The 83884-nt window shown below is 45.3% G+C and carries 70 protein-coding genes and 2 tRNA genes (1 of these 72 only partly in view); 36 read left to right on the forward strand and 36 right to left on the reverse strand.

Annotated elements, in window-relative coordinates; genetic code table 11:
* The 5 genes in view from ACXAGP_RS11315 to tldD are tightly spaced (at most 30 nt apart) and all read left to right on the forward strand, a layout consistent with a single transcriptional unit that may run on beyond the window.
* Window positions 1-126: the final stretch of a Maf family protein gene (locus ACXAGP_RS11315; protein ID WP_475261458.1), read on the forward strand. It extends 453 nt beyond the left edge of the window; only the last 126 of its 579 coding nucleotides appear in the window; the start codon falls outside the window, past its left edge; the stop codon is at window positions 124-126.
* Complete coding sequence (gene rng / locus ACXAGP_RS11320; RefSeq protein WP_475261459.1) at window positions 127-1605, forward strand: ribonuclease G; 1479 nt, start codon at window positions 127-129, stop codon at window positions 1603-1605. It begins immediately after the preceding gene.
* Window positions 1602-5549: a YhdP family protein gene (locus tag ACXAGP_RS11325; RefSeq protein WP_475261460.1), complete on the forward strand. Its 3948-nt coding sequence runs from the start codon at window positions 1602-1604 to the stop codon at window positions 5547-5549. Before rng ends, ACXAGP_RS11325 begins: the two co-directional genes overlap by 4 nt.
* 30 nt (window positions 5550-5579) lie before the next feature.
* Window positions 5580-6401, forward strand: a complete 822-nt coding sequence (locus ACXAGP_RS11330) for a carbon-nitrogen hydrolase family protein (protein ID WP_475261462.1) — start codon at window positions 5580-5582, stop codon at window positions 6399-6401.
* On the forward strand, window positions 6394-7836 hold the full coding sequence (tldD, locus tag ACXAGP_RS11335) for a metalloprotease TldD (protein WP_475261464.1): 1443 nt from the start codon (window positions 6394-6396) through the stop codon (window positions 7834-7836). The genes ACXAGP_RS11330 and tldD overlap by 8 nt, the downstream gene beginning before the upstream one ends.
* A 68-nt stretch (window positions 7837-7904) precedes the next feature.
* Here tldD and ACXAGP_RS11340 read toward each other — a convergent pair whose 3' ends face one another.
* A complete protein-coding gene (locus tag ACXAGP_RS11340; RefSeq protein WP_475261465.1) occupies window positions 7905-11126 on the reverse strand; it encodes an Ig-like protein, group 1 in 3222 nt (1073 codons plus the stop codon).
* A 4-nt stretch (window positions 11127-11130) separates the two neighbouring features.
* Window positions 11131-11661 carry a ribosome biogenesis factor YjgA gene (gene yjgA / locus ACXAGP_RS11345; protein ID WP_475261467.1) on the reverse strand — a complete coding sequence of 177 codons (531 nt, stop codon included), beginning with the start codon at window positions 11659-11661 and terminating at the stop codon, window positions 11131-11133.
* A gap of 102 nt (window positions 11662-11763) precedes the next feature.
* Between yjgA and pmbA the strand changes: the two genes are divergently transcribed.
* Complete coding sequence (gene pmbA / locus ACXAGP_RS11350) at window positions 11764-13095, forward strand: metalloprotease PmbA (protein ID WP_475261553.1); 1332 nt, start codon at window positions 11764-11766, stop codon at window positions 13093-13095.
* 92 nt (window positions 13096-13187) lie between these two features.
* Here pmbA and ACXAGP_RS11355 read toward each other — a convergent pair whose 3' ends face one another.
* The 4 genes from ACXAGP_RS11355 to ACXAGP_RS11370 all read right to left on the reverse strand — a co-directional run bounded on the left by ACXAGP_RS11355 (window position 13188) and on the right by ACXAGP_RS11370 (window position 16779).
* Window positions 13188-13502, reverse strand: coding sequence for a hypothetical protein (locus ACXAGP_RS11355; protein ID WP_475261468.1), 315 nt, complete (start codon window positions 13500-13502; stop codon window positions 13188-13190).
* A gap of 333 nt (window positions 13503-13835) precedes the next feature.
* A complete protein-coding gene (arcA, locus tag ACXAGP_RS11360) occupies window positions 13836-14543 on the reverse strand; it encodes a two-component system response regulator ArcA (RefSeq protein ID WP_338294190.1) in 708 nt (235 codons plus the stop codon).
* Between the two features lie 53 nt (window positions 14544-14596).
* Window positions 14597-15136, reverse strand: a complete 540-nt coding sequence (locus tag ACXAGP_RS11365; RefSeq protein WP_475261469.1) for a YfiR family protein — start codon at window positions 15134-15136, stop codon at window positions 14597-14599.
* Window positions 15136-16779, reverse strand: coding sequence for a sensor histidine kinase (locus ACXAGP_RS11370; protein WP_475261470.1), 1644 nt, complete (start codon window positions 16777-16779; stop codon window positions 15136-15138). Before ACXAGP_RS11370 ends, ACXAGP_RS11365 begins: the two co-directional genes overlap by 1 nt.
* A 92-nt stretch (window positions 16780-16871) precedes the next feature.
* Between ACXAGP_RS11370 and ACXAGP_RS11375 the strand changes: the two genes are divergently transcribed.
* Window positions 16872-17300 (forward strand): DUF3293 domain-containing protein, encoded by a 429-nt coding sequence (locus tag ACXAGP_RS11375; protein ID WP_475261472.1) that lies wholly within the window; start codon window positions 16872-16874, stop codon window positions 17298-17300.
* Here the strand turns inward: ACXAGP_RS11375 and ACXAGP_RS11380 are convergent.
* From ACXAGP_RS11380 to trmB, 5 genes are all read right to left on the reverse strand, one after another.
* On the reverse strand, window positions 17297-17638 hold the full coding sequence (locus ACXAGP_RS11380) for a hypothetical protein (protein ID WP_475261473.1): 342 nt from the start codon (window positions 17636-17638) through the stop codon (window positions 17297-17299). The two genes, ACXAGP_RS11375 and ACXAGP_RS11380, sit on opposite strands and share 4 nt — an antisense overlap.
* A 37-nt stretch (window positions 17639-17675) precedes the next feature.
* Window positions 17676-19109 (reverse strand): glycogen synthase GlgA, encoded by a 1434-nt coding sequence (gene glgA, locus ACXAGP_RS11385; RefSeq protein WP_475261474.1) that lies wholly within the window; start codon window positions 19107-19109, stop codon window positions 17676-17678.
* Complete coding sequence (gene glgC / locus ACXAGP_RS11390; protein WP_475261476.1) at window positions 19109-20347, reverse strand: glucose-1-phosphate adenylyltransferase; 1239 nt, start codon at window positions 20345-20347, stop codon at window positions 19109-19111. The genes glgA and glgC overlap by 1 nt, the downstream gene beginning before the upstream one ends.
* 554 nt (window positions 20348-20901) lie before the next feature.
* Entirely contained in the window at window positions 20902-21927 is a 1026-nt protein-coding gene (locus tag ACXAGP_RS11395) for a methyltransferase (RefSeq protein WP_475261478.1), read from the reverse strand.
* Window positions 21927-22646, reverse strand: a complete 720-nt coding sequence (trmB, locus tag ACXAGP_RS11400) for a tRNA (guanosine(46)-N7)-methyltransferase TrmB (RefSeq protein ID WP_475261479.1) — start codon at window positions 22644-22646, stop codon at window positions 21927-21929. The genes ACXAGP_RS11395 and trmB overlap by 1 nt, the downstream gene beginning before the upstream one ends.
* A gap of 81 nt (window positions 22647-22727) precedes the next feature.
* Between trmB and mutY the strand changes: the two genes are divergently transcribed.
* From mutY to ACXAGP_RS11420, 4 genes are all read left to right on the forward strand, one after another.
* Window positions 22728-23792 (forward strand): A/G-specific adenine glycosylase, encoded by a 1065-nt coding sequence (mutY, locus tag ACXAGP_RS11405; RefSeq protein ID WP_475261480.1) that lies wholly within the window; start codon window positions 22728-22730, stop codon window positions 23790-23792.
* A gap of 11 nt (window positions 23793-23803) precedes the next feature.
* Window positions 23804-24076, forward strand: coding sequence for an oxidative damage protection protein (locus ACXAGP_RS11410; protein ID WP_338294163.1), 273 nt, complete (start codon window positions 23804-23806; stop codon window positions 24074-24076).
* A gap of 179 nt (window positions 24077-24255) precedes the next feature.
* A tRNA-Phe gene (locus ACXAGP_RS11415) sits at window positions 24256-24331 on the forward strand.
* 831 nt (window positions 24332-25162) lie between these two features.
* Window positions 25163-25783, forward strand: coding sequence for an aspartyl/asparaginyl beta-hydroxylase domain-containing protein (locus tag ACXAGP_RS11420; protein WP_475261481.1), 621 nt, complete (start codon window positions 25163-25165; stop codon window positions 25781-25783).
* A gap of 48 nt (window positions 25784-25831) precedes the next feature.
* Here ACXAGP_RS11420 and ACXAGP_RS11425 read toward each other — a convergent pair whose 3' ends face one another.
* The 4 genes from ACXAGP_RS11425 to ACXAGP_RS11440 form a co-directional block, all read right to left on the reverse strand.
* On the reverse strand, window positions 25832-26293 hold the full coding sequence (locus ACXAGP_RS11425) for a nuclear transport factor 2-like protein (RefSeq protein WP_475261483.1): 462 nt from the start codon (window positions 26291-26293) through the stop codon (window positions 25832-25834).
* A gap of 205 nt (window positions 26294-26498) precedes the next feature.
* A complete protein-coding gene (locus tag ACXAGP_RS11430) occupies window positions 26499-26993 on the reverse strand; it encodes a (2Fe-2S)-binding protein (protein ID WP_475261485.1) in 495 nt (164 codons plus the stop codon).
* Between the two features lie 26 nt (window positions 26994-27019).
* The gene (locus tag ACXAGP_RS11435; protein ID WP_475261554.1) at window positions 27020-29293 is read right to left on the reverse strand and encodes a xanthine dehydrogenase family protein molybdopterin-binding subunit; all 2274 of its coding nucleotides are present in this window, start codon (window positions 29291-29293) and stop codon (window positions 27020-27022) included.
* 147 nt (window positions 29294-29440) lie between these two features.
* The gene (locus ACXAGP_RS11440) at window positions 29441-30166 is read right to left on the reverse strand and encodes a hypothetical protein (RefSeq protein WP_475261487.1); all 726 of its coding nucleotides are present in this window, start codon (window positions 30164-30166) and stop codon (window positions 29441-29443) included.
* A 936-nt stretch (window positions 30167-31102) separates the two neighbouring features.
* On the opposite strand from ACXAGP_RS11440, the gene ACXAGP_RS11445 reads away from it, so the two are divergent.
* The 4 genes from ACXAGP_RS11445 to ACXAGP_RS11460 all read left to right on the forward strand — a co-directional run bounded on the left by ACXAGP_RS11445 (window position 31103) and on the right by ACXAGP_RS11460 (window position 34378).
* Window positions 31103-31750 carry a DUF4760 domain-containing protein gene (locus tag ACXAGP_RS11445; protein ID WP_475261488.1) on the forward strand — a complete coding sequence of 216 codons (648 nt, stop codon included), beginning with the start codon at window positions 31103-31105 and terminating at the stop codon, window positions 31748-31750.
* 199 nt (window positions 31751-31949) lie between these two features.
* Window positions 31950-32282, forward strand: a complete 333-nt coding sequence (locus ACXAGP_RS11450) for a DUF3392 family protein (protein ID WP_338294158.1) — start codon at window positions 31950-31952, stop codon at window positions 32280-32282.
* Between the two features lie 94 nt (window positions 32283-32376).
* Entirely contained in the window at window positions 32377-32859 is a 483-nt protein-coding gene (locus ACXAGP_RS11455) for a YehS family protein (protein WP_475261489.1), read from the forward strand.
* Window positions 32860-33616: 757 nt separating this feature from the next.
* A complete protein-coding gene (locus ACXAGP_RS11460) occupies window positions 33617-34378 on the forward strand; it encodes a hypothetical protein (RefSeq protein WP_475261491.1) in 762 nt (253 codons plus the stop codon).
* 360 nt (window positions 34379-34738) lie between these two features.
* On the opposite strand, the gene ACXAGP_RS11465 is transcribed toward ACXAGP_RS11460, so the two are convergent.
* The 4 genes from ACXAGP_RS11465 to ACXAGP_RS11480 all read right to left on the reverse strand — a co-directional run bounded on the left by ACXAGP_RS11465 (window position 34739) and on the right by ACXAGP_RS11480 (window position 39944).
* Window positions 34739-36220 (reverse strand): SO2930 family diheme c-type cytochrome, encoded by a 1482-nt coding sequence (locus ACXAGP_RS11465; RefSeq protein WP_475261492.1) that lies wholly within the window; start codon window positions 36218-36220, stop codon window positions 34739-34741.
* 15 nt (window positions 36221-36235) lie between these two features.
* The gene (locus ACXAGP_RS11470; protein ID WP_475261494.1) at window positions 36236-38020 is read right to left on the reverse strand and encodes a parallel beta-helix domain-containing protein; all 1785 of its coding nucleotides are present in this window, start codon (window positions 38018-38020) and stop codon (window positions 36236-36238) included.
* 396 nt (window positions 38021-38416) lie between these two features.
* Entirely contained in the window at window positions 38417-39421 is a 1005-nt protein-coding gene (locus ACXAGP_RS11475; RefSeq protein WP_475261496.1) for a helix-turn-helix domain-containing protein, read from the reverse strand.
* A gap of 112 nt (window positions 39422-39533) precedes the next feature.
* Window positions 39534-39944 carry a hypothetical protein gene (locus ACXAGP_RS11480; protein ID WP_475261497.1) on the reverse strand — a complete coding sequence of 137 codons (411 nt, stop codon included), beginning with the start codon at window positions 39942-39944 and terminating at the stop codon, window positions 39534-39536.
* Between ACXAGP_RS11480 and ACXAGP_RS11485 the strand changes: the two genes are divergently transcribed.
* On the forward strand, window positions 39943-40119 hold the full coding sequence (locus ACXAGP_RS11485) for a hypothetical protein (protein WP_475261498.1): 177 nt from the start codon (window positions 39943-39945) through the stop codon (window positions 40117-40119). The genes ACXAGP_RS11480 and ACXAGP_RS11485 overlap by 2 nt on opposite strands.
* Before the next feature lie 29 nt (window positions 40120-40148).
* Here ACXAGP_RS11485 and ACXAGP_RS11490 read toward each other — a convergent pair whose 3' ends face one another.
* A complete protein-coding gene (locus tag ACXAGP_RS11490) occupies window positions 40149-41462 on the reverse strand; it encodes a hypothetical protein (protein ID WP_475261499.1) in 1314 nt (437 codons plus the stop codon).
* A 246-nt stretch (window positions 41463-41708) separates the two neighbouring features.
* Entirely contained in the window at window positions 41709-42611 is a 903-nt protein-coding gene (locus ACXAGP_RS11495) for a LysR substrate-binding domain-containing protein (RefSeq protein ID WP_475261500.1), read from the reverse strand.
* Window positions 42612-42751: 140 nt separating this feature from the next.
* Between ACXAGP_RS11495 and ACXAGP_RS11500 the strand changes: the two genes are divergently transcribed.
* Window positions 42752-43636: a pirin family protein gene (locus tag ACXAGP_RS11500; RefSeq protein WP_475261501.1), complete on the forward strand. Its 885-nt coding sequence runs from the start codon at window positions 42752-42754 to the stop codon at window positions 43634-43636.
* 195 nt (window positions 43637-43831) lie between these two features.
* Window positions 43832-44407, forward strand: coding sequence for a flavodoxin family protein (locus ACXAGP_RS11505; protein ID WP_475261502.1), 576 nt, complete (start codon window positions 43832-43834; stop codon window positions 44405-44407).
* A 4-nt stretch (window positions 44408-44411) separates the two neighbouring features.
* Here the strand turns inward: ACXAGP_RS11505 and ACXAGP_RS11510 are convergent, their stop codons facing one another.
* The 7 genes from ACXAGP_RS11510 to ACXAGP_RS11540 all read right to left on the reverse strand — a co-directional run bounded on the left by ACXAGP_RS11510 (window position 44412) and on the right by ACXAGP_RS11540 (window position 51132).
* Window positions 44412-44573, reverse strand: a complete 162-nt coding sequence (locus ACXAGP_RS11510; protein WP_475261503.1) for a hypothetical protein — start codon at window positions 44571-44573, stop codon at window positions 44412-44414.
* Window positions 44574-44717: a hypothetical protein gene (locus ACXAGP_RS11515; protein WP_475261504.1), complete on the reverse strand. Its 144-nt coding sequence runs from the start codon at window positions 44715-44717 to the stop codon at window positions 44574-44576.
* Window positions 44718-44890: 173 nt separating this feature from the next.
* Window positions 44891-47824, reverse strand: coding sequence for a CHAT domain-containing protein (locus ACXAGP_RS11520; RefSeq protein WP_475261506.1), 2934 nt, complete (start codon window positions 47822-47824; stop codon window positions 44891-44893).
* 49 nt (window positions 47825-47873) lie between these two features.
* Window positions 47874-48314 (reverse strand): hypothetical protein, encoded by a 441-nt coding sequence (locus ACXAGP_RS11525; protein WP_475261507.1) that lies wholly within the window; start codon window positions 48312-48314, stop codon window positions 47874-47876.
* A gap of 31 nt (window positions 48315-48345) precedes the next feature.
* On the reverse strand, window positions 48346-49734 hold the full coding sequence (locus ACXAGP_RS11530) for a peroxidase family protein (protein ID WP_475261508.1): 1389 nt from the start codon (window positions 49732-49734) through the stop codon (window positions 48346-48348).
* A 17-nt stretch (window positions 49735-49751) separates the two neighbouring features.
* A complete protein-coding gene (locus ACXAGP_RS11535; protein WP_475261509.1) occupies window positions 49752-50384 on the reverse strand; it encodes an anti-sigma factor in 633 nt (210 codons plus the stop codon).
* A complete protein-coding gene (locus tag ACXAGP_RS11540; protein WP_475261511.1) occupies window positions 50374-51132 on the reverse strand; it encodes an RNA polymerase sigma factor in 759 nt (252 codons plus the stop codon). Before ACXAGP_RS11540 ends, ACXAGP_RS11535 begins: the two co-directional genes overlap by 11 nt.
* Before the next feature lie 231 nt (window positions 51133-51363).
* Here ACXAGP_RS11540 and ACXAGP_RS11545 point away from each other — a divergent pair, with 231 nt between their 5' ends.
* From ACXAGP_RS11545 to ACXAGP_RS11555, 3 genes are all read left to right on the forward strand, one after another.
* The gene (locus tag ACXAGP_RS11545; RefSeq protein WP_475261513.1) at window positions 51364-52506 is read left to right on the forward strand and encodes a hypothetical protein; all 1143 of its coding nucleotides are present in this window, start codon (window positions 51364-51366) and stop codon (window positions 52504-52506) included.
* Between the two features lie 8 nt (window positions 52507-52514).
* Window positions 52515-53204: a hypothetical protein gene (locus tag ACXAGP_RS11550; protein ID WP_475261514.1), complete on the forward strand. Its 690-nt coding sequence runs from the start codon at window positions 52515-52517 to the stop codon at window positions 53202-53204.
* Between the two features lie 133 nt (window positions 53205-53337).
* Entirely contained in the window at window positions 53338-53898 is a 561-nt protein-coding gene (locus ACXAGP_RS11555; protein WP_475261515.1) for a hypothetical protein, read from the forward strand.
* Between the two features lie 273 nt (window positions 53899-54171).
* On the opposite strand, the gene ACXAGP_RS11560 is transcribed toward ACXAGP_RS11555, so the two are convergent.
* Entirely contained in the window at window positions 54172-54438 is a 267-nt protein-coding gene (locus ACXAGP_RS11560; RefSeq protein WP_475261517.1) for a hypothetical protein, read from the reverse strand.
* A gap of 21 nt (window positions 54439-54459) precedes the next feature.
* On the opposite strand from ACXAGP_RS11560, the gene ACXAGP_RS11565 reads away from it, so the two are divergent.
* Window positions 54460-56571 carry an ATP-binding protein gene (locus ACXAGP_RS11565; protein ID WP_475261518.1) on the forward strand — a complete coding sequence of 704 codons (2112 nt, stop codon included), beginning with the start codon at window positions 54460-54462 and terminating at the stop codon, window positions 56569-56571.
* A 23-nt stretch (window positions 56572-56594) separates the two neighbouring features.
* On the opposite strand, the gene ACXAGP_RS11570 is transcribed toward ACXAGP_RS11565, so the two are convergent.
* Window positions 56595-57185 (reverse strand): hypothetical protein, encoded by a 591-nt coding sequence (locus ACXAGP_RS11570; RefSeq protein ID WP_475261519.1) that lies wholly within the window; start codon window positions 57183-57185, stop codon window positions 56595-56597.
* Between the two features lie 838 nt (window positions 57186-58023).
* Between ACXAGP_RS11570 and ACXAGP_RS11575 the strand changes: the two genes are divergently transcribed.
* On the forward strand, window positions 58024-59358 hold the full coding sequence (locus tag ACXAGP_RS11575) for a hypothetical protein (RefSeq protein ID WP_475261520.1): 1335 nt from the start codon (window positions 58024-58026) through the stop codon (window positions 59356-59358).
* A 71-nt stretch (window positions 59359-59429) separates the two neighbouring features.
* On the opposite strand, the gene ACXAGP_RS11580 is transcribed toward ACXAGP_RS11575, so the two are convergent.
* The 4 genes from ACXAGP_RS11580 to ACXAGP_RS11595 form a co-directional block, all read right to left on the reverse strand.
* Window positions 59430-60311: an SIR2 family protein gene (locus tag ACXAGP_RS11580; RefSeq protein ID WP_475261522.1), complete on the reverse strand. Its 882-nt coding sequence runs from the start codon at window positions 60309-60311 to the stop codon at window positions 59430-59432.
* Window positions 60312-60426: 115 nt separating this feature from the next.
* Entirely contained in the window at window positions 60427-60762 is a 336-nt protein-coding gene (locus ACXAGP_RS11585) for a zinc ribbon domain-containing protein YjdM (RefSeq protein WP_475261524.1), read from the reverse strand.
* A 101-nt stretch (window positions 60763-60863) separates the two neighbouring features.
* Window positions 60864-63995, reverse strand: coding sequence for an efflux RND transporter permease subunit (locus ACXAGP_RS11590; RefSeq protein WP_475261525.1), 3132 nt, complete (start codon window positions 63993-63995; stop codon window positions 60864-60866).
* Window positions 63992-65056 carry an efflux RND transporter periplasmic adaptor subunit gene (locus tag ACXAGP_RS11595; RefSeq protein ID WP_475261526.1) on the reverse strand — a complete coding sequence of 355 codons (1065 nt, stop codon included), beginning with the start codon at window positions 65054-65056 and terminating at the stop codon, window positions 63992-63994. Before ACXAGP_RS11595 ends, ACXAGP_RS11590 begins: the two co-directional genes overlap by 4 nt.
* Before the next feature lie 170 nt (window positions 65057-65226).
* Here ACXAGP_RS11595 and ACXAGP_RS11600 point away from each other — a divergent pair, with 170 nt between their 5' ends.
* Window positions 65227-66261 carry a helix-turn-helix domain-containing protein gene (locus ACXAGP_RS11600; protein WP_475261528.1) on the forward strand — a complete coding sequence of 345 codons (1035 nt, stop codon included), beginning with the start codon at window positions 65227-65229 and terminating at the stop codon, window positions 66259-66261.
* A gap of 80 nt (window positions 66262-66341) precedes the next feature.
* Window positions 66342-67703 (forward strand): amidohydrolase family protein, encoded by a 1362-nt coding sequence (locus tag ACXAGP_RS11605; protein WP_475261529.1) that lies wholly within the window; start codon window positions 66342-66344, stop codon window positions 67701-67703.
* A 13-nt stretch (window positions 67704-67716) separates the two neighbouring features.
* On the opposite strand, the gene ACXAGP_RS11610 is transcribed toward ACXAGP_RS11605, so the two are convergent.
* Window positions 67717-69645 carry a RecQ family ATP-dependent DNA helicase gene (locus ACXAGP_RS11610; protein WP_475261531.1) on the reverse strand — a complete coding sequence of 643 codons (1929 nt, stop codon included), beginning with the start codon at window positions 69643-69645 and terminating at the stop codon, window positions 67717-67719.
* Window positions 69646-69990: 345 nt separating this feature from the next.
* Here ACXAGP_RS11610 and ACXAGP_RS11615 point away from each other — a divergent pair, with 345 nt between their 5' ends.
* The 8 genes from ACXAGP_RS11615 to ACXAGP_RS11650 all read left to right on the forward strand — a co-directional run bounded on the left by ACXAGP_RS11615 (window position 69991) and on the right by ACXAGP_RS11650 (window position 80941).
* Window positions 69991-70173: a hypothetical protein gene (locus tag ACXAGP_RS11615; RefSeq protein ID WP_475261532.1), complete on the forward strand. Its 183-nt coding sequence runs from the start codon at window positions 69991-69993 to the stop codon at window positions 70171-70173.
* A 165-nt stretch (window positions 70174-70338) separates the two neighbouring features.
* Complete coding sequence (locus ACXAGP_RS11620; RefSeq protein WP_475261533.1) at window positions 70339-70725, forward strand: BlaI/MecI/CopY family transcriptional regulator; 387 nt, start codon at window positions 70339-70341, stop codon at window positions 70723-70725.
* 11 nt (window positions 70726-70736) lie between these two features.
* Window positions 70737-72791, forward strand: coding sequence for a TonB family protein (locus tag ACXAGP_RS11625; RefSeq protein WP_475261534.1), 2055 nt, complete (start codon window positions 70737-70739; stop codon window positions 72789-72791).
* 93 nt (window positions 72792-72884) lie between these two features.
* Complete coding sequence (locus tag ACXAGP_RS11630) at window positions 72885-74201, forward strand: MFS transporter (RefSeq protein WP_475261535.1); 1317 nt, start codon at window positions 72885-72887, stop codon at window positions 74199-74201.
* Between the two features lie 162 nt (window positions 74202-74363).
* The gene (locus tag ACXAGP_RS11635; protein WP_475261536.1) at window positions 74364-77657 is read left to right on the forward strand and encodes an FG-GAP-like repeat-containing protein; all 3294 of its coding nucleotides are present in this window, start codon (window positions 74364-74366) and stop codon (window positions 77655-77657) included.
* A 143-nt stretch (window positions 77658-77800) separates the two neighbouring features.
* The gene (locus ACXAGP_RS11640) at window positions 77801-79570 is read left to right on the forward strand and encodes a vWA domain-containing protein (RefSeq protein ID WP_475261538.1); all 1770 of its coding nucleotides are present in this window, start codon (window positions 77801-77803) and stop codon (window positions 79568-79570) included.
* A gap of 86 nt (window positions 79571-79656) precedes the next feature.
* Window positions 79657-80241 (forward strand): sigma-70 family RNA polymerase sigma factor, encoded by a 585-nt coding sequence (locus tag ACXAGP_RS11645; protein ID WP_475261540.1) that lies wholly within the window; start codon window positions 79657-79659, stop codon window positions 80239-80241.
* Window positions 80231-80941, forward strand: coding sequence for a hypothetical protein (locus tag ACXAGP_RS11650; protein WP_475261541.1), 711 nt, complete (start codon window positions 80231-80233; stop codon window positions 80939-80941). The genes ACXAGP_RS11645 and ACXAGP_RS11650 overlap by 11 nt, the downstream gene beginning before the upstream one ends.
* Window positions 80942-81007: 66 nt before the next feature.
* Here ACXAGP_RS11650 and ACXAGP_RS11655 read toward each other — a convergent pair whose 3' ends face one another.
* Window positions 81008-82312 carry an inosine/guanosine kinase gene (locus tag ACXAGP_RS11655; protein ID WP_475261542.1) on the reverse strand — a complete coding sequence of 435 codons (1305 nt, stop codon included), beginning with the start codon at window positions 82310-82312 and terminating at the stop codon, window positions 81008-81010.
* A 262-nt stretch (window positions 82313-82574) separates the two neighbouring features.
* Here ACXAGP_RS11655 and ACXAGP_RS11660 point away from each other — a divergent pair.
* The 3 genes from ACXAGP_RS11660 (at window position 82575) to nusG (ending at window position 83623) form a co-directional block, all read left to right on the forward strand.
* Window positions 82575-82651: transfer RNA gene (locus ACXAGP_RS11660), tRNA-Trp, on the forward strand.
* A 49-nt stretch (window positions 82652-82700) separates the two neighbouring features.
* Window positions 82701-83078: a preprotein translocase subunit SecE gene (gene secE / locus ACXAGP_RS11665; RefSeq protein ID WP_475261544.1), complete on the forward strand. Its 378-nt coding sequence runs from the start codon at window positions 82701-82703 to the stop codon at window positions 83076-83078.
* A 2-nt stretch (window positions 83079-83080) separates the two neighbouring features.
* Window positions 83081-83623: a transcription termination/antitermination protein NusG gene (gene nusG, locus ACXAGP_RS11670; protein WP_475261545.1), complete on the forward strand. Its 543-nt coding sequence runs from the start codon at window positions 83081-83083 to the stop codon at window positions 83621-83623.
* The last annotated feature ends 261 nt before the right edge of the window (window positions 83624-83884 follow it).

Consider the following 83884-nt stretch of genomic DNA (forward strand, 5'->3'; position numbering starts at 1 on the left):
GGGGGCTATGCCATCCAGGGCTATGGTGGACAATTTGTCACCCATATATCCGGCAGTTATAGTGCCATTGTGGGCTTACCTCTTTACGAGACCAGGCGATTGCTACAGAAAATGAAGGATGTTTGAATGAGCGGTGAATTATTAATTAATGTAACACCATCAGAGTCCAGAGTGGCGTTGATTGAAAATGGTTTGTTGCAGGAAATTCATGTTGAGCGACACACTAAAAAGGGGCTGGTGGGCAACATTTATCGCGGTAAAGTCAGCCGTGTTTTGCCCGGCATGCAAGCTGCCTTTGTGGACATTGGCTTGGAAAAAGCGGCCTTCTTACACGCTTCCGATATAGTCGTACACAACGAAATATTGGAAGAAGTTAACGAATCAGAGATTAAAAAGACCCACAATCAAACCCAGGATATTCGCGAGCTGGTGCGCGATGGTCAGGATATTGTGGTGCAGGTGGTAAAAGATCCCATCGGTACCAAAGGTGCTCGCTTAACTACCGATATTACTATTCCTTCTCGCTATCTGGTATTTATGCCGGGCGTAACCCACCTCGGCGTATCGCAGCGCATTGAAGATGAGCAAGAGCGGGAGCGCCTGAAATCCATGATGGAAAGCGTTGGGGGCAAAGGCGGATTTATTCTACGCACCGCAGCTGAAGGCGTTGGTGAAAAAGAACTTATCGCGGATGCGGAATTTTTACAAAGATTGTGGTCTAAAATACAAACAAGACAAAAAAAGCGTAAATCTAACGTTTTGTACGAAGATTTACCCTTGGCGCGTCGTGTTCTACGAGACTTTGTGGGTACAGAGTTAGATCGCATCAGGATAGACGCCAAACTGGCTTTTAATGAATTACAGCATTTTACCAAAGAGTACGCGCCGGAATTTCACCGCCTGTTGGAATATTACCCGGGTGAACGGCCGATATTTGATTTATACGATGTAGAAAACGAAGCACAGCGTGCGCTTGAAAGACGTGTTGACTTAAAGTCTGGCGGTTATTTGATCATTGATCAAACTGAGGCCATGACCACGATTGATATTAACACCGGCGCATTTGTGGGCCATCGCAATCTGGAAGAGACGATTTTCAACACTAACACTGAGGCCACGCAAGCCATTGCAAGGCAATTAAGGTTGCGTAACTTAGGTGGCATTATCATTATCGATTTTATCGATATGACCGATGTCAGCCATCAAAGGCGCGTCTTACACAGTCTTGAAGTGGCGGTGAGCAAAGATCGGGCAAAGAGCAAAATTCACGGTTTTACCGCTCTTGGCCTGGTGGAAATGACCCGCAAGCGAACGCGTGAGAGTCTGGAGCACATACTGTGCGGTGAATGTCCGGTGTGTAAAGGACGAGGTTCCATTAAAACTGTGGAAACCATCTGTTTTGAGATTATGCGGGAAATTGTGCGGGTAAATCGCGCTTATGATGCCGACAAGTTTGTGGTTTATGCATCACCCGCTGTGGCAGAAGCGTTGATGGATCAAGAGTCCCACGTATTAGCGGAATTGGAAGTTTTTATCAGCAAACAAATTAAAGTACAAACGGAGATGTTGTATAACCAGGACAAATATGACGTGGTTATGATGTGACCGAACAACGACAACTAAACAAGTCTGCTCCATTGTGCAACAAAGAGCAGCAGACAATTAGAGATTGGCGTTTCTACGCTGCCTGGGTCACCAGAAAAATCTGGATGTCGGCAGCTATTCTATTGGTAACACTGGCGGTGCTTTTATCGCTGGTACGTTACTCCTTACCTTACATGGACTCGCAAAAGCATCATCTCGAGCAATTGCTCAAAGAGCAATATAACGTTGATGTAAGCATCGGCTATATCAGTGCCATCTGGAAGGGCAAAGGCCCGGCAATCGTGCTTAAAGATGTCAGTATGGGGCGAGAAGCGGATTCTCCCTTGTCTTTTGCGATTGATGAAACTCAGGTGGAACTGGATTTTTGGGCCTCTGTACAACAAGGGCAAATCCAATCGCAACGCTTTAATCTGATTGGTTTGCAGTTGCAGGTGGATCTACCGCGCATTGAACGAGGTGAAGAGCAATTTCCTCTGTTAGATGCTCTGCAGACTCTATTTCTTGAGCAGCTGGAGCGTTTTTCCGTCAGTAACAGCGAAGTCCTGCTGCGCACTCGTTTAGATGAGCAGAAAATCCAGATCCAACAACTCAGCTGGCTTAACAAAGAGCAGCGCCACCAAGGCGTTGGACAACTTCGGGTCGCCGAGTTAGCGCGTAATTCGGCGCGTTTCGTATTGGACTTAAATGGCTCCCGCGATAGCTTCACCGGCACCTTTTATGCCGAAGCGGAAGATCTCGATCTAACTCCCTGGATAAAAGCACTATTACCTACAGAATACGAAATTAAGCGCAGTCGAGGTAATTTTAAGCTGTGGGCGGGTTTGGAAAATACGCGTGTTTCCTTCGTGCAAGCCAATTTGCAGGAAAGTCAGTTCCTCTGGCAAGGTACCAACTCAGACGAGCAGGTATCTGCTGAGTTGGTTAAAGGCCGTTTTTACGCAACACCTACTAACAACGGTTGGGATTTTAATCTGGATGATTTGTCACTTATCGTTAATGACAGGGTATTTACCAGTAACTGGCAAGGAGCGGCATTTACCAACGGTGTCATGACATTGAGCACTCAGGATAAGCTCAATCTCACTCCGCTTTTACCTTTAACAGGGGTATTGCTGGGTGAGTCCCTGCAACAACAGATGCGGGCTTTTGACCCACAAATTGCTGTCGATAAAGCCAGGTTTTACGTTTCTGAGGAACATATTGCTGCCCATCTGGCATTTAGTCAGTTTTCCATCAAGGAGCAACAGTCAATACCAGGTATTAATGCTTTGGATGGCGAAATTTATTGGATGGACAATATTGGTCGAGTCAATATTCGCTCTAACCACAATTATCTCGCCAGTAATAACCTTTTAGGTTATGTGGTGCCTTATGATGAATTGCATCTTCAAGCCTGGTTGGACCTTGAAAAACAACAATTATTGATACCCAGTTTACTCTTAAAAAATCAAGATCTGCAACTTAACAAAGCGTTCAGGTTTAACCTTGAAAGCGAAGAGTTAACGGCGCTGGCAACATTGAGCGCTCTGGATACAGCTACTTTAAAACCTTATTTTCCAGAATTAATGGGCAATGACACTCGCAATTGGCTAAACCGGGCGTTAGAGGCTGGTATGGTGTCTGATGGCAAGGTGTTGTGGCATGGCCGGGTGCAGGACTTTCCATTTTCCGATAAGCAAGGCGTGTTTCAGGCTGCCGTTGATATTGACCAACTTACCTTGAAATTTCAACGAGACTGGCCAGCGCTGGAAAATGCTGACGTGAGTTTATTGTTCGAAAATGAAAGTTTAAGTATTGCGGGACAAACCGGACAGATATCAGGAGTTGATGTGCGCAATGCGAAAGCGCTTATCCCACAACTCAGCGAGCACTCCCATATAGAGATAAGTGCAAATGGCGCAGGGACCGGAGCCCAGTTAACTCAGTTATTTCAGGATAGCAGTTTACAAAACTCGGTGGGTAAAGCGCTGGACTTCCTACAGGTAAATGGTGAGCTTGCGGCTGATTTGAAGTTGCATATTCCACTAACCGGAAATGACATCAAAGCGGATGCTACAGTGCAATTTGCCAATAATCGAATTGATATTCCCGCCCTGGATATGAGCTTGCAAGACGTCGCTGGAACCTTGCTCATAGCCAATGAAAACCTACAAACGGAAAATTTAACGGCCAGTCTTTTGGGGCAAGCGCTGTCACTACAAGCAACGGCGAGTCAACAAGCTGACGGTTATGCTACGGATGTGGTATTTGATGGTTCTTGGGATTTACCGCAACTTATCACTCAGGCACATCCTCAGTTAGCGAGTTATGTTCAAGGGGCTACGGATTGGCAAGGTAAATTACATGTTTTGCTCCCTGAGCAGGGTTACCAATACAACTTGCAAATACAGTCGGATTTGCAAGGCATTGAATTGTCAGGGCCTGAACCTTTAGCCAAGTCGGCAGATTCAAACCTATTGGTGTATCTGGATAGCGAAGGTGACCAACAGGCCTCCACAGTGCGCATGTTGCTAGGGCGAGATATCAAGTTCAATGGCATATTGCCTCACGATACAGTGCAATTTTCTCGTGCCCACTTATCTGCCGGTGGTGATAACTTTGTCGGCATGGGATTAGGCTTTAGTGTATCAGCAGACCTGCCCTACCTGGACTATAGTCAGTGGCATACCTTTATCGGCGATCTGGTGGAGGGGTTACCTTCTGGAGGTCATGCTTTTATTGCCGCACCGCAGCGAGTATTTGTGGAAGCACAGCAGTTGCAACTGGCAGGACAATTATTTAGCAATGCCGAAGTGCTGGCTAAAAACCGCGATACCTTTTGGGAGCTAGAGATGGCTTCAGAGCAAGCCAGGGCAGACGTTAAGCTGCACAAAGATTGGTTACAAGACGGAGTCGAGGTCAAAGCCGATTACATCAATCTGGCCAAATGGCAAGAAGGCTCTTCAGAGCAAAAGCGCCTTGATCACAACTACATTCCACCAGTGACGCTTTCATGCCGCCAGTGCAGTTTTAACGGCTACGAATTGGGGCAAATCGACGCCGCAATGAGTCGTTCCGCGAATGGCATGAAAATCGACAAATTGCATGTCACCAGTCGAGACGGTAAGTTTCAGGCCACTGGTGACTGGTTCTTTGGAGAGCAAAGCGATAGTACGCGGTTAATCGGCAATTTTAATAGTGATGACTTTGGTAGTTTCCTGAAGAACCTGGACTTTGACTCTGGTATTCGTGACTCAGACGCGGAGATTAATTATGACTTCAGTTGGCAGAGCAGTCCTTATGCTTTCTCTCTTGGGGAGTTGAACGGAAAAATGGATTTCCGCCTCGGTGATGGCTACGTAACGGAGATATCTGATAAGGGCGCGCGTCTGTTGAGTATTTTTAGTCTCGAGTCTCTGATGCGTAAACTTACGCTGGACTTTAGAGATGTGTTTGCCAAAGGCTTTTTCTACGACAAAATGCTCGGCACCTTTACGGTGGAAAACGGCATGGTTAAAACTGACGACACCCATATCGACGGAGCAGCAGCAGGCGTGGATATTAAAGGCTACGCTAACCTTGAAGATAATCAGATTAATTATCTGGTAGATGTTAAACCTAACATTACATCTAGCTTACCGGTTCTAGTGGCCTGGATGGTTAACCCGGCAACAGCGGTGGCGGCACTGGCTTTTGACGAGGTGTTTACTCAAGCGAATGTCGTTTCAGGTATTCAGTATTCCCTTACTGGTTCCATTAAAGAACCGCAAATTACGCTACTGGAACAAACCAGCAAAGTTGTGGAACTCCCCGCCAAGAACAATACAACACCTACTCAGCCGGATGCTGATGTGCCGGGCACTCAAGATAACCCAGATAAACTGGAGCAACCGCGGGCGCAAGACTTAATCGACTCACGCCCGGTGGGGGAAAGCGACAGCAATAGCGAAACTGAAAGTAGCTAACCTGATTTAGCATTAGAAGAGCACAACAATATGGCCATAATCGCAGCAATCCAAATGACATCAGAACCGGATGTAGAAGCCAATTTTCGGCAAATTCGTGAAGCTTTGCAGGGCATGGTCTTCGAGCAACCTTGCCTTGTTGTTCTGCCGGAGTGTTTTGCCTGGTTTGGTGCGTCGGATAAATCTACCCTTGAGCAGGCAGAATCCTTTGGTGAAGGGCTTATTCAGCAACGACTGGTGGAGTTGGCTCGGGAGTTCAACATCTGGTTGGTGAGTGGCACCATTCCCCTGCAAGGCGAAGAACCAGACAAGTTTACCGCCTCCAGTCTTGTGATTGATAACCACGGCCAGGTTATTGCTCACTACCAAAAAATCCACATGTTTGACGTGGAGGTGGCGGACAATACCCGAAGTTATAAAGAATCACGGTACACCCAGGCGGGCAATGAAATCTGCGTCATTCCCGATACGCCTTTCGGTACTTTGGGGGTGGCAGTTTGTTACGATCTGCGTTTTCCGGGGTTATTTGATGCAATGGGCGAAGTTGACGTATTGGCGTTACCGGCTGCCTTTACCCAAAAAACCGGGCAGGCCCACTGGCAGCCGTTGCTGCAGGCCAGAAGTATCGAAAACCAGTGTTATCTGGTGGCTGCGAATCAATCGGGTGTACATGTCAATGGCAGAGAGACCTGGGGCCATAGTTGTATTTATTCACCTTGGGGTGAGCTACTCATGGAAACCCTTGAGTCCCCCGGATTTATCTATTCCGACGTTAATTTTTCGTACCTTGAGCAGATCCGCGCTACAATGCCGGTAAAGCAGCAAAACAGATTCAGGAGCAAGCTTGTCTAATTCAGTTGAACAGCACCTTATTGAAGGGTCGGGATTGACCCGTGCTGATGTTGAAGAATCCATTAATCTGATATTACAGCACCAAAATAACTTTTCTGATGTGTATTTCCAGGCCAGTCAACACGAAAGCTGGGTATTGGAAGACGGGATTATTAAAGACGGTAGCTACAATATCGAGCGCGGCGTAGGGGTAAGGGCAGTCTCCGGTGAAAAAACCGGGTTTGCCTATTCAGATGAAATAACCCGTGAAGCATTGTTAAACGCCGCTGGAGCAGCGCGCAGTATTTCCGCCCATGGTGGCACCCAAAGCCTCAATAAGTTTGTCACGTTGGAGCAGGGGGCGTTGTATACCTCCAGTAATCCATTAGCGCAAATGACTGAATCTGAAAAAATCGACTTGCTGCGCATCACCGACAATTACATCCGCCAGCAAGCGCCAGAGGTATCGCAGGTGGTGGTGAGTTTATCTGGAGTATACGAAGAAATCCTGGTGGCAGCGTCGGACGGCACTTGGGCCACCGATTTACGCCCGCTGATTCGCTTGAATTGCTCAGTGATTCTGGAAAAAGACGGTCGCAGAGAGCGAGGTAGTTCTGGCGCAGGTGGCCGTATGGGTTATCTGTATTTCAGAGAAGACTACAATGGAGCTCCGCGCTATCAGTCTATCGCCGATGAAGCCCTACACATGGCCAGAATTAATCTGGAGGCTGTGGCAGCGCCAGCTGGTGTGATGCCGGTGGTGTTAGGTGCAGGTTGGCCCGGAGTATTGTTACACGAAGCGGTGGGGCACGGTTTAGAAGGTGACTTTAATCGCAAAGGCGCATCTACCTTTTCTGGTCGTATCGGGGAGCAGGTAGCTGCCAGTGGCGTTACTGTTGTGGATGACGGCACCATGCCAGACAGACGCGGCTCTTTAAGCTACGACGATGAGGGAACGCCGGGACAATACAATGTACTTATCGAAGACGGTATTCTCAAAAAATACATGCAGGATAAGGTCAATGCCGAACTAATGTGCGTAGAGCCTACCGGCAATGGGCGTCGCGAATCTTATGCGCATCTACCTATGCCTCGAATGACCAATACCTACATGTTGGCGGGCAATAGCACGCCGGAAGAAATTATCTCAACAGTAGACAAAGGCATCTGGGCACCAAACTTTGGCGGAGGTCAGGTGGATATCACCTCCGGTAAGTTTGTATTTTCTACTTCCGAAGCCTACTTGATTGAAAATGGTAAGGTGACGTCTCCAGTTAAAGGCGCGACTTTGATTGGCAATGGTCCGGAAGTGATGCAAAAAATCTCCATGATAGGCAACGATCTGGAACTGGACCGCGGAGTTGGTGTTTGCGGTAAAGACGGTCAAAGCGTGCCTGTTGGCGTGGGTCAGCCCACCTTAAAAGTGGACGCCCTTACTGTGGGTGGTACAGCTTAAAACAGTATTTTCAAACACTCATTAAAAAAGCCCCGATTTCGGGGCTTTTTAGTTGGATTACTAGCAAATTAGGGGGCAGCTCTTGCTAGAGAAAATTCTACGTTAGTGCGTGCACCAGAAGGACTATCGATAACATAAGAGAAAGTTTCTAACGCCGAAGTATCTCCGTTTCCACTTTCATTCTGATATGTAAAAAGCCGGTTAACATTTCCAGGTACTATCGGGTTTTCACGTTGATTGGTATTGCCAACGGTGTCGTTTGTAACTGATATCTCCCCATCGGAGTTAATGGTACCCAATTCAGTACCTGAGGCCAAAACCTGCTCGTTAGTATCATAATAAACGATGTAATAATTATAGATGGTGTCGTCAGGCTGCTCAAAAATGCCATCGACCACAGATTCATTTGTTATTGTCACATTTGGGTCAAATTTCGCGATGATGTTTTCGTTTACGTAGATTTCCTCATCTTCGGCGCTCTGCGACGCGTAAATACGCCAATAAGCCTCAGAGGATGATAAGATAAGAGTAAATGCTCTTCGAATATGTATTGAACGCGCAGTTTCTTCACATCGGGTTTCTGAATTACACTGTGGTCCATTAAACAATTCATCTGCAGCGTTGAAAGCTTCATCGCCATTGAAATCAATAAACGGTTCTGAGTCCTGACGGCTGCCGTCTTCGTTGTAGTCCACCCAAGCTTCAGAGTAGTCTACAAATCCAACAGAGCCATATTCATTCACGCCAAAGCCGGAGTCAGTATCATCTGAAATAGGACCGCCATCACCATCGTAAAGATCGCCTATGTCAGCATCGTCATTGAAATCATAGGCATTATTGCCGTTTCCATCAAAGAGGGTTTCATGCCCTATTGCCGTGGCAAGAATTGTGTTTCTATGGTCGTCATCATCCCGAGGGTTTTGACTGGTCCAGGTAACTGAGCAGGTGCCTGTGGCTGCCAGTGTCGGATCGATATCGCCATTTGCATCTTCACCTGTCTCACAACTGCCTTCGATACTACCGTATTCAGTGGTGAAATTTACGGTAGTACCGTTGGGCACAGGGTTGTTAAATATATCTGCCAATCTGGCAGTAATCGTTACGGTTTCACCACTGACGTTAAATGCTTCAGGATTAAGAATGTTGGCACTTAAGGTAAAGCTATTTTGATCTGGTAAACCAGTATTGACTGTCAGTAAGTCAGATTGGGTACGAATAACCGTAGACTCTGTAGATACTACAGCAGCCGTTACTCTGACAGGAGTAGGGACCGTGCCAGCAGTGACTCGAGTACTTACCTGGCCTGAACTGTTGGTTAGACCTACCTCTGGGTCGAGTGATAAACCGCCTGCTTTTGTATTCAAGGAAAAAGTCACTTCCTGCTGCGCCAGTGGGTTGCCCAAATCGCCATTAACCTGAAATACCAAAGTTGATACTGAGCTGGAGTTTTGTCCGCCAGTGCCGGATAACACCATGGCATCAGGTGTTGCCGATACAAATGAAATTGAGCCAATGCCTTCAGCTTCGATTGCCAGGTCTCGGGTAATGGTAAGGGTTTCGTTATTGATAACCACAGAGGCAACAATTTGGTCCGAGTTACCAGTGGCACCGGCACAGCTTAAATCTTCAAAGGTGGCCGAAGCAACACCGTTGATGGTGGTAACGGTTTCATCAATGGTGGCCTGACTATTGGCTACACAAGTGGAGGTAAAGGTAATCGGAGTCGGCGTAGTTATGCGAGCATCATTTTCGTCCACCAGGGCGACGTCAAAACCCGTTGTAGCACCTGCACTGATGGTGACATCACCGTTTTCATCGGCAATGGATGAGCCGATAATACCTTCAACAAAGTTGCCATCTCCATCAATATGACCAAAGCGGATTTCGCCTTCTACAGTTGCCCCGGCAGAACGCACCGCAAAATTACTGGCAGCACTGATTTGTATGTCGTTTACCGTGGTTTCTACTTGTAATGAGTAGGCACCTAAATCGTTTTCTGTGGCGCTAATGTCCACCTCGGCGACGCCTCCCATGCCGGTAAGTTCTGAAGTTGGTGTTAGTACCGGACCTGTGCCCTGAATCGAGAAAGTGACAATGCCGCCAACCACAGCGTTGCCGTCGGAATCTCTCACCGTCGCTTGGGCGTTAACGGTATCGCCAGCTTGAAAAGCACTGACCGGAGAACCATCACGCAGCAGAGCTACGGTGACGGTAGGCGACGCAGTCACTGTGGTATCCACTGTGACATATTCATAGTTGAGTGAGCTACTGAGTGACTCGTAGCTGGCAGTAACTGCCGCAGCACCAATAGTTGCATCAGTATTGGTGATAGTAACCTCGGCGTTGCCTTGGGCATCGGTAAGCGCGGTGCTTCTATCTAAGCTGCCTAAATCTGATGATAGTGAAAAGCTGACGATTTCATTGCTGACACCTTCTTCACCTCGGGTCAGTGATGCGCGCACACAGATCTCTTCGTTGGTGCCAAAGCTTTGGGCTTCGGTATTACAGTCTTGCTCTAATACCGCTATAGAAATCTGAATGGGGCCTTGTGCATCCGCCACATATTCGTAGTTGGCTGAACTACTAATGGTATCGAATGTTGCTACAACGGTTGTTGCTCCAGTGGTTTGGTCTGCATTACTAATTGTGGTTTCAGCAATGCCGCTGGCATTGGTTAAAGCCGTTGTACTGTTCAAAGTACCGATGGCAGCGCCTTGGGTGAAACTGATAATTTCCCCCGATACCGGGTTATCGTCGCTGGTGAGTAATGCCCGAACACATATAGAATCCGAGGTGCTAAAAGTAGGAATGTCCACGCTCTGACAATTGCCGTCCAATACTGATACTTGCAGAGCAATCACGGCATTGGTAGAGCCTGCGGTAAATTCGAAACTCTCTGAAGCGGTGTTACCATCATATGTCGCTGTGACGGTGGCAGCACCGGTATCTACGCCATTGCTGGATATAATAATCTGCGCAATACCATCAGCACTGGTTAAGGTGCTCGTGGTGCTCAGGCTGGCAATAGTGGAATCTAGCGAGAAAGCCACTGCCTGGCCTGAATAGGCACTTCCGTCACTGGTGAGAGTCGCTTGCACACAAATGTCTTCATCTGCAGTGAAGGTGTTGTCGCTGACCGCTTCACAGTTGCTGTCTAAAATAGCGATGGATAAATCAATAACAGGGTCTGTTGTTGGGTTGAATGGATCGGGTCCATTGGCACCCGATGAACCCCCACCACAACCACTGATAAGGAAAATCAGGAAGACAGCAAAAATGTTAGCGCGCATTTTATCACTCTTGTATTTCTTGTTTTAAGTATTGGAATATTTCTCTATAGGCTTTAGGGGGCTTGTTTTGTTCCCGCTCTTTTTTGGCCTGTCGTATCCATTGTCTCAGACGTTGTCGGTCCAATTGTGGATATTCCTGCAACAAACTTTGCAGTGCATCGTCGCCCTGGTCAACAAGTTTATCGCGCAATGTTTCAAGTTTGTGGAAATGGGCTTTTAGCTGATATTGCTGCCCTTGTAAATTTTCCAATGCTTGGGTAATCGCAGCAACGTCTTCCTCGTCCCGATTGCGTAGCAATTTGCCAATAAATTGCAGCTGTCGTCGATAGGATGGTTTTTTGCGGTTCATGTTGCGGGCGATATCTATTGCCTCTGCCACTTCCGTATCCAAGGGGATCTTTTTCAGCGCAGCTACGCCCAGTTCCACTACCTGTTCACCCAATTTAACCAGCGCCAACATTTCTTTTTTGAGCTGGGTTTTACTTTTATAATCGTCAAATTCCGAGTCGGAATCTGAAAACAGATCTTCGCCCATAACCTTCACTTTGGTGTTACACTTGGCATGATTGTAACCATTGCCCGTGCTAATACCAATGAATACTTGTGGATTAGCACAATTGAAAGGATCGAAACAGTAATGCACGCTGAGCAACAACTCGCCGAAATACAAGAAGTCGTGGCGGATGTTTTAAAAATGGCCAAAGTTGGGGGCGCAGATAACGCCGAAGCTAGCATCAGTAAAGTACAAGGTATTGCCGTTGCTACCCGCTTAAAAGAGGTGGAGACCGTCGAATTTACCAATGACGGTGGTTTGGGAATATCCGTCTATGTGGACGGCTGTAAGGGGAGTGCGTCAACTGCTGACTTGAGCAAAAAGGCGCTGGCACTAACGGTTGAAAAAGCCATTTCGATAGCGCGTTACACAGGTGAAGATCCCTGCTCTGGCCTGGCTGAAAAAGAGTTAATGGTGGATAAAAACATCGACCTTGAGCTTTATCATCCGGTAGATCTCGATACTGACGCGGGATTACAACTGGCGCTTGAGGCTGAATCAGCGGGGTTGGATTGCGATGATAAGATCAGTAATTCAGACGGTGCCAGCTACAACGCCAATATTGGTCTGAAGGTTTATGGCAATACCCATGGGGTGAATGTTGGCTATCCAAGTTCTCGTTACAGTCTGAGTTGTGTATTGATTGCCGGGGACGGGGATGACATGCAACGGGACTACGCCTACACCGTTTCTCGTGAAGCCAATAAATTGCAATCCGCGCAAGATGTGGGCCGTGAAGCAGCAAAAAACACGGTTAGCCGCTTAGGTGCGAGAAAAGTTAATACCTGCAAAGTGCCAGTGATCATCGACAAAGAGCTGGCGCCAAGCTTCATCGGACATTTTGTCAGTGCCATCAGCGGTGGTAGCTTGTATCGTAAATCCAGCTTCTTATTGGACAGTAAAGGACAGCAGGTGTTTCCTGAGTGGTTTGAAATTCTGGAAAGGCCACACCTTAAACGAGCACTGGCCAGCAGCGTATTTGATAACGAAGGTGTTGCCACTTATGACATGGACATTGTTACTAATGGCGTACTCAATCATTACCTGTTAACCAGTTATTCAGCCCGCAAACTGAGTACTAAAACCAATGGTCACGCCGGTGGAATTCACAACTGGTTAGTTAAAGATACGGGTCACACTCAGGCTGATTTGCTTAAAGAAATGGGCACCGGATTACTCATAACTGAGTTGATGGGGCAGGGCGTTAATATAGTTACCGGAGATTACTCCCGCGGAGCCGCAGGTTATTGGGTGGAAAATGGGGTTATCCAATATCCAGTGCACGAACTGACCATTGCAGGCAACTTAAAAGATATATATCAGAATATCGTGGCTGTGGGTAACGACGTAGAAAAACGCGGCAGTATCTTCACCGGGAGTTTATTGCTGGAATCCATGTCCGTTGCCGGAGAGTAGGTTTTCTGCTGTCAATTGAGTCTCTGTTAGAAATTTTATCGCTACAAAATCAAGTTGATCTGTATTTGCCGTTTTGAAATGGGACAGGTCAACTAAGCTCCCTTATATTTGGGGCGCAGCAGCTCCCCTTGAGGCGCAGTCGGCGCCCCGACAAAATATGTTCCATTAGAGATAAGGTGCTGATTTACATATTGTTGTCGAGATAAATCCTTGAGAATCCCCATATCTTTTTTGACTTCAATTGTGTCTGACAGACGCCATCCATGGCTTTTCTGAACCAAATCCCTTTGGTCCACATACCATTTCTTTTTGCCAAAAAGAAACCGTATGCGAAAGAAAAAGGCTCCCCGCATTACGCTTAATCCATTGAAAAACTGCAAGTTTCCGTCGTCACGATGCGCGTCCATGCTTAGGCGTGACTTGATTTTCTTCCCTGAAAATCACCGGCAACTTGCTTATCGTTTTTCAATGGCGCTTCATGAGGGGAAATGGGGTGGTTTATTCATTTCCACGAGAAACGACAATATTACACTTCGTTAGCACACTCATCCTAATGCTCTCAACTTTTTGGTTAAACACTTTGACTTGATAACCCTATGAATTTATTAACATAAAGATATTTTCAACGGAAAAAGGAACTGGAAAAACTTCAAATAATTGAGCGGATTCTCAAGGATAAATCTCGACCTACAGATACAAAAAAGGCCGCTGAAGCGGCCGTTTTTATATTAGTTTGACGCTTAAGCGTCTACAGATCCGCAGAAGCGATACCCTTCACCGTGAATGGTGACAATCAAATCCTCGGCGTCTTGCTCGCTTTCAAAGTGCTTGCGTATACGACGGATGGTGACGTCGACAGTTCTGTCGTTAGTGCGCAATTCACGGCCAGTCATTTCCAGGATAAGCTGCTCACGAGTGAGGATTTTACCTGGATTACTCAAGAACAGGTGCAGGGCGCGGAATTCACTGCGCGGCAATCTGAATTCATTGCCGGATGGAGAAATTAAGCTGCGGCTATCGCCGTCCAATACCCAACCGTTAAAGTTAACTTTACTAGGCAGATCTTCATCTTCATTGGCGTTACTGGTTCGGGCCAACAAGTTTCTGGCTCTGATAGTCAGCTCGCGTGGATTAAATGGTTTGGTGAGATAATCATCTGCTCCAATTTCTAAACCCAGGATGCGATCCACATCGTTGTCTCTACCGGTTAAAAATATCAAGCCGACGTTTTTCTTATCTCGCACTTCGCGAGCCAGAATCAGCCCGTTTTTGCCCGGTAAATTAATATCCATGATCACCAGGTCGATGGTGTTATTTTCGAAGTGATCATGCATTTCTTCGCCATTTTCCGCTTCGAATACACCGTAGCCCTCAGCTTCGAATAAACTTTTCAGCGTAGTTCTTGTTACGACTTCGTCTTCTACTATCAATATATTTGGAGTTTGCATGATCTCACCTGAGATTGTTGTCATTTATTTTTATTTTGTAACCTGGTTACAGTTTATCGGAAATTAGCACGTTTCAACAATAGGGAGCTGAATTTAAGTGAAGTGTTCTCATATTGCTCCTGACTGAAGAAAATGCGCATTTTCGACTGTAAAGGTACTATGGTGATCATTCCGCCATTTTCAATAAAGTCTCGCGTTTCTCCAACAGAAACAATCGTTCTGTTTAATTCTTCCAGTTTGGCGAATAGCTCCTGGCTTTCTGCTTGTTTGCCGATGAAGACAACCTGGCATTGATCGCCAGTTAATTGTTCTGGTGTTTGCAGGCTAACCAGCCTGATATCTTTGTCTTTTAAGCGTTTTTTAGGAAGTTTATTGAAGACTTTGGTATGAGACTGATTAGCGTCTTCCATAAAACAAAAGTTAAAGGTATCGTCACTAAAGCTTTCATCTGGATAGCTGGTGTAATGGGCAATGTGGTAAAGAAATGAGGCTCTGAGTTCTTCTGGTTTAAAGGATTGCGCATAGCCTGTCTGCCACGTCGCCAAGGACATGACCAGAATACTGGTTAAATGCTTGATTACCTTTAAATTCATCAGGAACTCTGCAGCAGTTTTTCCGGTTCTACCCGTTTAACCGGAAATACGATGTTAAATTCAACACCATGGCCCGTTTCACTTGAAAGTGAAATTGAGCCATTCAATGCTTGCGTTACCAGATTGAATACAAGGTGCATGCCTAAACCACTGCCACCCTGGCCGCGCTTAGTGGTTACAAAAGGGTCAAAAATGCGTTTGCGCATGTGTTCCGGTATGCCGCGCCCATTATCGGTATAGGTGATGTTGAGTTTATCGCTATCGATAAGCTCCGCATGGATCACTATCGCTCCGTTTTGTTGATCTTCAAAGCCGTGAATGATGGAGTTCATTATCAGGTTGATCATAATTTGATTAATTGGGCCTGCTTTAGTTTCAATGCAAAGCTCTGGATCACAGTCGATACTAATTTGATGAGACAGGTTCTTAAGTCTGGGGCGCATGGATAACAGTATTTCATCCATCAGCTGTTTAAAGCTAAAGGCGCGGTCTTGCTCACTAGATTGGTCTACGGCCACCTGTTTGAAGCTGGAAATAAGCTCAGCAGCTCGGTTCAGGTTGCGATAAATAATATTGAGGTTTTCTTCGCCCTCATTCATAAACTTCGATAGCATACTGGCTTTGAGGGTTTTTTCTTCAAAGGCTTTTTTCAGTTCATCCAGTCTATCCAGCATCATAGTAGATGCTGTTACGCCCAGTCCGATTGGCGTATTAACTTCATGAGCTACACCCGCCACCATGTCGCCCAATGAGGCCATCTTCTCGTTTTGTACCATTTGACGCTGGAATTGATGCAGTTTTTCCAGAGTCTGGATTAATTCCTGGTTTGCTTCTTTCAGAGCCTGGGTTCGCTGATTAACTTTCTCTTCCAGATTTTGCGCCAATCTCAGGTGCTCAGTTTCGGCTTCTTTTTGTGCCTGCATGTGGTCCTGAACTCGGTCTAACATCTGGTTAAAAGACGACGACAACAGATTGAGCTCTTTGACGTTGGCCAGCTCTGCACGTTTCGAATAATCTTTTTTGTGAGCGATATCGGTTACCAGGTTCACCAAGCCATCGATAGGATCGGTGATTGTGCGTTGTAATCTCAAGGTAATGATAAAACACACGGTTAGCGTTACTAACAGCACTAACAGATTGATCATAATGCTGTTCACAGTTAAATCTTGCAGAGACTTGGCGGAAGCCCTGAGATAAACATAACCAATGATGGTATCGTCGATGGAAACAGGCTTGATAAATTCTACCTGGCTCTCATTAATGATGGGGACTTTCAGTTCCTCTACTCTGTCATACATGGCCTGGATAGGAGCCTGACCCTTCTTGTTGTAACTGGCAAAAAACGACAACTCGCCATCTGGGGTGACCTTGTATATGTGCACGTTGGTTATGAATTCAGCAGCGGAGAGCACCAGCAAGTTTTCTTCTTCAGTAATGTTATCATCGAAGGCAATACCACTTTGGGCGTTACGGGCGATTAACTCACCAAATATTTCAACCTGATCAATGAGTTCAGTTTTATAGGTGGTTACCTGGGTATAAAAGGAGATACTGCTGGCTAAAAATAGTGCGAGGGTGGCCACGCCCATCACTACCCAGACAAACAATCGTTTAATTGACAAAAATTTTGATTCAGAGCCCATTCAGCGCATTCTTGTATTCGGCGAACTGACGTTCAGACAATCACCATATTGATATAAAGTGGCCATAATTGAAACTACAACTCTAAAAACTTATGAAAAAAAATGCAGAAGCGCAAGTTTTCAGGCTATGGAAGGCCTATCAGGACATAAAAATTCACACTTCGTCTGCGCAAAGCTTTATATCTGCAACAGGATTCATAATTTCTGCCTGCAATCCCCAAAGTCAGCTTTGTGAACAATCGTTTAATCGGCGCAAAACACAAAAGCTACAGCGTTATTTGAAAAGTAAAAACATTGACTTTAAGTCACTTTTAGTGGGCGATACCACATTTAGCTGGAGTGAGCCGAGTTTTTTGATATTTGCCAGCGAATCGCAGGCTCATAATCTGGCGCGAATTTATCAACAGAATGCAGTTTATCAGCTTATACAAGGTGAACTTTGGTTAGTGCCGGTATTGCTGGGGCAAGTCGCACCCACCTCAATGGGGCCGGTAAGTGATTTTTTTATTGGGACTTCTTAGTACTTCACTAATTCCTTTAACTGCTCCTCAGTTATCCCTAGCTGTGCAGTCCAGGAATTAATCCGCATCTGCTTGATTTGCTTTGCTACGGTATCTTCTTCTTCTACAAGAAGATCTTCGAAATCTGTCAGGCAGATACAAACCAACTGGTTTTTGTCTTCACCTGTTTTTGGGTCCGGTAAAGTAGCACTTTTGTAGATGATACGCGGGCATTGGTCGCGGCGCTGTGGATCTTGAATACAGGTTTCAGGTAGTGAGTATGAACTAAAGCTTATCACCGACAGCAATACCGCCATCGGTAATAAGGTGAGTTTCCTGAGAGTACCAAAGCGCAACAAGCTTATTCCTTGAAATATTACTGATCTGCTCAGGATTTTATGACCTGAGGGCATCCTCGTAAAGCCCTGTGTAATTGCGCGCTGCGTCTTCCCAGGTAAATTTGGTGTGCATGGCTCTGTGTTGCATTGCTTTGAATTGCTGCGGGTATTCGTAATAAAACAATGCTGCGCGGCGCAAACAGTTTAGCAAGTCAGAGCTATCAGCGCTGTGAAATACAAAGCCCGTAGCCTGATCCGGGTTTTCTTCCAGATCAATCACCGTATCTCTTAATCCGCCTACAGCGCGAACAATGGGTATGGTGCCATAAGCCAGGCTGTACATCTGATTTAACCCGCAGGGCTCAAACAGTGAAGGCATCAGGAAGTAATCACTGCCCGCTTCCAGTAAGTGCGCCATGTGATTACTGAACTCTTCACGGAACACAAATTTCTCTGGCTCCTGATGGGCAAAATGATGCAGCTCTTCACAAATTGATGGATCGCCAGTACCAATAATAAGCAGCTGAACGTTGTGTTGCATCAAATGACCCAGAATTGGCAGAAGATAACCGAAGCCCTTTTGTTCCGTTAAGCGGCACACCATGCCAAACAGCGGAATGTCGGGGTTTTCTGGTAAGCCCACGGCACTTTGCAGTGCCTGCTTACAACTCACCTTGCCAGACATATCATCAGCGTGATAATTAACGGGTAACTCCGGATCGGTAGCCGGATCCCATTGACTGTAATCGCAACCGTTGAGTATGCCCGTCAGGTCGTGCTGGCGCGTCATATACTCATGGTACATGTGATGAGAACCCAGTGGTGTTTTGAGCTCATAGCCGTAGTGAGGACTTACTGCATTTATTTTATCGGCGTTCATAACGCCGATTTTCATAAAGTTAATGGCGCCCATATTGTCTTTTTGGGCGGCAATTTCTTCATAGGGATGCAGAAAAGGAATGTCATGCAAGGGGTGCTGACACTGATATGCACCATTGTGTACTGTTAGCACCGAACGGCTTTGGGCGTAAAAGCCGGTGGGGTCGCGACGCATGAAAAAAGGCACCAGTGCCGTATGCCAGTCGTGACAATGCACAATTTGCGGTTTGAATCCGATACAGGTACCAGCGTGCAGTGCCGCCATGGAAAAGAACGCATAGCGCTCAGCATTGTCCGGGAAGGCGTGATAACTGTCGGTATATATCCCGTCTCTGTCAAAAAACGGAGGGAAATCAATCAGGTAAACACAAAGACCATCCAGATCCATTTGCCGAATGTTGTAATGATATTGCCTGTCGTTGGCATACAACACTTGTGTATCTGAGATTTGATGGGATTCAAACTTTTCAGCGATGGCTTTGTAATAGGGCAAGATAACCCGAACATCATGGCCAAAATTCTTAAGGGCTACTGGCAAAGCCCGACCAACATCGGCCAGGCCCCCGGTTTTTACTAAACCTTCAACTTCTGATACGACGAACAGAACTTCCACTAGAAACCGATCTCCATGTTTTTCGGAATAACTACGATACCTTCTTCAGACACGGTTAAGCCGCGGGAGCGATCCAGTTCTAAATCAACACCAATTTGGGTGTTAGGCGCTATTTTAACGCTTTTATCGGCAATAACGCGGTTAAGTACACAATTTTCGCCTACTTCACATTTGCCCAGCATGATGCTTTCCACCATTCTGGTGCCTTTGTGGATTTTGGCGTTAAAGCCTAAAACACTGCGTTCGATGTGGGCGCCAGTGACCTCGCTGCCAGAGCTGATCATGGAATTTAATACCGTGCAGTGATTGCCTTCATCATCGGCCATAATATTCGCTGGTGGTACTGGTGGGTGATAACTGCGCAGAGGCCAGCGGTTGTTGTACAAATCAAATTCTGGCTCTGCTACCAACAAGTCCATGTGGGCTTCCCAGAAAGAATACACTGTACCTACATCACGCCAGTAACTGTGGTTAGCGGTTTCAGCTTCACCTGGAATTTCATTGCGATTGAAATCGTAAACGAATACTGGCTCACCATCAGCCACCATTTTTGGCAGTATATCGTGGCCAAAATCATGAGAAGACATTTTATCTTCGGCGTCTGCGCTGAGGTATTCGAATAATTTATCTTTCTTAAATACGTAGTTGCCCATAGAAACCAGTGCCAAATCAGGGCGACCCGGAATGGTTTTGGGGTTTTCCGGCTTTTCTTCAAAGCCAATCATTCGATAATCTTCGTCTACTTCGATAACACCGAATCGCCCGGCAGCTTCAGAGGCCAGAACAGGGATGGCGCACACTGTTAGTGAAGCGTCCATTTTTTCGTGATAACGCTGTACCTGACGAATATCGATTTTGTAGATGTGATCACTACCGAAGATAAATACGTTGTCTGGCTCGTGGATCTCAATCAGGCGTAAGTTTTGATAGATGGCATCTGCCGTGCCCTCGTACCAGCGCTTGCCCATGCGCATTTGCGCCGGAATGGCATCGATAAAGTTACCGGTTAAGCCTGTGATGTGCCAAGCCTGTCGTAAGTGAATATTGAGCGATTGCGACTTAAACTGGGTCAGTACGTACAGCTTCAGAATGTCTGAGTTAACGAAATTATTGAGTACAAAATCAATAAGTCGTAAACCGCCGGCAAAGGGCACTGCTGGTTTAGTTCGGGTCTGAGTCAATGGGAAAAGTCTGGTACCGGCACCGCCAGCCAGGATCATCGCTATATTTCGTGACATTTCGGCATATTCCTTTGGATTGCATTTACAAAATCATAGCACCAAGATTGTTACTGAGTTAGCAGGGAAAAGAAAATTCACAAAAAAGTAAACAAACGTTTAAAAATTAACCGTTTGTTATTAGTGAAGAAAACCATGATATGCAGAAATTCTCTGCGCCAGGTTAAGTCGCTCTCAGTTTATCGTTGCTTTGTTGTTTTTAGATGGGATGCAACGTCTTGGTTTTCTCTCCGCTACTGCAGAAAGAGTAATAAATAAATCCTACGCCTTTTCTTACCAGATTTGGACCGACCACTGAAAAAAAGTTGTGACTTTAACGATTTAGTAAAAAAAAGAGGCTCAAAAAGCCGCTAAGCTAACGAGCCTCATACACCAATTAATACTAATTGGTATTTCTCTGGTAACACAAAAACAAGCTTTTAGAATTCAAAATGTAAGCGGTTACATTTTGAATTGCAAGTAAATTTCAAACATTTTAAGTACACAACGAGAGCAGGGGAGTTACTGCCCCCCATTTTGGGGAGCCGTGAGAATGTATTTGATGCTGCGAAAGTCTATTTGATACAGCGGTAAAGTGTAAACTTGCTGGTTTGGGCCATTACTTTGCAGTTGGAAAAGCTGCCTTTTAACTGTTCGGCGTAGGGCAAAAAGCGATTTGCCACTAACCAAAGTTCGCCGCCTGACTGCAGTTTTTGTTTAGCATCTCGAATGAATTTATCGGTAATGCTGTAATCGGTTTCAAGACCAGTATGAAATGGTGGGTTGGTGTATATCGCCTTAAAGGTCCCTTGAAGTTCGTTAAGGCCATTGCTGGCAACAACGTTAAATTGAGCCCCGGTTTTACTCATGGTGAGTTCGCTGCAATGCAGCGCCAGAGCATTGATATCGCTAAGTTGGATATTAATGCCGGTATTAAGTTTTGCCAGGTAAGCACCCACTACGCCGCAACCACAAGCAAAATCAAGAATGTTGCCTTCAGGCACAGATGTGATGTTTTCCAATAATAACAGTGTGCCAGCATCCAGTTCACCATGACTAAATACACCAGGTAAAGAGGCCAGTTGTAACTCTACATTACCGTTTTTATTCGGCACCTGAACAGTGTGTTCGCTAATAAACTTCTCCAGCTCAAATGTTTTGCTTTCCGATATTACTGTTGCAAATATTGAGCAGTGGCGGGCAGAGTCCAGCTTATTGGCACGCTCACCAACCGCTTCTAATAATTTTCCGCTGCTCTTAATGCCGCCTTTGTTTTCGCCCACCAAACACAACAAACCCTCTTGCTTAAGCTGTGTGGCCAGATAAGCAATTAACCATACTGTGTGCTTTTTGGCTTTGGGCAGATACAGCACAATACCGTCGTATTTTTCATTGTCGTCCGGCAGGGTAATACCAAAATGATGACGACCTGGTTGTCGTTTGGCGATGGCCTGGTATTGATCAAAGTACTGATGAAACCCGGATACGGTATCAGGCAGCTCGGCGAAAATGGCGCTGTCGGTTGGATTCACCAACAACCAGCGCCCTTCTGCGAGCATATCGGTTTGACGCATTAAACATTGACTGGCAGGCGATAGCATTAGTTAACTTTCCTGAAGATCAGATCCCAAACACCATGGCCTAAACGATGGCCGCGCTGCTCGAATTTTGTCAGTGGACGGAAATCCGGGCGAGGTACGTAATCTTTTGTTTCAGAGGTATTCTCAAAACCTTCCTGCACTGACATCACTTCCAGCATGTGCTCGGCGTAGTTTTCCCAATCGGTGGCCATGTGAAAGACACCGTCTTTGGCCAGCTTGCTGCGAATAAGTTGAGCAAATTCCGGCTGAACTATGCGGCGCTTGTGGTGGCGTTTTTTATGCCAGGGGTCTGGAAAATACAACTGCACTCGGGCCAGGCTCTCATCAGCTATGGATTGTTTTAGTATTTCTACGGCGTCGTATTCGAATAAACGTACATTAGTTAAACCCTGCTCAACGATATCTGCCAGACAGGCGCCAACACCAGGGGTATGCACTTCGATGCCGATAAAGTTCTTGTCTGGCTCGGCTGCAGCCATTTCCACAAGGCTTTTGCCCATGCCAAAACCAATCTCCAGTACGACAGGGGCATTGCGGCCAAACACCTCTTCAAGGTTGTAAGGTTCTGGCTGAAAATCCAGACCGAAATTGTCCCAGTTGGTTTCTATAGCTAATGCTTGTCCTTTGGTCAGACGGCCTTCGCGTTTTACAAAGCTTTGTACCTTGCGCACATAGACGCCAGCGGCTTCTGCTTCTTCCTGAGATTTATACTTACTCAATGTCGTACTCTTAATTTTTGATCTTGCAATTACGGGTGGCGTATTATCCCGTCTCCCGTACGAAATACAAGCATAGGATAAATGACGCAAATCCCCAGTTCCCCTGTCATTACGCAGCGCATATTAGATTGGTTCGCAGTGCATGGCCGAAAGCACTTGCCCTGGCAACAAAACAAAACCCCTTATCGGGTGTGGATCTCTGAGATCATGTTGCAGCAAACTCAGGTAAGCACGGTGATCCCTTATTATCAGCGTTTTATGGCACGCTTCCCGGATATCACAGATTTAGCGCAAGCAGAGCAGGATGAAGTACTACATTTATGGACCGGGCTTGGCTATTACGCCCGCGCCCGAAACCTGCACAATGCCGCCAAACAAGTGGTGGTAGAGCACGGCGGTGAATTCCCTGAGAACTTTGAGCAGGTTTTGGCTTTGCCTGGCATTGGGCGTTCCACGGCAGGCGCGATATTGTCTTTATCACGGCAACTACCGCTGGCGATTTTAGATGGCAATGTTAAGCGGGTGCTGGCCCGCTATTACGGCGTTGCAGGTTGGCCTGGTGAGAAAAAAACAGAATCTCAGCTCTGGCAGTTGGCAGAACAAAACACCCCTAACGAACAGGTAGCGGATTACAATCAGGCTATGATGGATATGGGAGCAACTTTGTGCACCCGCAGCAAACCCGATTGCAATAACTGCCCCATTGCAACTCATTGCATTGCTCATAAAGAATTGAACTACACTGCCTATCCGGGCAAAAAATCGAAAAAAGCCATACCAGTAAAAACCACCACATTTATGCTATTGCGTCAGGGCAATAAAATATTAATGGAGCAGCGACCTCCTGCTGGTATCTGGGGCGGCTTGTGGTGCTTCCCTGAAGCAAGCAACGAATCTATCGCGCAAAGTGCTGAACAGCTAGGTTTCAAGGTAACAGCGCAATCAGAGCTCAATGCCTTTCGCCATACCTTTAGTCACTTTCATCTGGATATCAGCGCAGTGGTGGTTGATGTAGAAAATAGAACCTCCAGTGAAGTTAATGAAAGTCAGCAAATCTGGTTTGATCTTGCCAATCCACAAAAGATAGGGTTGGCTGCTGCTACCAAAAAGCTAATCGATCAATTAAGCTTGGCGCTATCTGAATAAAGGAAGTCGTTATGAGTCGTACCGTATTTTGTCAGCGTCTGCAAAAAGAAGCCCCCGGTTTGGATTTTCAGCTTTACCCAGGGGAATTGGGCAAGAAGATCTTCGACAACATTAGTAAAGAAGCCTTTAGCGAATGGCAAAAGAAACAAACCATGCTAATTAATGAGCACAAGCTCAATATGATGGATGCCAACGCGCGTTCTTTTCTGGAACAGCAAATGACGGCTTATTTATTTGAAGGTAAAGAGCCAACAATTGAAGGTTATACTCCGCCCAAGAGCTAAATTTGCCGTAAAAGTAAACGTTTCGCTGCTTTTATCGGCACTCGGCACACAAACTCTGTTTTTTTACAAAAAAGAGTTGACTTGGGGGGCCGAAATCCGTTTAATACGCACCCGCAGCAAGTGACAGACATGTTACAAACTGCGGATTCAGAGAACGATTCAAGTTCTCGATGGTGTACGCCCAGATAGCTCAGTCGGTAGAGCAGGGGATTGAAAATCCCCGTGTCGGTGGTTCGATTCCGCCTCTGGGCACCATTTCCCTTATCTCTTATATCAAGCTTGTAAATTTCCCATTTTTCAAATTTAAATATTACGCCTTAGATCCGTGTTGTTTTTACACGAGATAAGGGAAATGGTGACCAGTAGCTCTCACGGCTGCGCTGTTCGATTACAAAATACATCCCTATATTTTGCCCTTCGGGCCATGCTGCGCATGTTGAACAATGCTCCCGGCATTGTTGCTCCGCCTCTGGTGGTTGTTTAAATATCGAGCGAAGATGGAAGATGGTGACCAGTGTGTCTCACGGCTGCGCCGTTCGATTGTAAATTTCGTCCTTGAAATTTATCGCTTCGCGACCATCCTTCGGATGTCCAAGATTTGCTCCTGCAATCTTGTCCGCCTCTTTCGGCACCCTGTTGTTTTTGCATGAGATAAGGGAAATGGTGACCAGTGCGTCTCACGGCTGCGCTGTTCGATTGTAAATTTTGTCCTTGAAATTTATCGCTTCGCGACCATCCTTCGGATGTCCAAGATTTGCTCCTGCAATCTTGTCCGCCTCTTCAGGCACTCTGTTGTTTTTGCATGAGATCTGGGAAATGGTGACCAGTGCATCTCTCGGCTGCGCCGTTCGATTGTCAATTTCGTCCCTGAAATTTATTGCTTCGCGACCATCCTTCGGATGTCCAAGATTTGCACCTCAAATCCTTTATAAATACATCCAATGCTCGAGAGATAACAAAGTTCCAGACGTTTTAAGGGGGGACTACCTTAGCCCTTTATTTGAAAAATAATTACCAAATACATTTTGGTATGTACTCTATGGTGTGCTTTACTCTAGTAAATAACTATATCCAAGACAAAGTAGCATGTCTGAACAAATGAATAGTCTCCCCGAACAATCCACAGAATTTGAGTTTGACCGTTGCAAGTTGGCAATGAGTTATGACGTAGCAAAACTGCAGCAAGACGCGGTCAATATTGTGAGCCGCTATCAACCCTTCTATGTTCATTATAATGTTGTGCCCTTGACTATGCCGGGAGTGCGGAAGGCAGATGATAATATTGAACAGGAAAGTAAAAACGATTTTTCGGATCCGAAATGGACTATCTGGGAAGAAACAGAATTCTTGCAAAGCAGTCCTTATTTTAAAGAAGTTTTGAGTTCACTGGAATGTGAAAAGACCAATATCAGATTAATGAGATTGGCACCCGGTGCCTTCCTCAATGAACACTGTGACCCTCAACTAGACCTTAAGTTTCGTAAGCAGATACGTTTGCACGTGCCTATTTTTACGAACGAATCCGTGGAATTTTTGTTAAATAAAAAAGTGGTGCCGTTGCAACCGGGTGACTTATGGTATTTGAAACTCAGCGATCCTCATTCGGTTGTTAATTACGGTCAAACCGAGAGAATTCAATTGAGTATTGACGTTGTGGTAAACGAATGGATTGAAAACATGATACTAGGTGGCGAATGGCTAAAATAAATGGGGCACACAGAGTTAAATTAATTAACCTCAAGGCCCCTTATATTCTTACCAATACTCTCTTATAAGAGAAATTTTGTCTCCGGTGTAACCGAACAGGGCAAACATCTTCATATCGGGCTGCCATGTTCCGTCTTCCTTGCGCAATCCATGGGAATACTCCACCGCTGCATGGGTTTTGCCGTAGATCACGTTTAAAATTCGGATTTCGTTCTCGGGGCCGTTCTGGTAGGCCCCTTTTTTAAGCTGTCGGGCAAAGGCTTCTGCCCAGGTTTTTTTATCGAAATCAGCACCGTATTCGATGTGTTCATATTTAACGCTGTCATGCATCAGGCTGATTAAGTTATCAATATCTTGCTGTGTAGAACCTCGTTTTGCAACGCGATCCAGCGCCTGAAAGTACTTTTCTGCTTGCTGCAACATGCAGGCATTGTCGCAATCCGTGGCATTTGCAGATAATGCGAACATCAATAGCAGGATGCCAGAGAGTGATTTGATTTTCGATATCATATTGTTGTTTGTTGTACGCTTTAAAATTGGTGAGCAAGCATTGTCTGGCTTAGAAAAGATTACAACAGCAGCTGAGATGAGTGGTTAACAATATCAGGTGAACAACAGCTCAGTGGTGCAAGCAAGGAGCAGTGCTCCTGATACACTGCTCCTTCAATAATAGCGCTACACATTCCTTTTGTTTCGGAACCTTGATTATCCAGATTTAACTGACTTCTTTGGCAAGCTCAAAGTTTTGCTTTGCCAGTTTATCAGCCGCCAGATGAATGGCTTTTCTTATCCGGGTGTAAGTACCGCAGCGACAGATATTGGTCATCTGTGTATCTATATCGGATTCGCTGGGGTTGGGGTTCTTCTGCAACAAAGACGCCGCCGCCATGATTTGCCCTGCCTGACAATAACCACATTGTGGCACATCTACCTGCATCCAGGCTTCCTGTACCGGGTGTAATTCATCGGCATGTGCCAAACCTTCTATGGTGGTAATTTGCGCACCATTCAGGTGTTCAATCTTCAGCAAACAGGATCGGGTTGCCTCACCATTAAAATGCACGGTACAGGCACCACATTGCCCAATACCACAGCCAAATTTAGTGCCTTTTAGTCCTGCGTTTTCTCTTATGAACCATAAAAGCGGCATGTCTGCCAGTTCTTCCGAGACGGAAATCGGTTTGTTGTTAAGGGTAAATTGAATAGTCATCTTGTTCTCTTTTCCAACTGGTTGCGCTAAACAGACATTTGCTCTGCAATGGGAAGTTTGCGAATGCGTTTGCCACTGGCGGCGAAGATGGCATTACACAATGCTGCCGCAGCGGGAGCGGTGGGCGGCTCACCTACGCCTGTAGGTGGATAGTCATTGCTGATAATGCTCACCGGAATATCTCTCGGCGCGTGCAGCATGCGCATAAAGGGCAGGGTGTCGAAATTGTTATTCTGCACTGTGCCATTTACCACATTCACCTTGTTAAACAGGGTGGCGTTTAACCCGTCAATAAATCCCCCTTCCATTTGATTGCGTATATGGTTGGGGTTAATGGCAAAACCACAATCAATGGCTCCCCAGGCGTTAACGATATTCAAATGGTTATCCTCTACCTTCACTTCCACCACAAAGGCTGCGTAGCTACCAAAGGTAAAGTGTCCCGCCACACCCAAGCCATGGCCTTTCGGTCTTGGTTTATGCCACTGTGCCAGCCGTGCGGCTTCTTCATAACATTTGGCCATGCGCCCCGAATCAATTACGTCTCCTCCCCAGCCTTCGTAGGCATATTCTTTGTGGGGTTTCAGCATATCAAGGCGGTACTGCAGAGGATCTATGCCAGCATCCAGGGCGAGTTCGTCGGTCATGGACTCGCAGGCAAAAGTCCACTGCATATGAGCCGGGCCGCGCCAAGGACCAGTTGGGATCTTGGATAGCTCAGTAAAGTGTTCCGACTGAAAATTGGGGATCAGGTGGTTGGGAAAGCAGTCATCTCTGGCACCGCCACGAGTTTGTGCTTGTCGATGCAACCAGGCCGTGGGTTTACCCTCTTTATTGTTGCCAGCCATAATGCGCATTACATAAGCCGGAGCAAAGTAATCATGGGTGATTTCGTCTTCCCGCGTCCAGGTCACTTTTACCGGGTGTTTCAGGGTTTTTGACAGGTAAATGGCTTCTCGCACAAAGTCTCTTTCGAAGCGGCGTCCAAAACCACCGCCCATGCGCTTGCTGATCACTTCAACTTTCAGAGCATCTATTCCGGTATTTTGCTCAACTTCTTCGGCCACGATATTAGGAAATTGATGACCTGTCACAATGGTGGCATCGTGCTCTCTGATATCTGCGATACAGTTGAACGGCTCCATGCAAGCATGAGCGAATAACGGTGTTTCGTACACCTGAGCCAGGTGGGGATTGTTGGCAAGCCAGGCTCGGGCATCACCGGATTTTTTGCGTTCAGTGGCCGCTTTGTCGCTGTTTACCAGCTCGTTAAACTGTTGTGATTGCAGCTCGGAATCTTGCCCCTGGTAATGCTCATTAACATGCCATTGCACGTTTAAGGCATCTCTGGCTTTCATGGCGGACCATAAATTATCAGCGAGCACGGCTACGCCGTTAGCGACTACTTGCTTATCGTCGTCGTTCCAGTATTTGCCCATCATTCTGGGTATTTCAATAACGGCTTTTACGCCCGGCACTTTAAGTGCTGCTTGTTTGTCGTAAGCTTTGATATCCCCACCGATTTGCGGTGCCCGTGCAATTACCGCCTGCAATGCACCGGGGTAATCCATATCAATGCCAAACGTGGGCTGCCCGGTAACAATATCTTTTAAATCAATGGTACGGGTGTCTTTGCCCATTATGTGATATTGCGACTTGTCTTTAAGCTGTAATTCGCTCTTATCTACCTGCTGCAAAGCTGCTTTGTCTGCAAGTGCGCCATAGCTCAGGCGTGCGCCGGTTTCAGGGTTGATTACGTAACTCGCTCTGGTTTGCAATTTAGCCATTTGAGCAGGAGACAAGCGCCATTGACTGGCGGCTTCTTTGACCAACATCTGCCGAACGGTTGCGCCAGCTTCTCGCATATATTGCCAATTTCGCCGCACGGCGTGGCTGCCACCGGTACCCATATCAGAATATTGGTAACCCACAGCTCCTTCGTCGTTTTTATTTAACCAGGCAGGGCAGTCCTTCGTAAACTCAATAAGATCCCAGTCCAGATCCATTTCATCGGCCAAAATCATCGGGCCGGTGGTTTTCATGTGCTGCCCCATATCCATAACGGGGGAAGACATCAACACACTGTTGTCTTTGTTGATGGTGACATAAACACACCAGTCAGACCCGGCCTTTTCCGCTTCAGCGGCCACCAGGGGTAAGTGCGGTACTACCGCCAATGCCATACCTGAACCGGCTAATGACTTAATAAACCAGCGTCGGTTTTGATTAAAGTTTTCCATTCGAACGCATCTGCACCTGTATTGAAAATGGTGCCTATAGCATCTGATGATTCTTTGCAGACTGCGATGTCAGTAAACGACAATAATCGGTCACTTACCGAATCGGGTTAAATGACCGGGGTTCAGATAAGGCTAGTGCTGGGGGTTGGTGATTGGAGAATAAGATTGTTCAAATAAAACGGCACTGATTCTTTTTGCTCTTAAGCTTTAAGCAGGTTCTGGAGCCTTTCCCCATAAGAAATAAGCGATTTTGGAACTTAGCAAATCAGTTAAATACATTATTTCACTTGAAGTGAGATGAATAGGTTCTGCATCTGCAATAAAAACTAAAAAAGATGATTCGTCTTGTGATGTCCTATAACTTGCAACTGGCTTACCTTTAATAAAGGAAACCTGATTTTTACCCGGAGAGTCTAATGCCAATGTTAGATTTTTAATGTCATGCAGGTCCAATTCAATTAATATTTCATCAAACGCTAGCAGAAATATTTCACCTTTTATTTCTGCCTTAATTTTCTCATAAGTCGGATTGAGCAAAGTGAACTGATATAGCAGGGACTTGGCCCTGTTGAATACGGTAATTAGTTCACTTGCTTGTTTGGAGTTATCAAGAGAAACATGAACAATATTGTTTCGAGTCTTTCGCGCTTCATGAATTTCCTTGATCATATTCTTCCAGCTTGCACCATCTACCCCAACTGGCGGGTAATCTTCTATCGCATCAATTAATTGTGATAAGTTTTCTCGATTAGAGACCTTTCCAACATTTGCTTCGTAATATTCTTTGATGGATTTTTCCAAACTTACACACGCGACGACCAAATCCTCATATGTGACTATCCCATAGCCTGGAAGATCAACATGTGTGTTTTCATTAAACTTTTTAATCCTACGGTGGCGTTTGTCAAATTGCTTTAAGAATCTCTTAAGCATTAATAATCCAGTGATTTAAAAATTACTAAATGAATGATGGCTGACTGATTAATATGCTATCAAATAGAAATATGTTAATAAACAGTGCCCTTAAGGGGGAGGGAAATTGTGACTGATGAATAGAATGGAAAGAAAGGTTTTATGACAAGGAAACTGCTGCTTTAGTCGTTTCTATCATTGCCTTATTTATAACTGCATGGGGCCGTAGATTACATTTAGTATTCAGATTTCGTTCTCGGGAGCGTTCTGGTAATCCCCTTTAAAAAGCTGCCGGGTAAATACTTCTGTCTGGATTTTTAAATTGAAATACGCACTGTATCAGCTTTGTTCATATTTAACACTGTCATGTATCAGTGAGACCTGGTCATCAATATTGTGCTAGGTAAATTTACTCTTGGCTATGCTATCCAACGCCAGAAATTTCGTTTCTGATTTAATGTAAATGCAGGCAATTTCGCAATTTTCGGCCTCCGCCGACTAGGAGATCATCAATAGAAGGCTGACACACAGTGATTCGAGTTTCGATATTATGTTGTCGTTTTTTGTTCGCTATAAAAATTGGTGGGTAAGCACTGGCGGTCTCGGAAAAAATTTCAACAGCAGCTGAGATGAGTGGTTTTTTATTTCAGATTTTCAGTGTGTCTGCCCCCCTGAAATAATTGAAATTTGGGAGGTGGATTAATTAATTTTCGTTGTATGGTTTTAATTTTTCTGGTGTTAAAAAGGTGAAGCTATTTTAAGTATTAATGAAAATGAGAAGATTAAGCATTTCTTAAAGTGAAAAATGAACTTGTCAAAGTGAAAGTTTTGTATGGTAAATTAATGGGATATTTGATAGAACAAGCACTGTGCAAGATTGACAGTCTACACCATAGGAAAACGCACCGCTCGCCATATATAGATTGTTCCATGCCCAAGAGCTACTAAGGACTAATAATGGAAGAACTAGTTAAAATCATTGTCGCGATAAGGCCATACCTTGAAGCATTGTATTTCATTTCTGGGTTGGTAGTCGCGGTAGCGGCTTTGTACGCACTAAAGCAAATCCCCGTCTTAAAAAAGACACTAAAAATACAATCAAGGAGAGATGCGTTAAGGATAACAGCTGAACAGTGCAACTATTATTGTGAAACGATAATCCCGCTGCAAGACGCATTAGATGACTCCATAAAAGAGAACAAAGTTAAATACTTCGAAGGATGGAGCATTTCAGTAGACAAAGAAAGTATCTCTGTTTCCAGGAAAGAACCTCCCAATGATGATGGGATTGAAAGTATTATTGATGAACTCAGTGTGGTTAATAACATGGAGTCGTTTGCTACATTTTTCACCTCTGGGGTCGGTGATGAAAAAGTAGCATACGATACAGTTGGAAGGACTTTTCTTTTCTCAGCATCCAAATTGATGCCATGGATCATCACAGTCAGAAAAGAAGGGCACTATAAAAATTTAACAGAACTTTTCTTACGCTGGGAAAAACGAAGGATTAATGAAGTGCTTATGTCTAAAAAGAAAGATTTAGAGGAAAAACTCACAATGACGAATGACTCTGTCGCTATACCCCTAGGAACTGAAGATACATAACAATAGTATCAAATTCGTAGCTGCTCGACAGGTACTAACCACACCCGGCCAGTAGCTACGTTTATGAAACCTAATGAAATCAAAAGGGTCAGTTTCGCTGGAATTAAACCCTAAGGCTCGCTAACGGGATCCCCCTGATTCCCTCTCCCCTCCTTTTCCATTAAGATCTCCGAAAGAAAAAAATAACTAAGAGAAATTGATGGACTGGCTCTGGTCTTTAAATTCTGAACTATCCAACTGGTTTTGGTCGTATCGCAACATTATTGTGACATCGTGGGTGGCGGTGTTGTTGGTGCTTTACGGCGATAACATTAATAAAAGTTTGAAGCGTTTGATGCGCCCCTATCATTATGTTGTACGTATTTTGGCGTTTGTGCTGTTGTGTTCGGTTGGCTACAGTATTCTGGCCAATTATGGGGAGGTATTGATTAATCATACTTTACAGTTACCTGAGCGGCGCTGGTTTGCGGTAATAGTGATAGGTGTTTATTTTGTTTTGGGCGGCTTGGCGGAGAGTAAACATCAGGCCTGATGCCGTTAATTTGTTTGGTTGTGCCTGATTACGCCATTAACTCGGCGTAATCAGGTATACTGTCTGCACTTCACTTTTATCATTGATTTTTGCCATGCTATTAAATGACATTTTCCGCCGTCTTCGTTTTGCTCTGAGTCTGGATAACAAGGCTACCATCGCTATTTTTAAGCTGGTGGACCATGATCTGGATGAAGCTTATCTGATGAATATGATGAAAAAAGAAGATGAGTCCGGCTTTTTACCTTGCCGGGACAAAACCTTGTGTTTATTTCTCGATGCTTTAATTGTCAAAAATCGCGGTAAGCAGGAAGGTGGTCCAGCGCCGGGACTTATGGCCGGCCAACGCCTAAGTAACAATGATATTCTGCGTAAGATTAAAATCGCTCAGTCTTACCAGCAGGAAGATATGATGAAGATCCTGCAACTGGCGAATTTTAAAATCGGCAAAAGTGAGTTAAGTGCGCTGTTCAGAAAACCCGACCATCGTAGTTATCGAGCCTGCGGTGATCAGTTACTGCGTAACTTTTTACAGGGTATGGTGAAAAAGCATCGGCCGGATGCTGGTGTTCATTAACAAAGATTATAAAGGAGAAAAGGAATTTTAATTCAAAATATATTTGTGAATGCTGAGTGTATAAAAAAACTATTCAATATTTAACTAATCATTAAATTGTAGGAGATATCTTACATAGGGTGCTTTTTATATCACTTAAAGAGTAAAAAAATAGCTTTGTTTTTCATGGGGTTATGCTTTTTAGGTTGTTATTTTTGATAAAAAACAAGCAAAACTCAACACAAATAGTGGATTAGTGTTAACATTATGAATGTGGGGCGTCTCCCACATTATGGTAAGTTTGGGTGTGTTCGGTCCTAGTGAAAATTTCACAGTAGTTTGTAGTAAAGTCAAGAAGTGGTGGGCAGGGATGCAACTAAATTTATTTACAATCAACAACATAACAGGAAATTCCGGAGAAGAAAATGTCTACATCGGCACTGGCGAGTGATCCCGCTAAACCCTACCCACGCACAAAGTATAGACTTAACAAATCAGCACTAATCATATTATTAGCCTTCCTAACAATATACACTTTGTACTCAATACAAAACGCAAACACACATCATGGCATTACTCCTGCGGAGATCCAAGAGCACCAATTACTCGGCAATGGGCCTGATGGCAAAAAACCTCCTAAGGTTAAAAATCCTATCGAAGCTCTATACGAATATTTTGTGGCCTAGAGTTAAAAAATTTTAAATTTCGTATTTATCACGCGTGACCATATCACAATGGTGTGATATGGTTTCCACATGTGAATCATTCTAGAATATAGATGGAACCAAATCAGCTCCTTAGTTGGCTCGTCTCGACTTTAAAATCTTTTTTTGACGGTGAAATCGATACAAAAAACGTAGTCAGTAAGCTAAGTCATCTACTTGGCTATACAGTTTTACTTATCTTTGCGCTAGCAATCGTAAACTTTGTTTTTTATTGGACTATCCCGCTCAACAAACTTATTGGGCCACAAGCAATTGAAATTTATTTTAGGCAAAAAGGAATAGTGGAAGCTGCGAGACCTGTCACTGAAAAAGTTATTCCGAGATGGAAGCTGTATAATCCTGATATCAATAAAAACAATGTTGTTACGAGCGAAACTGCAACTTTAAAAAAGAATGTTGAAGAAATTTTGGCAAAGTTATCGGGATTTGGTCACACTGATTTGAGCGCAGAAATATTCGTATATTATTATTATCACCTAGCTTATCTTCATATCATTCATGCTGATTTAACCAATGAAAATACTGATTTTTATGTCGCTGAAAACTACTTGAGTAGAGCCAAAGAAAAAATTAAGGCAAATAAACAAGATCAAGATTTCATGAAATATATTACGGATGGAAATTATGAAAAGGATATTAATTGGCTTTTGCTCAATACAAAAGCATTCCAATTATCAAGAGTTCATCGAAATAGCATAAGTGAAAAAAAAGTTTCTTTGGAAGTTGATGCGCTGTTGAGTGAAGTCCAAGGTTGCGGGTTTTTGGATACAATTCCACTAAGACATCGTGAACTTAAAGAAACTTTATGTCCCTAATTATAAAATGAGTAAGGTTGTTAAAATTTTTGTTTTGACCTTTATTATGAGACTCACAGCTAAATATCGATAGCTCACTTTCGATAACATTTTAGCTTAGCCATTAGGTAAGTCTGATGGGACTTTGGTGATGTCAAACTACACTATAAACTGAGCCAGTTTAGCACCTGAAAATAAAAGTACTTTCTCTTAATCTAGTTTTTTACTTACCCAAAACATTATCTTCGGAGAAAGGAGACTAACTTTCACCACTCCCTATTGATACTATTTTGCATTTCGCTCGTGTTAACAAATGTCTCTTAAGACAGGCATACAAAAAACTCATATGCCTGTCTGATTAGATTTTATCTTTAAATCCCTTTACCCCTGGCAGGCCGCGTGGTTCATTCTGGTTATCCACTCGCGCACCAGTTCCACCCCTTCCTGGTGAATGGTGGCTCTGCCTAATTCCGGCATTTTATGTCTGGGGTCGGTGGTGTTTACCCTGAACAACAAATACGACTCCTCTGGACTGCCGGGCACAATGTCGTAGGTGTAGTCTTGATGACCACCTGCCACCGGTACCTTGCAAATACCAAACTTGGTTACATCGTCTGTAATGGCTCTTTGATATTCCAACTGCAAGCCGCTGGCACCTGCGGCACCTGCACCATCCTGGCGGTGGCAATGGGCGCAGTTAACATCAAGGTAGGCTTTGGTTAAGTCGATTACCTGAGCATCTTCCAGCGCACTTACATCAACTGAGTCATTAAACGACATGGGGTTTTCTATGTCGGAGAAATCTGGCAATCCCTCTAACAAACCATTGTCCGCCAGGAAACTCAGTTGGTTTTGAATGCCGGAGGCGTATTCGTGATCCATGTTCAGAAAACGCGCTTTCGGGCCGATGGGAATTATCTCAGCGCTATCGCTATCGGATTTAGCGTGACAGCTGGTGCAGGATGCGGCTTTAGGCACCACATAGGTAAACTCAAGGTCAGTATCCTTGTGTGTCACCTGCATGTTATCTACCCGTTTCCCGGCAATAGCCAAGGTGGCGTCTGTGTCATCAGCCCAATAGTAAGGCAATGCTACCCAGCCGTCGGCGCGATGAATCAACAAACGAGTTTCGATGATGGTTTCCTCACCATCGCGCTCGCTGGTATCTGCAGGCATGGCGAAGGTTTTGGTGATCACCGTTCCCACCGGAAAGTTAAATACTTCCGATTGGGTATAAGTCATCTTGCTGTTTTCAGGCAAAAAGATAAAACGATACTTGCTGGCATAATCGGTAAACAAGGCTGTCGAAAGCTCATAGAGTACGCCGTTTTCGTTTGGTTCAGCTGTCGGGTCTTGGGCATTCTGGAACAAGTTGTAGTCGGACAGTTGAGTGCAGTTGTGGTTCATCAGTGCATCCCAGTTGATGCCATTCCCGTTGCTTTCACAATTACCCGTCGAGCCGGTGTTATTGTCCTGATTGTCGCCAATGCCATCACCATCAGTGTCATACCACTCTGTTGGGTCATCGGGAAACGCATCGGCGTTATCACCAACACTGTCGCCGTCAGAGTCCATGGTTTCATTGGGATCATAGGGAAAGGCATCGCCGTTATCCCCTACGCCATCATTGTCCTGGTCCGCCCATTCATTTGGATCATCTGGGAAAGCATCGGCATTATCGCCAACTGCATCGCCATCCCGATTGGAAGTTTCCGTTGCATCACGAGGGAAGGCGTCTGATGTATCAGGCACACCATCACCATCGCTATCCAGCGGAGTAGCAGTGGAATCGCTGCCTCCGCAACCCGCCAATGCAAGCAGCAGTAACATGCTGGCAATCAATTGTATTAGTTTTACATTCATGATTGATTCACCGCTTTAGAAGGAGCAGGCCGGGTCGGCTAAATCATCGCCATTACAACCAAAGGCTTTGTTGTCAAAGGTGGCCACTGCTGCTTCCAATCGCGTTTGAGTGCAGTACAAGCGGGCGGTATTACCGTGAAAGTTTTCGGTGATGAATAGCGGTGGCGGTAAATCGCCCGATGTTGGATCCCATAAACCACTTGTAATTAATGGCACAAGATCAGTTTCCTCTGTCGCGAATACCATACCGATATTGGTTTGGGTAAATTCCTGTGAAGAGGCAAAGGAGTTGGTATCCAGGTTGTTGTTAACACAGATTGCGTCTTGTGCAGTATAAGGCTGATAACTCACTCCGTCAGCAAGCGCATCCGGGTTCATCACGGCCAGAATTTGATCAAAGTCAGCCATCATTCCCTGGCTGATCACGAATTCTCCAACACCATCGTATAAGATGGCAGGCATGGTTTCGCCTGCTCTGTCGGAGATCACGCCAAGCCCTGCCAAAGAAGTGGTCTCGGTGAAGCCGGTGATCATATTCACATCGGGTAATAATGGCGTAATCACCTGTTCCAGCAAAGCACCGCGAGGATTGGCACCGGAGCGTTCAATTTCATTGTTGTGCACGTAAATATTTTTAATGTAAGGCGACCAGCCGTCGATCATGGTTTCTACATAAGAGCCGTTTTCGCCCTCGGGGAAGGTTGGCGAAGGTGTGTATTTGGCAAAGTCTGAATCCCCTACAAAATAGCTGGTAAGCGCAATAGAAATGGTTTCATTGTCTTTAAAGACGTTGTTGTACATTTCCACATCTGATGTGGCATAGATTAGTGCCCCGGTGCCCGGTGGGACGATACCCACGGCGCCATTGCCTACGTTCTCGGCGTTATTAGCAATCATTTGGTTGTTAAAAACACGAATGTTTTTACCATAGGCTTTTTCAAGGCCCGGTAAATCAAATATCAATATTCCGCCGGTATTGCCGATTGCTACATTGTTGTACACATCAGCATGAGAGGAGTTTTCTATCTCTATGCCCGCCACATTGTTTTTGGCGACATTGTTACGCACCACAATGTGTTCCGATTGGCCCACGTAAATACCGGCATCCGCAGAGCCATAGGCATAGTTATTTTCCACAATGACATTGGAGCTTTGCACGGGATAAACACCATAAGCGCCATTGTCTGCTTCTAATGGGCCTTCCCATATGGTGCCGGTATAGTTGAAGTGAATACCATCCACCTTACTGGCTTTAATGGCATTTTTAGGGGATTCATAAACACTGAAATCACGCACTGTGATGGTATTGCCGCCCTCAAAACGGATGGCGTCGTCTGATACGCTATTGGAAAAATCTAATTGCGTTTCGTTGATACCGTAGCCGGTAAGGGTAATGCGTTCTGCATCAAACAGCACAATGCTGTCGTTAACCAGGAAACGTCCTTGCGGTAACACCACTGTATCACCCGCGCTTAAACCAAATGTGGCGGTAACTAAGGCTTCGGTAATATCGGCACCATCTTGCAGTTCGCTGCCGGCGATCTCGCTATATACATCGGCTACATAAATGGCGTCGGCCGGAATTTCAAAATTGCTTGTAGTGAATACGCCGCTGCCGGCATCTGTGCCTGGGGCGCCGGGTACGCCGGGCGAACCGGGAATGCCTTGTGGTCCTTGAGGGCCTTGCTCACCGGGAATGCCTTGGGCGCCATCATCACCACTGCAACCTGCAAGGGTGAGTGCACAGGCGGTGAAAGCCGCAAACAAAGTGCTTCGCGTTCTTAACTCATTTAATAACATGCGTTGTTTCTCCATCACATAAAGTCGTTTTACAGAATTGTTATTGTTGGATGTCTACATGGTCTGAACGCGTTGTGTGCTTGCTAAGCGAGACCCAATGTCAAAAAAAACAGTGCGCCAAAAAACAGTGGCTTCACAAGAGAAGAACAAGTACTAACACTTCGACCATCGAGCCAAGTTAAAGAAAAGGCTGGGGTTGTGCGATGAAAAGCGATGTGCAATAAAATAAACAGCTGTGCAAATTCTTTAAAGCCCATAAGGCATAGGCGATACAGAAGGTTTTTATGATGGGTATTCAGCGCTGAGCTTTTTCTTAAATTTCACAATTTGCACAGTTAAATGATGCAAAGCATCTTGGCAAATCCACTGAATTTTATGTTTTGAACTGAGTAACTACTATTTGTGTTGAGTAGATTTTTGAGCCCGGTAATCCGTTGGATTAAGCCCCTGTATTTCTTTAAATGCGCGATTAAAGGAGCTTAAGGTTCGATAGCCAACATCCAGGGCGATATTCAATATTGGCGCTTCGAGATCACTTACTAATCGCTCGCTGGCGTCTGCTATGCGCAGCTGATTAATGTAATCATTGAAGTTGCGATAACCCAGCGTTTGGTTTATCAGGGAGCGGGTTTTATATTCGGGCAGTTGCAGTTTTTGCGCGAGCATACTCAGCGTTAACTTTTCAGTGCGATAGAAACCCGCGTTCATGATTTCTGTTAATTTGGCCGCTTCAATTTCTTGCAGAGAGGTGCTTTTCTTCTGTTCTTCCTGCGCTGTTTTATCTACTAACGGAACTGCGCCAAGTAGCACGCCTTTTCTTCCTTTCAGCAGAATCATTGCTACGATGAGTGCGGCGACACTGATCAGTGCAGGTAACCAGTTTCGTTCACCATAACCAAAGTTTAAGGTCCAGCTGGCCCAAATCAGAGCCGCACCTACCACGGAAAGAAACGCGCCCCGAAGCTCTCTACGGGAATCCACTAGATCGTCAGACCAATTCACAACAACCACCCAGATACCGTGCAGCATGATCACATATTCAACGTAGACAGGTATCTGTTTAGCTACCAGATAAAGCTGATCTGAGCTGGATATGGAAAAAATGCGAGCTACTATAGGCGCGAAAAAACTGTAAAACGCCAGTGCGCCCCAGAGGGTTTTTACATCAGGGCGGCGAGCAAATACATATTGGCACAGCAGCCAAAACAAGGCGGGTAATGCCCCGGTGAGACTGGCCGTTAACCAGCGCCATTCCGGTGGTACTATGCGATCTAATAAAAATCCGGCTGTGGCAACCAGCAATACCAGAAAGACGCGGGCGGCAGGTACCTTATAGAAATCACGGGTAATTATTACCAGGAGGATAGCCAACAGGCCTAAGCCAAATCCGGTGAGCAGCATAATGCCGGGTCCTGCTTTTTATTGTTATTGATTTGGATTTTTTATAACACAGAAAAAAGGGCAAAACCGTTTTATTTTACTTGGTTCTGCCCTGTTTTATCAGGTGGAGTGGTTAGAGAACGCTGGTCCAATCCTGATAAAGGCGTTGTTGGCTCTCTGTAGGTAACGGGGTTTTAATGATGTAAAACTCGTCAGTAAATTGCGCCAATTCCAGGCCAGCGAAAGACAGGGCTTTTGCCAAATCCAACTTATTGTCGGTTTCCAAAACATGATCTTCAAAGAAGGGCTGGTAATCTTTGCCACTGACTTCTGAGACGATTTGCGCAATATCTTTTATCTCGAATTGCAGTCCTTGTAGTTTAAAGCGCTGGTTGAGCAAGCGCATTACATCATCAAGGCTTTTCTTGCCCTGGGTTTCGTGGCGTATGTTTAAATCTAGTACCAACGCCAGCGTTGCTCCGCCGCCATAAACCTGTAACCAGTTTTTGTGCTTCTGCTGCCCGGCCTGGACCACGGTAAACATGCACCTGCTTAGTGAAGGTTGGCAACTAAATGCAAACCAAAAAGTGACATTGGGTGTTTATGTCGAAAACCTATTTGACCGTGAGTATTACCACAGTAATCCGCGTGGCACATCTCCTTTTCAGTTCATTCAAGCGCCGCGCAATGTGCGCCTGCAAGTTGCTTTGAGCTTTTAACTTCTACTTTGAACCGGGGGTAACAACAACTATTTCTTACCGGGAACGCTCGGTCCTTTGTTCGCTGCCTGTGAGCGCAATACATATTGGCCTTTTAATGAAACACCTTGATGCATATCCCACGTTTGGGCGCCTTTATCCAGTGGGTTAGTGCGTTTTGTTACCGTTTCTACCCCCTGAGATGTAGGACCCATATAACCCACTACCCGGTTGTGTCTGGGTTTGTCTACTGAATCAATGGCGGCTTTGCGTGCGGTGGTTAAGTTGTTCGGATCAATAGCGGCTTTAAGCTGACCAAAGGCTCCCAATGGACGTTTCATTATCTTGTCTACTTCGGCTTTGTTGGCATCATATCTGGCTTTGTAGGAGGGATTATTCAGATCGTTTGACAATGCTCCGGCGAATGTTTCACTGCGCTGTCCGCCCATTTGGTCCAGAGTGTTATCCTGGAATTTTTGCATCAAGTCTGCGCCGCTCTTGTCCAGATTGGTAGCCGTGCCACTGAAGCAGGAATTGGCCCTGATCTGGCTCACCTTGGGTAAATCCATCTTGTTAAGCATACGGCCGACGGCATTGGCGGATACTTTTTCATTGCCGTCAGAATAAATATTGGTGTCTCCTGCGGCACCGTGTCCTTGTACATACACTATTGGGTGCGAGCGTCTTTTATCGACGCCGCTAAAGTTCATCATGGCATTATCCTGAGTGGACCAGGATGCCATCTGAGTATAGGTATTAAAGTTGTTTCGCGCTTCTGCGCCTTTTAACTTATCTTGCGGCCCGAGTTTGCTTAATCGCTCATTGGCCATTTTATTAAAGGCACTTCGCTGGGCCTCATCTTTAAACACCGGGCGCACCATAGGAATATTTCCTGGTGAGACTTTTTGTCCCATCATGGCCTTGTGCTGATTCATTTCGTTTTGCAATTGTGCCGAATCACCAAACCCTCGAAGGTTATTCATCATGTTATTGACGTCATCATGAGGCGATACCATATAACGTTGCTGAGGTAGGGGGGCCTGCAATTTGCCGGATTGAGCCCCACCAAAGGCTTTGATCTGCTTATTGAGCGCAGCGCGAGAATTGCTCACATCAGGTAAGGGATTGACGTTTTTTGCTCCGCCAAAAGCCTTGATCTGGTTATTCAGGGCGTTGCGCGTATTACTCACATCAGGTAATGGGTTAACATTTTTTGCCCCACCGAAACTGCGAATCTGTTGGTTCAAAGCACTGCGCGCCTGACTGACATCCGGTAAGCCATTGCTTCTGGATTGATTCACTGCAGCAGTGGTGGTTTGTGCCCTTGTTGGATGAGAGTTACCTGGTCCGCCTTTATTCGCCATCGCCTGTTGCTGCCATAGTTGAAACAGTTTGTCTGTATACTATGGTCAATAAATTAACCTTTGGCAACCAATAAAGCCAGATTTACACAAATCGAATCATAGAGGATGTCGAAACTTATCAACGTTCAGAGAGCAAAGTGCAGGTTCGTTGAGCCAGGCTACTTTCATAGCTGTCGCTGCATAGCCTGGGTAATTGATCTCGAGCCATTATTTTCCGGATTCACCTACACTACTGCTCCCTGCCTTTCAGGTCACGCTGGCCTGGACCTTTTGCAGCAGATAATCTTTAAGTGCGAGAACGGATGGGGAAGTGCCTTTTCTGGAGGGAGTCAATAGTGTTAGCTCGGCGATTCCGGCGTTCCATTCTGGCAGTACTCTTTGCAATTTGTTTTCAGCCAGTTCTTGCTTGCAGGTATAAGAGGGTAAGGCAACGATGCCCAAACCTTGCTCTGCTGCGTGTTTTAGGGTGCTCATATCGTCGCTGCACAGTCGTGCTGTGATCGGAATAGATGCTTCCTTACCGCTGTCGTGAAGCAATGTCCAGGCGCCTTTTTTAGATTGCCACCCCACCTTGAGAGCTTGTTGTTTTATCAGCTCGATAGGGGATGCGGGCGTGCCTTTTTGCGCCAGATATTCGGGACTTGCAAACAGATGCCATTGCACTGTGGCTAAATGGCGTTGGATTAAGCTTGAATCGGGTAGCGGTGCCATGTGGCCCCTTACTGCGATATCAATCCCGGATTCAATTAAGTTTACCGGCTGATTTGAAACATGCTGCTGCACCAAAACTTGTGGATTCTCAAGCATAAAATCAACCAGAATCTGCTGCAGTGCAAATTGCGCAACACCCACTGAGCAGCTCAGATTAACACTGCCCGAAAGTTCTTTTTGATTGAGCTTTACAGCCGCTTCTGCCTGCTCCATCTCATCCACCAGGCTTCTGGCATGTCTGTAAAAAGTCTGGCCAATCTCGGTTATGGCGAATTGCCTTGAGGTACGCTGGATAAGCTGCACCTGCAGTCTCTCTTCCAGGCTTTTTATATGACGACTCAGTCTGGATTTGGGGATGTCCAGTGTCACAGCGGCGGCTGAAAACCCTTTTTTCTCCACAACGTGCACAAAATAGTAATAGTCGTTTAGATCAATCAATGCCCGGTGCCTCAGTGAAAATCATCAATTTCTTTCATTATAGTTCCAAAAATAGAACAAAGGGTTCGTTTTTTGTCTGTTTACTGAGCGATTGTTCCATTGCTATCTTGAATTTGTGCCAAAACAAGAGGGGAGCACTAATGAACACAGCAATCAAACAGGCTACTTTGCAAAGCGAAACCAACAGTATTGAATTTTCAAAAGTTACCCATGGCAATCCTATGAAAATCAGAGATGGTTTCAACGCTTTGGGTTTTCGCCATTCATCTTTTGACGGTTTAATGGATCCTCTGATTATGGTGGATCACTACACCATGACCAGGCCCACATTTGGAGCCCATCCGCATGCTGGCCTTTCAGCCGTGTCTTTGTTATTTGAAGACAGTATTGGCAAATTTCACAATCGCGATTCACTGGGCAATGACTTTGATTTGTTACCGGGAGATCTTTACTGGCTAAATTCTGGCAGTGGGGTGGTTCACGATGAGGCCCCCAGAGATGGCGCTAAGATCCATGGTTTGCAGGTGTTTGTGAACTTGCCAAAAGCGCTCAAGCACTCAGATTCAAAATCTAATTTGGTCAGAGCTACACAAATGCCGTTGTTAACGGGACCTGATTACCGTGTGCGCATTGCTATCGGCGAATCAAACGGCGTTAAAGGTGAAACCATGTCACCTAACAACCTGACCATTTTGGACGGAAAACTATTTGCAGCTGCAAACTTTGTGCATCAGCCCCAGTTCAATGAGCAAAGCTGGGTTTACGCAGTAGCAGGCAGTATTGATATCGCTATCGGTGGCCGAATTGTCACCTTGGAGTCAGGTCAGGCTGTTGCGCTTAAGTCAGCTGGGCAAGCCATTAGCGTTATCAATACCGGGCAAGATGAAGCTCACTTTGTTTTGTTTTCAGGCGTAGCCATAGGCGAGAGTTTCTTTCAACGAGGACCTTTTGTCATGAGCTCAGAAGAAGAGCTGGATAGGGTGCAACGCGACTACGAAAACGGTTTATTGGGTACATTAAAATGAACCCTTTAAAAAGCACTTTACCTCAAGCTAGGTTGAGGTTTTAAAGTGCGAGCCGATGAAGGTGTTGACCGTTATGGTAACCCTATAAGAGTCGGGGAGGCTCAACACCCTATTTAGCTGCTTTCAAGGGACTAAATCCTGATGTCAGTTTAAGTTAATTGTCGGTTTTAACGTTTTACACAGGAGTATTTCACAATGATAAGAGTGGGGATCGTCTATTTTTCAACAACAGACCTTACGGGCAAATTGGCCAGAGCGGTGTGCCAGGAGTTGGAGGCGCAAAGTATCCAGGTTATTGCTCATCAAATCATCGGCGCTGAGATTGTGGAAGGGCGTTTTATTAATCATGATCTCATGGGAGAGCTACATACTTGTGACGCCATAATATTCGCTTCCCCCACTTATATGGGTAATGTCGCGGCTCAATTCAAAGCCTTTGCTGACGCCACCAGTGATTTTTGGGAAAGCCAAACTTGGGCAGACAAGATTGCGGCAGGCATTACTTCTGGCACCGGGTTGAATGGTGATCAGACTTCCACTTTACAATATTTTTCTACCCTTGCCAGTCAGCATGGAATGATATGGCTGGGGCTGGATGCGCCTTTTAGTGATCGGGAAAAAAATGTGAATAGATTGGGTTGCCAGTTAGGCGTTACCGCACATAGTCTTGATGGCCAGGTAAACGAAACCGACTTGAGAAGCGCTAAGTTCCTCGCCAATCGAGTGATTGCGACTGCCAGTAAACTGGTCTCTACCGCCCCCTTGCGCTAACCGCTTATTCTTTAGTTAATGCTTTGCTATCCATTACCACAATTGTGGCAAATATATTGCCGACGATAGCCTCATCAATAATGCTCGCAATCGCAAAAGGGGCGAGGTTGCCACTAAGGCATTCCGTCGTGCCCAAGGCCGCCAAACCCAAAAACGTAACCACCACTTAAATACAAAGGTTTCTTCTGGCGATGAAGGATGCCAGTCCCAATTTGTTGATAAAAGTATCAGCTCTTAAAAAGAAGGTAATGGTTGAGTACACCATCAATAACGATGTTGCAGTAACTACCGTTTTGTATTGAGAGCGCATTTTGGTGTCCTGAGGCTCGTTGACTTGTTAATTGCGATCGCGGTTCATAATTAATCAAATTCCTCCACATCCTTTCTCGCCTTCGGAAAATTATCTTTCTTGTGTATTGTGATAAATGCCCAGGTCTTAACAATTTCTGGAACTCGCCAACAAAGTTAACCATTTGCAACACGCTATCTTCTATTCAAGACGTATCCAGACCAGTAATAGGGATGTCTAAAACGCACTGTTGCGCGCATTTTTTCACGAGCAGAAGCGAGGGCTAATGCAGGATCATTGTGGTGAAAATAATGAGAATAAAAATGCCGGGTAAACTCCATTGAAGCGCGATCACTTACCTTCCATAGTGTGGATATCACTGTCTCTGCACCGGCATTAATAAATCCCTGAGCAATACCCAATACACCGGCACCGCGGTAATATTTACCGTTAAACGTTTCGCATCCATTTAAAAAAACGAGTTGGTTATTAAAGTGTGCTCGATTTAGTTCACTTAAAGAGAGAAAACCTGTAGCCAATGGTGAATCAACGTCCACAGGCGCAAAAAACAAGCCGATATCGGAATGATTGTCTGGGTTAAAGTAGTGATGCAAACTCAGGTGCAAAACATCACTGTTTTTGCTTGAAAGTAGTTGGGGCTTAGTGGCTTCTCTATCTAAAAATGCTGCAAAATATCCAGTAGTTAAGCTCTTTAAATTGGATAACTCCTGCTTAGCCATAGGCAGCTCATCGTTGAAACTACTATCGTTAAATTGGATGCCAGTTAATTCGGACAAGCTGAAACTACTGCCAATAAAGGTCATGTCTTCAGCCTTATTTTTGTGTGAAGAATTACCTGTATCGGGCAAACCCCGCAATATGACTTGCTCCTCTGAAAACAGTAAACTTTCCGGAAATAAATAAAGCTCACCGTCGGGAAAATAAAAGACTCGTTTATAGTTTTGTCGTGCTGCAAAATTCGGCAGCAAAGTTTGTTTAATTTCAAGGACTTTGCTTTGCGCCTCTGGCGCTCTGGTTGCCAAAGCAATGTTGGTGTCTTTTATAAGTTGTTTAATTGCTTGCACATTTTCGAGGCGTTGAAATTGCGTACCATTTTTGTCTTTTAAAAATACACCGGAAATTGCTGGGTGAAAAAGGTAGGCAAGCAATGCCTCATCATCCATCTGGAGTGTTATAGATTCATGAGCGTAGCTTGTTGCCCAAAAGGTTTTTGTGCTATCTGTTTCCCGGCTTTTGTAATTAATAATTTCTGCAAAAGTAAAATCTTCCTGTTCTACATCTTGATATAACCAATCCAGGTCTTGCGTTATGGCTTTTTTCAGTTCTTTTTGACTGTACTCAAGCCGTTGGTTTAGCAGTGCATTTGCTGTCAAGTTAGAGTAGATGTAGAGGTTTTCCCAGCGGTGTTGATTATCCTTTTTGTTTGACGGCTGTTGCCGACGAATTTGAGACTGCAACTGTCTAATCTGGAGTGTTTTTTGTAAGGCGTGGTCGATGTTTCCATTTTCAATGAGAAGCTTTACTTGATTGACAAAGTGTCCATGTATTTTTTGAATCCAATACATGCTGGTTGCTTCGGTTCCCAATTGTGATAACACGCTAAGCGCTATGTGATCCGCATGCTCAGCTAACGTGATGTTGTCGGCCTTTAATGCACTCATTTTAGAGAGTGCTTCGAATAACAAGAGTTTGTTTGAAGCCTTACTAAATGATTCACTCGCTTTTTGGAGATAGGAATATTGGTCGCCTGGCTGAGCGTGTTTCGCCAGTAGTAAATAGCTTTGTCCTATTGTTTTTAAATCTTGCGCTTCTGGGATCCTGACCAGGATATTACTAAAAGCGTCTGGTGCACCGTTATTTAATTGGGCGTGTAAGTTGGCAATCTGCAATCGCAAATCGGAATTTGTCTCATTGCTTAGAGCTTTTGATTCACAGTTAGACAGTGATGCTCGGGCTTTTTCAATCTCATTCAGAAGAATGGCTAACTCAGCTTGTTTGCAGAGCAATTTTGCGGCTCTTGGAGAGTCCTCATGTTGGCTACTTTCTGCAGAGGCTGACAGATAATAGATTGCCCGTTGCGGGTCCCCAAGCTCTTCATATATATGTGCAATATTTCTTGTCAAAAAAGCCTGGAGATCTTTATCTGGAAAGGATTGCAACAAATGTAATGCGATTAAATAATTTCTTTTCGCATCGTTTAGCTTTTCTAACATTGAATACATTCGCGCAATATTGCTGTGTATCACTATTTGATGGTTGATCACATTGAACTTTCGAGCCAGTGCCAGTGCCTGCATTTCTCTGTCTAATGCCATTTGTAAAAGCGGGTTATCCGTTTTACTGCCTTGCATTGCCCGTCGGGCGTAATAGTATCCCCAGTTGTCTTGCAGTGTAATCATGTCGCGGTGATCGATAAACCCGGGTTGCTGCGCAATTGATTCGGCGCTCCTGAGATTTACATAAGCCTTTTCAACCAAATCCTGGTGCAGCAATAACTCAGCCACCAGATAATGATAGCGGATACGCAAAGAACTCCCGACGTTGTTGTTCTGCTGTATTAGTCGCGCAGACGTATCGAATTCGGTGCGCGCTTTTTCTGTTTTGTCCAGGCGCATAAAGGCTTCTGCTGTCGCTAATGTCAAAGCGAGTCTTTGCTCCGAAGGAATGCTATTGTGTTGTAATATTGTGGAGGCTGTTTGTATCGCTTTGTCCAGAAGAAAACTATGGTACTGGACACTGAACAGCCAGTATTTAAACAGCAGTTGTTCATCGGGCTTTAGTGTGGCGATAGCGTCAAAACTGTCAAAGGCCTTAACAATTATGTCTTTGTCTTTGGACTGCAATGACTGCCAGGTGTTGAAAGCCTCAGTAATTTGATTTTCAGTTACAAATTTAGTCAATGATTCAGACAGTGAAGCCGGAGAGATAAAACAGTCTTCTTCCTGTAGCTTTTTTAGCTGTTTTTCATCAATTAATAGTAGCCCTAATTGGCTGGCTGGTTGGCTGTTTATTAATCTGCTTAACGTTGGTGCGTCACAGGAGTTTTGTAAAAAATTTGTATAGTAGGAGTTTGCAGCGCCTTTTGGCGCTGCAAATCCAATTAACATTAAGAGAAGCGTATGTAAAACGAAACGACATTCAATCATTGCGAGCTCATTAAAAACCTCTCCAACGCCACCTCGCTACATCGTTTGCTAAAACAGCATTTACGTAATGGTCTAAATGGGTTTCATTGAAATCAGGTGGAAAATCCGCAAACCGCTCATCGTTATCCGAAATCACATACTGCTGTATTTCATTGTCTTGCTCGATGCCAAAGTCCAAAACAGGAATGGCATTTCGGTGTAATTGCCACAAAATACGTTGCGTTCCCTGATCCAAAATTCTGTATAGGTGCTGTTTAATTCGAATTTCACCTGTAGGGGTAAATACGGTGGTGCTCATAACCGGACCCACGTTCTCGAGGTCGTATTCAAACGATACAATAAAGTCCCCATCAACAGGCAAGTAATGAATGGGGCTAAAACCGTCTACCGGCTCTCCGTAAGAGGAGGCTCCTTCGACAGATTCCCAGCTTTTCTTTATAACATCAGGCATAAATTTCTCCGTTTCTGGGGGGTGTAAAAAATCAAAGTGATTCTGTGAACTTTGCTAGCTCCTCAATTGAGGAAAACCTGTTGTGCGAAGTGTTTGTATTTTGCAGTAACTTAGAGAACACCTGACCGACTATCAGGCTGCCAAGTGGCCCGAGGATCCCCTTTTTCTCATATAAATCGGAGCTGGGAGAGCGAATAAGGTCGCGTAATTTCGCTCCCTCTCGCAGGATATAAAACCACAATGGGGTACTGTTGAATAAGATGCTCCGCTGAGGAATGCGGTCTAAATGGCTGAATCCTGAGAACATCCAGTCTTCCGGCGCGGTAAAATAGTTAAAATAATCTTGCAGTTGAGGAGAGTGTTTAATATAGCGTTCAATATAGGTTTGCGCGTCAGCAACACCAAAATCATGCGCGCGCATCAGGTTACGAGCACTCATTGAAATCACCTGGCGAGACGTCATATGAGGTACGTTCATTTTGACTTTTGCGGAAAGTTCCATTGCTTTGTTAGCGGGATCATCGATAAACGTGTGCCAATTGACCCGGTATAACTTATCCATGGGGGCATCACTCGTTATTTTTAGGTCAGAGCGACCAAACCCACCGTGATTGGTCTTAGCCAACATTTCGGTTAGGGTGGCGCCACGCCGTTGACCGATAGTATAAAAATGACGAACCATATTGTGACCAAACCGAAATACAGCTGCATGGAATGCCGATGGAATATCTGTATTTGCCGGATCTAATTGTATCGCAGGGCCGCCAGGCCCACCGGCAAAGTAATCTGTCCACAAGTCCTGAAACATGACATTTTTAAGAAAGTCCTGTTTCACCAGAGTGTGATAAACATCAATTGTTTGCCGTTTAGCGCCATCAAAGGACATGCCAGTTTGGATAAGGTGATTGTGGTATCGCATCCAGATAAGGGTGAATTGCGAAATCAATAAATTTTGATCGTTGCGTTCATCCGCAATAAGGGGGGTACCATTGTGGTCCCGTGGAATATCAAAGCGCTTGGCACCCTCTTTGTCAGTGAGACAAAATTTGCCCTTTTTATCAATGCCAACGTCGTTATTACCGTACAGACTCTCAAGTCGTAAAGGATTGGCAATGTTGTTGAACGCATGAGTGATACCGAAAAAAGTATCGGAGGGTTGATGGTTGTGATTGGAAAATTTGGCGATGTCGTGGGCGATAAATTGTCCGAAGTAGGTATAGATTGCTGAGAGCCTCAATTCCATGTCGCCGCTGTCTATCTGGTCTTGCTCATTGCAAACATCACCCAGACTTATCAGCTGCTCAGATGAAAACGCGGGCGTTGAAATCTGAGGGGGAGTTTCAACCGTTTCCTGATTAGCTGCCACAATGGCCGCATTATTTTCCATTTGATGGAATGCACTTTTCCACGCTTGCAACATGCGTTTTCTCCAGCGAGTTATGGGCGCACTAAAAACAGCTTAAGTATGTCCCGCTCGTTTAAATCCTGATTGGTTAACACCAAATCTACGTTTTGTTCTAACACTTCTGGCAACTGCACAACAATCACAAGTTCACCTGCTGCATTAGCTGATACTTGCTTGCTGACAAGCAAGTTGCCCGACGTCGCCTCCAGCAACTGCAATTGATATTGGGTAGGGCTAATATCTCCAGTCTGTATAAACAACGTTGCTTTATTGTTGTTATCTAGTGTGACCCTTGTTTCGGTTGCTGAAACTCCCCGCGAAGTTTCTAAAAACAGTACATTGTCACTACTATGTACTTGTAAATCTGGCTCAGACAGCAGACTTATAGTCAGTAGAGCAGAGGCCGCCAATCCTGTTACAACGCCCAACGGAAAAATGATAATCGGTGAAGAAAGTGCGTTTCTCCAGCGCTGCATTTTGTTCTCAACGGGGGCGGCAAAACTATCTTGATTTAACGCATCCATTATGGTGAGTGTCGTTTGCAAATCTTCAAATAACGCCTCATCTTCCATTAGTAAATCTTCAAACCAAGCCGCTTCCTCAGGAGTAAGCTGTTTATTCAGATATCTGACCTTTAATGTTTCATCATTTATGTCATATTTCATAATTGGCCTTGCGCTCAGGAAGACTACTTACACCATAAACGCGGTTACTGGTTTTATAGTGGCTCGTGTCGGCGAGATCTCTCACATTAACCTCAATATTTTCTGTATGACTATGATTTGACTGCAAAAATATACCCATACACAAGCAGAGCAAATAGTCCGATAGGTTGTGTGACCTGAGGTCGATATTGAGTTTTCCTGCAAGCTCTTGTTTTAAGCGTTGCTTGGCTCGGAATATGACGCGGTCATAATGTGCAGGACTAATGTTCAACTTGTTACATATCTCTGGCTTACTGAGATGTTCAACATAAGTCCATTTTAAGATGTCTCGATCTCGGGGAATATCGAACTGTTCTATGGCAATCAATACAAGCTCTGCTAGTTGGTGCCTTGAATATTCGCGTTCTGGTGAAGTGCTTGCATCAGGTACAAAATTAAAATCATCGCAATCAAATGTGGCCTGGCGTTGATATTTACGTTTGCTCTCAATGAGTAAATTCGTGCCAACACTGCGAATGAATGCCCCTAATGAGCTTTCTGAATTGATCTCATTGTTTCGGGCTTTTTGTATCACCACTACAAAGGTGTCCTGGCACAAATCAAGGACTTGCTGAGAATCGATATTTTGCCTTTCCAAAACAAATTTTAGACGGTTCCAATATTGTGCCACTAGCCTTTTCTCTGCTTGTCGGTCACCTTGCTGAATACTGTCCAAAAGGTCTCCGTGCTCGGCTAGTACTTGAGTCATATGTGAGTATTGTTCTAATTATTTTTTATTATCAAAAATACTAACCCCAAAAAATTAATTTAACAATGCTCGCTTCTATGTTAACTAATTTTTTGAATGAAATTGGTTTTAAAAATGCGAATAAACACCCGGGTAACATTGCTAGATATTTAAAAAGTTATTTCCGCTGAGAGAAATTAATTCGTACTCACACTAAGGGGATAAGTATTTAATAATTGCGAGAAAATCATAGTGAAAATTGCACAAATTGGCGCGCTAATATTAATCAGCATAGCTGCTTATGGGGAAGAAAGCACTTTGTCTGTGGATGACAATTGTCAACCCGTAAAGGAAAAATCGGTTTTGATTTTAAAGGATGAAATTTCGGAAGCAGCAATCAATGGTGAAAAAGAGAAGCTTGAAGAGTTGCTGAAAAGGAAAGCACTGATTCAAAAAAATCATCAGATAAATTGTTTACTCAATAAGCCTTCTTTGGAGAAAACAGAACAAGCGGAGTTAGCCCAACTCTCTACGGAACAAAAAGAAGCGATAAAACCCGAAGTAAAAAAAGAGTCTAACACCTCTGACAGTCATGTTATCGCTGCCTTTGAATTGGGCACTATGTGGTTGCCCGATTACAGTGACGAGACAAATGGTGGTTTTTCTGAAAACAGAGCCTATTTCGACAGTTATTTTGACGGGCGCTACGACTTTGCAGACTCTCCGGACAAAAAGGACGGGCTGAATCTTCTGCTAAATGCTAGCTTTATTGGCACATTTTACGGTTCTGGCACCAATGTTGAGCCAGAGACCGGCGAAGATAATCCAGCATCGAGCAGTATCGGCCTTCCAACGGATTTTAACCAGGTTTCTGATACGTTTGATGGTAGTTTTACATTGCGAGCTTCAACGTCATATTGCAATAACGATAGCTGGACGAAATTCGCTTGCGTACTGACAAGTGAAAATAAACACTCCAACCTGGGCGTAATTTACCGTTATGGATTTCAAAATCGCGATAAAAGGTTAGAAAATTCGGATACGGTAAATCGATATCATGGATGGGGCCTGGATTATCGCTATTATCGTTCCGATATCCCTGCTGGTAGCAACGCAATTCCGGATGTCATGATTACCTATTTGCACAATGCTAAATTTGAAGAATACGGTGCAAGAGTCTCGACAGAAGGATGTGCTGAGGGAAAGAACAGCTGCCTTCTACCCATCGAAAATGCCAAAAGAAAGCTACTCTTGTTCAACTGGAGGATCGTTAAGGACAAACCGTATTTTTTTGGATTTCGTCTGAATGCAGGCGAAGGTCAGGATGATTACGGTGTGACTTTGGGGATACGCAAGAACGGAACTGACCTTCTTTCCTTTTTTGGCATGGAGTGAGATAAATCATGAGCGACAGTATACAAGATAAAAACGGGGTGGAAATTCAGGTTTTTTCGTATCGGATTCAGCGAATGATCATCGGCATTATCGCAATAGCCTTGCCTTTTGCCGTTGTCGCAGCAAATCTACTCTCCGGATCTGGATGGGGAGAGCTAACGTCGATCAGTATTTATTATCATACAGATGGTCGGGATATTTTTGTCGGCTCGCTGTTTATTGTTGGGTCTTTTTTGATTTCTTATAAAGGTTGGTACGATGAAAGAGCCGCTGGCAAATTTTGGCTGGGGAATCAGTCAGTGTTAAGCACAATCGCGGGTATTAGCGCTTTTTGCGTGGCGCTTTTTCCGGCCAAATGCCGAACTATTTGTACTGGTAGTGAGGTCGCTGGTTATGAGTGGGTTGTACATGGTGTGGCGTCTGTTGTTTTGTTCGGCATTTTATTCGTATTCAGTATATACATTTTTCAATATGAAGACGGCTACACTACCGCTGCCAGGAAGAGACGTAACCTGATGTATAAAATTAGCAGTGTTGGCTTTGTCCTTGCTGTTATTTTAGCCGTTGCTCATTGTTTGTTTAAAGAGTGGGATAAATTCCTATTCGCTGCAGAAGCCGTGGCGCTGTTGTCCTTTGGGTGGACGTGGCTGGTGAGTGCGAAATACTTACCTTGGATGCGAGACAACGAGGCACAATAAAAAGGGCAGCAATGGGAAAAGAAACAAAACAAGGTTGATAGTGGATGTGTACTAGCAACTTGTCATATGCGGTATTTTATCTACTCTCTGGATATACAACAAGTTTTATACTTTTTACTGACAAGGAATGCTTTTGCTGCTCTCCCGGATACACCCTAATGCCCGATGGCTGACAGATGAATCTGATTTGTCTGTGATCACCATCCCGGATTTCTTGCCTGTTGAGCAGCGCAATTTGCTCTTTGATGCCCTGACAGATAACCAGCAAGCCTTCAATTATCGAGTTGCAGCGGGCAGGCCAATAACAGAGGCTATGTATTTTAGTCTCAACGAAAATCGGGACTTTTTGACAGGCAGCCCGGTAGAGAATATGGCTGAGCTGAGAATGAGCCTGGATTCAGCCTGTCAGTTTTATTTAGAGCAAGTTCGCAATTGCCTCGAGGCTCTGAGCGAAGCTCTGCGACTTGATGAGTTTGTACCAGGTGATTTGCCGCTGGACGTTGTGAATGGTCGCAAAGGGCTTCTGTCATGGCCTCAAAACGATGCGAGTGGCACGCCATATAAGTTGTCTTATCTTTATTATATGCACAGTCAACCCAAAGCATTTGACGGGGGAGCGTTACAATTCCATAAGAGCAACTCAGCATTGCCTGAAGGTTACGACTCCGACGTAATTGCCAAAATTGAACATTAAGATTATCTGCTAGTGGCATTTCCCTCTAGTCTGTTTCACGGCATTTCGGAAGTGCACAGGGATTCAAATGGGTTTGCAGAAGGTCGCTTTGTATTTGTTTCATTTGTAGGTACTTAACCAGCAAGAGCAAAGTTTACTTTACTGATTGGCTATCTATTAAAGCATTTCAAAATAATACCCGCCCAAATCACTTGTCTTCGCGCAGATATAACTCCGAATTTAGATTTGAAACCACGCAACAGATCCACATGCTCATCAGTGGCGATACTGCTGCTACGTTACCCATCGACAGTAAAGATGAAATCGGCTTGCTGAAACAAGCAGTGAATTGAATTCCCATGGTGCCAGTGCGCTTAATGAGTTGAGTATTTCTTCTTCGGTGCTTTCCAACAGATTGTTTGAGCTGAGCAATTCCTGACTATGGGAGCCGGAGATGGCACCCGGGATAGTTGGTTTCGTTGCCGAAAAGTTTCCGGGGCCGAGGGCGCGAATGCCAGACAGTATTTTTAATCTATACTGATTAAACACCGATTCAATCATTTTCGCAGGTCGAGGGCATTGATGCTACTACCGACATTGAATATCAAAACTCGTATATTGGTAGCGGTGGTTATATTTGAAGTAGTAGCTTATAGCACCATTCAGCTGTTCAACAACTACATGTATCGCAAAGAGTTGTTTGCGATGACGGACAGTCAAATTTCTGAAACCATCATTTCTGCGGCCACAAAGGTGACTTCCATCAGTACCTTGATGGAGAGAAACGCACTGGCTTTGGCGCTTGCCGGTGAACAACTTTTTCACCAGATACAAGCTGGTTTGCTTGATATCACAGAGCTTGATTCGCAAGTTGAGCAAATTCTGGTGAAAAACTTTATGGCCTTTCCCGAGGCGTTAGGAGGCGGTATCTGGTATGAGCCTTACGCTTTGAGTGAGGAGTTGCGCTATTACGGTCCATACGCTTTTCGCAAAGGAGATGAAGTTGAGTTTAGTTGGGAGCTGAGTACTCCTGAATATGATTATCCCGGCCAGGCCTGGTATATCACCGCCTTTGTAAACGATAACGCAGTGAATGAGCAAAATTTTCGGTCCGTAGTCTGGACTGCTCCTTATTTTGACGAAGCCGGAACAATGTCTTTAATGATGACAGTAGATGCGGTTATGCGGGACAAAGTGGATAACATTATTGGGCTGAGCACTGTCGATTGGGGGCTTTCCGAGCTAACCAGTTTTCTCTCTGCCGTAAAGGTAACGCGTAACTCTGTACCCTTTTTTATCCATCGCAACTCGGGGCTGTTTTTAAGTTATCCAAAAGACCCAAAAAAAGTGATGCAACGGGTTGATCAGTTTAACTGGGGAAGCCGAATATTAATGGACAATTCACTGGAAACGGTAGGGAAGATTAAGAGCATTGTACTCGAAGGGATGGAGCATGATATCTACTATTACACCACCAAAAATGGCTTTGTTTTTGGCACCTTGTTGCCGCGCAGTGATCTTGAGCAAGATATCAATGAAATCAATGCCATAACTTTAATTGCCGGCCTGCTAATTGGGTCCAGTTTTATTGTATTGATGATGTTGATTATGCGCATCTTGTTCTCTCCTTTTGACAAGGTCCTGGACCTTATCAAAAGCTCGGTTTCAAGGCGTGATAAAGACAATAAGGTTGAAATCAGCCGCATCGACTATCGCTCTGATAATGAGTTTACCCCTATCGTACTTGCGTTGAATGAGGTGAATAAACAGGTTAAAGATTATCTGCAACAAATTGTGCAGAACAACCGGGAGCTGCAGGCTTCAAAAAGTGAAGTAAAGGCGCTGAATGCCGAACTTGAGAAAAAGGTGGCATTGCGTACCGAACAACTAGAGCAAAAAACACAAGAGGCCATTGCTTCATTAGAATTGCTGAAAACCACCCAAAATCAGTGTATCGAAAATGAAAAGCACGCTGCTTTGGGGCGATTGGTGGCGGGTATTGCCCACGAGATTAACACTCCTCTTGGCGTTGCTGTGACCGCGTCTTCCACATTAGAAAGTGTTTTGCAGCAGCTGCAAAATAGTATGCGAGAGGGAAAGCTCAAGCGCAGTGAATTTGATAAGTACTGCTCCAGGCTTGAAGATTGCCTGACCATGCTCAATAGTAATTTAAAGCGCTCAGCAGATCTGGTCATGAGTTTTAAACAAATTGCGGTTGAGCAATCCACGGAAGATATCAGGACCATAGACGTTAACGATTTTTTGAAAAATCTGGTGAAAAATATTCAACCGCAATATCAAAACTGTCAGCAATTGTTGGAATACAATGAGTTAACGGAGAAGGTTACTCTGCGCTGTAACCCGGTGGCATTGACACAAGTGATCACCAATCTGATCATGAATGCCCTGGAGCACGGCTTGGGCAGTTCTGACAATGGCAAAACGGTGGTTGCGCTTTTAGTAACGAGTGAAAATATTACTATCAGTGTGCATGACAACGGCAAAGGCATGGCGACAGAGGTACAGGAGTGTATTTTTGACCCATTTTTTACAACTTCGCGCAATTCAGGAGGCACAGGGCTGGGCCTGCATATTGTGTACAACCTGGTTGTGCAGCAAATGGGGGGGGCCATTGAATGCAAGAGCAGTGAGGGCGTGGGAACCGTGTTTAGCGTGACATTACCTGCTCAGTAAGTACGACACAGCTTTTGTTGCAATTACAAGCGAGTAGCAAAATGAGTACCAACGTAATGGCAGAAATCGGTATAGGCTTGTGAATCAAAATTGACTGAGTGAGTATTCATAAATCCGTGTAAGTGTTCAGTTTGTTCAAACTCGACATGCGCGTGTTGGGATAAATCCGACATCAAATCAGCAACTGAAAAATGCTTTTCGTTGCGGGGCAATATCAGCGTAACAGGGAACAACGGTTGAATGTGTTTGTGATAACGTATTTGCGAACCATAAAAGCAGGTGGCACCGCTGACGTTGCTTAAAATTACGTCTTTCAAAGAGTCGTCTTTCCAGGAGTCGCTTTTGGAGAGCATCCATATCGCAGAGGCCCCAACACTAAAGCCCGTTAATTGCACCTTATCATTGCTGGCTTTAATTAATTTAGCTAGCTTCTTAACGTAGACCTCCAGACCAACATTTGTCATGAAATGCTCATAGGCCTGCGCTTCGTTATCGAAACTAATCTGTTCTTCGCCATACGGGGATAATATTTTACACTGATGTCCAAAGTCCCGCGCCATCGCTTCAGTGGCTTTGGTTTTGCCGAATATATCTGTGACCAGAATGTTTTTCATGATCTCCCCTGAATTATAGTGCGATGTGGGCCTGCTCTACTCACTAGTTATTGTTTAGTTTAAACACAAGTAATTGGTCCTGAGTGCCCCTGGTAACTAGTAGATGTTGATCATTTTGTATCAAGGTCAAAGAGGTGATGCCACTGTAAGGTTCACCGGAAAGACGCTCTTTTAAGCTTATTGTACCATCTGAGTTTACATCAAAAATCAGCAAGCAATTGCCTTGTTCGCCAGCAGCGTAGAGCTTCTGTTGCTTGTTTGTCAGGGAGGATTATGTTTGATGCCCTCGCTTAATATAACTTGAATTCCTCATGGAAAGGGGAGTACTTATTAAAAATAATCATAAGCGAGTAGGGGCATTATTGGGAAAGTGCCGTGACGTTTAAAACCGCTAATCATATTCTGCTCAGTTTAAGCCCCTCAACATGCAGGGGCTTTTGTTTATGCCGCGATCTTTGCTACTAACAGCCGATCACTCTTGTGTAGTGCAGCTAATAAATGTGTTCGAATTTGTTCTACCGTGAATTCGGATTTGATAATCCAGGTACAATTCAAACAATGATAATAAGCAATGTACGATTTAATGCGTTTATGTAGTTCGGTACAGTCCCGCTCTTTGGAGCTTAGTTCATAACTCACAACGTAAGAAGACATACTCTCCCCCTAATTGAAAACAGAGTTGGTTAAAAAATATACCTTAATTCAGTTTTGGTCAAATTTTTATATGTTTGTGGGTTTGATTTAGTTTTTCGGTAATTAATGTAATCCGCTGTAATTGTCATATTGGGTAGCTAAATTATCCTTATTGAAATTTTTTATAAACAGGGTTATATGAGCTATGTCAGTAGAAGAGAGCAGTGAAAAAGGTATCAAGTTATTCTTTGCTCCTTATGGAATAACGCAATACGATAAAAATCAGCGGGATGTACTAAGTCCGTTAAGTCAGCAGTTTGACAGGGTGCGCAGTGGCGACAGGGAGCAGTTAACACCGCTTGTTGATAATCTTTACAATCACGCCAAAGATCTGAACACACTCTACAAAAGTATTTCAAAGCCAGAAATGTGGCAGAAAATAACGCCTTGCGACAATATCGCCTATCAGGTGGAAACTGATTCCGCGCTGTTTACTGTATCCATAAGACCGGTGCCCAATGACTACGCGAATCAGATTTCCAGTTGCACCGCTTCCTGTTATGTCTACATGGAGCTGTACAGCAAATCAGCCCAAATTACTTCCATTTATGGCATTGGTTTCCACACAGAAAATCCGCGTTTTAACGATGAGTTGTTGGGGGAGTACATTGTTTCCTATGTGCAGAACTGGATGATGGAACTTGCTTCACAAAAGCCAGACTTTTTAGAGAAATTAGCGGAAAAAGACGTGGAGAAACGCCTCAAGAAAATGGAAGACAAGGTCATCAAGGCGGTTGAGAAAAAGATCGGTGAATTCATCCCGCCGCGAGTCATGAAATTGATTTCTTTTGCGATGGATCCCACCTTCGACAATTTCGTGAATATTGCTGAAACCACCATCATTTCCCTGATGCCGACGGTACTAGGGAAGATCCTGGCTTATGTGGCATTCGAAGTATTAAATTACTTATTCACCAATGACTACAATATTCGCTATGCCATAGTAAATCGCACCAATAACTCATTTAGCATGAGTAATTATTACGATTACTTCTCCAGTAAGTTGCCCTATGTGTTAAAAACCAAATCTAACGACAATGTTATCCATCGTCCTCATCTGGCACCTATTTTTAATGATATAAACGACAAAGAGTCGCAGCCCATGTGGGTTATTCAAGCTCCTTGTTTCACCATTAGCAATGAATCTGATTGCCCGTCAGCATTGATCAGATTTAAGCACTTCTCTCAGGATACACAGCAGGATACGCAGTATATTCTGGAAAATGTGGTAAGTGCCTATGACATTATTTACACCCAAGACAATGAACAAGGGGTGAAAATCTTTGGGGAGCATTTAAAAAGCGGCGAGCACATTTATTACGAACTGCTAAACGGTGAGCCTGCTAAACGATTGCGTTGTTCCGCAGAGAATGACTATGTACTCATTACTCAAGTCACCAACGCACTTTCGGGCGTGGGTAATGATACCTATGACGTGGTGTTAATGATCGATGAGAAGAGCGGCGAACATCTCGATTGATCTGAAATGCTGGTATTTATGACAGGCCCGGTATTAACCGGGTCCTTTTAAATACGGTTAGCGGCAGTTCTTTATGCAATTAAATCGCTGACCTTCTTGTAATAGCTAAGTGTCGAAGGCTTGGCATCAATGATATTCACCGTTACTCCTGAGCTTTTAAGCAGGTCTACCTTAGCTTTGGAGCTGGCAACATACTTCTTTGGAATGTAGTAGTGAATGTGATTAAAAATATCAATTAGGTTGGCTTTATCAATCTGTATTTTACGGCGATAGGTTAATAGCCACCAGAGATCACTTTCAATGAAATCCAGGCTCAAACCCAGAATATGAATGTTGTGAGTAAAGAAATAATCGATCCATGAGTGATGCTGCACTGTGGCGGATTTTAATTGCCTGATGAGTTGTGTGGCGGGTAGTGATTTGTAAGCATCTTTGGTGCCTGTTACCACGTAATTGCGCATGTATTGCAGATAACCGCTGTAATGGTTATAGCCTAATACAATCGAGGCTGGATGATTGGCAACACCGTGGATGTGCCAGATTGATTTGTTGTTGACCCGATGTTTGCGAAACAAGTTGTAGGTCTTTTCCGGCACAACCCCGACGTTTTTATAAGTTTTCTGTTCACTAATGGCTCTGTCGAGGCTTAGATCATAGTTAGTGGTAAAGAGATTTTCACAGGGCAAAGACACCAATAATTCGTGGATGGAATTGGGTTTTATGGCGCCAGTTTGTTCCGATATAAATTGTAATACGTCTTTTTCTTTGTAGCCGTTTTGCTCTGCCGCTTCAAAATAAAACTCTTCATAAGCCAGCGGAAACGGCTTTTTAGGATCGCTGAAATCAACGCTCGTGCCAAATTCCTGGTTCATCTTGGACAGCAAATCGCTCCAGGAATTGCCTTTGGCGCCGTTATTAATATCGTTCCCTATCAGTAAAACACCGTTGCTCATGGTTCGTTCCCTGCTGTCTTAGCGATATGAAAAGTCTGAGGAAGACTAAAATGGTAAATATTTTACTGCAATATTAAAATTTTATCCTGATTGGAAGCGTCTAGAGCAACACGCTCTAGGCTTTTTTAACAAATTTTGCGGTCACCATCATTTCGCCGACACCATCTACTTTACAGTCCAGTTCGTGATCTTTTTTGTCTAACACTCTGCGCACCAATGCCTTAGTGCCAATCTTAATTACTTGTGAGCTGCCTTTTATCTTCAGATCCTTAATTACGGTGACCTTATCGCCATCAGCTAATAGCGCGCCGTTGGCATCTTTTACCGCAATCGCTTCGTCTTCAGCAACCTGAGCTGGATTCCATTCGTAACCGCACTCAGGACAGACTAATTGAGCTTGGTCTTGATAAACGTATTCTGATTGGCATTGTGGGCAAGGAGGAAGCGACATACTGATTTGGCCTTGTGTAAAAAGCTGGCAGGTTAAAGTAATTTCTGGCGCATGCAAGCGCTTTGGGCGTTTAATTGTGTAAACGCCCGTATTTTCTGTTTTTACTGCGTTGTTTGTGAGTCTTTATCTCTCAGCAAAGTCACAAGCAGGGCTGGCAAAAAACTCATGGTTAAAAACATCGAGCCTAAGATACCGCACAGCACGATAATACCAACGCCGCGGTAGAGTTCGGTACCTTCGCCAGGGATCAGCACCAGCGGTGCCAGGCCCAGTATAGTCGTGGAGGTGGACATCAGTATCGGCGTGAGTCGGCGTTTAACGGCTAGCTGCACGGCCTCTTGTACCTGCATGCCCAGCTCATGAATGTTTTTGCGTGTTTGCTCCACAATCAAAATCGGGTTGTTCACCACTGTTCCTAATAAAATCAGAAAGCCCAGCATAGTGATCATATCAAACGGCTGATGAAAGCCGCTAAAGCCCATGGCTTCGCCAATACTGCCGATACCATTGAGTAAAATTAAGCCCAACAAACCGCTGGCCATGCCCAGTGGTACGGTGGCGAGAATAAACAAAGGGTATTGCCAGTGTTTAAAAATGGCCACCAACAACAGATAACAAATTACTAATGCAATCAGGAAGTTACCCGAAAGCGAAGCTCGTGTGGTTTGCAGTTGGTCGGCGGCACCGCTGACATCTACTCGAATGTCTTGGGCGATTTCGCCAGATTGCCACAACGTGGGTAACAGCTCGTTGCGCACGACTTGCTCTGCTGTTTCCAGCGCCACATCGCGAGGTGGAATGATGTATACGGTAACGGTTCTGTCGCCGTCGATGCGGCGCATGCTGTTACTGTTTTTGGTTTCCACCAGGTCGGCCATCGCATTCAGTGGCAATACACCGCCCGCCGGTGTAACCATAGGTGCCTGGCTTAGTTGTTCAATAGTTTGGGCATTACCAGCACCGCTATATAAGAATATATCCACCTTATCGTCACCCAGAATAAACTCATCCACATAGGCCCCGTCGCTTAAGGCAGATACGGCATAGCCGAAGTCGCGATTATTAAAGCCCAGCTCCTCCAGACGACGCCAGCGGGGACGGATTTCTATTAGCGGTTGAGTCAGTGTTAATGAGCGCGGATCGGAGTTTATTTGCGGATTGTCGAAGGATTTTTCAGCCTGTTGATAGACTGCTTCAGCGGCTTGATACAAGTCCTGCATATTAGCCCCAGAGATATCCACTGCGACCGCTCTGGAGCCGCCATCGTTACTGGAGATAATAGAGCCGCGAGAGGAAAATGCACGCATGTCGGGGTAGCTTCTGAATTTACTGGTGATCTGGTTCATCATTTCATTGATGAGAGCGGGATCTTTGGGGGCACTTAAGAACCATACCCGGCCAATTGCCACCCGCATCATGTAATAATCCAGCGGTACCATTTCACCTTCAACATAATCTTCTTCTGGCATATCCACATAACGGTTGAAGTATTCACGTAATTCATCGCCAATGTTTTGCATCTCGCTGAGGTTGTATCCAGGCGGTGCGATCATCATGCTAAAGGCTTTGGGCTCTTCACCTTCGGGAAGGTATTCGGCGGCGGGCATTAGCAGCCAGGCAAGGCCGGGAATAATCAACACAAAGGCAAGGCACCAGGCGCGTGCTGAAGCCGTGTTTTTAATGAAAAACGCGGTAAAGTTGAGCCACTTTTGCTCTGCTTTGGTCCGTGAAACCGAGACGAATTCTTTGTTTTTGGTAAGTTTTGCCAGACTCACTGGTACCACAAAAACGGCAATGAGCATGGAGGCCAGAATAGCCCCTGAAATGGCGATGGCGATATCTGAATACAGCTGTCCGGCTTCTTCCTGGACAAATAAAATAGGTGTAAAAACCATTATGGTAGTGGCTGTGGAGGCCAGCACGGCGGGCCACACATCCTTTACACCTTCTATGGCTGCTTGTAATTTTGAGGTGCCTTTGCGCCACGACTGAATAATGGATTCCAGCACCACAATGGTATTGTCCACTGTCATCCCGATGGCAAATGCGACACCGGCCAAGGAGATAACATTGATAGTGCGATCCAATAAATTTAACGCCACAAAAGCCGCAATGGTACACACTGGAATACCCAGCACCCCCACCAGGGTAGCTCTACCTGAGCGCAAAAACAGATACATTACGCCGGTGGCTAACAGAGCACCTAAGATGAGGTTAAACCAGACATTTTTAAGTGAGTCCTGCACATACTGCACGTCGTCGCCGGTGTTGGTCATCATCAGGCCATTTTGCGCCAGCAGATTTTTGTTGAGATCTTCCACCACCGCCATGATGCCATGTTTAATGTCAATCACGTTGGAGCCGCTTTCCCGTCGTACCGATAACATCAAATTGCGCTGGCCGTTGAAGTAGGACAATCCGCGGGTTTCAAAATGATCCATTTGAATATCGGCAATGTCCCGCAGGTATACGCTGTTGCCATCTACGCGCTTGATTTCGATGTCACCAATTTCGTTGAGCTCTTCAAAGCGCCCAACTACTCGTAAAAGATAACGGTTTTGGCCGCTTTCTATATCGCCGGCAGAGGCGTCGCGATTGCGGTCTCGCACGGCATCGCGTATTTCATTCAAGCTAATTCCCCGTTGGGCCAAGCGGTGGGCATCCACTCGGATCTGGATTTGTCTGGCGGCACCACCTCCAACGCCCACTTCTGACACCCCTTCAACGCTTTCCATACGCGGGCGCACGTAATCTTGGGCAAAGTCGCTAAGCATATCCATATCTAATTGCAAAGGATTGCCTGGCAGTGGGGTCAGGGCAAAATACAAAAACGCGTTACTGGAAAAGGCACTGGAAAACAGGCGCGGTTGGTCGACATTCTCAGGGTAGGAAGGTACCTGGCTTAGCGCGTTATTCACTCGGATCAGAGCATCGTTGGGATCGACCCCAAAAGGGAAGTCCAGTTCGATATTGGCTTGCCCCATTTCGGCGTAGGAGGTCATGCGTTGTAAGTTAGGTAAGCCTCGCAAATAGCGTTCTTGTTCGATTAATATTTCTTTTTCAATGTCTTGTGGTGTCGCGCCAGCCCATCCGGTTTGAACTGTGATGGTACGCACTTCCAGATCCGGGATCATCTGGATTGGCGTTTTGCTGGAGGTGACAAGGCCCAGAATCGCGGCAATAAATACACAAACCGCCACCAATATGCCACGTTGTGCTACAGCGGCAATCATTGTTCTTCTCCGGTCTCAGTAGTGTTCACAGAAACACCTTCCTGCAACAATTGCACGCCTTTACTGACGTAGGACACATTCGCAGGTGCGCCTGAGACTGCAAAGCGGGTACTGTCGCTGCGTTCAATGCGCACTATGTGGCGTACGGTTTTGTTGTCCTGTACCGAGAATACACTATGGCCGCCATCGGGATGAGAGCGCACTGCGGATTTGGGTAACCAGAACAAAGGCTCCATTTGCGCTCCTAAATCCAGTTGTAAATTGGCAGACATTCCAGATATGAGTTGTTGGTCTTCCGGCAGGTTCACCAACAACTGAAAGGTACGGGTTCGGGGATCTGATGCCTTTACTATTGCCGCTATGGGTAAGGTCAAACGTTGGTTATTGGCATTGTCGATACTGACCACGACATTTGGAGATTCGGATTCCAGGTAAGCTAGTAAGGCGGTGTAATGCTCTTGCGGTACAGCCACACGCAGACGCAGTTGAGTATTAGAAACCAGATTAAACACCGGGTTTTGAGGTTGCAGCCATTCGCCAATATCACCATTTCTCGCGGTAATGATACCGTCGAATGGCGCGTACACCGCGTGTCGCCTCAACACTTCCTGTTGTAGTCCTAAACTGGCTTTGGCTTGCTGTAGTGTGGTTTCAGCTTCGGAAACTCGTGCTTTACGCTCCGCGATTAAGGTTTCGGCCACCACCTGCGTTTTTGACAGACGAAGAGCCTCGTTATACAAACGGATGGCTTCGGCCAGTTGCACCTGAGTGGTACTCACTGCCGCTTCAAATTGCTGTAACTGGTATCGAGCCAGGCTGTCGTCCAGTTGTAATAGCTTTTCTCCTTTGCTGACCTGATCGCCCATGTCTTTATATAGTCTTTTTGCCAGTCCTGCTTGTTGCACTGCCAGGCTGGCATCATGGATTGCCTCAATCGTGCCGCTCAATATCATTGACTGCTGATTATCCAGGAGTTGAGGCTTTACTACATTAACCGTTTGCACCTGAGCCGAGATAGTGCTGGTAAGCAGTAAAAGAAGCAGAGGGAAAATGCGTGACATAGTGATACTCCTTGTTGATTGGTCAGCAGTAATGACATTGGATAAATCAGATTCGAAAGCTGTATACGTTAGCACGGCACAACTAGTTTAGTCTGCTTTAGATTGACGCAGGTGCTAGCCTGGCCTGATACTGCTAATCATTATGTTTTTGGGGAAATCTGAACCACGCTATGGTCGCGTTTAGCTTCGTTAATTTGATTCAGTCCGCCACTGTGAGTGTCTGTATTTTGGGGGCGTTTCTTTTGTGGCGCCACTGCTCGTTTCGCGGTATCGCTCTTTTGCTGTTATTGGTGGCGCTCTCGTCAGTGATTAACACCCTGGAAGAGACCGGAATAACTCGAGATATCTATCTCATTAGTCCCGTTTTTATCATGCTATTTGGGCCGGCCTCTTACCTGGCAACTCGCCATTTGATTGGCAGTAAGGTGCAAGTAAAGGAGTTCATTCACTTTTTACCTGTGTTACTGGTTTTGTTTTTTACTGCACATGTGCAATTGGTTATCGCGATAGGTACGTTTTGGCGCTTGATATACGCAGTGCTGACGGCGAGAGTGCTGTTAACTTACAAAAATAAATTAGATGAACAGCGTTCAGATGCGGATGAGTTTTCCTTTATTTGGTTGCTCTGGGTGGTGGTGATTACAACGGCCTTTAACCTTATCGACCTGGTGAGGTTAAACACCCAACAATGGCTTAGTCCGGATATTAATGCTTTGGGGCAGGCTGTTAACAATGGCCTTTGGCTGATGGTGATTATGCTGACAGTGCTGAAACTGAGTGAACAGAAAAAACCGCCGCAAAGTCCGCAGGAAAAATTTGAGGATTCAACTAGCAGTGGTGATCAAGCTGAGGACTACCGAGGTATTTACCAGGAATTACAATCCTTACTTAAACAACGGCGGTGGTATCTTCAGGCCCGTTTGACGTTAACGGAATTGAGCCAATTATCTGGTTTTCAGGCGAGAGATATATCCAGAGCAATAAATCTATTAGCGGGTAAGTCCTTTAATGAATACATAAATCAATTCCGCATTGAAGAAGTGTGCAAGTTGCTAGGTTCTGACGATTCAAGACCTGTTTTACAGATTGCAATTGACTCGGGTTTTAGTTCTAAAGCCGCGTTTAACAAGGTGTTTAAAGAGCAGGTGGGGCAAACGCCAAGCCAATACAGAGCCAACATCAAAAGTGTCGAAGCAAGGGAATAGTCGTCTTAATTCTTGCTTTGAGACGCCAATATCAGGGCGCAAAGTTAATCTTCTCGGAAAAATTTTTAAGCGAGAAGATAATGAAATTTATTGCTGCCCTTTTTTTACTACTATTGCTTTCAGGTTGTGCCAAAACTGCCACTGAGTTCCCTGAAGCCCGAGATTTGGTGCTGGTTAATGTCAACGTGGTTGATGTTAAGCATCAGCGCATATTGCACAACCAAAACATTGCGGTCACCGATGGTGTGATTTCGGAAATTTACCCCACAGGTCACAAAGTTACCCCTGAAAAAAGCCAAATAATTGATGGCGCTGGTGGTTTTGTCACGCCTGGCCTGATTGATATGCATGTACATATTTACGAACCTGCGGCCTATTCTATTGCCCTCAGTCATGGTGTCACCCATGTGCGTATTTTGAATGGCATCGAAAAGCAATTGCAGTGGCGAGATGCCGTTAACAATGGCGAGCTAATTGGGGCGAGCTCAACCGTGAGCAGTCCCATAATCTCTGGCTATGAAGACGCCATGTTACATCACACTGTGCATACAGAAGAACAGGCTCGTGTTGCAGTGAGAAAATACAAACAGCTCGGCTATGACTTGATTAAAGCCTATGGCAACCTTTCCGAAGAAGTATTATTGGGGCTTGTGGATGAAGCTCACAAACTCAACTTCCCCGTCGCAAAACACGGACCTCATGCTTCTGGTGAACTAGAGGTTGGTGTCTTGGCTGGCTTGCAATCCTTTGAACATGTGGAAGATATATATCAAGGTCCGTTAAACCATCAGTTTGATGAAAGCGCGCTCCCTGCTATCATTGCAGACTTAAAACAAGTTGGCGTGCCCCTGACCCCAACGCTGAATATTTTTCAGCAGCTTACACTGCTAAGCGAAGAGAAACAGGACTTTTTAGACCTGATACCGCAGCATTACACCTCCACCATTATTGCCATGGAAACCAAAAGCAATCAGGCCGAGCGCTGGTTAAATGCCTCGCCAAAGATGGCGTTGCACAACCGCAAAACCCTCAATTTTTTGCTTGCTATCAGCAAGCAACTGCATGAACAGGAAATCCCGTTACTGGTTGGCTCAGATTCAGGTGTGTTATTGTCGCCCCATGGTCTGGCAACGCATAATGAAATGGCGTTGCTGCAACAAGCCGGACTAGACAACTATCAAGTACTCGTGGCAGCGACGGTTAATCCCGCCAAGGCGCTTGGTTTAGACGGCCAGATTGGACAGATTAAAGAAGGTTTTAAGGCTGACTTTATTTATACCAGGAAAAACCCGGTGAATGATCTTGCCGTGCTGGTGAACCCGGATGCCCTGAGTAAAAAAGGGCGCTGGTTGGATAGTGAAAAGCTTGCAGCGCTGCGTAATGAGGCAATCGAAAATCGCAGTGTCTGGTCTGAGTTTTGGGCGCTGTGGCAGGCGTTATAATTAGCACAAGAGGCTACAAAAGGTTTTGCACTGTTTGCCTGACATCTTCATAGCGTTGTTGTTCGCAGATACCCCAGCCATCTATTTGCCTGGATTTCGTTTTGGTAAAAATTGGCTGGGTTAAGCCGCATAAAAAGCGCGCCGCCAGAGTATCTGAAAGATGCGGTATAGCGAGGTGATTGCGCAATTGGGTAAGGATATTCCTAAGCTTTTCGTTCTCTGGCATCGGCTTTATTTCAGGCACAGGTAGTTGTGCTTTTCTGCCATCGCAAACTGAGCAATGAGCGCAATGTTCAGGGGCCAGGAGATCATCGAAATAGGCCGCCAGATTATAACTCAAGCAGTTGTCCAATTCTAAAAAGCGGATCAGGGCAGCGATGCGTTTAATTTCAGAACGCTCGTTTTGTTTGAAGTAGTCTGCAAGTTGTTGCGCAAGCTCAGTCGAGCTTAAGGCCGCTTGATCAACCTGGTACACCTCAGTCATGTTGCTGGCTTTTAATTCGATAAGTTGTAGCCCGTCCAGATAGTCTAATGCTGTCAAAACCCGGCTGCGCTCGCTGGGATAGTGACTTTGCAATATCTCAAAATCCAAGGTGCCCCAGGTTTTTTTAAACTGAGTTGCGCCAAGGATGGCTTTGATAAATTGACCTCGTTCACCTTCAAAGCGATTAATGATGGTTTCTGTTTCTTGCAAACATTTAATTTTGTATTCGGCGAAATAGCTGTATTTGGCTTTGATGATCCCTTTTAATTCCAACTGCACCAGGAGAGTTTTAAGAGGCAACTGTCGAATGTTGCACTGGTTACTGAGCTGATAAAGCTGCAGTTCCCATCGTTCAGATTCGCCTTGTTTAATGTTGTCTATTACTTGCTCAATAGCGGTAAGTTCCGGCGTGTCGCCATAGATAAAGTTTTCCAGTGTATTCAGGCTGCTGGTATTAGCGAGCACTGTGCATATCGAGGGCTTGCCATCGCGGCCCGCTCGACCGATTTCCTGACTGTAGTTCTCGATAGATTTAGGCAGGTCGTAATGGATCACAAAGCGTATGTTGGCTTTATCGATACCCATGCCAAAAGCGATGGTTGCTACCACAATGTCCACTTCGCCACGCATAAAGCGTTGCTGAATGCTTTGTCGATTCTCATCTTTTAGCCCGGCGTGATAAGCCACCACACTGTGACCTTGTACGGTGAGTTGTGCGGCCAGCTGTTCTGCACTTTGCTGTAAGGTCACGTATATAATGCCAGCGCCTTTTTGCTGGTGTAGAAGCTTGCTCAACTCTGTGTTTTTCTCTGCTTCCGGTACAGGCAATATTTGCAGATTTAAGTTATTGCGGTAAAAGCCTGTTTGCACAATATGTGCTTGTTCGATAGCAAACTTGGCTGCCATATCCTGCTTTACTTTGCGGGTGGCCGTTGCGGTTAATAACAGCACCAAGGGGATATTTAACTGTTGGCGGTAAGTGGGTAATTTTAAATAATCAGGACGAAAGTTGTGTCCCCACTCCGATATACAGTGAGCCTCGTCTACCACTAACATTGATATGGGCACCTGGCGGATAAAATTTCGGAAACGCTCGTTTTTAAAGCGCTCTACTGACACCATCAGAATTTTAATATGCCCGGCTTTTATATCTGCCATCACCTTGTTGTTCTGCTCAGGTGTCAGTGATGAATCGATACTGGCGGCCGGGATGTGTTTACTGGCCAAAAAATCCAGCTGATCTTTCATTAATGCCAATAAAGGAGAGACTACAAGGGTCAAGTGCGGCAGTTGGGTGGCGCAGAATTGATAACACAAGGATTTTCCCGATCCCGTTGGAAAAATTGCTAGAGAGGAGTTGCCTGAAAGCAAATTTTGTATGGTTTCACTTTGCCCGGCGCGAAACTCGGAAAAGCCAAACTGCTGTTTTAAATGTGTTACCAGTTGTGGCTCTTCCATTGCGTATTACTCTCTTGTGCAGGCACTGTGATTCTTTCTGTGGTTTAACGATTAAGGCCTTTCTGCTCCCATAAGTTGGCACTGTAACTTGTCCCTGGTAGCCAGGCAATAGCTTAAAAGTACAGTTCCGAAATAGCCTGAAAAGCAGATATCTACGAAACCTTTCGTTTACCTGTTGACAACTACGATTGTTTTCGTATTTAATGATTGTACGATGTGTTTCGTACTTGCTTCGGAGCACAAGATATTCGCCTGATGCTCTATACGAATTATGAGCATCAAGATCATCAGCAGCGAATAGTGCGAAATACACAGTTTATGGTTTAGTGATTTAAGGGAGATAGCATGAAAAGGTTGATTTTGGTTGGTTTAGCAATATCTGCATTCACTTTAGGCGGTTGCTCTTCTACGAGCGATGTGGCCAAAGCAGAAAAAGAAGAAACCCAAAAGACATCCAGCACCAGTAAGCGCCGTTCAGGTGATTGTGTTGGCGGAACAGGTTCCAGATTAGGAAGTAAGTGCAGATAGATTGAAACACTTGTTTGCATCGCCGCAGGGAGGTGGCATTGATAAGGCAGCGATTTCGCTGCCTTTTTTTATTGCCGGGCATGATGGATAGTGATGGGTAAAAGCTTGCAATATACGATATGTTTCGTATATTAGATGATGAAAACTATTGTCCAGGCAAATAAAATGACGCGAAGCGATTACAAAGGTGTGCCAACTGCAGCTGAGTTACAACTGCTCAGAATTCTGTGGGGAATTGAGCCGGCAACCGTGCGTGAAGTGCATGAGAAAATGAATGAGCACAATAAAGTAGGCTATACCACAGTGCTCAAGATGCTGCAGATCATGCATGAAAAAGGGTTGGTGGCCAGAGATGAATCCAGCCGAGCCCATATCTACAAAGCTATTTATTCCGAGGAGCAGACGCAAAGCTCTATGGTGAAAGATATGCTCAACAAGGCTTTTGATGGCTCAAAGTCAAATCTGGTTATGCGCGCCCTTGGCAAGTCACCTAGTGCTCAGGAATTAAATGAAATAAGGGCACTTCTGGATTCATTAGATAAAAACAGATAGCAGGAGCAATCATGGATTGGTTAAACCTCATTGCCAACAATGCAGCGTTGCACGCATTGGCACACACTCTGGTACATTTTGCCTGGCAAGGTTTGTTGCTTGCTTTGGTTTTATTTCTACTGCTCAAAAATATTCCTGCTCGCTATTCACAACTGCGTTACGGCATCTCTTTATTCACGTTAGTACTTTGTGTGGTGGTTCCTGTTGCCACATTTTTATTACTCTACACACCAGAAACATCCTTTCAAGCTATCGATATGCAGCAGGTGGTTACCGGGGTTTCAGGTACAGTTGCACAATTTGGAGAAGCCTTGACTGATTCGGGTGTGCAAGGCGTGTCTTATGCCACGGCTGAGTTGTTGGATTTTTTCAATGTTCAGCTTGTTCATGGAGTATTGCCGTTTCTGCCCCTTTGCTGGATAGCGGGTGTATTATTACTGAGCGCCAGAGTTGCCTTACAAATGGTGGGGGTTTGCCAGTTGCCTCATCAGTCAACGTATTTGCCTGAGCCACAATTACAACAGCTTTTTGAGGGGTTACTGCACAAGTTGGAGGTCAATCCAGTTACGCGCTTGCTGATCTCAGACAAGGTAGACGTGCCGATGGCCATTGGTTGGCTGAAGCCGGTGGTATTATTGCCTTCGTCTATGGTGGTGGGCTTGACACCGGGACAATTAGAGATGCTCTTGATGCATGAATTGGCTCATGTCAGACGCCACGATTACATCATCAATTTTTTCCAGACTTTAGTGGAATTATTATTGTTTTTCCATCCAGCCGTGCGTTGGGTATCCAGCCAGATCCGTATGGAGCGTGAATGCTGTTGCGACGATATTGCTGTGGCACATGTGGGTAATCCGGTGGCTTATGCTACAACTCTTACCGATGCTGAAATGTCGCGTTTTCAAAACATACCTGAGTTGGCGATGGCAGCCTCTGGTAGCGATCTGAAAAGTCGCATATTGCGTGTTGTAGGGCATACCGATTGTGCCAATGGCAATGCCAGGTTGCGTAAATCCGGTCTTCTGGCAGCGCTTTGCTCAGTGAGTTTAGTGTTGTTAATTTTGGTTACTGATAATGCCAGTGAGCAGCACACGCCAGTAGCCCAGTTAAATTTACAAGGTGAAGAGCAGCCTGAAGTTGCGGAAATAACTGAACTTGCCACTGCTGCCCGCGATGCTGTAGAACCTGAAACACCTGTCAGCAATGTGGAGTCCAGTTTAGGGCCTGATATAACAGTTGAAAATGCGCCGCAGCCAGAAGAAAATTTAGCCGCTCGCCTTAAAGCCAGGCCAGACACGACTCAGGATGTTGAAGTTGTTGTTCCATCTCAAACGTCCTTATCGACAGGCATGTCAGAAGTTGCCCATGAATCTACTGAAACCCCAGACTCGGAGCTAACAGGTAATGTACAGCAAACAGAATCCGAGCAGGGGGATTCTGAAATTGCGCCTATTGCTGAATTGCCTGAGGCAGATGATACTTCACTGGAAGTTGTTAAAGTGCAGGGGGTTTCCCCGGCAGATTCGGAAAGTTCAGACTTATTTACTAATACTGATTTACCTGCCGTAACTGAATTGTCTGTTGTTCCTGATATGGCCGCTGCTTCGTTTTCTGCACCGGACTCTGTTGAGAAAAACAATGACACCGTGCTGGTAGCACCTGAAAAAGCAGATACAAGTGAGATTCAAAAACAGCCTGAAATAATCACTATCGCGGCAGCTAAAACTGTAATTAAAGAGGTAGAAACTAAAGTGATTTCTCCTGTTTTACTTAAAGGTGAGGCACCGGTGTATCCCAGACAAGCTCTGCGCAGAGGGCTTACAGACCAGGTGCAGGTTTCTTTTAAAGTCAACACAAGCGGAAAGGTGGAGGATATTGACTTTGATGGTTCGGTGCATCGTTCCTTTAAAAAATCCGTGCGCCGGGCGCTGGCGCAATGGCAGTATCAACCGGCTTTAAAAAATGGTGAAAAAATCGCCATGACAATGCAGCATGTGTTTAGCTTCGCTGAACCTGAAAACGCGGTGTTGGCTACCACGGGTACCAGGATTGACGCAAAATAAGCTAATTGGCGCTTCTTCTGCGTAAGCGCCTTGGCTTTTTGAAGCACTTACACTAACCTCTCGGTTTTAGCTTCTCATTATCTTTTGACCAGCATGCGGGCGTTTTTCTCTCTTTATTCCAGCAATCTTTTTCTGGTAGGCGGTACCGGGTTGTTAACTACCTGGCTAGCGCTCTACATGGGCAAGCAGGGAGTTTCTACTTTCTGGATTGGAATGCTGACCTCTTTTTACTACCTTGGCCTGATGCTGGGGGCCAAGATAGCCTATCATTTCATTCGTTCGGTTGGACACATTCGCACTTTCAGTGCCAGCACGGCCGTCGTTATTGCCTGTATTGCCGCCCATGGCGTGAGCGATAATTTGTACCTGTGGTTGGTTTTGCGTTTGTTGGTGGGGCTAGGCATGATGAGCAATTACATGGTGTTGGAAAGCTGGCTCAACGAGCAGGCGGAGCCTGAAAACCGTGGTCGGGTTTTTTCTGTTTATATGCTCACTTCTTATCTTGGCATGGTGGCCGGTCAGCTCGCACTCTCCCGGTTTACCGAGTTAGATTCAGCAGTGCTATTTCTGGTATGCATGGCGGTGGCCATTGGTTTGGTACCTATTTCCATCACCAGACGTATTCACCCTAAGCCTCTAAAACCCATTAAAGTGAGCTTGTTTAGCTTTGTTCAGGTGATCCCACAATCATTAACGGCAATCCTATGTGCGGGTATGATCAACGGCAGTTTTTATGGCCTGTCGCCGCTATTTGCCAGTAAAGAGGGCTTTGGTGCTGAAGATATCGCATTTTTTATGTCTATCACTGTGGTCGCGGGTCTTCTGGCACAATGGCCGATGGGGATTTTATCTGACAAAATCCGCCGTAGTCGTTTGTTGCGTTTTAATGCGCTGATGATTTTTATCGTTGCTTTGGGGCTGTTTTTGTTACCGCTTAGCCCAACGCTGGCTTTCATACTCACTTTTTTGTTCGGCTTGTTTGCTTTTACCTTGTATCCACTGGCGTCAGCCCTTGCTAACTCTCGAGTGTCTGATGAGGAGCGGGTTGGCGTTTCATCAGCTTTGCTCATTGCTTTTGGGGTCGGCGCGGGTATAGGTTCTGCTGTAATTGCACAACTCATGACATATTTTGGACATCAATCACTTTACGGTGCCATCTCAGGACTTTCAGTGCTGATGTTTTTGGCACTGAGTTACATTAACTCTAAGCAGAAGGGCGAAATAATGGAGCCTGACGATTACGTGGTGAGTGCCTCTGACGTGACTACTTCGCCGCTTGCCGCCACTTTAGATCCACGTATTGATGAAGAGTTAGCGCAAGAACAATTGCTTATTGTGGATGAAGAGGAAGCACAACAAGAAAGATCACAGGCAGAGGAAGCGGCTGAACTGGAGCAGAGCAAGCCTTAATGTTGAGAGTTTTTTAAGCGCAAATACAGGAAATAACCTGGTTCTGTAACTACACTTATGCAGTAGTTGATACCCGCCTGATGACATGCATAGAAATTTATGTGCATAAAAACTGCCGATAGATCGTCTTCAGGTTTCAGTGCTTTCAAAAAGGATGCTCCCATGGATTTCAAAAAGCGATTTCTGCGCAATGTTTTTCTGATTTTACTGGTTTTTATTAGCGCCTTCTCCCGGGCAGAAGACTCCTCCCAACTGTGGCAGCTCGTCACTAATTACAGTAGTGAACAGTTAAAAGGACAAGCTAATGCCACCTCTCAGTTGGTAGTGAACGAAGCATTGTTGTTGCAGCTTAAACCCGGCATGGCATTGCAACTACCGATATTTTCTCGCACGCTAGAGGTACAACTAACTCGGTCTCGTATGCAAGGTAGTACGCGAATATGGTCGGCCAAAAACAACGCTTCTCCAAGGTTGCCGGACGTTCAATTGTTTTTGCGCTATGGCAAGCTTTCTGCCTGGATACCTACTGAGTTTGGTACCTTTCGCGTTGTAGATGGCAAACTTGTTAAAGAATACAAGATGGGTGGAGAACATCCGGATTATCGCCTTCCGCAGGCCACACCGGCTCTTAGTCAATCTGGTGTTAGTCCTATGCCAATCAATGGTGGTAGAAGCCAAAGTATCCAGTCTGTAAAAGCTTCATCTGCCGCGGCTGGAGACCTGGTGTTTCGTGTTCTATTCGTGGTAACAGATGAGTTTGTTGCTACCTATCCAGAAACCCAAGCTCAATTGACAGAGTACATCACTGCCAACAATGCGATTTACGAAGCAAGTGGCATGAATGTGCAGATGGAGTTTGCCGCAATGATGCAGGCTGATCTTGAGCAATACAGTGCTGATCAGCTGCTGGATAATCTCTCCAGTAATGGTGGTGAAGATTCCACTGATGGTGATATTCCTGATTCAGAGCTAACCCCCATCTGGCAAGCAAGGGTAGACAACTCCGCTGATTTTGTTGTGGTGATGCTGAACGATTTACCAGAAGGGTTATGTGGTCAGGGCTGGCTAAATGGCGATACAAATCAGTCGTTTAACTATGATTACGCGGTAAACGTAACCGCTGCATTTACCACCTTTGGCGATACCTCTCAGTTTTGTGGCTATGATACCTTGGGCCATGAGCTTGGGCACAATATGGGCCTTGGTCATTCATTGCGACAGGAAAGCGAAGGCACGGTATTCACCTTTGGTCGCGGTTATGGAGTGGTAGATGAATTTACCACTGTAATGGCTTATCCCAGTGAGTTTGGGCTGGCTTCTGGCGTGGCAGTATTTTCTTCTCCGGACTTAACTTGTCTCGATAGTTTCGCCTGTGGTGTTGACCGGGAACAAGATGACGGTGCCGATGCCGTATATGCTGTCAATCAGGTGAAAGAGCAAATCTCTCTTATTCACAATGATGAAATAACCTTAGCCATAGATGATGCCAGAGCATTGCTGGAAGACAGTGCGCTTTCCAATTGCATCGCTGAAAAGTTCCCTGATGCTATAACCAATGCTCAGGTGGGTTTTTTGGTTTGCACCACCGACTACGATATTCAAACCATAAACGGATTGGAAAACTTCCCGAATCTCAGTACCTTCAGCATGGATGGTAGTAACGATACAACCTTAGACGTGTTCCAGAATATGCGCAGCATGCGACAGCTGGATGTTCGGAATCTGCTAATGACGTCAATGCGTCCCATTGCCCACTTGCAAGATCAGCTGACGTTCCTGCAATTTAATCAAAGTTCTCTCAGCTGTCAGGACGTGAATGCGGTTGAAAGTTGGGGTATTGAAAACTTTTTCCCGTTTGGCAGTTGTCAGTCACTGTCGGACGATAGTGATGATTTTGACGGGGATGGCATCAACAACCTGAACGACACAGATGATGATAATGATGGCATTGATGATGTTTCTGATGCCAGTCCAAGAGATGCCAGTAATGCTGATGACATCGACAATGATGGTGTTGTTGATAGCGAAGATGCCTTTCCTTATAACGAAGATGAAACATTGGATACGGATAACGATACCGTGGGCAACAACCAAGACTCTGATGATGATAATGACGGTGTAGCCGATACTGATGATTGCGCACCATTGGACAATACACAGTCCACTAGTTGTGGCTCAGATGACAATACGGCTCCCACTATCAGTGGCTCCCCAGCTACATCGGTTATACAAAATGAGCTGTATAGTTTTACCCCAACAGCAGCAGATGAAGATGGTGATACATTGACCTTCAGCATTGACAATCAGCCCGCCTGGACGAGTTTTAGCAGCAGTACTGGTCAGTTATCAGGAACCCCAGGAAGTAGTGACGTTGGCACTTACAGCAATATCGTGATCAGTGTCAGTGATGGTGAAGAGAGTACAAGTATGGCTGCCTTTGACATCACGGTTCAGGAAAGCACGGATAACAACAGTAGCGGCCGTTTTGTGGCGTATGATTACGATGGCGATGGCAAAGCTGATGTAGGAGTAAGACGCGCCAGCACTTATTTTCAGTACATACTAAACTCGTCGGATGATGATATTCAAAGGATCCAATTTGGTCGGGATGCGGGTGACATCTCCGTTAGCGGTGACTTTGATGGCGACAAAATTGCCGACGTGGCGGTGCGCCGTCCATCTAATCAGTTCTGGTATATTTTAAATTCTTCTGATGGTGAAATTCAGCGTTTCAATTTTGGCTTGCAAGCTGAGGATATTCCGGTACCTGCAGATTACGATGGTGATGGCATTACGGATATCGCCGTAAGACGCCCATCCAATCAGTTTTGGTACATTCTGAATTCATCTGATGGTGAAATTCAGCGATTCAACTTCGGATTACAGGAGGAAGATATTCCGGTCCCTGCTGATTATGATGGTGATGGCATCACAGACATTGCAGTGCGCCGACCTTCAACCCAGTTCTGGTATATCCTGAATTCTTTCGATGGTGAGATACAGCGTTATAACTTCGGTTTACAAGAAGCCGATATCCCGGTGCCCGCCGATTACGATGGAGATGGTAAAGCCGATATTGCAGTGCGCAGACCTTCCACTCAGTTCTGGTATATCTTAAATTCATCTGATGGTGAGATTCAGCGTATCCAGTTTGGCTTACAAGCCCAAGACATCCCCATTCCTGCAGACTACGATGGTGATGGCAAGGCGGATGTTGCGGTGCGCAGACCTTCAACGCAGTTGCAATATATTCTGCGTTCCAGTGATGGCGAGATAGAGCGCATACAATTTGGTCTTAATAGCGCTGATATGCCGTTGGCCGCAACTGTGACGACCCGCATGGAAGTGCAGGTAAGTGACGTAACAAGTGCCAGACAAGCCAATACTGAAACAGAAGTTTTTATAGAGCGTGTGCGCTTGAGCGCTAAGCAAGCCCGAATGGAGCAAATCCAGTAATTTAACCTATGCAGCGAATATGCGGTGTCGCTGAGATTCGGCACCGCATAGTCATATTTTGAGAAAGATTTAAAAAAATAAACCCCCTTTTCGATTTAGCCGCGTCTGTACTTGTAATTGTTGTAAAACACACAGGTGAAAAAATGCTAAACCGTCAATTATCCCCAGCCTTGAAAGGCCTATATAAAGTATCTCTTATCGCAGTTGTGGTAGGGGCGTTGCTCGCTGGTTGTTCCAGTTCAGAAAAACAAACGAAAGAAACATCGCCGGACAATCAAGCCGCGTTACAACAAACCACTGATAATTCACCATCAAAACAGTCGACAACCAATCCCGTACAGGAAATGTTGATACTGGCCGAAGTAAGCCCTTCGCAACCAGCTTCCATGCCAGCAAAGCCCACTATAAGGAACCGAGTCGGTCGGCTTAGCAAAATTGCGGTAACGGGTAATTTGCACATGGCGGATACCGCGGTCATTGGACACAATACAGAGAATTATCAACACACTCCTGAAAATGGCGTCTGGACTGTGGCTGAGCAGCCTTTATCTACTTTTTCTGTGGATGTTGATACTGCTAGCTATGCCAATGTTCGACGCATGCTGAATCAAGGGGTGACGCCACCCCAAGACGCCATCCGTCTTGAAGAGATGATCAATTATTTTTCCTACGAATATCCTCAACCTCAAGACGATACGCCATTTTATGTGGATACCAGCATGGCTAGCAGTCCGCTGGATAATAACAAGCACATTCTGCGGGTGGCGTTATCTGGCAAGCAGGTGTCTAATGCACAGCGCAAAGCATCCAATCTGGTCTTTTTATTGGACGTGTCTGGTAGCATGTCTGCTGACAATAAACTGCCCTTGCTAAAACGCGCCCTCACTATGTTAAGCAAACAGTTGGATGCCCGAGATAGCGTAGCGATTGTGGTGTATGCCGGTGCATCGGGGGTGGTACTGGAGCCCACATCCGGTGATGACACCTTAAGTATTGTTCAGGCTCTGGAGAAGTTGCAAGCCGGAGGCTCCACCAATGGGGCTGGTGGTATTCAACTGGCGTATCAGATGGCGCAAAAGGCGTTTAAAAAAGATGGAATTAACCGAGTGTTGCTGGCTACCGACGGTGATTTTAACGTTGGCACTACCGATCACAATGCACTGATGGCACTGATCGAGAAGCAGCGGGAAACTGGAATAACCCTCTCTGTGCTGGGATTTGGTAGTGGAAACTACAATGACCACCTGACCGAACAACTCGCTAATAAAGGCAATGGCAATGCGGCCTACATTGATAATATTAACGAAGCTCGCAAAGTTCTGGTGGAGCAGTTAACAGGAACGCTGCAGGTGATCGCAAAAGATGTCAAAATTCAAGTAGAGTTTAATCCCGCAGTGGTGCATGAATACCGCTTAATAGGTTATGAAAACAGGCAGTTAAACAAAGAGGACTTTAACAACGATAAGGTGGACGCAGGAGAAATTGGTGCAGGTCATACTGTTACCGCTTTGTATGAACTGACACTAAAAAGCGCCGAGCAATATTCGGTGGATGAATTGCGCTATCAAACTGCCGCCGATGAGAATATTAATAGCGATGAAGTCGCCCTTGTGAAGCTGCGCTATAAAGCACCACAGGGAGAATCAAGTAGCAAGATTGAGCGAGTCGTTTCTCTACAGCAAATCCAGGCATTTTCAGATACCGACAATGACTTTAAGTTTGCCCACAGTGTCGCAGGATTGGGACAGCTTATGCGCGGCTCAAAATTTGTCTCAAACAAGGACGCCAAAGCATTGCTAAACACTGCCAGGGCGGCAAAAGGGCAAGATGAACACGGCTATCGGGCTGAGTTTATCCGATTAATGGAAACCTGGTTGTTATTACAATCACCTGTTGCTAACAGTAATGGATGAGGTTATCGCTGATAAGTGGTCGAATCTTTGATCGTGCAATATCGCGCTACAGTTAATCAGAAAGATGAGCAGTAAAAGGAATGCAAGTGGCAGAAACCCAATGGCAAGCACTGGAAGATAATGAGCTGATAAAAGCTTATATCAGCGGAGAGTTTGCTGCTTTTGAATGCTTGTATAACAGGCATAAAGGTGGAAGTTTTCGCTTTATCTTAAGGCAGGTAAAGGATTCGGCAAGCGCTGAAGATCTAATGCAAGAGCTGTGGTTTAAAGTGGTGAGCAATATTCGCCAATTCAAAGGTGAGTCAAAATTTACAACCTGGTTGTATCAGATGGCCCGAAACCTGATGATTGATCGCTTTCGGCATCTTGAGGTGGTATCTGGCGTAATCGTCGAGACAGAAGCGATACAGGAGATGGCAACCGATTGGCGTCAAACAGCAGATGCTGAACTTGTGCAAATAAGACAAAAAGCCGCTTTGAGCCACTGTTTACAGAAGTTACCCAAAGCACAATTAGAATCCTTTTTGCTCAAAGAAGAAGGTAATCTGACACGCAGTGATGTTGCACAAATAACGGGAGTGAGTCTGGAGGCGGCTAAATCCAGGTTAAGAGCCGCCTATAAAGAGCTGCGCACCTGTGTAAGTCGGGTGCTGGGAGAAAATGATGACTAACGAAAACAATGATGAAAAGTTCGTTTCGGATTTATATCAAGCATCCGATAAAGCGCAGGCTTCGGCTAAAACTGATGAGGCAATACTAGAATATGCCAGACACCGAGTCGCCAGTAACAATAAACCCAAGTTGTTTTTGAGCCAACGCAATCGTTGGTTGTCGGTGGCAGCGTCAGTTACACTGGTATCGCTGATTTTTGTCTCCCAGTGGCAAGACTTTACGCCAAAAGGAATACAGTCAGATGCAGGGACCGCGCAACCGGGGCGACTGCCGCAAGGTTCCGTGGCGGAAATGGAACCAGAAGCGGATTTTGATAGCATTTTAGCGGATAAAATACTCACAACCGAGCCCGCTGCGCGCAAAGCACCCGTGGTTTCAGAAAGTTTAGAGTTATTGCAGGTTACGGGCAGTCGCAACAAAAATGCTGAACGTAGCATCAAGATAGAATGTCGCTATTCCGTCGATGGTAGCAATCCATTGAGTAGTTCGTCATTGGCGAAATATATTGCAGACCTTCCCTATAAGGATAAAAAGGCATTAGCGATAGCGATTAACAGTCAGATCCCTCTTGCTCAAATGAGTGAGCAAAGTGAGACATTGACGAAGCTAGCAGCCATGCCGGGCTTCGAAGAGCAGTATCAGATGATGGCAACAAAGGTGAAAAACTGTATGACTGCGTCTGGACCAGCAACAGAGTAATCGCTTGTTGATGGTGAAACAAAAAAGCGCATCGATTGATGCGCTTTTTTGTGATGCTACTTTGCATTATGTTGCCCAGTATGCCATATCCAGCACTTCTTCCCGCTCAGGCAAACCTTTACTTAGACGTGGTGAATGTTGAGCTAATACTTCATAGCTTACGCGGTTGGCGTACTTGCTGATTTGCGACAGGGAAGAGTAGGTGATAGCGGGTTGTTCGTGTTTAGTGGATTTTTCCACATTGAGCTTGTGATATTCGTTGGCGCAGATATCGTGCAATACTGCCGCCAGGGCACCATCGCCAGCACCGTTGGTATTCATGATCTTATCAGGGCCACCCATGTAAGGGGGGATATAGCTGTATACTTTTACTGGCTCTTCACAGTCTTGTAAGCGCATCGGGCGGGAGTACTCATAGCGGTTAAATTCAGCGATTTCAGCATCGATGAACTGTTGCTCGGTTTCCCGCAGATACTGTTTATCGCAATGTCCCGCCATGTATAGTCCTACCGGGCCTGCGGTACACATCACCATATCTACCCAATCCAGTGCTTTGCTGGCGGCAAGTAGAGGGTTCTGGATCCCCGTAATAGCTTCGGCTTCTTCCTCGTTCATGGTGAGGATATCCACGTGTTTTTTCACGAAGTCTTGCCACCACTCAGGGTTTTGCTCAATCAGGAATTTAGTGCCTAGAGTCAATACCACTGGTACACCAGCTTCATTGGCGTACTCTACGGCCTTTAACGTAGCTTCGGTCATGGTATCACCGGGGTTGGTGCGCATAGAGTAGGCTGCGAACACCAAAGCGGAAGCGTTTTGAATAACTTCTTTATCTACATATTCCGTTGATAGCTTGTTGATCATGGCCGGGCTGATGGCAAAGGTGCGCTCGCCTTGGCTGTCGATTAGGGTAAAACAGCGCCCAATGGGCCCATCTACAGGCTGCAGGTAGTTGAGATCTACGCGGCTGGAAGTGTTACTTAGGTACTTATAGGAGTAACTGCCGATCTTAATGTTTTCCGACATCACACCTAACAGTACTGAACGGTCGTCGGCTAAAACTGAATAGTTGTGCAGGGTGTTGCCAATTGTGCCACCGGCAAACTCATAGTTGATAAGGGCTTTTTCTTGTAATTCTGCATAAAGCGCCTCGGTGACATCATCCTCGATTAACTGCGACATGCCTTTTTTAAGGTTGTAGCGCTCTAAAAATTCATCGCCAACTTTGGCTTCGATATCAACCAACACCTGATCAATGCCCACTATATAGCTGTGCTGTAATGGTTCTGCTTTGTGGAACTGGCCAATCAGGGAGTTTTTATCTTGAACCGGGAAGTAGTGTTTGTGCTTGCGGCGACCGGGAAATTTCATAGAAAATTGTTAACAGGTTAATTTTGGACAAGCGGCCATTATATCAACCTGTCGGATGAGTGACGAATATTTTATCAGACAAATTTTAGGTTAGTGCTTAACTGTCGTTTGCAACAGATTAAAGCTTGTAAGACAATCGACAATCAGTATAATACCGCTCCCGCCTTACTTCTGAATCCTTTATCTCCTGATAAGCTTCAAAAAAACGACAAGGCGAGTGTAACTATTTTAAAGTAAACAGTAGTGCTGGCACTGCTGCTACAGGGGTGTAGTTCCAATTGGTAGAACAGCGGTCTCCAAAACCGATGGTTGGGGGTTCGAGTCCCTCCACCCCTGCCATATTTAATATCAATCCGGATGGGTTGAGTTTGAGGTAACAGGTTAAACGATGAGTGATAACGCAGTTAATCAGTCCGGTGCAATGGACAGCATTAAATGGGTCATAGCCATTTTATTCTTGGCTGGCGCCGTAGGTGGTAACTACTATTTCGGTGAGTTTTCCGTATTGTATCGCGCCATTGGTGTGGTCATTGCGGTAATTATTGGTTTGCTGATTGCAGCCAACACTGAAAAAGGCAGCACCTTTGTCAACTTTGCCAAAGAGTCACGCACCGAAGTGCGCAAAGTAGTATGGCCTTCTCGTCAGGAAGCCACTCAAACTACTTTGATTGTACTTGCTGCAACCGCCGTTGTTGCCTTGTTGCTTTGGGGCCTTGATGGCATCATTGTTCGGGTCGTTGGCTTTATTACCGGAATAGGAGCGTAAGCATGTCTGAAGGCGTAAAAAGATGGTATGTAGTACAGGCGTTCTCTGGCTACGAAGGCCGTGTTAAGAAGACCCTGGAAGAACACATCAAGATGCACGAAATGGAAGGCTATTTCGGTGAGATTTTGGTTCCTACCGAAGAAGTTGTGGAAATGCGTGCTGGTCAAAAGCGCAAAAGTGAGCGCAAATTCTTTCCAGGCTACGTATTAGTCGAAATGGAAATGAACGACGATAGCTGGCACTTGGTTAAAAGCATTCCTCGTGTGCTTGGCTTTATCGGCGGTACTTCTGATCGCCCTGCGCCAATTACCAAGCGCGAAGCCGATGCCATCCTGAACAGATTACAAGAGTCTGTGGACAAGCCGAAGCCAAAAACCTTGTTCGAACCAGGCGAAGTGGTTCGCGTTACCGATGGTCCTTTTGCCGATTTCAACGGTGTTGTGGAAGAAGTGGACTACGAAAAGAGCCGCTTGAAAGTATCGGTACTTATCTTTGGCCGTTCTACCCCGGTAGAACTGGAATTCGACCAAGTTGAAAAGGGGTAAGCCCCGTCTTGAGACGAGCTTGCTCGGCTAGGGGCGCACGACTGGTCCAACGGACGGCCAGGCCGGAAGCCCTCACAGGGACGTTTGTCCCCCGTGCGTTGAAACGTGGAGTGCACAAAGTAAAGTCGGGAATCAAAGCCCTCACCAGGGATGGTTTAAACCTCTCTGGTTGATTGTGCAGTTTTTTCGATTAGGTGAAGGGCATCGAAGTTTGTCCCCCGTGCGTTGAAACGTGGAGTGCACAAAGTAAAGTCGGGAATC

It is taken from the genome of Planctobacterium sp. AWM4_229 (assembly GCF_056160305.1).

Coding starts and splice junctions, on each gene's coding strand:
- rng (WP_475261459.1), top strand. CDS start 127: ATGAGCGGTGAATTATTAATTAATGTAACACCATCAGAGTCCAGAGTG.
- ACXAGP_RS11330 (WP_475261462.1), top strand. CDS start 5,580: ATGGCCATAATCGCAGCAATCCAAATGACATCAGAACCGGATGTAGAA.
- ACXAGP_RS11340 (WP_475261465.1), bottom strand. CDS start 11,126: ATGCGCGCTAACATTTTTGCTGTCTTCCTGATTTTCCTTATCAGTGGT.
- yjgA (WP_475261467.1), bottom strand. CDS start 11,661: ATGGGCGAAGATCTGTTTTCAGATTCCGACTCGGAATTTGACGATTAT.
- pmbA (WP_475261553.1), top strand. CDS start 11,764: ATGCACGCTGAGCAACAACTCGCCGAAATACAAGAAGTCGTGGCGGAT.
- ACXAGP_RS11355 (WP_475261468.1), bottom strand. CDS start 13,502: ATGGACGCGCATCGTGACGACGGAAACTTGCAGTTTTTCAATGGATTA.
- arcA (WP_338294190.1), bottom strand. CDS start 14,543: ATGCAAACTCCAAATATATTGATAGTAGAAGACGAAGTCGTAACAAGA.
- ACXAGP_RS11365 (WP_475261469.1), bottom strand. CDS start 15,136: ATGAATTTAAAGGTAATCAAGCATTTAACCAGTATTCTGGTCATGTCC.
- ACXAGP_RS11370 (WP_475261470.1), bottom strand. CDS start 16,779: ATGGGCTCTGAATCAAAATTTTTGTCAATTAAACGATTGTTTGTCTGG.
- ACXAGP_RS11375 (WP_475261472.1), top strand. CDS start 16,872: ATGAAAAAAAATGCAGAAGCGCAAGTTTTCAGGCTATGGAAGGCCTAT.
- glgC (WP_475261476.1), bottom strand. CDS start 20,347: ATGTCACGAAATATAGCGATGATCCTGGCTGGCGGTGCCGGTACCAGA.
- ACXAGP_RS11395 (WP_475261478.1), bottom strand. CDS start 21,927: ATGCTATCGCCTGCCAGTCAATGTTTAATGCGTCAAACCGATATGCTC.
- mutY (WP_475261480.1), top strand. CDS start 22,728: ATGACGCAAATCCCCAGTTCCCCTGTCATTACGCAGCGCATATTAGAT.
- ACXAGP_RS11410 (WP_338294163.1), top strand. CDS start 23,804: ATGAGTCGTACCGTATTTTGTCAGCGTCTGCAAAAAGAAGCCCCCGGT.
- ACXAGP_RS11420 (WP_475261481.1), top strand. CDS start 25,163: ATGTCTGAACAAATGAATAGTCTCCCCGAACAATCCACAGAATTTGAG.
- ACXAGP_RS11425 (WP_475261483.1), bottom strand. CDS start 26,293: ATGATATCGAAAATCAAATCACTCTCTGGCATCCTGCTATTGATGTTC.
- ACXAGP_RS11430 (WP_475261485.1), bottom strand. CDS start 26,993: ATGACTATTCAATTTACCCTTAACAACAAACCGATTTCCGTCTCGGAA.
- ACXAGP_RS11440 (WP_475261487.1), bottom strand. CDS start 30,166: ATGCTTAAGAGATTCTTAAAGCAATTTGACAAACGCCACCGTAGGATT.
- ACXAGP_RS11445 (WP_475261488.1), top strand. CDS start 31,103: ATGGAAGAACTAGTTAAAATCATTGTCGCGATAAGGCCATACCTTGAA.
- ACXAGP_RS11450 (WP_338294158.1), top strand. CDS start 31,950: ATGGACTGGCTCTGGTCTTTAAATTCTGAACTATCCAACTGGTTTTGG.
- ACXAGP_RS11455 (WP_475261489.1), top strand. CDS start 32,377: ATGCTATTAAATGACATTTTCCGCCGTCTTCGTTTTGCTCTGAGTCTG.
- ACXAGP_RS11460 (WP_475261491.1), top strand. CDS start 33,617: ATGGAACCAAATCAGCTCCTTAGTTGGCTCGTCTCGACTTTAAAATCT.
- ACXAGP_RS11465 (WP_475261492.1), bottom strand. CDS start 36,220: ATGAATGTAAAACTAATACAATTGATTGCCAGCATGTTACTGCTGCTT.
- ACXAGP_RS11470 (WP_475261494.1), bottom strand. CDS start 38,020: ATGTTATTAAATGAGTTAAGAACGCGAAGCACTTTGTTTGCGGCTTTC.
- ACXAGP_RS11475 (WP_475261496.1), bottom strand. CDS start 39,421: ATGCTGCTCACCGGATTTGGCTTAGGCCTGTTGGCTATCCTCCTGGTA.
- ACXAGP_RS11485 (WP_475261498.1), top strand. CDS start 39,943: ATGCACCTGCTTAGTGAAGGTTGGCAACTAAATGCAAACCAAAAAGTG.
- ACXAGP_RS11480 (WP_475261497.1), bottom strand. CDS start 39,944: ATGTTTACCGTGGTCCAGGCCGGGCAGCAGAAGCACAAAAACTGGTTA.
- ACXAGP_RS11490 (WP_475261499.1), bottom strand. CDS start 41,462: ATGGCGAATAAAGGCGGACCAGGTAACTCTCATCCAACAAGGGCACAA.
- ACXAGP_RS11500 (WP_475261501.1), top strand. CDS start 42,752: ATGAACACAGCAATCAAACAGGCTACTTTGCAAAGCGAAACCAACAGT.
- ACXAGP_RS11505 (WP_475261502.1), top strand. CDS start 43,832: ATGATAAGAGTGGGGATCGTCTATTTTTCAACAACAGACCTTACGGGC.
- ACXAGP_RS11515 (WP_475261504.1), bottom strand. CDS start 44,717: ATGCGCTCTCAATACAAAACGGTAGTTACTGCAACATCGTTATTGATG.
- ACXAGP_RS11520 (WP_475261506.1), bottom strand. CDS start 47,824: ATGTTAATTGGATTTGCAGCGCCAAAAGGCGCTGCAAACTCCTACTAT.
- ACXAGP_RS11525 (WP_475261507.1), bottom strand. CDS start 48,314: ATGCCTGATGTTATAAAGAAAAGCTGGGAATCTGTCGAAGGAGCCTCC.
- ACXAGP_RS11530 (WP_475261508.1), bottom strand. CDS start 49,734: ATGTTGCAAGCGTGGAAAAGTGCATTCCATCAAATGGAAAATAATGCG.
- ACXAGP_RS11535 (WP_475261509.1), bottom strand. CDS start 50,384: ATGAAATATGACATAAATGATGAAACATTAAAGGTCAGATATCTGAAT.
- ACXAGP_RS11540 (WP_475261511.1), bottom strand. CDS start 51,132: ATGACTCAAGTACTAGCCGAGCACGGAGACCTTTTGGACAGTATTCAG.
- ACXAGP_RS11550 (WP_475261514.1), top strand. CDS start 52,515: ATGAGCGACAGTATACAAGATAAAAACGGGGTGGAAATTCAGGTTTTT.
- ACXAGP_RS11560 (WP_475261517.1), bottom strand. CDS start 54,438: ATGATTGAATCGGTGTTTAATCAGTATAGATTAAAAATACTGTCTGGC.
- ACXAGP_RS11565 (WP_475261518.1), top strand. CDS start 54,460: ATGCTACTACCGACATTGAATATCAAAACTCGTATATTGGTAGCGGTG.
- ACXAGP_RS11570 (WP_475261519.1), bottom strand. CDS start 57,185: ATGAAAAACATTCTGGTCACAGATATATTCGGCAAAACCAAAGCCACT.
- ACXAGP_RS11575 (WP_475261520.1), top strand. CDS start 58,024: ATGTCAGTAGAAGAGAGCAGTGAAAAAGGTATCAAGTTATTCTTTGCT.
- ACXAGP_RS11580 (WP_475261522.1), bottom strand. CDS start 60,311: ATGAGCAACGGTGTTTTACTGATAGGGAACGATATTAATAACGGCGCC.
- ACXAGP_RS11585 (WP_475261524.1), bottom strand. CDS start 60,762: ATGTCGCTTCCTCCTTGCCCACAATGCCAATCAGAATACGTTTATCAA.
- ACXAGP_RS11590 (WP_475261525.1), bottom strand. CDS start 63,995: ATGATTGCCGCTGTAGCACAACGTGGCATATTGGTGGCGGTTTGTGTA.
- ACXAGP_RS11595 (WP_475261526.1), bottom strand. CDS start 65,056: ATGTCACGCATTTTCCCTCTGCTTCTTTTACTGCTTACCAGCACTATC.
- ACXAGP_RS11600 (WP_475261528.1), top strand. CDS start 65,227: ATGGTCGCGTTTAGCTTCGTTAATTTGATTCAGTCCGCCACTGTGAGT.
- ACXAGP_RS11605 (WP_475261529.1), top strand. CDS start 66,342: ATGAAATTTATTGCTGCCCTTTTTTTACTACTATTGCTTTCAGGTTGT.
- ACXAGP_RS11610 (WP_475261531.1), bottom strand. CDS start 69,645: ATGGAAGAGCCACAACTGGTAACACATTTAAAACAGCAGTTTGGCTTT.
- ACXAGP_RS11615 (WP_475261532.1), top strand. CDS start 69,991: ATGAAAAGGTTGATTTTGGTTGGTTTAGCAATATCTGCATTCACTTTA.
- ACXAGP_RS11620 (WP_475261533.1), top strand. CDS start 70,339: ATGACGCGAAGCGATTACAAAGGTGTGCCAACTGCAGCTGAGTTACAA.
- ACXAGP_RS11625 (WP_475261534.1), top strand. CDS start 70,737: ATGGATTGGTTAAACCTCATTGCCAACAATGCAGCGTTGCACGCATTG.
- ACXAGP_RS11630 (WP_475261535.1), top strand. CDS start 72,885: ATGCGGGCGTTTTTCTCTCTTTATTCCAGCAATCTTTTTCTGGTAGGC.
- ACXAGP_RS11635 (WP_475261536.1), top strand. CDS start 74,364: ATGGATTTCAAAAAGCGATTTCTGCGCAATGTTTTTCTGATTTTACTG.
- ACXAGP_RS11640 (WP_475261538.1), top strand. CDS start 77,801: ATGCTAAACCGTCAATTATCCCCAGCCTTGAAAGGCCTATATAAAGTA.
- ACXAGP_RS11650 (WP_475261541.1), top strand. CDS start 80,231: ATGATGACTAACGAAAACAATGATGAAAAGTTCGTTTCGGATTTATAT.
- ACXAGP_RS11655 (WP_475261542.1), bottom strand. CDS start 82,312: ATGAAATTTCCCGGTCGCCGCAAGCACAAACACTACTTCCCGGTTCAA.
- secE (WP_475261544.1), top strand. CDS start 82,701: ATGAGTGATAACGCAGTTAATCAGTCCGGTGCAATGGACAGCATTAAA.
- nusG (WP_475261545.1), top strand. CDS start 83,081: ATGTCTGAAGGCGTAAAAAGATGGTATGTAGTACAGGCGTTCTCTGGC.